The organism is Bordetella tumulicola (assembly GCF_965138755.1).
Lineage (GTDB): Bacteria > Pseudomonadota > Gammaproteobacteria > Burkholderiales > Burkholderiaceae_B > Bordetella_A > Bordetella_A tumulicola.
In genome coordinates this window covers 616,267-717,379 of record NZ_CBCSFP010000002.1, presented here as the reverse complement: position 1 = coordinate 717,379, position 101,113 = coordinate 616,267, and the positions used below count along the sequence as shown (strand labels likewise).

Sequence of the window (101,113 nt, the reverse complement as noted above, 5' to 3'; positions counted from 1 at the left end):
ATGTGTACAAGAGACAGNCGCGAGTACTGCACTACTGGCGATAAGACTGCGACGAACTGGGTTGTGCGAGTTGTCCATAAAGTTCTCGTGTCAGGGGGGAAAGGGTGAGGGCATCGTAGGTCGCAGCTCCGAGACGCGGTAGGCATACCGCAGGAAGCACGCTGTTGCATTGCGCGCACCAATACCGTCGATACACGAGGTGTTCGTTAACGTACGTTGAGAGAAGACAGCGATTGATCCAGCCCTTGCTACGGCGACACCAAACAAACGCCCGTCCCCTCGCACAGGCTCATTCTTTGATTGTTGTCATTCGTGCAACACCATGCGTCCTTTCCGAGTCCTACCCTCGTTCAAGCTGGGCCTCTAGCATCAATGCCGATGGTGCAAGACAGGACGCGCCGACCAAGACCAGTGGTCTCAGTCTCGTTGCATCAAACCGAGATCGCGACACACACTGCGTCGCGGCGTGTGTCGATTTACTCCTCACCTGATAGGCGAAGCATTGTGAAAAAAGAAATTTTCAGCACATCGACAGGAGCTCGCCATGCCGCCGCATGAATGGATCGCGCAGTACGGTGCGCTGCTGGTGTTCCTTAATGTCCTGGGCGCGTCCCTGGGCCTGCCTCTGCCCGTCATGCCGACGCTGATCGCGGTCGGGGCCAGTTATGTTCCAGGCGCGACAGGTTCATGGACGATTGCCTTGCCGCTTGTTCTCATGCTCGGCTTGGCCGTCCTGGCAGGTGTACTGGCAGATCTGATTTGGTATCGCGGCGGCATGCGCTACGGCACTCGCACACTGAACACGGTGTGCAGCCTAACGCTCTCGCGCGATGCGTGCGTTAGCAAGACCGAGAGAGTCTTCGGGCAATGGGGGGTGCGCCTGCTGATCGTGGCGCGGTTCGTTCCCGGCCTGTCGCTCGTCGCCGTGCCGCTGTGCGGCGCGATGGGGGTTCGCTTGCGTTCCTTTATCTGGCACGACTGCGCCGGACTAGCCCTATGGGCTGCGACAGGGCTAATCCTGGGCATCGCGTTCGCGGCCCAGATCCAAGACCTGCTGGCGGTACTGTCCGCCATGGGCGAGCAGACGCTGATCGTAATCGGCGCTGCCGTCGCCCTCTACCTGGTGTACCGCTACGCGCGGCGCGTACGAACGACCAACGCGCCCTAGTTTTACCTGGCTATTGCTCGGATTCGCGTTGGGCGAAATGCTCGCGCGTCAGCTTGACAACCACCGGCGACAGCATCACCAGGGCAATCAGGTTGGGAATGGCCATCAGGCCGTTCAAGGTGTCGGCCAACAGCCAGGCGAAATCTAGTTGCGCTATGGCGCCGAACGGCACGGCCAGCACCCAGATAATGCGGAACGGGAAAATAACGCGCACCCCCACCAGGAATTCCCAGCACCGCTCGCTCAGGTAGCTCCAGCCCAGGATGGTGGTAAAGGCAAAAATCGCCAGCGCCACCGCGATGATGTATTGACCGACACCAGGCAGGGCGGCCTCGAATGCCGCCGACGACAGCACCGCGCCGCTGTCGCCGCTGGTCCACAAGCCCGAGCACACAATGACCATGCCGGTCATGGTGCAGATGACAATGGTGTCGATGAAGGTGCCAATCATGCCGATCATGCCGGAACGCACCGGGCTGCTGCTGGCGCCCGCGGCCTGCACGATACCGGCCGTGCCCAGCCCTGCTTCGTTCGAGAAAATGCCGCGCGCCACGCCATAGCGCATGGCGGCCATGACAGCCGCGCCGGCAAACCCGCCCGTGGCCGCCACCGGCGAGAAAGCATGCGTAAAGACCAACTGAAACGCTGCCGGAATGGCATCGGCCATCACTACCAGCGCAGCCACCGAGGCGACGATATAGGCAACGCACATGAACGGCACCAATGCCTCGGCCACCGCACCGATGCGCCGGATACCGCCCAGCACCACCATGCCGATCAATACCATCGTGACCACACCAGTGACCCAATCGGGTACGCCGAAAGATGCGTGCAGGGCGTCGGACATACTGTTGACCTGCACCATGTTGCCAATGCCAAAGCCCGCCAGGCCGCCGAACAAGGCGAACAGCATACCCAGCCACGCCCACTTGGGGCCCAGGCCATTGCGAATAGCGTACATGGGTCCACCGGTGAATTCGCCGCGCGGATCTTTTTCCCGGTAATGCACGGCCAGCAGGACTTCGCTGTATTTGGTGGCCATGCCCACTAGCGCGGTCACCCACATCCAGAATAGCGCGCCGGGGCCACCCAGGAAGATAGCGGTAGCCACACCCGCAATGTTGCCGGTGCCCACCGTGGCGGCCAGGCTGGTCATCAGCGCCTGAAAGGGACTGATTTCGCCGGTATCGTCGCCCCGCTTGGTACGGCTGCGCCAGGCCAGCCGGAAGCCGGCCGCGATCTTGGTCAGAGGCATGAAGCCCAGGCGCAGCATCAGGTATAGCCCTGTGCCCAGGATAAGCACCAGCATCGGCGGCCCCCATACCAGGCCGTTGACGCTGTTCACAACAGAATCCAGGAATTGCATGGGTGCGCTCCTATTGGATGGATTGGTTTTCGGGCGATCTCACCAGCCGCGCGCGGCGCGATCGTGACATCGTACAGGACAGAATCGCCGGCGAACAGATGTCCTGATACCGGTCTGAGGGCAGCTGGGTACGGTCATCATGCGACCGCGACAGACGGGCCAGGATTCATCTTGGGTGGATTCCAGCCCATCATATTGTAGAGATAGTATCGAGCGATTCCGATATATTCGTGTATAGCGAAATCCGTTATGGCGAAGTTATACGCCAGGGGAAATACCGACGAAACTGGACTTAAATAGTCGGCACGTACAGGTATCGCAGACACACCAAAATGTTCAAAGTAGAGCAGACTACGTCGCATATGAATTCCTGATGTCACCAGGACGATGCGGTTAGCGTCATACTGCTTAAGCATTTGGCTCGCGAACTGGGCGTTTTGCCATGTGTTCAGGCTTGCCAACTCGAGCATGACGTCGGATGCATCGACACCCAGGCCAAGCACTACGCGTTTATAGATTTCCGCCTCTGGTAGGCCTACCTTTGAGGCATCACCACCGCTTAAAAGCAGTTTGCATTCTTCACTGGTCTTTCGGCAATTTGAGTAAAGCCGGGCCGCCTCCACCACTCTGGCATATGAAAACATAGCAGGCTCAACGCTATGTGTGATTTTTTCCGCGCCCGCGCCAAGCACCACAATCACATTGCGGTTACCCCAGGCGACACTCTGCTTGCGCGCGAAGCCGGATTGCAGACTCTCTGTGAACCAACCCGCAAGTGGACCACACCCTACCGACAACACATATATGGCCAATGCTGCGCAAACAACTATCCCTGTACGCCACCATTTTAGTGCTGCGCAACTCACAGCAATGACGACAAGCAATATCAATACGAAAAATGTCACGCAAAGTTCCTCTGCTGGCAGCACCTTGCTACAAAACGAATTCTAGCGAATACAACACCAGAGAAAAGACTCTTGTGTGTCGCACTGTATCTGCCCTTACCGAAGATACGTTGCACGCTTAAAACCTCACTTACGCGACATATCGGAGATACGCCAGACCCTTGTAATGGCACCCATCGACACACGCATGACACACCATTCCTACAGGGACAACCCCATGAATAAAGAGACTGCCTTTCGCTACCTGCACGGCTGGAAACTGTTCGGCTTGATCGCGCTGACCGTGGTAGCGTTCACGATAGGCACCATGCAGCTGTATCCCGACTGGGTCGACAGCGTCAGAAGCGCCATACGTGTCACCGCGCGGACCTCATTCATCCTGTTCCTGACGGCATTCGTGGCGTCAGCGCTGGCTGTACTGATTCCATCAGGCTTCACGCGCGGCCTGGTACGCGAGCGCCGCTATATCGGACTGGGTTTTGCGCTCTCGCATCTGGTGCATGCCATCGCCATCTACACTTATGGACAATTGAACGTTGAATTCTGGCCTGCCCGCAATTGGATCGCCAACGCGCCCGGATCGACAGGCTACCTATTCATCATCCTGATGGCGCTGACCTCGTTCCAAGGGCCCGCCAGCCTGATCGGTCCCGTGGCCTGGAAGCGCCTGCACGCCACTGGCATGTGGGTCATTGTCGCGGTGTTCTGCTATTCGTACTTCATGCGCATCCCCATGGACTCCGTCTATGCAATCCCCTATAGCATTCTGGCCGCCGCGGTCGTGGTACGTCTGTTGGGTAAACAAGCACAGGCCGTAAGGCGGCGCCAGTCTGCGCTAGCTGCGAGCCAGGCCTAACAATTGTGGGGCGGGATAGCGGCTGACATGACAACGGCCATCGAACAGCCAATAGACCTAGGCGGCCGACTGCATTCGGGTCTTGGCTGTCTTGATGTCCCGAGCCGGGGGCTGTCCGAACATACGGCCATACTCGCGTGTGAATTGCTGCACGCTCTCGTATCCCACTGCGTGGGCGGCGTTACTGATCACAACCCCATCGGCGAGCATGATGCGGCGCGCTTCGATCAGTCTAAGTTGCTTCTGAAACTGCAGCGGCGTCAGAGAGGTGATCGACCTGAAATGCTCGTGAAACGAGGACAGGCTCATCCCTGCGACCTCGGCCAAACGCTCTACCCGGAGTTGCTGGGCGAAGTTGCTCCGAATGAGTGCCACGGCGCGGCCCACACGTTGCGCATAACTATCAGCGACCCCCAGGCTACGAATTGCGCCGCCATGGCGGCCCGACAATAACCAAAAATGCAGCTCTCTCATGGACTGAGCCAGAAGAACGGGCATTGAAGCCGGTCGATCAAGCAGACGCAGCAAGCGCAACACGGTGTCCGCCACCTCGGCCTCGGTGGCGTCGACCCGCACGGGTTCGCCTGCTGCAAACGGCACGGCGCCGATCTCGACGACCAGGTTCTCGATCAGTGCCAGATCGAGCTCAATAACGAGCGAGATGTAGGGTTTACTCATATTGGCGCGGGTGATCTGGCTCACGGTAGGCACGTCCGCCGTGATCAATAGCGACTGCCCAGCGCCAAACTCAAAAGTCTCGCGTCCCATGGTGACCCGCTTGCTGCCTTGCAGCACTAGCGCAACCAGGGGCCTGTTGATGGCATAGAGCAACGCGCTTGGGCATGTCGCGCATATCAATGTGAGGCCCGGGACGGGCGTTTGGGCAACGCCGTTTTCGTCTGCGTGCGCCTGTACATAGCGATTGGCCGTTTCGAGCAAGAGGGTGTCCATGGAAGGATGCTAAATCACCTGGAAATCGAGAGCAATGATGCGCGGAGAAATAGGCAAAAACGACCGAGAATCCGGCAACACCGCTGACAACCGGTCAAGCATAGTTAAGTCCATGCCGTACCCCATTTTCTAAGGAGTTATTAATGACCACGATCTCAATCGTTACCGGCGGCAGCCGAGGCCTGGGCCGCAACACCGCTGTCAGCATCGCACGTCGCGGCGGTGACGTTATTCTCACCTATCTCAACGGTGCCGAGGACGCCAAAGCTGTCGTAGCCGAAATCGAAGCGCTGGGCCGTAAAGCTGTCGCATTGCAGCTTGACGTCGGTAACGCCAGCACTTTTCCCGCCTTCGTCGAGCAGGTCAGCGCCGCGCTCAAGACCACTTGGGGAGTGAATACGTTTAACCATCTCGTCAATAATGCCGGACACGGTGCGATGGCCAGCATCGCCGAGACGACAGAGGCCCAGTTCGACTCACTGTTCAATGTTCATGTCAAAGGCGTGTTCTTCCTGACGCAGAAGCTGCTGCCGCTACTGGCAGACGGTGGACGCATCGTTAACTTTTCATCGGGCTTGACCCGCATTGCAGCGCCCGGCTTCTCGGCCTACTCGGCGGCCAAGGGGGCCATTGAAACGCTGACGGTCTATCAGGCCAAGGAGTTTGCCAGTCGCGGCATCACAGCCAACACCATCGCCCCAGGCGCAATCGAAACCGATTTCCTGGGCGGTACCGTGCGTGATACGCCTGCCTACAATGATGCCTTTGCAAGCATGACCGCTCTTGGCCGCGTCGGCGTGCCGGATGACATTGGCCCCGCGGTGGCTAGCCTGCTCCACGCTGACAATCGCTGGGTGACCGCCCAGCGTATTGAAGTGTCGGGCGGCCAGAGCATTTAACGCGATGCCCTATGCCTCAGTCCTGTTGCGATAAGCGCCGTTAAGTCGTAGCCTCTTTCGAATACCAGCTCTGCGGCATCTCGAAAAGACCATCATCTCGTCGTGCACGCAGGTACTGAAGTTCCTCTGGCGGTATCACCATCTGCAACCATTGGCCGTCACCCGCCGGATCCAGCCCTGGACCGCCGTTGTTGTACAGCGCAGCCTTCAAAAATCCCAAATCACCGGGGTTCATGATGTTCCACCTGCAGTGCAGCAACGGGCGCGTGGCATAGATCTTCAGAATCGCCCGCTTGGCGCTGCTATCGAGCCATGGATTCTTCGCCTCGCCGGTAAGCAGGCTGATCATCTGAACAAAACGTGACTGGTGCGTACGGGCCGGTGCCGTCGCCTGTTCGGCGCCCCAGTGCGGCAGCTTGCCATTCATTTTTGCGACATAGAATCCTCGACCGATCTGCCCCGTTGGCGGCAAGAACCGCTCCTGGACCCCTACAGTGAGAATGTTCACGGCCGACGTCTCGCTCGTGCCGTGATAGCCAATAAAGTACATGCAGATCCTCCACGTTGCGTTAGGTTGAGGTTTAGACGCCCATCAGGACATGGCGTCCAGTGCCTGCTTCAGACTACCCACTGTACGATCCAGATTGTGCAGCTTGTCCAACCCGAACAACCCCAGCCGGAAGGTCTTGAAGTCGCTGGGCTCGTCGCACTGCAATGGCACACCCGCGGCGGCCTGGATACCTACCTCGGCGAATTTGCGAGTCGAATGTATGCCGTCATCATCGGTGTAGCTGACCACAACGCCAGGCGCGGTAAATCCGTCAGCCGCAACACTCTTGAAGCCCTTGTCCCGCAGCAAGGCACGCACCGCATCGCCTAGCGCCTGTTGTTCGGCGCGCACTTTGTCCAGACCATAAGCCTCGATTTCTAACATGACATCGCGCAGAACACTCAATGAGTCGGTGGGCAAGGTGGCATGGTAGGCATGGCCGCCCCCTTCATAGGCCTCCATGATTTGCAGCCATTTGCGCAAGTCGGCCGCAAAGCTGGTGCTGACCGTGTCGCCGATACGTTGACGCGCAGCATCACCCAACATGACCAGACCGCAGCATGCCGATGCCGTCCAGCCCTTCTGGGGAGCGCTGATCAAGATATCAACGCCGACCGCCTTCATGTCGACCCATATCGTGCCCGACGCAATGCAGTCCAGAACGAAGAGCCCACCCTCAGCGTGCACCGCATCGGCGACTTTGCGCAGGTAATCGTCGGGCAGAATGATGCCCGATGCGGTTTCGACGTGCGGTGCGAACACCAGATCGGGTTTGTGCTGCTTGATGGCCGCTACGACTTCATCGACCGGCGGCGGCATGAAAGCCGCCTGCCTGTCGGAGTTTTGGGGACGCGCCTTGAGCACGACCGTTTCCGAGGGAATGCTGCCCATGTCAAAAATTTGCGTCCAGCGATAACTGAACCAGCCATTGCGGATGACCAGACAACGCTTGTTCGTGGCAAATTGACGCGCGACAGCTTCCATGCCAAAAGTGCCGCTGCCCGGCACAACGATGGCGCACGAGGCGTTATAGGTTTGCTTCAGCACCCTGGAAATGTCTTTCATCACGCCCTGGAAAGCGTTCGACATATGGTTGACGGCACGATCGGTGTACACCACCGAGTATTCCAGCAAACCGTCCGGATCTACGTCAGGCAACAGACTGGGCATGTTTTGTCTCCTAAGTGTTGGACTCGCATCGCCCCGAACAGCACTCAGGACGTCTGGCGTTCGATCCAGTTTATACCGACCTCGCCATGCTCGCGCAGCCGGTCAGTCGAATCGACGAACGCCTACCGCATAGTTGGCGACCGCAAACGCTATAAAGATGAGCCCACTGAGGTGCCGTTGCACCGCGTTCACAGCACAAAAAAAACCCGGCAACCGCCGGGCGTGTAGGGCGCTACTTCGCGTCTTTGTAGCGGTTGCGCAGGTCACGGATTTGGTCATGGTTGCGCAGCACACCCTGATACTGACGCTCGACGATTGCGCGAATGTTCTCCGGCAGTTCCTCTTTCAACGCGTCGCTGTACTGGGTCTTAGCGACGTCTTCGCCGCGTTCGCACTCTTCCAGGATGGAGAGGTCGCTGCGGCCGGTGACGGCGGCCTTCACGTTCGTCCAGCCGCGATGCACAGCGCCGGCAACCGTGCCGCTGTCTTCGGGCTTGCCGCCCAATTGGTCCACCACGGCTTGCAGTTCGGCAGCCCCGGATGCGCAGTCGCGCGCGCGGTTCTTGAACAGCAGTTGCAGTTCAGAGTTCTTAGTGTCCTCGGCGGCGGCGTCAAAACCTTTTTCGCCGTTTTTGGAAGTTTCAATAAGATTATTCAATACCTTCACAACATGGTCGGCCATAGCATTCTCCATAACGGTTAACGGTTGTAGGGGTGAAACTCCCCTCTAGCCGCCATGGCTCCGCAAGTACTGTGCCCGATAACCAAGTCCCAGGGGACGCGCTCGACGTCCAAAGAACGGGCCCGCGCCCACGCAGTGGGTACTCTCTGCGTTAAAGCGGTGAGATCAGAAGTAGAATTTTCTCATTGGGGACTACCCTGACGGACAGGAAAACGAAGGCGATTATCCCGTACCGAACCATTCGCTGCTGCTTTCACGCTATCGCAAGTTTGTTGCAACGCCGCACATATATGGCGCGCTTGGCTTGCTCTTGGATCCCAGATCAAGAACCCGCTGACGGTCCTTCTTCCATGGCATCCGCAAATTTTCGCATCAGTCTTACGAAGACATCGAGTTCGTCTGCGCTCCAGTCCTTGAAGATCACTTGGCCCATTCGCGCGCGCGCAGCGTCGATGCGGTCTGTCATCGCCTTTCCCTTCGCGGAAATGACCGCCTCGCGCACACGACGATCAAGAGGACTTTCTCGGCGCTTCACAAGACCCAGACTGTCGAGCTTGGCGACCTGCCTGCTGATAGTGGTGTAGTCGCGTCCTGAGCGCTCAGCCAGTTCCACCACACCGATCGGCCCCAGTCGCTCGATACCCACGAGTACGGAAAACAGTGCGCGATCGAGTCGGATGCCGGCTTCTTCGATCATCTTCTCGTCGTTCTGTGGCCGGTTCAGCGCACTGACGATGCTGATCAGCGCGCCGTGCAGCACCTTCACCTGTTCAGAAATATGTGTATCTTGCACTTTTTTATTGGACGACATAATATAGCTCCTATTAAGTGCATATTACACATATTGAGACTAACATGACAAGTCAATCCATGACCGACGTACTCATTTGCGGCGCAGGCGCGGCCGGCCTCACTCTTGCCATTGAGCTCGCGCGACGTGGCGTCTCGTTTCGGCTGATCGATAAGATGGCCATGCCGTTCGCTGGCTCACGTGGCAAGGGCATCCAGCCGAGGACACAAGAAATCTTCGAAGACCTGGATATTCTCGACAAGGTGGTGGCAGCGGGGGGGCTCTACCCGCGGCAGCGCATTTACCAAGACAACGGTAGTCACCTGGATTCAGACATCGTCGGGCAGGTCGATCCGACGCCGGCCGAGCCTTATCAACTGCCATTGATGATTCCGCAATTTCTGACGGAACACATCATGCGTGGGCGGCTGAACGAACTGGGCCATCGGGTGGAGTTCGGCTGCGAATTGCTCAGCTTCGAGCAGGGTGGCGGCGGCGTCACCGCGCAGGTTGCGGGCCTCACAGGTGAGGAGATCCTCCACGCTCGCTATCTCGTCGGCGCGGATGGCGGGCGCAGCTTCGTCAGGAAAACGCTCAACGTGGGCTTCCCTGGCAAGACGCTAGGCGTGCACGCTCTCGTGGCGGATGTCGTACTGACCGGGCTCGAGCGCAGTGCATGGCACCAATTCAACAACGGCGACATGGAGCGGATGATGGCGATCTGCCCCCTCGCCGGAACCGATCTCTTTCAGATCCAGGCGCCGATTCCACCGAATGCGCAGACGGACTTGTCGGCCGCAGGGCTGACCGCCTTCATCGCCGAGCGTACAGGACGCGCGGACATCATAGTACGCATGGTGTCCTGGACCTCGGATTACCAGATGAACGCCCGCTTGGCCGACCGCTACCGTGTGGGCCAGGTGCTTTTGGTGGGCGATGCCGCCCATGTGCAGCCGCCCACTGGAGGACAAGGTCTAAACACTGGTGTGCAGGATGCCTACAACCTGGGCTGGAAGCTCGCGGCCGCACTAAGGGGTGCGAGGGAAGACCTTCTCGACAGCTACGAGGCCGAGCGCCGTCCGGTGGCCGAGGCCATGCTTGGTCTTTCGACCCGATTGCTCGATGCGCAGAAACAGGGCCGGATTCACCGCGGACGCGAGGTTCACCAGCTCGATATCGGCTACCGGGACTCGCCGCTCGCAAAGGGACTTCCCGAGCGCAACGCTGGCATTCGGGCCGGGGATCGCGCGCCGGATGCGCCGATACGGGGTGCGGCGGGCCAGCCATCGAGACTGTTCCAACTGTTCCAAGGGCCGCACTGGACGCTGCTTGTCCATGAGGCCAGACTTGAGACGATGAAGCCACGACCGGGGCTGCATGTCCGACATATCGGCCCAAGCGGCGATGTCATCGACACCTGGGGTCACATCCGCGATGCCTATGGGTTGGCGCCGGGCGAGTGCGTGCTGATCCGCCCGGACGGATATGTCGGCGCGACCTTTGACGCAAACCAGACCGCGAAGCTTGGCATCTACTTGGCCCGCATGGGGGTGGTTTCTCTCGGAGCAGAGTCGAATTGAGAGCCACGAACGTTGCCGCAGCAGGGCTTGACTGGCGCTTGATCCTGCCGGTCTTCGTGATCGTCAGTATGTATGCCGCCAGTATGGCCGCTGTCATACCCGTGCTGCCCTTCTACGTCCGGGAGATGGGGGGCTCTCCACTGATCCTTGGCATCGTGATCGCGACAGAGGCCTTTAGCCAGTGTTGCTCGGCCCCCGTCCTCGGCCAGCTTTCCGACCGCTTCGGCCGCAAACGAATTCTTCTTGCGAGCCAGATCGTCGCGGCAGCGAGCCTCTTGTTGCTTGCATGCGCACCGAGCATTTTTTTCATTCTGCTTGCCCGTGCCCTGTTCGGGATGACCGCTGGGAATCTATCGGCCGCCGTAGCCTACGTCGCCGATTACTCTGACACAAAGCATCGACGGCAAGCGATCGGCATGCTGACAGGCGGAATCGGTTTAGGAGGAATCATCGGCGCAGGCCTTTCGGGCCTTTTATCCGACACATCATTGACCCCACCGATCTATGCCGCCCTCGGCTTGATGATTTTTTCCGTCGTTGTGACCTTCTTCCGACTGCAAGGCGGGCAAGCAGGGCCCCGCCATCAGGGTCAAACCAACAGAGAGAGACTCTCGTTCCGTGCCATCCTGGGATCACCCGCGATCCGAATACTGATCATCGTGATGTTGTGCCATTTTTTCGCTTTCGGCATGTACACCTCGCAGATGCCCGTCTTTCTTGCGGATACCTTCGTCTGGAATGGCCATGCCTTCGGACCGAGGGAACTGAGCTACATCATGATGGCCGATGGCGTGATCAATGTCCTTGTCCAACTGTTCCTGTTGGGTTGGCTGGGCACATACTTCACCGAGCGAAACTTGATCATTTTGATCTTCGGTCTGTTGGGCCTCGGATTCCTGACGACAGGCCTGGCCACCACTATCCCCGTTCTCGCCTTTGCAGTGCTTTGCGTCAGCACAGGCGACGCCCTTGCCAAGCCTACCTACCTTGCTGCGCTGTCCGTCCACGTTCCACCCGAACGGCAAGGAGTCGTTATAGGAGCGGCACAAGCACTAATCGGGGTGACAGATATCGTATCGCCAGTGCTGGGAGGCTTTATTTTGGGACATGCGCTTTACGGGGTCTGGATCGGCGTCGCTGTGGCTGCCACCCTTGTTGGAGCCACCGTGATGATTGCTCAGCTCCCGAAGCGGGATCACGAATCAATAGCCAAGGCCGATGTGACGTAGGAATGGCTGCGACATAGTGGCTAGCAGGACCTTGCTACGGAATGAATTCTGATCTAGCACCCGTTGTTCAGCGTGCACATTTATGAAAATGGTTATTATTAGCATTTTCATCCACCCCTTTCTCTGCCATGTCCGCAGACCCTCCGCCCAATAACCATGCTATCGAGGATTTGTACGTCGAGAATCACCTCTGGCTGCAAAAGTGGCTACGCAGCAAACTGGGGTGCGTACACCACGCGGCCGATCTGGCCCAAGACACGTTTGTCCGAGTACTCGGTAAAAGCGAAGCCATCCACATCCGGGAGCCGCGTTCTTATCTCGTGACCATCGCCAATGGATTGGTATACGACTTTCGCAGGCGCCAGCGGTTGGAAGAGCGCTATCTGGAGGCATTGTTGCAATTGCCAGAACCGTTACAACCGTCACCGGAGACGCGGGCGCTTCAATTAGAGGCTCTGAGCGCCCTTGACGCACTGCTTGACCAACTACCGGCAGCGGTGCGGCGGGCTTTTCTGCTGTCGCAGCTCAGCGGATGGACACACCAGCGCATTGCCGCCGAACTACGACTCTCTGTCGCGACGGTAAAACGCCATATCGTACGTGGGCTCGCGCAATGCTGCCTGCTTCCTTGATCCNNCCCCCCCACCCTGCTCTGGACCCGCGTCTCGTGCGCAGGGCGTCGCAATGGTGGGTCGATTTGCAGTCTGAGGATGCGACGACCTCGCTGCGTCAAGCATGTCTCGACTGGCGAGAGGCGAGTCCGGAACATGAGCGCGCGTGGCAACGCGTGCTGGCGGTGACGGGGCAACTGCGTAGTGTCCCCGAGCCGTTAGTTCAGGCAACACTGTTAACACCCCGGCAGGCGAACCGACGCCAAGCAATCAAAACGCTATTGTTGCTGGTAGGCGTAACCGGAGCAGGGGTAGCCACGATTCGTGTAGCCCCTTGGGTAGACTGGCGTGCCGACGAATCCACGCGAATCGGAGAATCTCGTCACGTAACGTTGCCCGACGGGTCTCAGGTCGTGCTGAACACAGACACGGCCATCGATGTGCGCTATGACACGGCTGAACGCCGGCTAGCGCTGTTGCGCGGAGAAATTCTAGTCACGACTGCGGCGGATGTCGCGTCTGATGCCCGTGCCTTTTTGGTGGACACGGCCCATGGGTCATTACGTGCCCTGGGGACACGCTTTCTGGTGCGGCAAGATCACGGCGATAGTGAGCTGCAGGTCTATGAGGGTGCGGTGGAAATCCGCGCCACGCGCAGCGATTCCGCAGCCGAAGTTGTGCACGCAGGTTCCCGCGTGCGTTTCGACGATATGCACGTTACGCGCTTCGGTCCCGCCAATCAAACAAGCGCCAGTTGGACCCGTGGCATGCTGGTGGTTACGGAGATGCCTCTGCGCCAATTCTTGCGGGAACTGTCCCGATATCGACGTGGCCATTTGGGCTGTGAAGACCAGATCGCGTCGCTGCGGGTCTCTGGAACATTTCCGCTCGCGGATACGGATCGAGTGCTGCGCGCGCTTGAATATGAGCTACCGGTCGATGTGCACCGCTACACGAATTATTGGCTCACGCTGCGTGCGCGCTCTTCGTGATTCCACTTTTTTTTCAATAACGTGAGCTGTTTGCGTTTTTCGTTCGGCTTTACAGATAGAAGCCTCAATTTCTACCTGACCCAAGGACGTCGCTATGACCCTAGGCAAGCTGAACAGATCACTATTCTCAACAACCCGCACCCTTGTCGGGTGGCACCTCGTCCGTCACTCGTACCGAAAAATGCTCACGAGAGTCGTGCCGGGGCTCGCGGCAATGTCTCTGGTCACCCCGGTGTACGCTCAAATCACCGAGGCCATCTACGATCTGCCACCGGGCGAGCTGGGACAAACACTCACGCGCTTCGGTAACGAGGCGGGAATTCTGCTGACGTTCGATAACGCGCTGGTAGTGGGTAAACAGACAGCAGGTCTACATGGTCGCTACAGCGTGCCGCAGGCGTTGTCGGCGTTGCTAGCCGGCACTCAATTGGAATCGGTTTCGCGTCCAGATGGCAGTTACTCATTGCGTCAACGCCCCGCGACCGGTGCGGCGGCGGAGCTACCGGCCGTCACCGTAATAGGCGCAAGCACTGACCGCCCAGATCTGCCCGCGCCCTATGCGGGAGGGCAGATCGCACGCGGCGCCGGGATGGGCGTATTGGGTGATCGGGACATCATGGATATACCGTTTTCGGTGAACAGCTATACCGTGCAAACGATCGAGAACCAACAGGCGCAGAGTGTGGCCGACATCGCCGCCAACGACCCAGCAGTTCTCAATGTCGATCCAACGAATGCCAGTTACGCCAACACATTCACCGTACGGGGCCTACTACTGGGTAACGGATCGATCGGCTTTAACGGCCTGTTCGGTCTGGCACCAAATAATCAAACCACATTGACCGGTATCGAACGCGTAGAAATCATCAAGGGGCCCACCGCATTTCTAAACGGCATGTCGCCTAGCGGTACCGGCGGAGCGATTAATTTGGTTCCCAAGCGCGCGGGGGATACCCCACTGACATCGTTCACGGCCAGCTATTTGTCCGATTCGCAGTTCGGCGGCCATCTGGATTTCGGCCGCCGTTTCGGGCCGGACAATCGTGTCGGTATTCGCCTGAATGCGATGTATCGGGACGGCGACACATCGGTCGACCAGCAATCACAACGGCTTGGCACCTTTACGCTGGGTGTGGACTATCGTGGTGAACGGTTTCGCTTGTCGGCGGATCTAGGCTATCAAAATATGCGCACTGACCGGGCGAACAGCACCATCGCCCCGGCCGTCGGACAGCCCATCCCAGATCCGCCGTCCGCGCGCAAGAGCTTTATGTCACCCTGGAATTTTGTCGACACCGAGGACACGTACGGCATGCTACGCGGTGAGTTCGACATTAATACGCGGTTGACCGCGTATGCCAGCCTCGGTCGCAGTAACACCGATTGGAAGCAGGCCCTTGATTTCGGAACTCAGTTGCAGGAAAACGGAGATTTCCTCAGCACCAGCCGCATGAATTTTACCGGTATCGAACGCACCGTCGGCGAAGCCGGCCTGCGAGCACGGCTGGATACGGGGCCCGTGCGACACGACGTCAGCGTCAGCGTGAACGGCTACAAGGCGGATCGCACAAGTGCGGGCACGATAACGCTCGGCTCGATCGAGTCCAATATCTATGATCCGGTTTTTCTAGAAAAACCCGACCTGACTACCCCCTCGCGTAACCGCATCAGCAAGACAGTGCTATCAGGTTACGCGCTGTCCGACACGCTATCCATCCTGGACGAGCGCGCCCAATTGATGCTGGGTCTGCGCAAGCAAAGAATCACCGCAGACAACTACAACATCGCGACCAACGAGCGCACGTCACGCTACGATAAAACAGCGTACACACCGACTGTTGGCGTGTTGTTCAAACCGACGGAAACCATTTCGTTATACGGAAGCTATATCGAAGGTCTGCAACAGGGCGCCGTCGTCGGCGCGAGTTACGCAAACGCCAACGACGTCCTTGAACCGTATCTCTCGAAACAATACGAAGCCGGCGTCAAGGTCGACTGGGGGCAGCTCAGCACAACACTGGCTGCATTCCAGATCAAGCAAGCATCCGCCATTGTCAACCCGATCTCCAATACATTGACTGGCGATGGAGAACAACGTAGTCGCGGAATAGAACTCAACGTGGCAGGCGAGCCGGTGCGTGGCGTGCGCGTGATGGGGGGTTACATGCTGCTCGATGCGAAACTCACCGAAACGACACAAGGCATCAATGATGGCAAGACAGCGCCAGGCACGTCGCGTCACCACTTCACGTTAGGCGTGGAATGGGATACGCCTTTTGTCACCGGACTGACACTGACCTCTCGTGTGATGCATGCCAGCCGGCAATATGTTGACGCCGCCAATACACAGTCCATCAAGCCATGGACCACTATGGATCTCGGGGCGCGCTACATTGTAGAGCGTTCAGGAGGGCATCCGATTACCCTGAGAGCAAACCTGCGTAACGTGTTCAACAAGAGTTTCTGGACCACATACCCTGGAGCTGGCACATTGAATATGAGCGAGGGACGCACACTGATGCTCTCGGCAACGATGAATTTCTGAACCTATCTGGGGCGTGCCCAGCACGCGCGCTATAGCGATGTCGTCAACACCGGCCGGCGTCGATCAATGCGGGTAACTCGTCCAGGCCCGCAACCACGACGTGAGGCGTGGCGCCCAGTTCGTCGAATGTATTGTCATGACGGTTTATCCAGCAGACGTTGAATCCGAAGTGACGCGCACCCGACGCATCCCATGCATTTGAAGACACAAAGAGAATTTCGTCCGCCGTTAATTCCAACGCTTGGCACGCGAGCGTGTAGACCCGTGGGTCGGGCTTGAATACACCGACACGCTCGACACTGAGCAAATGCGAGAAATTATCTTGCAGGCCCGAACTCGTGACGACGCTCTGAATCGAGAAATCCGATCCGTTCGACAAGATGGCCAGCGGCAGTCCCATGTCGTTCAGCCGCTGCAATGCATCGGGGACTTCGGGATAAGCCGACAGGTTCAAATAAGCCTTGCACAGCGTGTCGCAAGTCGCCGTGTCCAGATCGAGTTTCAGGTGCCGGCAACTGTAGACAAGCGCGTCATGCGTCGCTTGCTCAAATGAAATGTACTGCCCCATCAGGCTGCGCAGCCACGTGTATTCGAGCTGCTTTTGCCGCCACATGACACTGAGCTGCATGCCTCGTCCGGGATAGAAGGCCTCGCATTGCTGCACGACCGAATGGACATCGTATAGCGTTCCGTAAAGATCAAAGACGATAGCCTTCGTACGCGTCATGGTGAACTCCTTCGTAGGATTTCAGAGAGCGGAATGGTCCTTGACCGCCTCGGCAAGTTTGGGCTTTAACGCCAGGAACCGCTCATCCACTGAGGCCGGGTCAGATCGGTTCTGAGCAATCATGGCGGTGCGAATCTCGCCGCCCCGGATCACCTGCAACGCTTCGGTCTCGATACCCTCGACGATCGCCTGGGCGACCGCGGAAGCCGGTTCGCGGACAAAGCCCATATCCGGACCTGCCCGCGAAGTCGTCATCATCGGCGTATCTGTCGCGCCGGGATATATCGTCAGGACGTGAACGCCCTCACCCTTCAACTCCCGGCGCAGCGCCTCGCCAAAGTGCGAGATCCCGGCCTTGACGGCCGCATAGCTCGCGTAGAACGGCACCCCCACCAAGGCGATGCCGGATGAGACGTTCACAATCATGCCCTCGCCCGAGGCGCGTAGATGCGGAACCGCCGCACGCGCCAGTAACATGGGGGCCAGCAGATTGACCTCTATCATCTTGGCAATGTCGCTTTCGGCCGTGTCTTCGATTCGTCCCGCACGCACGCCACCCGCATTGTTGATCAGGATGTCCAAGCCGCCCATGGACGAGAGCGCACCCTGCAATGCCCGATCCCGGCCTTCCGCGGTTCCCACGTCGGCGTCCGTTCCATCCATCCGCCCCCCTTCAGCGCGCAGCAGCTTGACCGCCTCTTGCACGACATTCCCGCGGCGCCCCACGATAAAGACCGTGGCTCCCTTGCTGACGAGCTCCGCGGCGGTGGCCAGGCCGATACCGCTAGATCCGCCGGTAATCAGGATTCTCTTTCCCTGTACGTTCATTCATTTCTCCAAACCTGGCGTTTTAGATCAATTGATCCAAAATAATCCAATCAATCAAAATTTACAAGCCTGTCGCCGTTCAGGAATCATCGGGAATGGGTTGATCAACCATGTTTGGCTGGAAGATGGAGGCGGGTAATTCGCCTCGGCCGACGCCAGCGCACGGCTATTCGAGAATCAAGTTGGCCCTACACTACCCACATACTGACTGCCTTGCTAGAACTCATGCCCCCTCTTGCAGACCATAGCGCCCAGCGGCTTGTCTCGTCTTTTGCACCGACCGATTTCGATCAATTGCAGGATCCCGTTCTGCTGCGTCGACTGCTACGTGCCAAGGACTGCATGGATGCCACTGCACACGAGGCTTGGCCGGTAAAACGCCTGGCCGCAGTCAGCGGCGTTTCTGAAGCCCATTTTTCCCGTTCCTTCAGGCGGGCCTTTGGTATACCGCCGCATCGCTACCTGTTGACAAGGCGTATTGAGCAGGCGAATACCCTACTGCGCGACACGGAACTCAGCATCACCGAAATAGTCTTCGCCACTGGCTGGAATAGCTTGGGCACCTTCGGGCGTGTCTTTCAGGACATCACCGGCCGGAGCCCCAGTGCTATGCGCCGGGAAATGCGAGCCTGCGTGCAGCAAATCGACCGCGTACCCGGCTGCGTCCTGAAGGCCGCACAGCGCCCGGATCTTACAATCGCAGTTTTGGAGAAGCGTCGTCGCGTGGCCAAGGGTAAATTTGCGCCATCAACCAAGGAGAACGCGTCATGAACCAAGGTGTTAGCGTAATGGGTTTGTATGTCAACGACCAGGAAGAAGCGCTCGAATTCTACGTCGGCAAACTCGGATTCCATGTCCATACGGACGTACGTAACGGTTCCTACCGGTGGCTTACCGTCCAGCATCCAGATCAGCCCTCGTTCCAGCTCGGCCTGTTTACGCCCGGCCCACCCATTCACGACGATGCGACCGCGCAAACCCTGCGCGCGATGGTCGCCAAGGGGGCCATGCCGCCCGCCGTTCTCGCTGTGTCCGACTGCCGCGCCAGCTATACCCGGCTAAAAGCTAACGGTGTGGAATTCACTCAGGAGCCGGTAGAGCGTTACGGTAGCATCGACGCTGGTTTCCGAGATCCCTCGGGCAATGGCTGGAAGATGATCCAGGCTGCGTCAAACGACGGTACTGCCTAGCTCTTATCGACCATCGCCTTTAATACCTGCCCAAGCTCAGTCAGGAAGGGAAAGACGATGGTCCAGTTATTCTGCGCACCGATCGTGGCCAGTGTGCTCAGGTAGAGCAACTTCATCGCCTCCGGTTGCTGGGCCAGGATGAGCGCGGCATCCAGCAGTTTTTGCGCGGCTTGTTCTTCGCCTTCCGCATGAATGATGTTGGCACGTCACCACGTCATTGATCGCCTTGGGCGCGGCGCGCGTGGCTGTCGGCTCGCTCTCCCGATTGTTTCTCATTGGTTTTTTCAGCGGAGTCGGCCGGCTTGGAAAAACCGCCGCCGAGCAATGTCGGCGTAGCGGCCCCCAGATTCGTCGCGGGCGCCATGGTCGGATCGGTACGAAATGAATACCGCTAGCGGCACATCAATTGTGCACCAATTGGTCATAACTGCTGAAATGTCGACTCGGCGACTTTTACCGAAAAATATAGAGATTGCGCGGCCAACTGCACGACCATATACTCGATTGCAATACCAATGTATCAATATTGGTACAAAAATGGTACACAACATCGGCAAGCTCACCGGCGTCGGAATGGAGTTCATCCGCTCCGTTATTTGAAATCCGGTGATCGCGTTCGCATCCAGATCGATGGCATCAGCACACAAGAGAACACCTTTAGATAGGCCGTGCCAACGACCAAGAGAAAAAAGCCGACCATTAGGCTAATCACTCGGTGAAGGAGACACAATGCAAATAACACTATTAAAAATGCTCGCCGCAGGCGCGACGCTGCTGGCCTCGAGCATGGCTTGGGCCCAGTATCCGACGCGCCCTATCACAATGATCGTGCCCTTCCCGCCTGGTGGCGTGACCGATACGGTCGCACGGCCCATCGCTGACGCGCTTGGCAAAGCGCTGGGCCAACAGGTCGTCGTCGAGAACAAGGCGGGCGCCGGTGGCGCCATTGGTACCGGCGAAGCAGCACACGCCAAGCCGGATGGTTACACGATTTTGTTGATGCTGTCGTCTATCTCGATTTTGCCCGAGGCGGACAAGATACTGGGACGCAAAGCCGCATACAACACAACGGATTTCAAACCGATCGCACGTATCACCGCAGATCCCACCGTCCTGGTGGTCTCGGCCAAATCCCAATGGCAAACGGTCGATCAGTTTGTCGAGGCCGCCCGCAAAGCGCCGGGTAAAGTGGACTATGGCAGTTCGGGCATCTATGGCTCTATGCATGTACCGATGGCCATGCTGGAAAAGAATGCGAATATCAAGATGACGCATGTCCCGTACACAGGGGCCGGACCCGCGGTCGCGGCCTTGCTGGGCGGCCAGGTCGATGCGATATCAACGGGCCCGTCCAGTATTTTGCAGCATATCAAGGCGGGCACGGTACGCCCCTTGGCGCATTGGGGCGACAAGCCGCTGAAGGCATTGCCCGATACACCCAGTTTGGCCGACGAAGGCTATGACGTAAAGTTTGTCCAATGGTCAGGCATTTTTGTGCCTAAGGATGTACCTGCCGACGTGATCGAACGTCTGCGCGCCGCGGCCAAGACCGTGGCGAATGATCCAGCCGTGCAGGCAAAAATCCTGGCTGCGGGCAGCCCCATCGACTATCTGGATGCCGAGGAATTCCAAGCGTATTGGGATATCGACGATGCGCTATTAAGAAAAGCGGTGCAGGATATCGGGAAAGTAGAGTAACGCTCAAATCCCGTTTCGCGTCTAATCGCTAAGCGCGGAATTTTTGTCCGATATGCCGTCGCACGACGGCATATTGCGAAAAACGCGCTAATCAAGCGCGGTGTGCACCGATATATGTTGCCGGGGCAACGCTTTGGCGGACGCATTCAGCACCTGAGCCATGATCTCGTTCTGCCAATCGAAATAGGGATTAAAGGTAAGCCGTGCATGGATCTTTCCCGGTTCACGATAGCCCCAGTCCGAGAGCCAAACGGGTGCCCCCTGCTCGCATTCGACTCGCGCCGGTTCTGTCTGCCCATTCCAACAAATACGCAGGCTTGCGTCAGTCCCATACAAATCATTGTCTGGGGAAAACAATACGCCCATATGCGAAAACTGGCTGATCTGCAATTCCGGCAGATAATCTGATCGGACCAAGACACGTTGATCTTGCGTGAATTGATCGTGGTCGTTTCCGTACCAGATCAGTCGGCTCGCCGGATGGGTGAAATGCGTGCTGAATGAGTTCGACAAATAATCGCTATCGAGCACCGAGTCGTTCTCGGCCACGACCATGAGGACTGGTTTGCCATAAGGCGCGCCGCGCAGTGCCTGACGTGCCAGACGGCTGCTGCGGTAGAACTGGGCAAAGCCATTCGTTGGAACGGTCATGTACCGTACGGCATTCTGCATCGGTCGGATGTTGTCCGGTGCCAGCAGCCAGGGGCGGGCCCAACTGACCAGAGGGGCCAACCAGTCAAAGGAACTGCTCGACATAAAGGCGGGCGAAAAAAGAAGCAGCCCATCGACCTCGGGATGAACATAGGCGTAATCGAGGACCAGATTGGCGCCTGTCGAAAATCCCCCTAAATAAATCTGCTCGACCTCGTCGCTTAACGTCAGCGCTTGCTCTTCGAGCACTCGACGCCAATCCTCGAGCGTCACATCCAACATGTCCTGCGGGCGCGTTCCATGACCGGGCAGCAATACCGTACGAACCAGGAACCCCTGATCGGCCAGTTGCTGGCCAATATCGTGAAAGGACCAAGGAGAGTCGCCCAATCCGTGAACCAGCAATACGCCTTTATGGGGTTGGCCGTTGGGCCGCCATTCGTGAGGTGCGTTCCATGCGATTTCGGCAGCTTGGTCGGGCCCTTGAAAGAGGCGCCGCTGTTGCAGGTGTTGGACGGTGTCCTGCCGATAGGTATCGAACGAGATCTGTCGGAGCGGGGTATCTTGAGGAGCGGTCACGGCACACGCCGCCGTGATCAGCGATGCGGCAATACTGAGCGCTCCACGGACTAGCCTATATACCGAACGACTGACTGTTTTCACGATGACATCCCCAACGTTTGATGATCTCCTTGAGCAGGATAAGCACCCGCGAGCTTTAGGTGTGATCGACACGTGATCATGGCACTTGATTCTCAATTAGTAAATAAGTGCAGATTGACCTGTGAATTCAAAAATTATCAACAATGGGCCGTGACGGAATATCGAAGGATCCTCTTGATTGGAAGCTGCATCAAGAGACTGCTTTTTCGTAGCGCACAATAGAAGAAATGTAGAACGATGCAAGCACTGCTATGTACTAGCCAAGCGGCAGCTCACGTCATCAAACTATCACACAATCTTTATAAGCTGCGTACGCGTCAGCCAGACTCACTTGCTCTCCATCTTGCCGCATGTGTCTTGACGCAGTGGCTCCCTCCCCCCCGCTGTGCTCCAAATTTTGAGAAGGATTGGTGTGCGTCTGTTCAGACTTCATGGCAGTGTCAGTTTCTCGTTTGGAAGTGTTCTCTTATTTTGGATAGCCACCGCTTGCGCAGCCCCTCGACTGGCCGAACCCATCAGCCCCATCGTTGCACAACCTGTTGCGCCCGCCGATATACCCATCGTCGACTTGGGCGAAAAACTGTTCCATAGCCGCCTGCTGTCCGGCGATATGAGTCAATCCTGTGCCAGCTGCCACGACCTGAAACATCTGGGCGGCTCGGACGGCCGGCCCAAATCGATCGGCACGCCGGGGCATCCTGGAAAACGCCGTACGCCATCCATCTTCAATGTCTCGAACAACTTTGTTCAACTCTGGGATGGCCGCGCGGCCACATTGGAAGACCAGATTCAACTGGTTATTCACGACAAAAGCGTGATGAATTCGGACTGGAAGACCGTCTTGGCACGCCTGAATACAGATCCCACGCTACGTCCCCTCTTCGAATCGGCCTATGGAACTGAGGCCAATGCGGAAAACGTCAAAGACAGCATCGCTGCCTACGAGCGCACGCTGACTACACCTGACTCGCGTTTCGACCGTTACCTGCAAGGCGACGATACTGCCATCACGCTCGATGAACTGCGCGGCTACACACTTTTCAAGCAGTACGGTTGCGCCTCTTGCCATCAGGGCGTGAATGTCGGCGGCAATATGTTCCAGCCACTGGGCGTCATCGGAGAGCCTGGGGCGTACTTCCGAGAAATCGCCGGTACGTCGGCGCCCGATCAGGGGCGTTTCGCGATCACTGGCGACATTGCCGACAAATTCGTCTTCAGGGTTCCCAGTTTGCGTAACGTTGCATTGCGGCCACCCTACTTCAACGATGGATCAGTTCCCACGCTGGATCTGGCAGTGCAGCTAATGGGGCGTTACCAGTTGGGAAGATCCCTCGACGACAACGACGTAAAGCTCATCGTGAAATTCCTCGGTACCTTGACTGGATCATACCGGGGAGAGCCTCTGGATAAGGGTGGCCGACAACCATGAACACCCGTATAAGCAAAACCCTCGCGATTCCCTTCCGAGCCATCCCAACACTATATGTACAACTAGCGGTGGCAATTTTGATGCTGGTGGCCTGTGGCGTGTGCTACTGGAATGCCGTCTCACAGCAAAAAGATCCGGACGCACCGCTGCAAGCCATCCGTGACGTGCAGCAACTGGAAACCCAATGGAATGCCCAGGTCATGTTGGCGGCTTTTGGCTATAACCGCAATTACGACACAGTGAACGGCGCATACAAAGCATTGTCCCAAGCAGTACAGCATGCCGGTCTGCCGGAATCTGCGACGACGGGCGCTCAGACAAGTGCCGCAGCCGTCTATCTGGCCGACCTGGACGAAAAACGACAGCTCGCCGAGCGAATGAAGTCGGCGCGTGCCGTGCTGCAGAACTCAGCATCCTATCTACCCTGGGCTCGCAAACTACTGGAAGACAGTCTCTGGACGAACGATCCCGCCATGGCAGGCGAGACTGCGAATTTGGTCGCACGTGTCGGTAACGTCACCAGTGGCCTGATTGCCTATCAGGCACAACCGCTATCGAGCGCAGGCCAGGCGTTGCGACAGCAGGTTTCGGCGCTCGCGGCAACGAGTCACGCAGGCAATGCCGCCGAAGATCTGGCGCTTTTCGTTTCGCACGTTGATGTATTGATGCACAGCACGGATGTTCTAAGCGCCTCGGCGCGCTCCTTCAGCGATATTCCCTCTGGACCGGCACTACAACGCGTTCTGCACGAACGCGAGAAGCAACGCCAAGACGAGGCGGACCACCTGCAAGTGCTGCTGCTATGGTCCATCGCCCTTGGAGGACTTGGCCTCGCACTGCTTACCTATGTCATCGTGCAAGGCGTGTGCCGCTATCGTTCGCTCAGTCAGTCCAATGCCGAGCTCATGTTATCTAAGGCTGAAGTCGAAACCCAGCTTATCCAGGCAGCCAAGATGTCGGCGATCGGGCAAATGGTGGCTGGCATCGTGCACGAGATCAACACGCCGCTAGCCTATGTCAAGGCGACCTTCGAATTTCTAAGCGACCAGATCATTGATACTCCTGACATTCTCGGTGCTGCGGCCGACCGGCGTGCCAGCCTCTCCGACGACGACCGGCAAACGGCCCGGCGCGCTTATATCGATGATATCCAGACATTGCTCGCGGACGGTATTCATGGGATCGACCAGATATCCAAGCTGATCCTCTCGCTCAAGAATTTCAGTCGTCTTGATCACGGCAAACTTTCCGAATTTTCGGTGGAAGACGGCCTGACCAGCGCGCTTTACATTGCCCGGTATTCGCTCAAGAACGTGGCCGATGTACATACCGAATTCGGCAACGTACCTCGTATCACAGGCTCGCCTTCGCACATCAATCAGGTTTTCCTGAATATCATCATGAACGCCGGACAAGCCATGCAATCCATGGCCGGACGAGGCCGCCTCGAGATCACGACACGCATGGCAAGCGACGACTTGATAGCAATCGTGATTCGTGACAACGGCCCCGGCATTCCACCCGATGTCCTGCCTCGCATCTTCGACCTTTATTTCACGACCAAGCCCCAAGACGAAGGATCGGGGGTCGGACTGGCCATCTGCTATCGCATCATTAAGAACCACGACGGTCGAATCGAAGTCGCGTCCACTGTCGGTAGCGGTACGACATTCTCTATTTATCTTCCGGTGCGCACCCGCCGAGACGGGAGCACTTTCGATGCGGACACAGCGACATCGTCCTCATCGGACGCCAACGCCGCGAACCCATCCAATCACAATCCTTTCCCAGCCACCAACCCATCATGAACTCAGCCGCCACCGTCCTCTTCGTCGACGACGAGGAACGTATCGTCAAGCTACTCAAGCTTATGTTTCAGGACAAGTATCGTGTCCTGACAGCCACCAGCGGACAGCAGGCGCTGGAGATCATTGCATCGAATGGCCACGTCGTTGACGTGGTTGTCAGCGATCAACGCATGCCCCAGATGACGGGCATTGAACTGCTGGCGGAAGTTCGCAAGGCATCTCCCGACTCCATCCGGGTGCTGCTGACGGGCTACTCCGATCTCGTCTCGATCATCGGCGCGGTCAACGACGGCGAAGTCTATCGCTTTCTGAACAAACCCTGGCGCAAAGAAGACCTCACGAACACGCTGGCCGAGTGCGTGGAGTTGTCCAGGAAACGGCGCAGCCCTCCTCAGACAAGCGACTCCTCAGCGCCATCCCTTGCCCAACCTGAGGCCGTACCCGCCCGCGGCGCGTCGATCAGCGGCGCCGAGCCATTGGCCTCGGCAGCCAAGCTTCTTGCACTCGACAGCATGGCCACCGACCGTCACGACCTGATGGAGATGTTCACCGACGACTATGACGTGCTGGGCGCTTCGTCCATTACCGAAGCCTTGCAAATCGTCGAACATCACAACATCGGAGTCGTGGTCGCCAACACGTTCGTCAACGGCGAGCGCACTGCTGACTTGTTAACGGCCTTAAAGATGCACGCGCCGTCGATCGTCATCGTCGTGCTGACCGACGTGGCGGACTCCGATATGGTCATCAGCATGATCAACCATGCGCAAATCTACCGAATCGCCATCAAGCCTATTCAGCCCAATGTCTTCCGACTCGCGGTTTCCGCCGCCATGCGCGAGCATCATCGGCTGTGTGCCAGGCCGGTGGAGACTGACCAGCAGCCGGGTAGCGACGCCGGCTTGGGCGTGGATATGACTCAGCGCATCATCAAAAGTCTTGAGCGATTCACCGACGTCAGAGACCAGAAGCCGCTGTAAACCGCCGACCAGACCCTGCCTTCCAGGAAATAGAACATGTTTGCAAGAACGCAGGAACGCACCATGCGCATCGTGCGCGTGATTTTGCTATTGGGTTGGCTCGGGCTCGTGCTGTCTTTGTTCTGGGATCCTCTGACTCCGCAGTGGACCGATCCTGCCTCGCAAAGCGTCTTCGCCCCTAAAGGGGCGGGGCCAGACATTCAGGGGCAGGCGTCGATAGATAGCCAGGCCTATGCAATGGGGCCGCGGATCTGGTGGACGATCCTGGTACCGCTGATACCGCTGTTTCTAATGGTGTTCGGCCACGAAGCGTGGCGGCGCATTTGTCCGCTATCGTTGTTATCACAGATCCCGCGCTATCTCGGTCTGGTGCGCAAATCGGCATTCGTGCAACGCGCCTCGGGTCAAGTCGAGACACGGGTGGCGCGCATCAAGCCGGGGAGCTGGCTCGATCGCAACGCCTCGTATGTGCAAATCGGCCTGTTGGGTGCAGGTCTGGCGGCACGGCTGCTCTTTGCCAACGGAGACCGCGCTGGGTTGGCGGTTTTCCTCCTGTCCGTCATGGCAGCCGCGCTACTGGTCGGTACACTGTGGGGCGGCAAGACTTGGTGCAATTATTTTTGTCCGGTCAACGTGGTTCAAAAGATCTACACGGAGCCGCGCGGTCTGCTGGAGAGCACTCCCCATTTGCAGAGCGCGTCGCTGGGCCAGTCCAGCTGCCGCACGCCCGCCAAGGGCGGCGACAAACTAGCGTGCGTAGGGTGCACCACATCGTGCGGCGACATTGATCTGGAAGGCGCTTATTGGGAAACGCTGTTGCGCCCATCAAAGCGCAATGTCTATTACATCTTCTATGGCCTGATCTGGGCTTTCTACACGTACTACTATCTGTATTCGGGCTCTTGGGACTATTACTTTTCCGGCTACTGGACCCGAGAGACGGACCAGAGTTCTCATCTATTGGACCCGGGCTATTACATTGGCGGCTACGCCGTGCCGATACCCAAGCTGGTGGCTGCCCCCCTAACGCTCTTGCTCTTCGGCGCGTTGTCGCTTGGGCTCGGCAAAGCAATGGAGCAACTCTACCGGTGGGTCCGAAATCGAAAGCGCCGCGTCTCCGAGGTTGAAATTATCAACCACTGCCTGAGCTTTACGGCCTTTCTTTCAATCAACACGTTCTACCTGTTCGGCGGGCGTCCCAATCTGCTACTGCTGCCATCGGCTGCATTGCATTTCGTGGATCTGATGATCGTCGCGCTAAGCGCGCTGTGGCTCTTTACAGCCGTACACCGGACACCCTTCAAATACCGACGCGAGGGCCTGGCAGCCACGCTGCTCGGACAGCTCAAGAAGCTGAATGTGGACGTCTCGCGATATATGGAAGGACGCACCATCGACGATCTGCAGCCCGACGAGGTCTATGTTCTGTCCAAGGTTCTGCCAGCCTACACCCGCGAGCAAAAGGTTCAGGTCTACTCCAACATGGTCGACGAGATGATCGCGCAGCGTAAGACCAGATCTGCCGAAGGACTGAGCATACTGAAAGACCTGCGCGCAGAAATGGGCGTCACGAATGACGAGCATCAGCGCCTTGTCGACGCGCTTGGACACGATCACGTGATGGAGCTGGACCCCTCAGTCGTCAGCGCGCGCGAACGAGAGCAAAGCCTGGCCAACTATTCGGAACTGGTCGGGCGAGCATTGGGCAAGCGCCTGGAAGAAGGCAATTTGCTAGCCGCCGTGCTCACCAAGCCGGAAGTAGACTCCCTGGTATCAACACTGCGCGCCAGTTTTCAGATCGACGAGCGCGAGCATGAATCGGTGTTGGCCAGTCTCGCCGCCGCCGATGGCATGTGGGCAATGCGTATCGATGCGGTGCTCGATCAGATGCGTACGCTCACCGCGTTCAAGTTTGCCATGTTGCAGCACGCCGCCGCGGTCCAACCGTTGTCGGGGCCTTTGATGGCCTTGCTGCGCATCGTGATAAACGAGCGCATCCTGTCACTGTGCCGAGCCATGCTGGCCCTACTGAACGCGGTGGGTGCGAACCCGACCTCTTTACGTGCCGCCAGCGAGAGCGCTGGCCTGTGCGCCGATCGCCTCGTTGACGTCATGATGACGCCTGCCGGAACTCAGTCCGAATTGATCTGGAAGAACGTGCTGGATGCGTCTCTGGTCGAGGCCGTCGCTTCTGGCATGAGCCAGCGAATCGACGGGACGATGACCACCGAGACTGCGTGCGATGCCGAGCGCGCGCTAGTCATGCTCGCCTCAGACGGCGGTCCCTTGTCCTTTGCGATCGCCGCATTCGCGTTATCTCGTATAGAACTTCAAAGCGCCCGCGCACTATGCGATGACATTCTGGTCCGTCGCGTTGATCTGGCGCATCACTGGCTGGTCGCCGACGTTGCGAAAGACATCTCGGAAAATGAAATGACCAAGGCGGACCATGCGCCGGCCGTGGCGCACACACCCATCATGGTTACGCTACGCGCGCGCAATAGTGAACCGGACGCATCACGGGATACGTACGTTGAATGGACGCAGACGCGCCACACCTTCCATGAAACACTACTTCGCATCGGCTCGTCGCCGGAGTGCGACCTGCGTTTGGAAGACGACACCATCGAGCCTCTACATTTCCTCATCCGCATGCAAAATCGCCGCGTAGTAGGCGGACCGCTGGGTGTCAGCCGCGCCTGGATCAACGGTAGCGAAATTCAGACCGACACCATCATCCAGTCGGGCGATGTCCTGGTGCTAACAGCCGAATCTCCGGCACGCTACGAACTGGTTCTCACCGTACCAGACACCGACGCACCCTATGCCGAGCTGCCCATGTCGACGGTAGAAAAACTGGCGGCACTTAACGCTTGCCATTTAGCTACCTCAAACGACGCAAATGCTTTAGCCGGCATGTCCGAGCTCGCGCGTCAAGCCATGGTTCGGCGCTATGCGTGCGGTGCAGTTGTCACCAAGCGCAGCCTGCCGACTGGAGATGTCTGTGCGGCGCTCGCTGGAAGCCTGACTCCCTTGCACATGCCCGAGCATGTCGTCCACGACAAAGATTCCACTCCATCCCCCGTCGTGCCCAGCGAGAGCAACGAGGACAGACTAGAAGTCACTTGGCCTACACCGCTGGCCTTGGGAGAAGATCGCGCCTCTAGCGAAGCGATTTACGGATATCGCGTGAACTCGGCACATGTCGACGTGCTGGTATGGCCCAGAACGCTCGATTGAGAGACCTATGACTAGCCCCTCCCTTCCTCCTTTAGCGCGCCTTTTTTTCGCCACGTTCACTTTTCTGACGGATACGCGCAAGAACGTCACTCCCGCCGATATCGAACTGCTGCATGATTTGATGTCGGATACACGCTGGTGCGATAGCCACTACGCGATACAAAGTCTGGGCGCCCTGCGCCATAGCTACTCGACGTTGTGGGCAGAATACAGCAGCGGCAAGCTACAGATTGACGTCCAAGCCCTTGCCCGCCTGCTTGACGACGTACTGCGACACGTCGGACCGGAACGCGCGGCTGAAATCAAACAAGTCCTGTCGACCTTTGTCGATAAATTCGAGAACGTCAACACGCTGGCGCTGGGAAGGCTAGGATGGAACGGCTCGGACGCGGTCCGTGACCAAAATCGGCGTCAAATCGACGACTTGCTCCGGCATGGCAAGAGCACGTCCGCCAACGGCGACACGCCGGCCAACAGCGCGCCGGCTGCCGCATTACTTCCGACTCTTCTCCAGGCTACGCCTGCCCAGGACAACCTATCGCAGGTCGTTCAGGCACAACGGCCTAAGATAAGCAGCGTTGCGTCAGGAGCCCTTCTACCGTGGGACCAGCGCTCAGTGACCGCATACTGCCTCGCAGTGCACCAAGAGACGGCCGATACCAAGACCTACGTCTACGTCAGCGAAGACGTAGGGCTCTACAACTACCTTCCTGGGCAATTTGTGTCGATCGAGGTCGACGTGGGTGAACGCATATTACGACGCAGCTACACCATCTCTTCCTCTCCATCGCGCCCCAGAACACTAGCGATCACCGTCAAACGTGTGCCCAAGGGGTGGATGTCCAACTGGCTGTTCGATAACATGGTCCCAGGCACGGAAGTCAGGCTCAGCGGACCGCATGGCGAGTTCCACCTGGAACGCTCCGACAATTCCCATCTACTCCTGTTGGCAGCGGGCAGCGGCATCACCCCCATCATGTCCATGATGCGCTGGATGGCCGATACCGGAGACACACGCGACATCATCCTGATCAACCACGTACGCACCCCAGCCGATATCATCTTCGGTGCCGAGCTACGCTTACTGGCCACGCGACTTCCAAACTTGCGCATCACCATCGTGCCTGCCGCGGCGCAAGGTACAGACTGGATGGGACCCACAGGCAGACTGGGAGAAACGGCGTTACAAACGCTGGCTCCCGACCTGCTCGAACGGGACGTGTTCGTGTGCGGCCCCGACGGCTACATGAAAGAAGCCCAGCGAATCACCACCGACCTGGGCATGCCGGCTTCGCAATTTTTCCAGGAGAGCTTCGGCGGTGCACCGGTCAAACCCACCACGAAAAAAGCGCCCGCCATCGCTGCGCCACCCCAACGTCAACGCGAAGAGTCTCCTCGTACGCCAACCCCGCTGACGATGGCACAAACCATCACAGAGGGAGCATGCCGCTTGGTCTTCGAGCAAAGCGGCACGGAAGTGCTCTGCGACGATGGGGTCGTCGTGCTGGAAGCCGCGGAGCAAAACGGTATTTCCCTGACTAGCGGATGCCGCGCGGGTATTTGTGGCGCCTGCCGGATACGCAAGCTCGACGGCGACATCCGCATGCCCGAGGGCACCATGCTGACCAGCAGCCACGTTCAGGAAGGCTATATCCTGGCTTGCATGGGGCGCGCCTATGGTCGAGTCGTGCTGGACTGCTGAGCGAGCATCACTCCTCCTGTTTCGTAGAAATCATTCTCCCCGCCGCGGTGCGTGGCGCCGTGATGGCTTAAGTCCGATCTGCCTTGTAATCCGGGCTTTGCAGCTCGTGATAATGAAAAGCCACCCTGGCCTGGTCCATGCGCATGCCTTGTCGGATGGCTTCACGCAGTTGTTCTTCGTTGGTGGTGATTTCCTCAGCGGCGGCCAGAATGGCGTCTTCCTGTGCACGCGGCAGGACGACGACACCATCGGGATCGCCAACCACGATATCACCCGGATGAACGGTGACGTCGCCAATCACGACCGGCACTTGCAGCGCCTTGAGTTGAATGCGACCCTTGCCGGTGCGCATCCATGTATTGCGGCTGTAGATGGGATAACCCAACGAGCGGCAGAGCGCCACGTCGCGGTTGTTGCCGTCGATGACAGTGCCTGCCATGCCACGTCGGTGAGCGGCTTCAGTGAGAATGTTGCCCCACGTACCCACGTCGTCCTTGCCTTGATTGTCGATGACGATGACGCTACCCGCAGGAACGTCATCGATAAATTCGCCCACCGTGCCCGGCGTGCGTTGGATCGCCTCATACAACACGGTGAATGCGCGGCCCGCCATGCGAAAGCCAGGATCGCAGGGACGAATCTTGTAGCACTGTCCGGCAATCGACAGGCGGTCCAGCGCGTCGCTCAACGCCGCGCAGTCCAGTTTGGATGCACGCACAACATTTGCATCGGTAGAATCCAGAGTCATAGGTCGCTCGAGTAAAAGTAGAAGAAAGGCGTCAGTCGATGGAGATGCCGGCCTTGCGAATGACCGGCTGCCAGTAATCAATGTCCTTGCGCACTTGCTGATCCAGCTGTTCCGGCGTCATATAACGGACCTGAACACCGACTGTCAGTAGCGACTGCTGGACGCGCTCAGTGGCCAACGTCTTTTTAACGGCTTCGGTCAAGGTCGCGATCGCGCTGTCTGGCGTGTTCGCCGGCGCAAAGAGTGCGACCCAGGCGTCCAGTTCAAAGTCAGGAAAACCTGCCTCCGCCGTCGTTGGCACATCAGGCAACAGGGGGATGCGTGTTTTGCTTGCCACCGCCAGTGCACGCAGTTGACCCGTGGCAATGAATCCCCCCACCGAGGGCGGTGTCGCCACCGTCATCTGTACATTACCGGCAAGTACATCCTGAACCGCCGGGCCCGCGCCCTTATAGGGCACGTGAACCAGCTCGATTCCCGTGCGTTGTTTGAACAGCTCGACACCAATGTGCGGGACCGAGCCATTGCCCGAGGTCGCGTAATTCAGGACGTTCGGATTCTTCTTGGCAAAATCCACCAATTCCTGCAGGGACTTAAAGGGCTGCTTCGAATTGACGGCGATGATGTGGGGCGAGACGACGAGCATCGCGACCGGCTTGAAATCCTTGAGTGGGTCCCAATCGAGCTTGCGATACATCACCGGGTTGCCAACGTGAAACATCGAATAGCCGGCCAACAGGGTATAGCCGTCCGGTTTCGCTCGTGCCACGTAGGTCGCCGCGATGTTGCCACTGGCCCCAGGGCGATTTTCGACGATGACCGTCTGTCCCAGGTTGGTGCTCAATGTAGGCGCAATGATGCGCGATACCTGGTCCAGGATGCCGGCCGGCGGCACTGGGACGGTGATGGTGACCGCCCGATCAGGAAAATCAGCCGCAGAGGCAGTCGATATGGCGCACGCCAACAGGAGGCCAGTCAGGGGATATTTCATGTCTTCTCCGTTTTTATAGATGATCTTGTAATATCCTAGGCGGCTGCTGTAATTACACAAGCCTTTCAGATAATATTTATATGCCATCTGCCACCAGTACCCCCGAACGCATTCGCCTGGCTTTGCAAGCGGACATCGAACATGGTGCGCTTCGCGCTGGAGAATTGATCGACGAAAAAGGCTTGGCCGCCAAGTACGGCGTATCGCGCACGCCCATACGCGAAGCGCTACTGATGCTCACCGCGCAGAAACTGGTTGTCGCGATGCCGCGCGCGGGAAGCATGGTTCACAAGCCATCTGCCACCGAGCTCATCGCGTTATTGGAGTTTCTGGGAGAGCTGGAGGGAATTGCCGCACGATTGGCTGCACTGCGTATGACTGCGGAGCAGCGCAGCACATTGATCCAGATTCATGAGTCCTCCGAAACATTGGCGACCCTGGGCGAGCGCCATCGCTATGAAGCGGCAAACCGAGCGCTGCATGAGCACATCTACCACGGCTGCGGCAATAGTGTGATCAATGAAGAGATCACCGCCGCCCAGCGGCGCCTGTCGAACTTCCGTCGGCATGTATTCAATCAGCCCGGCAGATTGATGGCATCGTTCAATGAACACGTGCCACTGGTGCAAGCGATCGTCGCGGGCGACAGCGATCTGGCCGCCACCGCCATGCGCGATCACATTATCGGCAAAGGCAAAGCGTTCGCCGATCTGGTGTTGGTCAACGCGTGAGTGCGATTTTGGTCAAGACGGCTGGTCGGCAGCCAATCATGACCCGCGATGTAAATCTTTCCGCATTAATGCGTTTTGCAGTGTCACGCCCCGGCGGATAGGAAATCGTCGTTCCATCACTTGAAAACCATGGCGTAAAAAGAATGGCTCAGCGGTCTTGCTCACATCCGCCGTGAGTTCGCTGATCCCTAGTAGCTTGGCCTCATCATGGATGCGATCCATCAGCAGGGTACCGATGCCATGTCGTGGATAGGCCCCCGATACAAAGAAATGGTCAATGTATCCACTGGGCTGAATATCAGCGTATCCAGCAATTTCACCTTCGATTGCAACGATAAATGGTCGTAGTGCCCTCATGCGACTGGCCCATAATTCTGGGGCAGTATCTATCGGAGCCCAAGCCTCTATTTGTACAGCGGTGTAGTCACGTGACGCGATCTCGCGTACAGATGATAGAAAGACCTGAAATAAGGCGCCCTCATCTCCAATTTCGAACCGTCGAATTTCCATCGATCCCTCGTAAGGCAACCATTTCAAGTTGTAGTTTTAACATTTGAAGTGATTAAGAAATGTCTCCTTCTAGCCCGACACCGTCCTTCGATTTTTCAAAAAACGGACGCCGAAAGTGTCATTGCCGCAACCGTTTGACATCTCGTTGTCGCCAGCGTCGTACGCAACAGACGGCAGTCGCGATTCCTATCCCCCAGGTTGCACTTGTCAAGACAGCGGGAAGAGTGAACCCGCCGAGGCCGTCATAAGTCAAACTGCGTCCCGGCGTAGTTAGTATGTTTGCAAGTGGCATCGCCCAATTTGCAATGGCCGAGTCGAGCCATGTCCACGTAGACCGGTCCTTGAATCCAAGCCCCAGTGCGGCGTACATAACTGGCCCTATCCAGAAAAGGGCCGTAAATACGGCATGCGCCAGTGCCCCCATGAGCGCAATACTCCAAAATGAAGTTTGTTTCCGTGTCGTCATAGCAATGTAGGTCTTTGGTCGAGGCTATGTGAAAACGCGATGCGTCTGTGATTTACCTACGTCTCAAACCGATCGCGAGCAGACCGTCACGTCTACGCATGGCACAAAACACGCTCCTTTGACGCCCTGATCCCGCCAGCAACAATCCCTCGCCCTCCGCTGTAATTATGAATTATGCTAGCCAGTCCAACCGATTCTCACGACAGAGAAGTATATGCCCACAGCCGCACTCACTCGCCGCGTAATCCAACTGAACGCCTTCGGGGACACTGACGTTCTTCAACTCCAAGAAGAGCAAATCGCTCCACCCGCTCATGGAGAAGTGCAGCTGCGCCAAATCGCCATGGGTTTCAACTACATCGATATTTATCAACGTTCTGGCAAATATCCCCTTCCCTTGCCGACAGGCCTGGGGCACGAGGCAGCGGGCGTTGTGGAAAGCATTGGTCCCGGTGTTACGGACTTTAATGTGGGCGACCGTGTCATCTACATGAATGCCGGAATCGGCGCTTACACTGATCGTCGCAATGTTGACGCAACAAGGCTGGCACGCATTCCTGACGGGCTGGACGAACTAGCCGCGGTGGCTGTTTTCTTCAAAGCCATGACGGCCGAATACTTGCTGCGTAAGACATATCAGGTCAAGGCCGGCAATATCGTACTGGTCCACGCCGCAGCAGGCGGCGTCGGGCAAGTACTCAGCCGTTGGGCGAAAGCTCTGGGTGCTCACGTCATCGGCACGGCAGGCTCGGATGAAAAATGCAGGATTGCACGCGAAGCGGGCTGCGACCATGCCATTAACTACAGTCAAGAAGGCTGGGTAGAGCGCGTGATCGCGGCTAGCGGCGGCCGCAAAGCGCATGTTGTCTATGACTCAGTTGGGCGCCACACCTTCCTAGGGTCGTTGGATTGTGCGGCAAAATTCGCCACCGTCGTGGTGTTTGGCGCGGCGTCAGGCCCATCACCCGCCATCGACCCCGAATTGCTCAACAAAAAAGGATGCTTGTACCTCACACGCCCGTCCGTGTTCCCACACAATGCTGACGCGGTCACGTTTCGAGCAAATGCCGATGCCGTCTTTGAAGCACTGAGCAAGGGTTGGATCAAGCCCTCGGTATCAGCCCGCTTCACACTCGACACCGTCGCGGATGCGCACGCTATGGCGGAGAAGCGGGAGAACGCGGGGGCTATCGTCATCCTGCCGTAACGCGAGCGTTGCGCATAGTAATAATGAGCTGTCTTCTCCCGTGTCAGGCGACGCCTCTATATCACCAACCGGCGCGAGGAGGCCTGCGTTGGCACAGCGCGAAGACTGCATCGAGGCTACAGCATGATCGGCTGCAGCCGACACAATGGCGAAGTGATGAAGATTATCCGGCAATGCGTCAAGACCCCGGTCTCTACCGTTCTAGAACACCCTTATGATAAGTAATGGTGGAAGCGTCGCCGCTCATGAGAAGTTACTTACCCGATATCTTCACGGACACTTCTCATGCCAAGGATTCATCCGCTCATAGAAACTTGCGGCACGATAAATCGTGGCTTCATCGAAGTGATGGCCAACGATCTGCGCAGACAGAGGCATGCCGGTTTTCTTTGAGAACCCCGTGGGCAGGACCAACGCAGGATGCCCGGTCATGTTGAAGGGCATTCGGACCTGACGCTCGTAGGTCTTCAAAAACGATTCCACGTCATCCACTCTGGGGGTGGCGTCGTAGCCCGATGCCGTAATCAATAGGTCCACACCCGACAACAGTGCCGAAATCTCCGCGGCATAGTGTCTGCGCAGTGCTTGAGCGCGGGCGTGATCGGCGGCGGTCAGGAATGCGCCCTGCAGCAGGCGTTCGCGGCATCGCGTGCCGTAGTGCTCCGGATTCGACCGTAGCCAGGGTTCATGGATGGCATAGGCCTCTATGCTGAGCAAGAGGCGGGAAAGAAAGTTGTATTTTCTGAGTGCGGGGATGCGCACTTCCTGCACAGTGGCGCCCCCGTCTGCCAATACCCGTACCAGTTCTTCGATGCCTTCTACCTGCTCGGCATCTGCTGCCGGGTCTTCCATATAGACATTGCGTGCGACCGCGACGCGCAAGCCTTGCGGGCCAGACGCATAACGGGTGACGTCAACATCGGGACCGCGTGTGGTGATGGGGTCCGCAGGGTCGGTTCCCATGATGGCCTGCAAGGCCAATGCATTGTCGTCGACGGTTCGTGTCATTGGGCCGACATGGTCCATCGTCGGCGCCAATGGGATCACGCCGCTGCGGCTAACGCGTCCATAGGTGGGCTTGATGCCCACGATGCCGCATCGGGCGGCCGGATTGCGTATGGATCCATTGGTGTCGGTGCCCAGCGCCAAGGGAACCATGCGCGCGGCGACCGCGACTGCACTGCCGCTGGAAGACCCCGCCGTGATGTAGTCGGGATTCCATGGGTTTCGGGGCGCGGGCCAGGGGCAATCGATGGAGTGTCCGCCACAGGCGAACTCGTCGGTACCCAGCTTACCCAGGAGTACGGCCCCTTGATCCTTGAGTTTCTTGACGACGCCCGCATCGTGCTTGGCGATGTTGTGCGCCAATAAGCGGGATTGCGCCGTCGTCGGCACCCCTGCGTAATCGATGATGTCTTTCAACGCATACGGCATGCCATGCAGCGGTCCGCGCCACTTGCCTGCCTTGATCTCGTCTTCGGCAACCTGGGCCTCGCTCAATGCGATATCCGCGGTAACGCTGATGAAAGCGTGCAATTGCCCATCTTCCTGAGCAATCCGGTTCAGGAGCGTCTCGGTATATCGAACGGGCGAGAGGTCCAGGCTGCGAATGTATGCCGATACCTGGGACAGGCTGAGCAGGCAAAGATCGGCATCATTCACTTCGTGAGCTCCCAGGTGGGCCGGGAAAGCATCACGACGCCGGACATATCATCCTGCACGGCCATCAGGGTATTGCGGGCTGTGGCGGCGGCACGCACGACCTGTTCGGGATGCTGCTGCACGGCCTTGTCCAGCCCTGCGCAACGAGCCGCGAGCATCGCCCAGACGGGCAGATCCTCATCGGACAACGCTGATATCGGCCCAAGTGGCGTCGCCGGCACAATATTCGACATGAAAACTCCCGTGAGGATGATTGTATCTGTATCGATAGGAAAATCAGTTTGCGCTGGCGCCGGAAGCCTTGACCACCTTGCCCCACATATCCACTTCGGACTTGATGTAATCGCCAAACTGCTCAGGCGTGGTTGGCGCTGCGACGGCTCCCATGGTGTCAAAGCGCTCGCGCACGGCGGGCATGGCCAACACTTGGTTCACAGCGGTATTCAGCGTTGCGATGACATCGCTGGGGGTGCCCGCCGGCGCCACTAGGCCGAACCATGCGGAAACATCGAATTCTGGGAAACCCGATTCGGCCATGGTGGGCACGTTGGGCGCGCTACCCGACCGTTCTTTGGTCGTGACCGCAAGCGCACGCAGTTTACCGGACTGCACATGCTGCCAGGCGGATGGCATATTGTCGAAACTCAACTGGACTTGGCCGCCGATCAGATCGGCCATGGCAGGCGCGCTACCCCGGTAAGGGACATGCAGCATGTCGATGCCGGCCTGCAGTTTGAACAACTCGCCGGCCATGTGGGTCGAGCCCCCAGTTCCCGCGGACGCAAAGGCGAGCTTGCCGGGATTTTTCTTGGCGTAGTCCACCAGTTCCTGGACATTGTTGACGGGAAGAGACGGGTTGACCACCAGGAGATTGGGCGATTTGATGAGAAGCCCTACCGGCGCGAAGTCTTTGACAATATCGAAATTCAGGTTTTTGTACAGCGTCTGATTGATGGTCGACGTGACGGCAACCACGAACAGCGTGTAGCCGTCAGGTGTGGCTCGGGCAACCTGGTCGGCGGCCAGGTTGCTGCCGGCGCCGGGCTTGTTTTCCACGACGAACGGCTGCTTCAGGATATTGCTGAGTTCGGCTGCGACCACCCGCGCGGCGATATCAGTGGCCCCGCCCGGTGAAAATCCCACCACCAAGCGTACCGGCTTTTCCGGATACGCAGCCTGGGCCGGACCTACACATGCCCACGCCAGCATCCCCGCCAGCAAAGACTTCCAGAAAGGTGAAACGAGCCTTGAAATAATAGTCATGATGAATTTCCCCTGGTCTTGATAAGTACGTTTATTGCAGCGCGCAATGCGCGAGAACTTTTGTGGCGTCGATAAAGTCTTCGATACGCATGGCTTCATCGACGTTGTGACTGCCATGCTGGTTTCGCACCAGAACCATTCCGGTTGAAATGCCGAGCTGCGCAAACATGGCCGCGTCATGGCCAACGGTGGGCATGCGAAGCGATTTCATTCCCAAGCCGCTAGCCGCGGCCTCTGCGGTGGCGATGAGGCCAGCATCGAGATGAATCGCATCAGTGCCTACTGTGGCGCCAAAATCGAACCGCACCCGGAACTCGTCTTGTATGCGATCCGCCTCGGCGCGGATCTGACGGTATAGCTCGCGTGCGACCTCATTGTTGGTGCCGGCGATATTGAAGCTGAAGTCGACCTCGCCAGGCACCTTTGTCATGGCGTGGTGCGCTGGGTTCGTAGAGAAAATTCCGAAGTTGATGATGAGGTCGTCATTACCCCCCTCATCGAGGCATTTCTTCCACAGCCGATCAGCCGCACAGACAAGTTGCGATGTGGCGATTACCGCATCGTTGCGCAGGTGTCGGGGGCTGGTGGACGAATGGCCATAGACGCCGGTGCATCGAGAGAATGGATGGCGGATATTGCCCCGTATCGCGGTAGCGAGGCCAATCGGGATACCCAGGTCTTCAAGCACCGGCCCCTGTTCGATGTGCAGTTCCAAGTACGAATGAATGTCTTCATGGCGCAGCCGTTTTTCCCGGATGACGGCTTCGTCGGCCTGGACGCCTAGTGTTTTCAGATGGCTGGCAAGTGATTGCTTCGTGCGGATATGCGTCAGCTCGTCGAGCTCTTGTTGGGTGAGCTTGCCCAAGGCCAATTTGCTGCCCAGGTAGGCAGTTCCGAACCAGGGGCTTTCTTCACCGCGAAACCCGAGCGTTCTGAGGCGACGCGGGGGTACGATACCGGCGCGCCGGCAGGCCGCTTGCACCAGAGTGCCCGCCATCACACCCGCCAAGCCGTCGTAATTGCCACCCATGGGGACGGAGTCCAGATGGGATGCCATGACGGTCATGGACTGCATGTCTTTCCCGTCCAGGTCATATTGAAAATTGCCGCCGCCATCCACGCCGCATTGCAAGCCTTCGGATTCGGCAAATTTCCTGATCAGTTCACCGGCTTGCGTTTCTTCTTTGCAGAAGGCAGGGCGGCTGATGCCGGCGCCCTCGCGGGAAATCTCGGCAATCGCTTCGAACAAAGCATGCGCTGTCGCGGACAGTCCGTCTATTTCTTTAGTCAGGCGGTCATGCATGCGAGAGCTCCTGATTCTTGACGACCTGGATCGCGACGTCGATGGTGCCGTTGATCTGATGAATATCTTCCATCGTCATCGGTGTTGAGAGCGCCATCAATCCATAGCCCGAGGGCAGGATCCCATTGTTTATCAGCGTTTTATTGAACAGCCGCAGCTTCGAGGCCTCGATGGGATTGGGATAGACGGCGCGGTAATCTGTGGGTGTGCGGTCGGTGAAATGAATCTTGAGCAGCGAACCCATTCCCACCACGATTCCCGGTACACCATGGCGCGTCAACGACTCGTTGGCGGCCTTTCTGACTTGATCCCCAATCTGTCCGAGATGCGCAAAGGCTTTTTCGTCCAGGAGTTCAAGGGCGGCAAGCCCCGCCCGCATCGTGATGGGATTGGCAGAAAAAGTGCCGCCATGAGGCAAGGCGGGTTTGCCCGACGACGGGTCGAACACCGCCATGACATCGCGTCTGCCGCCCACCGCACCCACCGGAAAACCGCCACCGATGACTTTCCCAAGTGTGGTCAGATCGGGAGAAATGGAGAACAATGCCTGCGCGCCGCCGTGGCTAAGTCGAAAGGAAATCACTTCGTCGAATATGACGAGCGCGCCCACCGCGTCCGCGGCGGCGCGTATGGCTTGAAGAAAAGCCTGCGAGGCGGGAATCAGCCCTGCCCGATTCGGCAAGGGGTCGATCAAGATCGCGGCAAGGTCTTTGCCATGCTGCGTAATGATCGTTTTGGCTTTCTCGGGGTCATTGAACGGCAGCACGATGACGTCACCGACGACGCTTGCCGGCGTTCCTTTCGCATAGGGGACCGAGTTGGGGGTGTTTTCCCCCCACTGTTGCGGGCCGGGATCCAAGCTGATTTCCGCAGGATCGTAGCTGCCGTGATAGGCCCCTTCCACTTTTGCGATCTTGGGACGCCCTGTGTAGGCGCGGGCCGCCTTGATGGCCATCATCACCGCTTCGGTGCCCGAATTCGTAAAGCGCACGGTCTCTACCGAATCCACCCGCCGCACCAACTCTTTGGCCAGCAGGATTTCGGACTCGGTTGGCATGCCAAAGCAGGTGCCGCTTTCCATCTGGCGCAGCACCGCCTGGTGAATGCCGGGATGCGCGTGCCCGTGGATCATGGATGTGTAGTTATTGATGCAATCGATGCGCCTATTGCCGTCTACATCCCAGACATAGCATCCCTTGCCGTGTGAGGCGTACAAGGGAAAAGGCTTCTCGAATACCGTGGTGCGCGTATTGCCGCCGGGAAGATACTGTTTCGCGTCGGCGTATAACGCCTGCGATGCCGGATATTTTTTTGCGTCGTACATTTTCTACTCTATTGCGGATCAAGGATCTGGCCGATGTCAGCGCGACAAAAAGTGGCCGACCACATTGCCCAGCAGGGTTGAAATGGAGTTGTCGAAGTTGTTCCACGGCAAGCTGCCGCAGAACGTAATAGAGCCCACGGAGAACACCGCACCACCCTGGTCGTTCTCGAAATAGACGATTTCCGCGCGTACCAGCGATGCCGCCTTGTCGCCTTCTTTGTAGGCAGGCGGTGCGATCAATTCTTCCAGCGTGGCGCCAAAAGTGGATGAGTGCCCTTCAGAGCGGCAAAGAACCGTTGCCTGTGGCGGTGTGCCCAATAAAGGATCGGCACGGTCCAGCTCAAAGCCGGCCGCCCCGCCCCCTGAATAGCCAAAGTCACCCAGGGTCGCGTCGGGAATACCTTGGAACATCCAGGCAAACTGTGGCTCATAAGAGACGTCCAGTCGTTTGTAGTAGGAGCCCTCGAACTTGCCTTGAGCGCTGAAACCGATACCAACTAGTTGCTGTGGCGCCCGCCCGTTGTTGCGCCACAAACCGCCATAGCTGCCGTCGAATGCGTGGTAGTACTCGCCGGGCTGCGCGATCCACGAACGAACGCCGGTCTCCGCACGGCGCACCTCGAGCGTATCGGGCACGGTGTCGCTCACCGCCACGCGCCAATAGAATCCATTGCCGCCCAGATACGCCAAGCGGCCGCCGCCATTGATATAGTCGCGAAAGGCATCCAATGTGGCTTTGGATTGGTATTCGGGATGCGTGCCGGTCAACACCGCCTGGTACGGCTGCAGGGCACCCACACCTTCTTTCTCGAGTTCATGGTCCGTCAGGATGTCGAACTCAATTCCTTTCGCCTCCAGCCAGGCGACGATGTGCATATCGGCCGCAAAATGGCGCAGCCCCGACCCGCGCAGATCGGTATAGGCGATATAGGCCGGTCGCATGGTCAGGATCGGACGTCTTGCTGTAGAAAAGGTGACTCCACTGCCGTCGGCATGCAGGTTGTAGCAAGACAGGCCGAACTGTTTATTCTCCGCCGGATGATGCGGATAGGTTCCCCACTGCGCGATGCGGGCTTTTAGCGAGTCGTCGTGGTTCTTCCTGTCGTAGTTGGCGTAGATTTGGTAGGTGTACGTAGACATCACCAACGCCACCTTGGCACGGGGGCTCGCCGCCCCGGGAGAGATAAACACTGGAATGATGTCTTCTTCGCCAGAAGAATCGTTCAAGCGCTCTCTCAGGCGTATCCCGTATACGCCGCTACGAAGATCGTGAGGCACCGCGAACGCAAAATCCGTGGCCCAATCGCAATCATATAAATCATCTTCATGGAAATGGACCGCAGCGTATTCCCCCGGCGACTGCTTCCAGCTCATGCTTTGGCCGGTCCAGAACGGCCCTCGCACGGCTCGGGTGGGAAGATTGACCATCTTGCCATGGAACTTGAACGGCCCCTGATCGGATATGCGCAGTGACTCGATGTCCTGGCTAAAGTCCCACCACGCCAGCAGGGTGGGATACAAATAGGTATGCGGCATCAATGGCGCAGGCGAATCGTGCGCGCCCTCAAGCCAGAACGGATGCTCGACGCGGCCGTTGAAATGCTGATGAAACGCGCCTTCCTGGTTGCGCGGTGCAGCGGCGAATACCACCTGGGTGGCCGCCCCCAGCGGGCTCTGCAATTCGAGCGATGCGGTGCTGGACGGTTGGCCCAGCCCGGCGGCAGACAATGGTGTCTGCATCAGTTGGATGCGCCCCTGGTCGCCGATCAGGCGCAGCTCGTACCACTGCCTTTCATGCAAGGGCGCCGAAACCTCGCAACGCGCCTGGCCAATCTGTAGGCGCCCGCCCTCGCGGCGTATCACGACGGACAGCAACTCGCCTGCCTGGATGCTGAGTACCGTCTGGTCCCGGTCATTCAACAACCACGGCTGCACCCTGAGACAGACTGTCCATTGGCCATCCATATGCAGGCCTGTTGTTGCGACAACGCCATACGAGCCCGCATGGATCGGCTTCTTGACGGAGGCGTAGGTACCTGCAAATGCAGCGGGTACTGCTTCCACAATGACGCCCGGGCCATCGGGATTCGGATCGGCGCTTCGTATACGCACGAGGTCAGCGTGGTACGGCGACTGCAGGTCGCTCGATACCTTGACGCTGATCGTTTCTCCGGGACGCGCCGAGAATTTATCTGTGTATCCAACAAGTGAAATCATGCGGCTGCTTCCTCGCCTCTCGTTCGTCTGTGTTCTAAACAGCAACGATGGTAAATTGAATACTCCAAAATATGAATTTCTGGAGCAAACACTCCATTTCTAGATTTCGGTGCCGCATACCTGGCGGCATCGGCGTGAAAGTTGATGACAGTGGGACCTATGACAAAGCAGGCGATACCCGTCCAAGAGCAACTACGCGATCAGTACGAGAACCTGTCTCGTACCTTGCGGCGAACCGCCACTTGGGTTCTTGCGAATCCGGCAGAAGTCGCGACCCGTCCACTGAACGAGTTGTCTACGCTATCAGGGCATTCGAGCGCCTCATTCATTCGTTTGGCGCAAGAGCTGGGCTACGACGGGTGGAAAGGCCTGCGAGAAGGGTTTGCCCAGATGTTGCGCGACGGGCCCGCCGAGTCGATGTTCGCCGAACGACTGGTCACGTTCAACGCTTTGGCGCGGCCACAAACCATGCTGCGCACGGAACTTCAGAATGTCCAGTCCTGCTATACGGCGGACAATGCAGAGGTCATTCAGGAAACGGTCGAGCGCATGGCCAAGGCGCGCCGAATCGCGCTTATCGGCCGCAGGTCATGCACGCCGGTCATGACCTGGCTTCACTACCTGCTTAGAATCACTTGCCCGGGCGCGATCCTCGCGGATGATCGAGGTGGGGCTTTCGGTTTGGATTTGCTGGGCCTGGACCAACAGGACATGGTCATTTCCGCATCTTTCAGCCCATGCAGCCGGGAAACGGTGGGCGCGACCCGGCGGGCAGCAGCGGCCGGCGCCTGGACATTGGGAATCGTCGACGCGCCGCTCAACGCTTTGGCTCGCGTGACAGACAAACATTTATTAGTCGGCAAAGAATCGGACGCATTCTTCGATTCCATGGTGGGCGCCATGGCAATTGTGCAGTGGCTCGCCTCTGCATGGGCTTTGCGTCTAGGCACGGGCGCTGTGCGGCGAGCGAAGGAATATCAGAAACTGATGGTGGAAACCGGCGCTTTCGAGCCCGAAGAGTAACGGGTCGCCATATCCAATATGGCCCCAAACCCGGATGGGTCTATCCGCCACAACCTGACGGTGGTATGCTAGGAGAATTCCGTTTTTTTTGCGTATAAAGCAGAGCGTTGGGGTAAGCTGATCAAGAAACAAAATATCAATCCATAGATCATCTCGACTCAAGCGCCGACGATTATGCCGCCATCATCCCGTCAAGACGACATACACGACATTGAACAGAACCTATACCGCTACGCTCGCGGCGTAGACCGCAAGGACTGGCCGCAAGTCCGGGCGGCCTATCATGTGGATGCCTATGATAACCACGGCAGCTACAAAGGAGATGTCGACGGCTTCATTGCGTCGCTGGAAAAGCGTCATGCCACCATCGAGCGTTCTATCCACCTGATCAGTAATGTGACGGTGGAGTTCATTGACGATGACAGTGCGCTGGTAGAAAGCTACTTCACGGCGCATCAGCGCATTGCCGCCGGAGTGTCGGGCGACATGGCGGTGGATAATCAGTCCATTGGCCGCTACCTGGATCACGTGACGCGGCGTGATGGCCATTGGCGCATCCAGCGCCGCGATGTGGTGTTCGATTTTTATTTCACCCGGCCCGCTGAGGATTCGCCGCGGCTCACCGCAGATGTCAGCCGGTCGCGCCGCGACGCGGGCGACTTGCTATTCGCCCGGCGCGCCGAACTGGGCCTGAATTGAAGCACACCATGTCGACCTAGCGGAGCAGGATAGTATCTTGCGACGGCACACCGTCGCGAGTGGCCCCGCGTAGATACTGGTGGGGAACATCTACCTTCGCCCCCAGGGCTTCGGCGGCATGCCAGGCCCATCGCGGGTTATATAACATGCCCCGACCCAATGCCACTAGATCGGCCTCTCCGTTGGCAACGATAGCTTCAGCGTGGTCGAAATCGCGGATGAGGCCGACGCACATGGTCGGCACACCGGCTTCGCGCCTGACTTGAGCGGCGTACGGCACTTGATAGCCGGGACCCAATGGGATCTGCGCCCGCGCGCTGCCGCCAGATGATAAATCCATATAGTCGCAGCCACGCGCCTTGAGTTCGACGGCAAAGGCCACGGCATCGTCACCGGTCAAACCACCTTCCAGCCAATCGGTACCATTGAAACGCACGCCGACAGGTTTGTGCGCGGGCCAGATCTGGCGCACAGCGTCGAAGACTTCCAGTGGGAAGCGCATACGGTTCTCGCGGCTGCCGCCGTAGGCATCGGTGCGGGCGTTGCCCAGAGGCGAAAGGAACGAGCTCAACAGATACCCGTGTGCGGCATGGATTTCCAGTAGGTCCAGGCCCAGGCGGTCGGCGCGGCGCGTAGCCTCGGCAAAAGCGCGTATGACACGTTGCATGCCGTCACGGTCCAAGGCCTGCGGAGCTTCCCATTCAGGGCCGAACGGTATATCAGTGGGACCGCAGGTTTGCCAACCGCCTTCGCTGCGCGGCAGATTTCCGCGCCCCTGACCCGGACGGCGCACCGAGGCCTTGCGGCCAGCATGACCCAGTTGGATGCCGATCGGCATGGTGGCATAAGGCCGTACGCTGCATAGCACACGCGACAACGCGGCCTCGTTCTCATCGCTCCACAGGCCGAGGCAATCGGCGGTGATGCGACCGGCCGGCTCAACGCCGGTGGCTTCGATAATCAGCAGCCCGGCACCACTGACGGCGTACTGGCCCAGGTGGATGAGATGCCAGTCGCTGGCATTGCCATCGCGCGCACTGTACTGGCACATGGGCGAGACTACGACCCGGTTGGGCAGCGTCAGGCCGCGCAGCTTGAGCGGTGTGAACAAAGCGCTAGCGGGGGCGGAAACAGGTGTAGTCACTGGGCGGCGTTCCTTTCGCTTTGAAATCGCTGGACATGGCTGAAATAGGTTTCCATGGCGGCCAGCGCACCATCCTGATCACGTGCGCGCAGGCATTCCAGCATACGGCGCCGCAGCGGGGTCAGCTCGGGCTGGTGCATAGCCGGCCAGGTCATCTGGGCCGCTTGCGTATTGACGGCGTGATGCATCAAGGTGCGCAGCGACTGCGCCACGATGGACAGGACGTCATTATGCGCGGCCTGCGTGACCAGATTGAAAAAGTCCAGCGCGGCCCGCGCGCGGCTGGCCATGTCGCCCCGCTGCTTCAGGGCCTCCATGGTATCCAGATGGGCTTCGATTTCGTTGAAGTCTGCGGTGCTGCCTTTCAAGCAAGCCAGCTTCAACAAGATACTGTACACATTCATCCGCGCCTCGATCAGGGCCGACATCGACATGCGCTCATCGCTGGCCAGCTCGCGCAGCGATTGCGCCAAAATCATATAAGCCCCTTTATAGAACACCAGGGGATCATCTTCGCGATGATGCTCGAAGCGTTCGACGCGGCCCACGAAGATGTAATGGTCGCCAGCCTCATATTCGGCATAGGTACTGCAATGAAAGCGCGCCAGGCAGCCCTCGACCAACGGTACGCCGCCATGGCCAGTGCTGCATGGGGTGCCTTCGAACTTGTCCGGAATGCTGGAACTGGCGAAGCGTGCCGACAGTTCGCGCTGGTCTTCGGCCAATACGTTGATGGCGAAATGACTGGCCGCCCGAAAGGCAGGCAGGGACTTACTGGCACGACGCAAGCTCCACAGCACCAAGGGAGGGTCCAGCGACACCGAACTGAAGGAATTGCAAGTCAGGCCTACAGGCTGGCCATCGGACCCACAAGTGGTAATGATTGCGACGCCGGTGGGAAAGGTGCCCAAGGCCCGTCGGAACTCCATGGGGTCAAAAGCCGTGAGGGTATGAGTGTCAGCGGTCATTGCGCACTTGCCTTCAGGATGGTTGCGAATCGGCGGGTTTGCGCGTTGCGCGGCGGAACATCTGAAAGAGGTTGCCTTCCGGGTCGCGTAGCGACATCACCGCTCCATGGTCACCCATGTCGCGCACGCCCAGCACCTGTCCACCTGCGCAGGTAACTTGCGCTTCGATCCCCTCGAAATCGTCTACCTCGTAGATAGGAATCAAACCAGCCTGGGCCGGCTGCGCTTCTTCGCGACTGGAAAGCGCGAAGCGCGCGCCGCCGGCGTCATATTGCACCCAGCGTTGGCCGTCACGAAATTTCAGCGGCAGCCCTAACACGGCGTCGTAGAAGGCGGCCTGCGCATCGATGTCGTTGGCCACCAAGAAAATGCCTTGCAGGCGGCGAGGGGCAGTCATGAGGTGTCCTTACTTATTGGTCGGTTGAGGTGCGCAGCCGAGCGTGGCCTTGCGACAGCACTTCCTTGCCACGCTCTTTGCATAGGCCACGGAACCAGACGGTGTTGTCCGGACCGCGCCACATTTCCAGGCATAGGGTTTCACCGGGGAACATGGGGGCGGCAAAGCGCGCACGGATACTCGCCAGACTCAGCGGGGCATAGGCAACTTCCAGAATGCGCGCCGCTAGGCCGAATGACAGCAGGCCATGGGAAATCGGCCGTTCGAAGCCCGCGGCACGGGCGGAATCGGGATGCGAATGAATGGAGTTGTAGTCGCCGTTCAAGCGGTACAGCAGGGCCGAGTGGCTAAAAGTGGGTAGCTCGCCTTCGATATCGTGCGGTCGGTCGGGACGCGCGGGCGCATCCGGACGCACCACCTGCGACGCCCTATTGCGTGCGGGGCCGGCCGCCTCGAACCCCCCGTCGCCGCGGCAGAAGGTGGTGCCGCCAATAGTGGCCAGCAGCTCGCCAGTGGCGGCATCGTGCAATTCGCGTTCAGTCTGAATAGCGGCGCCTTTGCCGGCGCCCTTGTCCAGCACAGCAGTGACGCGGTTGCGCGAACGGACCGTGCCGTCCGGTGGCAACGGGCGGTGCAGGGTCAGGCATTGTTCGCCATGCACGACGCGAGTACGGTCCACGCCCGTGGCCGGATCAGCCGTCCACGGGCCGGGGTGCGCCAACACAAGCGCCTGCGTGGGAAAAACACGCAGGCGGTCTTCCAGCACATAATTCAGTTGCCACGGATCGACAGGATCGGCACCGAACCCCAGGCTTAGCGCGTACAGCATGGTGTCGCGCCGGGTGTAGCTTTGCGTCTTGGTTTCGAAAGGCCAGGCCAGCAAGGAATCGCCATTGATCACGGTTTTTTTCCGAGTCTGCTGCGTTACTGGGCTTGCCAGGGAAACACATCGCGGGTGCGTTCCAAAGGCGTGAACGAGCTCTTCCATCCTTCGCCGATGTGCTCACGCAACGTGTCCAGTGTCCAGCCGTCGCTGTTGTGCTGGACACGCACCGGACGCGGCTGGCTGTACAAGTACAGTTCATTGCCGCGTACGCCGATAATCTGCCCGCTGATATGGTGGGCGCCGTCGCTGAGCAGATAGGCCACCACAGGGGCGATCTGTTCTGGTCGTGTGCGGGCACGGCGCATTTCCAGATTCTGCGCTTTTTGCTCAGGCGTGGCGCCAGGCACCGATTCGATCATTCGGCTGAACGCGCTGGGGGCGATGCAGTTCGAGCGTACGTTGTAACGCGCCATATCCAGCGCCAGCGAACGCGACAAACCTACGATGCCCAGCTTGGCGGACGCATAATTGGCCTGCCCGATACTGCCGATCAGGCCCGAGGTCGAAGTCATGTGCACGAAGGCCCCGCTTTCCTGCTTGCGGAAATGTTCGGCAGCAGCCCGGCTGACGTAGAAACTGCCGAACAAGTGTACGCGCAGCACCGCTTCGTAATCGGCCGGATCCATTTGATGGAAAATCTTGTCGCGCAGGATACCCGCGTTGTTCACCACGTAATCGATGCGACCATAGGTCTCGATGGCCTGTTCCACCAAGCTGCGCGCTGATTCCCATTCGGACACGCTGGCGGTGTTAGCCACGGCCTTGCCGCCTTGTTTTTCGATCTCACGCACCAAGTCGACGGCAGGGCTGTTGTCGTTGCCTTGTCCATCCAGCGCGGCGCCAATATCGTTAACCACGACACTGACACCCTGGCTGGCCAATAGCAGGGCGACTTCGCGCCCGATACCGCGGCCCGCACCAGTAATAACAGCAACCTTGCCCTGCAGGCTGGATGCCGTGTCGCTTTGCGGTGTAGCTGACATATCAAAGTCTCCGTTGGGGTGTGATTCGCGCCGTCGCGGCATCACAGCCATGGTTGAAAAATCGGTCAATGCGCTCAGCAGTCCTGCCTGGGCGGCTGAGTCCAGGCGGGTGGACGTTTGCCAAGCACGGCCTGCATGCCCTCCAGCGCCTCGGCGCTACGCATGGATGCCACCGACAGCGCTGCCGCGCTCTCGATGGCGACGTCAAAGGGTTGGCCTCTGGCGCGCACCAGCAGGTCTTTACACTGGCGTAGCGCTTGCGGGCCGCATGCAATCAGGCATTGGCACAGCGTATCGAGATCGTCATCCAGCCCAGCGGCGGGGCAGACTTGCTGTACCAGACCGTATGTCTGCGCCAGCAGTGCGCCAAGGGAGCGACCGCCCAGGCACATGGCCAGCGCCTGACGTTGTCCAATGGCCTGGGCCAGCGATACTGCCGTATAGGTGGGCACGATGCCGGCGCGGGCCTCGGGAATCTGGAAGGTGGCATCATCGGCCGCCAGCACCAGGTCACACCAACTGGCCAGGGCCACACCCAGTCCGACAGCCTTGCCTTCGATGACCGCCACAGTGGGCACCGCGCACTGTCTGACCGCTTGCGCCAGCCGCGTGACGGGCGCAATACGCTCGGCAATACTGGCATCGCTGTCGTCCTGCCGGGATTCCAACTCGCGCAAGTCTCGGCCGGCGCAGAATGTTCCGTGAGCTCCGCGCAACACGATGGCTCGTATGCCGTCGCCCTGCCCGGCCGCTTCGTAGGTTTCGCACAGAGCCTGCAGCATGACGCCATTGAGCGCATTGCGCCGTTGCGGATTGTCCAGCAAACAGGTAACGATGCCCATCGGGCTGCGAGTGATCTGAATACTCATGTCACACCACGCCGCGCGCTCGCAACGCCTGAATGCGCTCCGCGCTCAGACCCGCGATGTCGCGCAATATCTCGTCCGCATGCTCGCCCAGTCTTGGGGGCCGGCGCGGTGAATGGTGCGGACCCGCACCCACCTTGAATCCAGTGCCCAGCAGTTTCAGCGGAGCGCCGTTGCCGCTGTCGACCTCCACCACCATGTCATTGGCCAGGCTTTGCGGATGAGTCAGTGCCTGGGCGATAGTGTGCAGCGGCGCAATCGGCACACCGCCGGCCTCCAGGCGCGCCATCCACTCGGCCACAGTACCGCTGGCAAAGATACGCTTGAATTCGTCGATGACCTCGTCGCGACGGGCCAGTCGGCCGGCATTCGTGGCCAGGTCGGGATCGTTTTCCAGATCGGGGCGGCCTACGCACCGGCACAGGCGCCGCCAGGTGCTGTCGTTCAAGGCGCCCGTCAACACTTCGCCATCCTGGCAGGCGAAGACCTGGTAAGGCACAAGGCTCCACAGGCCGGATCCTTCACGGCGCGGCAATGCACCGGTGGATAACCAGCCAACGCCGTGGTAGCCCAGCAGGAACACCGCGGTTTCCAACAGCGACGCATGGACCAGCGTGCCCTGTTGAGTCTGCTCCCGCCCCATCAACGCGGTGAGGACGCCAGAATAGGCCAAAATGCCGGTCGTCATATCAACGAACGATACGCCCGAGCGCACGGGGCCACCGTTGCGTTCACCCGTAAAGGACATGATGCCCGAGAATGCCTGGAATAGCGCGTCATAGCCGGGCCGGTCGGCCAGTTCCCCTTGGGCGCCGAAAGCCGAAATCCCGCAAATGACAAGCCGGGGAAAACGTTCGCGCAGCATCGCAGGATCGATGCCCAACGTGGCGGCCGTGCCGGGCAGAAAGCTGTACAGCAACACGTCCGCCTGCTCCAGCAATGCATACAACACCTGACGCCCCTCCGGGTCTTTCAGGTTCAATGTGATACCGCGCTTGCCGCGATTCACACTCATGAAATTACAGCTCTCGCCGTCGTCGGCGATGGGAGCCCACTGGCGGTTCTCATCGCCGGTGGGGGCCTCAACCTTGATGACATCGGCACCCATGTCGGCCAGCATCTGGCCGCACAGCGGGCCGGCCAGCACGCGACTGACGTCGATAACGCGTATGCCGGACAGCGAACGACCGGAATGAGGGGCAATCATGCTCACGATGCGGCCTCGACGGTAGTGGTTTTCGCGGCCGCCTTATCGCGCGCCAGCTCCTGCTGAATGGTCGGAATGATGACTTGGTTCCACAACTGCAGTTGCTTGAGCATCAGCCCGTGGTCGAAATCGCCGACCTGGGTCTGCAATGCCACATGCACCGGGCGAACCGCGCGGATGTCGCCCAGCAATCGCTCGATAACCGTGTCCACCGACCCCACCGGCAGATTCTTCAACAGTTTCTCGAAGGGCAGTTCTTCCTCGTACGGTTTCTCGGCGACCAGATAGTCGTCTTCCACCGATTCGCGGCGGGTCTTCAGACTGACGGCGATACGTTGTTGGTAGCGAGCGCAGTCTACATAGTGCTCAACCTCGGCCTTGTTGTCGCTGGCGTAGGCAAACCGCAGCATGGCGACCTTGGCCTGGGCCGGGTCCTTGCCCTCGGCCACGCACAGCTCGTCGATCACGCCGCGAAAGCCCCCCAGTCGCTTGGTGCCGCCCAGGCCGCCCGATATGAATACGTGATAATCCGAACGCAGCGCGCGACGCATGAGCAAGGGGTCGCCGCTGGCAATCCAGATGGGCGGCAACGGCTGCTGCGCCGCGCGTACGTTAATGGCAGTCATCGGTTGCTGGTAATGCGCGCCGTCATAGGAAAATTTCTTCTGCGTGAGCCCCAACTCGATCATGTCGAGCATTTCCAGGGTTTTCTCCTTGGCGTTTTCCAGCGAAATACCGAAGCGCTCGAACTCAAACTGCTGATAGCCGCCGCCAATGCCCACGTTCAGGCGCCCGCCAGACAACTGGTCAGCCAGGGCGATCTCGGCGATCAGCCGGGCGGGTGCATACAGCGGCGCCACGACCACGGCCGACCCGACACGGATCTGTTTGGTGACACCGGCGCAATGCGCGGCGACCATCAGGGGCGATGGGCACAGCCCATAGTTGGAAAAATGGTGTTCGGCGTACCAGGCAGCCGCGAAGCCGTTTCTGTCGGCCACTTGGGTCTGCTCGACCGCCTCTTGGATGATCTGCGCGGCCGACTTTTTCTGGTCGCGTTGCTGCATAAGAATGAAAATTCCGAAATCCAGGCCCATGCCTCTCTCCGTTAGTGTTCTGGGGTCCGCGGCGATCGCCATCGGCCGTGCAACCGGTTGAAGAGAATTCTAGGCAGGGATGTAGCGCAGAAGAACGACCAGACGCGTATAGCTTCTTTGCGAAAAATGAAATCAACGTATGATTCAAACACCCCACTGCCCTGGATCCAGACCCGCTCGGCCAGGTAATCCGGCCGACACACCTGGAACTGCCATGAAAGCCCTTGACCCTGTACGAATATTCGTTACCACGCTACAACAGGGCAGCCTGTCCGCAGCGGCACGCGCGCTCGGACTGTCGCCCGCCACGGTTTCCCGCCGCATTGCCGCGCTGGAAGAGGAACTGGGCGTGCGACTGCTGGACCGTAACAGTCGCCAACTGATGGCCACCGAGGCCGGCCAGATCTACCATCAGCGCATGGAACGCATCCTGGAGGATGTTGCGCAAACTGAAAACCTGGCGCGCCACATCAAGCAGGCCCCCGAAGGACAGTTGCGAGTGCATTCGCGCACGCTGCTGGGTATCCGCCTAATTGCCCCCTTGCTGCACCGGTTCTCGGCAAGCTATCCCGACCTGACCGTCGATCTGCACCTGTCCGAAGAGCCCGTTAACCTGATCGAACAGAACTTCGATGTGGATCTGCGCCTGGGCCCGCTAGAAGATTCGTCGTATGTGGCGCGCAAGCTGGCCATAGGCGAGCGCATTGTGGTGGCCAGCCCTTCGTACGTGCGCTCGCATGCGCCGGTGCACGTACCCGAGGACCTGGAAAAGGGCCACAACTGCCTCACCTATCGCAAGCACCGGGAGCCCACCTCGTGGCGCTATCTCAAAGATGAGCAACCTCGCACCCTCGCTGTACATGGCACGGTGTACGCCAATAATGGCGAGGTGCTGCGACGCGCGGCGATCAGCGGCCTGGGTATCGCCCTGCTGGCTGACTGGTCGGTGTCCGACGACGTCAAGGCAGGGCGCCTGGTGCATCTGCTGCCTGGCTACAAACTGACCAACACCACCTTCGACAACGGCGTATATGTGCTGTTTCGCGACACCCGCATGCTGCCCCTGAAAGTCCGCGTGTTCATCGACTTCTTGGCCAAGGCCTTTGCTGAACTGGATCTGGCAGACACGCCGGCCATCATGTCCGCCAAGACGGATACATAAACGCAGCTGTTCCTTTCTTTCATAACCAGCGGATACGCTCGTCTCTAGAATCTCATCATGCCCCTGCTACCGCAGGGTAAGCCTAATAGGCGCTCTCCAGCGCCATGCTTACAGGATGAGACTCATGCCCGCCCGCTCGACACCGCATGCGCGTGTTCCTACCTTTGATTCCCACAGCCTGGACGGCCGCGTCGCCGTGGTTACCGGCGCCGCCGGCGGCCTGGGCACAGCCATTGCACACCGCCTGACGGAAATGGGCGCGACGGTGGTGCTGGTGGACCTGCATGCGCCCAGCCAAGCCAAGTTGCCAGCGGCCGAGGCAATCGCCTGCGATATTGCCGATCCGGCGGCCATCACTGCCATGGCTGCGCGGGTTTGGCATCAGTTCGGACGATGCGATGTCCTGGTCAACAACGCCGGCGTCAAGACCGCGCCGGTGCCCTTGGAAAACCTGCCGCTGGAGGACTGGGACCGAATATTCAACGTCAACGTGCGCGGCGCCTTGCTGTGCACACAGGCCCTGGTGCCATATATGCTGGCACAGTCCAGTGGAAGTATCGTCAATATCGCGTCTATCGGCGCCCAATGGCCCACCCGGGTGGGGGCCTATGCGGCCAGCAAGGCGGCGCTATGCGGTTTAACGCGCCAAATGGCCAATGAATGGGGACCGAGCGGCGTACGCGCCAATTCCGTCAGTCCTGGCATGGTGCGTACGCCCATGTCGGACAACCACTACCGCGATACAGAACAGGTTGCAGCGCGCCTAGCCATGTTGCCATTGCGCAGGTTTGGCGAGCCTGGCGACATTGCCGACGTCGTGGCCTTTCTGGCCAGCGATGCCGCGCGTTTCGTGACCGGACAGGACCTGGTGGCCGATGGCGGGCTGCTGGTGGCGCCGCTGTTCAATATGCAAACACCCGCCCGGTAGTTGCCTCTGGAGCGTACAAATGTCTCAAAGCAGCTTTTCTATTATGGCAACGCTGCGAGGGCCACAGTTTCCTATCATTAGCTCCGAAGTGCCAACGCGTTGCATTGCCAAAATCCAATAATTAATCCGGAGACAAGATGAAATACCCCCGTCTGATATCAGCTTTGTTGGCTACGGCAATGACCGTACCCGTACTACAAGCCGTGGCTGCCGACGCCATGTTCACCAAACCCATCAGCCTGGTGATCCCTTTTTCACCGGGTGGGTCGACAGATCCGGTGGGGCGCATCATCGCGCCCCACCTGAGCAAGGAGCTGGGTCAGCCGGTGGTGGTCGAGAACAAGCCAGGCGCGGCTGGCGCCATCGGCGCGGCCTATGTGGCGCGAGCGGCGCCCGATGGCCATACCATTTTGCTTAATACGGGCGTGGTGGCGGTGCATCCGAACACGCTGAAGAACCCTGGCTATGACGTACGCACTGATCTGATTCCGGTCACCCAACTGGCGGCCGGCCCGTATACCTTGATCGTCAATCCGAAATTGCCGGTCAAGACTATCCAAGAGCTGGTCGCCTACGGCAAAGCCAACCCTGACAAGCTGTTCTACGGAACCTCGGGTACCGGCGGCTCACTGCACCTGTTGACCGAGTTCTTCAAGCACGAAACCGGCCTGAAGATGGTGCATGTCCCCTACAAGGGCAACGGTCCGGTCGTTGCGGCGCTCGTCGGAGGAGACATTCAATTGGCGTTCGACACGATTCCCGGCTCGAGAGCGCTGGCCAGTGACGGACGAGTACGCATCCTGGCAGTGACTTCGCTCAAGCGCAACTCGCTGCTTCCCGACGTGCCCACCATGGATGAAGCCGGATTTCCAGGTTTTGAAGCAGAAACCTGGACCGGCATTTTCCTGCCCAAAGGCACGGATCCGGCCATCGTCAAGCGCTACAACGAAGCACTCGTCAAGGTGTTGCAGATCAAGGAAGTGCAGGAGAGTCTGGCTCAGATCGGCTATGTGGTCGTAGGCAACTCGCCCGAGGCATTCAAAAAGCAGATCGACGATGAACTCGATCGCTGGGCCGAAACAGTCAAGCAAGCGAAACTGACAAAAGAGTAAAGCCGGATCAAGAGGATGACATGAGCATACAAAACAAGGCCTGCATCGTCGGGGCCTATGAACATCCCACGCGTTATGCGCCGGACAAGTCGGTTGCCCAGTTGCACGCCGAATGTGCAGCGGGCGCCTTGGCCGATGCCGGGTTGGACAAGGACGACATCGACGGCTATTTTTGCGCTGGCGATGCCCCGGGGCTGGGACCGTTGTCCATGGTCGACTACATGAACCTGCGTGTCAGGCATATAGATTCCACAGACATCGGCGGCAGTTCCTACCTGGCCCTGGTGGCGCACGCCGCCCAAGCCATTGCGACCGGCAAATGCAATGTGGCGCTGATAACCCTGGCGGGCAAACCGCGTAGCAGCGGCATGGCCACCGGTACCGCGCCCCGTCCCGGTAACCCGGATCAGCCCGATCTGGAATGGGAACTTCCCCATGCCCCGGCCACGGTCAATATGTATGCCATGGCCGCCATGAGGCACATGTACGAGTTCGGCACCACCAGCGAACAACTGGCCTGGATCAAGGTGGCGGCCTCGCACCATGCGCAGCACAATCCCCATGCCATGTTGCGCGATGTGGTTACCGTAGAGCAGGTGCTCGACTCACCCGTCGTAGCCGATCCTTTGCATCGACTGGACTGCTGCGTCATTTCTGACGGCGGAGGGGCATTGCTGGTGGCGCGCCCCGAGGTCGCCCAAAGCCTGAAACGGCCCGTCGTGCGCGTCCTGGGTGCGGGCGAAGCAGTGAAAGGCCAGCTCGGTGGCAAGGTAGATCTTACGTATTCCGGTGCCGCCTGGTCCGGCCCCCTCGCCTTTGACGAGGCGGGAGTCACCCCTGCGGCTATCCAGTACGCCTCGATCTACGACAGCTTCACCATTACGGTGCTGATGCAGTTGGAAGACCTGGGTTTCTGCAAAAAAGGCGAAGGCGGCCGTTACGTGATGGACGGAAACTTGATCTCGGGTGTAGGCAAACTGCCTTTCAACACAGATGGTGGAGGCTTATGCAACAACCATCCCGCCAATCGCGGTGGAATAACCAAAGTGATCGAAGCCGTACGCCAGCTACGAGGCGAAGCCCATCCGGCTGTGCAGGTGCCTGACTGCGCCTTGGCGCTGGCGCACGGAACAGGCGGATCGCTCGGCACTCGGCACGGTAGTGCCACGCTGATTCTGGAAAGGACTTGATAATGGCAGAAAACCCTCAGACGCCGCGCGCCATTGCCGCCACCGTGCGACAACCGGAGTCCGCAGCGTTCCAACAAGCCGCGGCACAAGGAGAATTCTCGATCCCGCGTTGCCAGCATTGCGGACAGACGCATTGGTATCCCCGAGCGCTGTGCCCGTTCTGCTTTTCGCCAGACATTCAGTGGGAGCCCGCCAGCGGGCGCGGCACGATCTACAGCTACACCGTGATGCGCCGAGCCAAGCCAGCCTACGCGGTGGCATATGTGCAGTTGGAAGAAGGCCCCACCATGATGACGAACCTGGTGGAATGCAATTTCGATGAACTGCGTATCGGGATGCCCGTGAAGGTCGGATTCGAGTTAGCGGCCAATGGTACGTGGGTGCCGGTATTCAGCCCAGCGCCCTGACGCTGGCCTCGCGCGCATGAGCAGGAGATCCGGCCACGTACTGAGGCAATAACGGTACCGTGTTCTGCATCCGATCCACCAGAAAATCCACGAACACGCGAACCTTCCTGGAAATATAGCGGGTCTGTGTAAACACGGCGTAGATACCGTTATTGAACGAATAGTTGGTAATGCGGTGGTCCGGCAGGACGTGCTGCAACCGACCTTCACGGACGTCGTCGCCGATGCCCCAATCGGTAAGCAGTGCGATGCCGAGGCCCGACAGCGCTGCTCGCCGCAAGGCTTCGGCATTGTTGCAGTGAAATGACCCGTTGATCTTCAGTTCGCATGATGGTTCACCGTGCCGCGCGGCACGCCACGATGTGGGCTCGGAATCCAGCCTATACGTCAAGCAATTGTGGTGCAGCAGATCCTGCGGCGTACGAATAGGGGGATGGCTGGCCAAGTACTCAGGACTGGCCACCATGATGCGTTCGCTGGGTGCCAACTTACGCACCAATAGCGAAGAGTCTTCCAGTTCACCCAAACGTATGTCTATGTCGAAGTGCTGTTCCATCAGATTGACCGACGACTCTGATAGCTGCAATTCGACCACGACCTTCGGGTACAACAGGCAGAACGCTTTGATGGCGGGGGCAATCAGCTGAATGCCGACCGAGGTGCGCGAGTGGACCCGAAGCAGGCCCTGCGCATCGTCCTGCAACTGGCGGGCCGACTCCTCGGCATGTTGCATGTCCTCGATCACAGCCTTGATGCGGCGGTGGTAGATCTCGCCGGCTTCGGTCAGCATCACCTTGCGGCTGGTACGCAACAGCAGTTGCATATCCAGTTCGGCCTCGAGCGCAGAAATCCGGCGCGACACCGAGGCGGGCGACAAGTTGAATTGCCGGGCCGCTGCAGACAGACTGCCGTCTTGTACAACGCGCAAGAACAAACGTATTGAAGTCAGCAATCGTACGCTCCCCACGGCTCGGAATGGCCGCGCGCCATGCAAATCCAATTATTCAGCGAGTGGCTGAACATGACCACCGCCACAACTGGAAAAGTTGCTTTGCGGATATCGCAAAGCCATGTAGACGTCATTCAGATTCCTCATAAAGCACCGTAGGCGTAGCCATTCGATCATTCCGTTTTTTGTAAGGCTAGTGTTCCGCGAAGTGCACTTCTCGCGCCAAAGACCCTTACCTAGAATGTGCCGATCGCGTGGTGGCGCAAGCCCCATGCTCGGGCTTCTTCACTGAGGAAACAATATGGACTTCGGCATCTTCAACCTGTTGCAGCAACGCGATACGAACAAGCCTTCCGACCAGATCGTATCGGAGACCGTGGCACTGACAAGACTGGCCGATGAACTCGGGTTTGCTGCGGCATGGTATGCCGAACATCATTTCTCGAACTACGGCCTGTGCCCCTCGCCCCTGGTGATGGTGGCGCACTGTGCCGCACTGACCAAGCGCATACGCCTGGGTCCCGGGGTGATCGTGGCGCCGCTATATACGCCCGCACGCCTGGTGGCCGAGATCGCGCTAGTGGATCAGTTGTCCGGCGGGCGCCTGAACATCGGCCTGGGCGGCGGATACCAGCAATACGAATTCGAACGGTTTGGCGTCATGATGGACAACACACGCGAGCGTTCGCTGGAAATGTTGGACATCATCGAGCAAGGCCTTACACAAAAAAAATTCAGCTATGACGGCGAATTCTACAAACAACTGACCTCGGCCATCAGCGTGCGGCCAACGCAGCAGCCCATGCCGCCGGTATGGCTTGCCAGTGGCGACCCGCTGCTGATGCGTCGTGCCATCCAGGACAACCACACCATTTTCGTGGGTGGCGGCCTGGGCAACTACAAGCGCATGGGTGGTCTGCGCGCGATCATCGACGACCTGTGCGAATCCGAAGGCAAGCATCCAGCCGATGCCAAAGTGGCGTTGCTGCGCTTCGCCTATGCCAGCGACGACGAAGCAGAGATCGACCATTTCGTCGACTGCGCCCGCTATCAGCAGCGCATTGCGGTTGCGCTGAAAACCCGTAAGGAATCCGTGGCGGACGACTACATGATCCAGGAGCAACCCTTCGACAAGGAACTGCCGATGGAAAAAATCAAGGCCAACCTGCCCGTGGGTAACGTAGAAACCGTCATCGAGCGCCTGGTGCGGGATATTCGCGTCGTGCGCCCGCACCATGTTGCGATTCACACGCAGATCGGCGACCTGGACCACGGCGCCATGTGCAGGCAGCTTGAACTGTGGGCCAGCACAATCATCCCCGCTGTCCAGAAAGAAGTAGCCAAATTCGACCCTTACGTGCGGGTCAGCGCCGTTGCCGGATAAGACTGTGTGCCCCCCCTTTCAAGGTAGTGCCATGCAAGCAAACACTGCACACAACGCCGATGACGCCCAGGATACACCGGCGTTAGAAGGCATCCGCGTCATCGACGTCAGCCGGGTGCTGGCGGCGCCCTTCTGCGGCCAGCTGCTGGCCGACATGGGCGCGGACGTCATCAAAGTGGAAGGCCCCAAGGGAGACGAAAATCGCGGCTGGCCGCCGTTCAACGAGTCCGGGCAAAGCTGCAACTTCATGAGCGTAAACCGCGGCAAGCGCGGCATCACGCTGAACCTGAAAACCGAGCGTGGCCGCGAGCTTCTATACCAGTTACTCGAAAAAGCCGACGTGCTCATCCACAATTATCTACCCGAGGTGGCAGCTCCGCTGGGCATAGATGAGGCACTGTTCCGGCAACGCTTTCCACATCTGATCGTATGCGGAATATCGGCATTCGGCGCACACGGGCCGATGCGAAACCGTCCCGGCTACGACTCGTTGCTGCAGGCATTCTCCGGCATCATGGGCTTTACTGGAGAACGCGGCGGAAAATCGGTGCGATCCGGCGTGTCGTTCGTGGATATGACGACGGGGGTCTTCGCCTACAGCGGCGTGCTGTCGGCGCTAATGCGACGCGTGCGCACCGGCAAGGGCTCCAACGTGCAGGTGTCGTTGTTGGAGACTGCCATCGCCCTACTCAGCTATCACGGCGTATCGTGGCTGGAAGCCGGCGTGCTGCCCGAGAAGGAAGGTTCCGGACTATGGAACCAAGTGCCCTACCAAGCCTTCCAGTGCCAAGATAAAGAACTGGCCACCGGCGCGCTCAACGACGCCACCTGGCGCCGCATGTGCGACGCCATTGGCCGTCCGGATCTGCGGGATGACCCCTCCCTGGCCACTAACGCGCAGCGACTGGAACGACGCGAGGAAGTCATCGGCATTTTCGCCGAAGCCTTCCGGCACGATACGGCAGCCGCCTGGACCGAGAGGCTGGGTGAGCGCGGCGTGCCGGTGGCCCCCATGCACACGGTCGCCGATGCCCTGACGCATGAACAATCGCTGGCCAACCAGATGGTCATGCAGATGACCGACCAGGACGGCCGCTCATTGCGCCTGCTGGGCATGCCCTTCAAGATCGGCCACCCGGCCAGCTTCGCCCGCCGCCCGCCGCCGCGCCTGGGCGAGCACACGGACGAAGTCCTACAAGAGCTGGCCTCACTATCGCCCCAGGACTTGGCCGCATTGCGCGCGCAGGAGGTCATCTGATGGCGAAGATCGAGGTCCAGGCTGGCGCGAACGGCGCGGTGACGTTCTGGCTAGACAACCCCGCCAAACATAACGCCTTGACTGAAAGCATGCTGGCCAACCTGGTCAGCGGCATCCAACACCAAGCCGCTCTTCCAGGAACACGCCTGATTGTTATACGCGGCCGGCAGGGAATCTTCTGCGCCGGCCGAGATGTCTCGGATCTGCAGACCCGCGCCCCCCAGGCTAAACACAGTGCCACGGAACAAGTACGTCCGGCCAAGCAACTCGCGGACACGCTGTTGAACTGCCCGGTGCCCACCGTGGCCGCAGTGTCCGGCCGCGCCATCGGATTGGGCCTGGGCATCGTTGTGTGGTGCGACTTGGCTATCGCGGACGAGAGCGCCAGTTTCAGCGTACCGGAAGCTCGCCTGGGTATTCCGCCCAGCATGACCGCCTGGTCGCTGGCCCGCGTGGTGGGCGTACGCAGCGCGGCCGACTGGGTCTTGCGCGGCCGCACCGTCAGGGCACAAGAGGCCTGGCATTGCGGCTTGGTCCCACGGCCTTGCCAGGATGAAGCCGACTTGTCGCGCGTGCTGGAAGTCATCGCTCAGGACGTGCGTCGCTGCGGCCCTGCGGCCCTGCGTGCCAGCAAGGCGTTGATGCGTGAACTGGACGGACAAGCTTTTATGCAAGGCCTCGAACACGCCACTCGAGTAGCGGCCGATTCGCTGGCCAGTGACGAAGCCGTGGAAGGCATGCGGGCCTTCCGCGAGAAGCGTCCGCCTATGTGGATGATCTGAGTCATTCAGCGCAGGGTCGTGCCACCGCCCCATCCTGAAGTCCTGCCGATCGATGCGCCGCAAAAGCCAGCTTGCATAGAACAACACCCTGCAGTCAAAAATGGAGACAACCATGTTGCTGAAGACGATGAGAGCATGCGCCGCCGCGGTAGTGGCAGGCCTGATAAGCCTGTCCCTGCCCGCCCAGGCCGACGACAAGTTTCCCTCGCAGCCCATCCGGCTGGTGCTGTCCTACCCGCCAGGCGGCGTGATGGACCCCGTGGCGCGCCTCCTGGCGCCGCATCTGGCCGACGAACTAGGCCAGCCCGTGGTAGTGGAGAACCGCCCAGGTGCGTCTGGCACCATCGGCGCCGCCTACGTATCGCGCGCTAAACCTGACGGCTACACCATCCTGTTCGCCCCCAATGGCGTATCGCTGCATCCTGTCACCATGAAGAAAATCGCCGGCTATGACGTACGCACTGACCTGCAGAGCGTCAGCCTCGTAGCCTCTGGGCCGTACCTGTTGGTGGTAAGCGCGAAATTTCCCGTCAACAGCGTGCCAGAACTGATCGATTACGTGAAGAAGAATCCAGGCAAAGTGTTCTATGGCACCGCGGGCACAGCATCGCCCTTGCACCTGCTGACGGAGCTTTTCGGCCACGCCGCCGGCATCAACATGACCCATGTGCCGTACCAGGGCAATGGCCCCGTGGTGAAAGCACTGCTCAGCAACGAAATCCAGGTCGGGTTCGACACCATCCCCGGCGCCAGGGCATTGGCCGAAGCCGGCCGCCTGAAGATCCTGGCCGTCACCACCACCAAGCGCAACGCATCTCTGCCCGACACGCCGACGCTGGAAGAATCAGGCGTGGACGTCGATGCATCGCTATGGCAGGCGTTCTTCCTGCCCAAGGGCACGCCGCGTCCCATTGTGGACCGGTGGAATGCTGCGATTCTGAAAGTGTTGCAGATCCCGGAAGTGCGTGAGCGGATGAATGGGTACGGCTTCGATCTGGAAGGCACGACACCCGAAGCGCTGGCGCGGCAGATCGAGCGGGAAGTCAAGCAATGGGAAGACGTCGTGAAACGCTCCGACATTGCGTTGAACTGACGAAGCGGCAGGCCGCGGACGCCACTGGCCTATGGCGTGCCGTGGTCCGCCAGCCGATCCCCGCCCTGCAGGTAGATGCCGGATAGCGCTCTGATGGCAGTCACCACTTTCTCTTTCTTCCGCTTCAAGCGGAACACCGGTCCCGCGACGGCAATGGCGCACTGAGACTGGCCGTAAACTAACGGAATCGGCATGCCAATGGCGCATATCCCTTCGGTCAGTCTGTCGGTATACGCGTAACCTTGCGCCTTGATCTCGTCGATCTCGGTGACGAGATGGTTGGCATTGATAAGATTTTTTTCGAGCACGCTTTCTTTATTCAACTGCCCGATCAGCTCGCGCAGTTCATCATGAGAATAGCGCGACAACAGCGCCCGCCCAATAGCGCTTTGGGTGATGGGGCGCAGCAGGCCGGGCTTCAGATAGAAGCGCAGCAGCTCTCTGGATTGCACGGTATGCAGATACTGGGCGTACAGTCCATTGCGGGCACCCAGTATCACCGTTTCACCCGTATCTCTCTGCAGTTGCTGCATCAGCGCAATGACCGCCCCGCCCCGAAACAATCCGCCCATCAGCCAGCCGCCCATCATGGCGACGCGCAAGGTAGGGATATACACCTTGTGCTCGCTATCGAAATGTACATACTGTTTGGCGCACAGGCTTTTCAGGATTGCCAGCACGCTAGACATGGGGTAGCTCAGTTCGCTGGCGATTTCCGTCAGGTTCAGGGGCCGTTGCCGCAAAGCAAACAGCTCTAGAATAGTGATCACCCGATCAGCGGACTTGACCGAGGTTGGCTTCGGGTTGCTCGACATGGGCATGGCACAGGCGGTGATGGGATGAGGCTACACGGATGATAAAGGACATCGGCCGTCTGCTGGTTTGCCTTAATGTACTGTCAGGTTCGCCTGTTGCGCGATGTCTTGCCACATCGCGATCTCCTGGCTGACCTGCGCCCGCGTATCCTGGGCCGTGCGCCAGCGTACGGTGTCGCCCAGATTATGCACCTGCCGCATGAAAGCCGCGTCGGCCACCACCTGCTTCAGCTCGGCTTCCAGTCGTTGTTGCACCGCTGCCGGCGTTTTAGCCGGCGCCACGATCGCGGTCCAGACCATTGCGTGTTCCGCGAAGTCGGCCAATGCCGGATCAATCTCGGAAACCAACGGCACAGCGGGATACTTGACCAGGCGCTGCGAGCCGGTGACCGCCAGCAATGACACTTTGCCGCTTTGCGCCAGTGGAATCGAGAACGACGGGGCAAAAGACCCCAGGTCCAACCGGCCCGCATACAGATCGCTGACCGTATCGGAGTTGCCCTTATAGCGCACCGGCAGCATCTGCACGCCCGCCGAGCGAGTGAACATTGCACCGGCCACCATCGATACATTGCCCACCACCGCGTACGAGACGCTTTCCGGTTTTGCCCTGCTGTCCTCGATGAACGACTGTAGGTTAGTGCGCGGATTGTTCACGCCAGTGACGAACACATAGGGATATGCGCTGATGCTGCCGATATATGCAAAATCGTCCAGCGTGTTGATCGCATATTTTTCGTGAATGGCCGGTGCGATTGTCAGCAAACCGTTGGTGATGAACAGCAGCGAGTAACCGTCCGGTTCACTGCTGAGCAATTCGCGCGCCGCGATGATATTGTCACCCCCCGGCTTGTTGATTACAGTAATGGTCTGATCCAGGCGCTTGCCCAAATGGTCTGCGACCAAGCGGGCCATGTTGTCGGTTGGGCCTCCGGCTGAGAACGGCACAATCAGCCGTATCGGTCGACTGGGATACTTATCCGCGGCCGCGACAGCACACGGCATGATCACCGAGACGGCGAGCAGCAAACGGGCAACAAGCGTATTCAATGTCTTATCTCCTGATTTTTTTGGTGTAGCGGGTCCGCCTCGGGACTTCATCGTCCCTTGAATTTCGGTTGTCTCTTTTCCTTGAATGCGTTGAGCGCTTCCTGGTGGTCTTCTGTTGAAAACAGCACTGCCATATGCGAGGACACCTGCTCCAGGTGTGTGCGCAGATCGATGGAGAGTCCCTGGTACGCGGCCTTCTTCATCATGCGCACGGCGAGCGGCGGACCGGCGGCAATGCGCTGGGCCATTTCATAAACAGTCGGCATTAGTTGCTCGTCCGGCACCACCTGGTTTACCAGACCGATACGTTCGGCCTCTTCCGCCTCGACAAAGCGCGCGGTCCACAAGAGCTCCAGTGCCCGCGGCATGCCGATCAGCCGTGGCAGGTACCAGGCGCCGCCATCACCTGCCATGATGCCGACTCGCACGTAAGTCTCGGCAAACCGGGCGCTGGCTGCGGCGATCCGGATGTCACCCATTAACGCCATGTCCATGCCTGCCCCCGTTGCCACACCATTGACCGCCACGATCACCGGCTTGTCCAGGGATTCCATGACCAGCGGAATGCGATGCACGCGATTGGCCAGCGACATCTTGCGCATATATGGGGTTTCTTGTTGCTTGCGTTCGTCCATGCCGTTGACGTCGCCACCGGAACAGAAGCCTCGCCCCTTGCCGGTCAACACGATGGCGCCGATGGTGTCGTCGTTTTGCGCATCCAGCAACGCCTCGACCCAGTCATGCAGCATCGCCGTCGTAAAAGCATTGAGTTTTTCGGGGCGGTTCAGCGTAATGGTCGCTACGCCGTCATGCTTGTCGTATAGCAGTTCATCAGTCATGAGTCACGCCTCCAGGTCAATGTCAGAAGGTGCAGTGATAAAAGCCCACAGTGCGCGCTCGTCAATCTGCTCCAGCCGTTCACCCGCCCACGCAGCCCAGTGCGTATCCGATCCGAATTCATCGCGCCATGACATCAACCGCCGGGTCGAGAGATGCAACGGATGCTCATGAGTAAAGCCCATCGCGCCATGGACTTGATGAGCGATGGCGCAAACTTGTGTCGCCGCCTCGCTGGCGCGAATCTTGGCGAAGGCTGCCACAATGGAAACACCGCTGGCCGCGTACAGATGGATCCCCGCATCGGCGGCGGCAGTGGCGCTGGCAACCTGAGCAGCCAGTTCCGCAATCTGGTGCTGAATGGCCTGGAATTTGGCGATGGGCCTGCCGAACTGCACGCGTTCGGTGGCGTACTGCACGGTCATCTCCAACACCTGCTGCGCCGCGCCGGTCATTTGCACGCTGCGCAGCAAAGCCCCTTCGATCGGCAAGGCCTGCACAATGCGTTCGACATCGTGTAGGGCAACGTGGGCGGCCGCCACCGGCGTGCGCTCATACCGCAAGGCGTCACGTGGCTCGCCCGCCAGATTAGTGCCCCACTCGGCTCGCTGGCCCGGTGGCAACAGCGCCAGGCCGGTTCGGCCGTCGCATTGCACCGGCGCCACCACGCCCGCCACGTGCCGCCCCCACGGCACGCGCCGTACCATGCCACTGACAACATAGCCGTCCGGTGTCGCCTGCGCCTGTAGCGGCACAGATTCGCTGTATGTGCTCAGGCTCAACGGCGAATCAGGATCGCATGGCACACCCGCCGCACTGAGTGCGCGCTGTGCAAGATAGGTTTCGACCAGAGGCAGAGGCACGTTAAAGCGCCCAGCCTGCCGCACCAGCAAGGCCAGTGAGGGCAAGGCCAGGCCAACCTGCCCCGGCTCGAATTCGGTGACCGCGGCTGACGTCAAGCCCATAGCCTGAAGATCGGCCCAGGCATCGGGCAGCCAGTCGCCGTGCTCGACACGTTCAAACACACTGCGCGTGCACAAGTCGGTAAAAAACCGCACCGCGCTATCGTTGAGGAGTTGATCTACGTCGTTCATCGTAACCCTAGGCGTTTAGCGATAATGCCGCGCAGAATTTCCTTGGTTCCGCCGCGGATCGAATAGGCCGGTGCATACAGCGTCGAGTACCTAAGCGAGGCGTTGAAAGCGTCGTTCTCGCCGAAGCCATCTCGCTGTTCATCTGAAAACAGCGTGCGTGCCACTTCGGGAATATCCTGCTCCAACCGCGTTCCCAGATCCTTTGCCAGCGCGGCCTCGGTGTTCGGCACGATGCCGCGCTCCAACATCCCGGCGATCGATGACGACATCTGGTGCATCGTCCATAGCCGTGTCACCAGGCGTGCGATGGAGGCCGAGCGGCTTTGACTAGGATGCTGGCGCGCTTTGGCAACCGTCGCTGTCAACAAGTGATAGGTGCTGAGCCAGCGGTCCGGACCGCTGCGTTCGTAAACCAGTTCGTTGGTGACCTGCGCCCAACCATTACCGATGGCACCCACCACGCAGGCGTCGGGGATAAATACGTCGTCGAACACCACCTCGTTGAAATCATGCTCGCCGGCCAGGTTGATGATCGGTCGCACGGTGATACCGGGCAGGCTCAAGTCCACGAGAAATTGGCTCACCCCCTCGCGCCGGGACTCGCCTCGCGGGCCAGTGCGCGCAAACAGGATCATCATGTGCACGCGATGGGCATTGCTCGTCCATATCTTGCTGCCTGTGATCCTCCATCCGCCTTCGACCTGCAACGCCTTGGTCCGGATCGACGCCAGATCCGAACCCGAATCGGCCTCACTCATGCCGATGCAGAAATAGCATTCACCCGCGGCGATACGCGGCAGGTATTCCTGACGTTGCGCCTCGGTGCCGAAACGCAGCAGCAATGGCCCGCTCTGCCGATCAGCAATCCAGTGCGCCCGCACCGGTGCCACGGCCGCCAACAGTTCTTCCGTGACAACAAAGCGTTCCATGGCACTGCGAGCATGGCCACCGTATTGCCTAGGCCAGGTCATGCCTATCCATCCTTGCCGCCCCAGCGCACGGCTAAATGACGGATCCGGCTCGGCCCAACCGCAGGGCACGTCCCGGATACGTCCGGCCTGGCGCTCGGCATCGACGAAGTCCCGTACTTCCTGGCGCAATTTTTTTAATTCATTAGGTTCTTCATATATGGAAAAACCGATCAGCGCATTCATATCCAATGACTCCTATGAATCAGGAGAAAATGGTAAGAGCATCTCGCGCATATAGTGAATCTTAAATTCACATATATGAATAAATAGTGTAGATAATTCGGTTGCGTGAATTTAGAACCTGAAAAATAATAGAGGCCTTGCCTCTCGGCCAGAGACATACGGAACTCAGGAGAACCCAGTCATGAACAAGGCGGCGCCCGCAACTGACACACAGCAAGTATCCAGCGGTCCGCTGGCCGGCATCAGAGTCGTGGATCTAACCTCGGTCGTACTGGGGCCCTTGGCGACGCAAATATTGGCCGACTACGGCGCGGACGTGATCAAAGTCGAAGGCCCCACTGGCGATATCATCCGCTCCAATGGCGTATCCACACACAAGGGCATGGGCTCGATCTATCTGGCGCTCAACCGTAACAAGCGATCGGTCGTGCTCGACCTGAAACAGGCAGACGGCCGCCAGGCCTTGCGCGAGCTGATATGCACGGCCGACGTTCTCGTGCACAACATGCGCGTCAAGGCCATCGAAAAACTGGGCTTCGGCTACGACGCCGTGCGCGAATTGAATCCCCGTATCGTCTATTGCGCGGCCACCGGATTTGGACAGGATGGTCCGCATCGCGACCGCCCGGCATTCGACGACATCATCCAGGCCTCGTCGGGCTTCGTCGGCGTGGGATCGCTGGGTAAAGATGTACCCGAATACTCGCCCAACCTGATCGCCGACAAGACCATTGGCCTCTTCACTGCCAACGCCGTCACCACTGCGCTGTTTCACCGCGAACGGACACAGCAGGGCCAGTATGTCGAGATCCCCATGCTGGAAACCATGGCATCCTTTGTACTGGCCGAGCACATGGCCGGGCTGACCTTTCCTGGCTCAAAAGAACCCGCCGGGTACAAGCGCATCGTTCGAGGCGGGCGCCGTCCGTACCCCACCAAGGATGGATGGATCGGCGTATTGCCTTACACCGAAAAGCACTGGATCGCGTTCTTCAACGCAGTAGGCAAGGCCGAGCTCATTGAAGAATTCGACATCGCGGACCGTCAGAAGCGCAACGCCCGTATCCAGGAAATCTATGCGGCCCTGGGCAGTATCACGCCACTGAAAACCACCGACGAGTGGCTTGATCTATGCAACACGCTCGACATACCGGCGACGCGCATCTACGAACTCGAAGACCTGCCTGAACATCCCCACTTGAAAGCCGTAGGTCTGTTCGAAGAGTCTTCTCACCCTGTTGTTGGCAACATTCGGCAAATCCGGCCAACGGTGCGATTCAGCGCGACACCGCTGACCATCTACCGGCACGCGCCCACGCTGGGAGAACATACCGACGAAATCCTGGCTGAGCTCAAGTCCGGCAAGCGCTAGTGCGCCGATGCTTACGTCAATTTTTGACGATTCATCCGGCGATTACGGAAGCCTGGAGATAATAAACGCGACCTCGTACTGATGGCCCGGGTATTGGCTGTTCGCCCAGGATGCGAATTCTTGCTTGGTGACGCGATGGTGATAGGCATTGTGTAGCCACACCGTGAATTCTTCTTGCTGCGCCGTCGTATCCAATGGGATGCGTTTGTATTTCGGATCGGCTTTTATCTGACTGATGAGCGTGTCGGTCCAAGCATTGAATGGCTTGTCCATACCGGCAGCCACTACTCGCGGATCTTCCTGGCTGCCTGTTGCGCAGCCTTGGAGTAATGGCATCGCAAGCGCAAACGTGGTTACGACAGCAGCGCTAACGCGATTCAATCGGGTAATCATGCTGGGATCCTCAAGTTTCAACGATAGGGCTACCGGCGTAGCTCGAAAGTACAAACTATGCCGCAGCATACTTACATAGATACTACAGGATCATCTCCTGGCACAACTCCCGCGCCGCCGAGCCGGTTTCCACCCGCTTAGCTACATGGATGATGAACGGCCGAAATATAATTGGCCATGGACCCCACCACCCAATTCTGGCGCGACCCCGCCCTTCCCTATGCGGAAAGCCGTCGCGCCTGCCATAGCCGGGCCTGCTATAAGCCGCACAGCCATCCAACTTTTTCCATCGGCGCGGTCGATCAGGGCACAAGCCACTTTACCGGCGCAGGCAACAGCCCAGTCACCCTGCATGCCGGTATTGTCGTGTTCGTTCCCGCATCTCGTGCTCATGCCTGCAACCCCGCACCCGACACAGCATGGAGCTATCAGATGCTGCATCTGGACGCAGTTTGGCTCCATGCCGTCCGTCAAGAATATGCACGAGGGGACGCCAGCCGCTGGGACAAGGAGCCGATCCGAATCGTGGACGAACCCACGGTCTATGCGCGCTTCTGCCGTCTCAATGAACTACTGTTTTCTCAGGCGAGTCCATACAACAAAGAAGCTGCACTAATTGAGTTCATTGGGGAGTGCGATGAAACACAGGGGCTACGCATCGGCGCCCCCGACATCTCCTCGCACCTGAACGAACAGATCCGCCCTGTTCTGGATTTCTTGCAAGACGGCCCTGCCGCTGACACAGCGTTGAGCGATCTGGCGCAACTAGCCGGCATGAGCCGCTATCAGTTGATCCGTGCTTTCCGAGCCGCTACGGGTATGACACCCCATGCCTGGCAGTTAAACCAGCGCATCAACCTTGCGCGCGAGCGAATACGAGCGGGCGACGGCATCGCCGAAGTCGCCTATCGTCTGGACTTTGCGGATCAAGCGCATTTCCAGCGTGTTTTCAAGGCTCACACGGGGGTCACTCCGGGCTGCTTCCGGCTATAAATCCACTGCAATTTTCTTCAATACGGGCTCGCCAAAAATCGACACACTGCCAGCAATGACTCGAATGTGTGTGTTCAATGCAGCAGTTTCTGATAATCGCCGCAGCGCATTTTCTAGCGTTGCTATCGCCTGGCCCTGATTTTTTCCTGATTACCCGTACCTCGCTCTCCGCAGGTTGGCGGATCGCCGGCGGTGCCTGCTTAGGTATCGCCGTGGCCAATGGTGTTTTCATCGTTGCCGCATTCGCCGGCACATCCGCACTGCGACCAGATAGCGCGCTGTTCGTCGTCCTGCAAGTTGCGGGCTGTACCTATCTGCTCTATCTCGGCGTGCTGTTCATTCGCTTCGCGGGTGCCAATGCCTTGAATGGCGCGCCCTCACCTGCACTGCGCTCCGCCAAGCCGATGCCGCAGGCCATGATGTGGTGGCGCGCGGCCGGCATGGGCTTTCTGTCAGGCATTCTCAACCCCAAGAATGCCCTGTTCTACGCGAGCCTGGCTGCCATGCTGGCGGGCCCCCGTACCAGTGGGGGAGGGAAACTCTTCTATGGCGCGTGGATGTTCAGCATCGTGTTGCTATGGGACTTACTGGTCGCGGCCATGATCGGCAACCAAGCCGTCCGACGGCGCTTCGCACGCGCGTTGCCTTGGTTGGAGCGCGTCTCGGGTGTCATGTTGATTGTGCTTGCCTTGGGCGTCCTTGCCGCCCTTGTGATGCGTTGATGACACTATTCCCGACGTTGCCTGGACGTCGCTCTCGGGTAATCCCCTAATTACGAAGTCCCGAGCAAGCAGGATAATTTACCTATTAATTGAAATGACGTTTCATCTAGAGAAACGATCGATGACTTCGCTGTTCTTAACCGCCCACGATTCAGATGGCCGCCCCGATCTCTGCCGCCAGCTCTTTGATGCTATGTCCGTATTCACGTTCAAATGCCGCCAGTGGCATAGCCGACATATGCACTACTACATTGACGCTAGCAACAGGCCGTCCTTGATAGACGACTGCACACGCCACGGCCCGGCCATTAGTCAGCGGACTCTCGGTATCCGCCATGGCATAGCCATGCTTGCGGGTGCTGGCCAGTTGGCTCAACAAAGCTTTGGGCGCGCGCGCCGCGTCATAATCAGGGCCCGGCTTGCTCTCCAAGCTTGCAAGCACCATGCGCAACTCGGACTCGGGCAACGCTGCCAAATAGGCGCGCCCCAGTGCCGTACGCAACAACGGAACGCGCGACCCTGGTTTGGTATTCACCGAGAGGTAGCCCGGTGCCCGGCTAGTATCCAGAATCACCATAGCGTCGGCGTCGAAGATACCCAGCTCTATAGGCCAACCCGCCGCTTGGCGATGGCGCTCAAGAATAGGCCCCGCCACGGACAGCAGATGGGATTGGGCTTCGTAGCCATTCGACAGCCCAAGCACCTTTGCAGTGACGGCATAGCGACGTTCGCCGGGCTGCATCATGACATAGCCCGCATACGTCAGGGTCTCAAGGATCCGCACCACAGTGGGCTTGGCAATGCCGGTTTCATCGTGGATCTGACCGACGGCCATGGGTCCGCGTTCGTTCAGGCAGTGCAGCACGTCCAGGCCTCGCAACAGCGCCGCCACGGGTTCATAGGATCCCATCGATACACACTTCTTCAGGAGAAAACCACATGGTAACTCGACGTCAGGTCTTGTCCGTATTATCGGCCACCGCAGGCCTGGGCGCGTTAGGCGCCATGCATCGGACCAATGCGGCAACAACGGCTGCTGCGACATCCACCTATCCTGATCGCGCCGTGCGGTTGATCGTGCCCTATGCACCGGGCGGCGGCACTGACAGCATGGCACGCGTCCTGGCACGCAAACTCTCGGACATCTGGGGGCAAAAGGTCATCGTCGAAAACCGACCCGGCGCCAGCGAATCGATTGCCGCGTCGCACGTTGCACGGGCGCCGGCTGATGGCTACACCATACTGTTCGCTTCGGACTCGACATTTCAGTTAAATCCTCTGCTATACAACAACCTGTCCTATCGTCCGGACGAGGATTTGACACCAGTCACCCGATTTGCGTCGGCGCCATTCGGACTGTTCGTCAATGCAAAATCACCGGTAAATACCTTCGAGGAATTCCTGTCGTATGCCCGCGAAAATCGGGGCGAAGTGTTCTTTGGTTCTTACGGAATCTCGAATTCGACGCACTTGGGTCTGGCCTGGATATCCAAGAAATTCGACCTCGGCATGGAAGGAGTGCCTTTCGGTGGTCAAAACCCCGCAATGACGGCGCTGCTTAGTGGTGACTGCGACATCCTGTTCGCCAATATCATCCCGTCCAGCGTTGGGTTCATTGATAAGGGTGACCTGAAAGTGCTGGTGACATCGGGCGATGCGCGACTGCCCGCGGCACCCAACGTACCGACGTTTCGTGAGTTGGGCTATGACGATCTGGACACCAGCTACACCTTGGGGCTGGCGGTACCTGCCGGCACGCCTGCCGACATTCAGAACGAAATCGTACAGGCCTGCGCCGAAGCCGTGCGCGATCCCAAAGTCATTGCCTACGCCCGCGACACGCTTTCTATCAACCTGTTCTCCGAAACGCCTGCGCAATACCGCGCGTTCATCGAATCCAGCCGCGCCACATTACGACAACGCATCGCGGCAGCGGGCATTGGCAAGCTTGATTGATGACCGCCCTGCTTGAGTAAACCCTTTTTTGCACAGATCTAGACGAGTCTTCATGCCCACGTTACACCCCGCAGCACGCTTGAACCCTGAATCCGATACTGAACGCGTAGGTTGGCCCGCCCACGTGACGCAGGGATTGATCCTGGAGGCTCGGCCCGAACCCTTGCGATTCGACCCGGCCAGTTCCGCACTGATTGTCGTCGATATGCAGAATGCCTATGTATCTGCAGGTGGATACATGGATCGGGCGGGATTCGATATTTCTTGCGGCCAAACTGTATCTGAACAGACAACACGGGCATTGCAGTATGCACGGCTAGCTGGCATGCAAGTCGTGTTTCTGCAAAACGGATGGGATGCGCAATACGTTGAGGCCGGAGGGCCGGGATCACCGAACTGGCACAAATCCAACGCCCTGAAAACCATGCGCTGTACCGCTGCGATCGATGGCCAGTTGCTAAGCAAAGGAGGCTGGGACTACGCATTAATCGAGGCCATGCGGCCCCGTGACGGGGAAGTCGTTGTAGCCAAGACGCGTTACAGCGGCTTTTTCAACTCTACGTTGGACAGCACCCTACGCGCGCGCGGCATACGGACTTTGATATTCACCGGCGTGGCGACGAACGTCTGCGTGGAGTCGACGCTGCGCGATGCCTATCACCTGGAGTACTTCTGCGTCGTGCTCGAAGACGCCGTCACCCAGGCGGGACCCGAATTCGTTGCAAAAGCATCCCTGTACACGATCGAAACCTTTTTTGGCTGGATCAGCGACACCGGCCGACTCGCCAGCGCGTTGAATCAGGCATAAGCGCGACAGCTTGATCGGGCCCGCGTACTGCGCGTGTGGCCCGCGTTTCGTGCTTGGTGGGTGGCTCTCTGTCAATCGCCCACAGAAAGCCCTTTCACCCCTCGCTCTGGACCAAACGAGCAAAATCCCGCTCCCGGAACTGCTCGATAACATAATCCACAAACACCCTTGTCTTGGCCGGAAGCAATTTCTTCGCAGGATAGTACAAGGACACCGGGCCGACATCCGCTGACCATCCGGGCAGTACCCTTAGCAACGCCCCGGTTTGCAGCCAGGGCACGGCGAATGGCATCGGAAGCAACGCGACACCAAGTCCCATCAGAGCCGCCTGGCAAATGGCATCGGGATCATCGAAGATGATGCGAGGCTGCAAGTCTGCGATCGCCGTGTCGCCAGCCGCGTTGCGCAGCGAGTATTGGTTCAGGCGGCCAGTGTGGCTGGCGCGTCGCACGATGCCATCAAATGCGGCAAGGTCAGACGGGCTGCAGGGCTTCGGTTTGTCATCCATATAGGCGGCAGAAGCCACCGCCACGATATGAATGCGGCCGAGTTCGCGTGCAACTACGCCAGGCTTGAGATCCAGCCCTCCGCCGATACCCGCATCGAATCCCTCGCCGATCAGGTCGACCTGACGGTTCTCAAAACGCCAATCGGGCACGATAGCAGGATAGCGTCGCAGGAATGTATCCAGCAATGGCACCATATAAGCGCGCCCGAAAGCCTGTCCCATACTGACACGCAATGTGCCGGCCGGCTGTTTGTCTTGCTCAGAGACATCGTTCACCGCGTCTGAAAGCGTCGTCAGCGCGGCACTGATCTGTTGCAAAAAACGCTCACCGCCTTCGGTAAGCGTCAGTTTTCGGGTGCTGCGCTGGAACAGCCGCACCCCCAGCGAGGCTTCCAACCTTGCCACATTCTTGCTGACTGCCGCGGGCGTGAGTGCCAGCCGGCGCGCAGCCGCAGAGAAACTGCCGCTTTCGGCGGACTTGACGAAGCATTCGAGGTGGCCAAGTGGCTGCATGGCCATATTTTCAACCATTAGTTGAAAATAATCCATCCGCGCTATGGCTACCGGATGAGAGTGGAATTTTTGATACTAGCGCTACCGATACGGCAGTTGTTATTCCCAGATCTAATATCAAGGAGTTTTCACCATGATGATCAACACGAGCAACCCAACGTCCTCCCCGCTTTCCGAAAAAGTCGCCTTTGTCACCGGCGGGGCCCGAGGAATCGGGGCAGCCATTGTGCGACGCCTGGCCACCGATGGTGCGGCAGTCGTGTTCACCTATGCCTCCTCAAGCACAGAAGCCGAGGCGCTTGCAGCCGACATCAACGCTGCGGGCGGGCGAAGCCTGGCTATACGGGCAGACAGTAGCGATGCAGCGGCGCTGGTCGCCGCTATCGAGCAGGCAGTGACGGCTTATGGTCGTTTAGACGTGCTGGTGAACAACGCTGGCGTGGGGATATTTGGCGAGCTCGACACTTTTACGCTCGAAGATTTTGACCGTACATTGTCCGTAAACGTCCGCGCGGTATTCGTCGGTGTGCAAGCGGCGGCACGCCACATGGGCGAAGGCGGGCGTATTGTGACTATCGGCAGCACCAACTCGGAACGCATGCCATGGGCGGGGGGCGCGACCTACGCGATGAGCAAGGCCGCCATTGTGGGCCTGACGCGCGGCTTGGCCCGCGATCTGGGACCACGCGGCATTACCATCAACAATGTACAGCCCGGTCCCACCGCCACAGACATGAACCCCGTCGAAGGCCCGATGGCCGGCGACATGCACGATCTAATGGCGGTAAAGCGTCATGCACAGCCAGAGGAGATTGCGGCCATGGTGGCATATTTGGCAGGACCTGAAGCCGCCATGGTCACCGGTGCGAGCCTGCTGATTGATGGCGGATTTGCCGCGTGACGCAGTGACCTCGGACGTTGAGCAATCATCGAGCGCGACACGCCCATAATCATGGCACAAACGATCAACGCACTGACGGATTTGCGGGTGAGCCGGAGATTACTTGCCTGCGGAAGACGCCTATAGCAGCAACCCCGTCGTCAGCGCCTGAAACCCCTGTATGGCTTTTTCTGAAGCAGACTGAGGGTCGCTTGCGCTGGCGATCCATAACGAGACACCCAATAATGCCCCGCTGATCAAGCGCGCTGTCGCCAACGCATCGACCTGGCGTACAACGCCGTCTTCGATGAGCTTCTGAATGCTGCGCTGTGTACTCACGATGCACGAGTGCTGACTGGGCCATCGTGACGGATCGCCCAACACCGCGGGGCCGTCCAGAAGCACGATTCGCTGAACCTCGGGTTCAAGCGCCATCTTGATGTAGGCGATGCATTCGTCGATGAAGCCCTCCCATGGGGAGTCCGCCTGTTCTATGATCACCGAAAGTCGCTCCGTCATCTCTTCATCGATTTGAGCGATCACCGCTTCCAGCAGCCCTTTCTTGCCGCCAAAGTGATGATAGAGCGCGCCGCGCGTCAACCCGGCCTGAGCGGTCAGATCATCCATCGAACTTTCCGCGTACCCTTTCGTCGCGAACGCTTCCCTGGCCGCTTTGATGAGCTTGGCCCGGGTCTCCGAAATCATGTCCGCACGCTTTTGAGCCATCTGTTTTTCCAAAAAACTGATCCGAGACGTATGCCGCCCGACATACGGGATGAATGTTGGCAACCATATCCAACATACACCACGTATGTCAATGCACGGCAACGCACCCATGTAACCGTGCAACTCTCGCACGTCGTCAAGACAAGACAGGTCTGCGGGCCCCTTTCAGCTCATTTGGCTATAGCGAAATATTTGTCATCCGCAACGCTTCTTTCAACTGCTGCGCTTCTCGGTGCAGGATATCGACTACGCGTTGCAAATTGGCGCCCGACAAGCGTGACCTAATGGCAGCAACACTCAACGCGGCGCTGACCGCCCCTTGATCATCTAGCACCGGTACACCAACACCGACCATCTCGGGGATGATTCTTCCAGGATTCAATGCATAGCCATGCTGACGTGTCAGCGCAATATCCTCATGCAGAACGTCCAAAGAAGGGTAAGCGGGATGTTGTGCCGAATCGTAGCGGCTGAGGACGTCGTCCACATCTGCCTGGCTTTGAAATGACAACAGCGCAAGGCTTCCGGCGCCCAGGCCGAGGGGCCTGCGATGGCCAGGCTCCAACGTCAGAATCTTGATTGGGAAATCACCAGTTTTTCTATCCACGCAAACGGCATCATCTCCAGAGCGGATCGAGAGATAGGCCGTGTCCCCGGTCTCCAGCGCGATCCGCTGAAGACCGGCCTCGGCCATTTGCAAAATGCCGTGACGACGTGCCGCGGCCAATCCCAGGACGTATGCCTCGCGTCCTAGTGCGTAAGTCTTCAAGTTCGAATCTTGCAGTACGAATCCTTCATGCTGCAACGCGACCAGCATGCGATGAGCGGTTGGCTGTGTCAGACCGGTCGCAGTGGCCAGATCACTGAGCCCCGCACCACGAGGAGGCGCAGCGGCAATCTGCTTCAGCAGGCGCAACACGCGAGAAAGACTTTGAGCGCCCGCTGGCATTTTCGGGACGAGTTGATGATTAACCATAAGCTAAATTGATTCCATCACGTGGAAGTCCATATTGTAATAGCCATGCTTGATATCTAGAATAAATCAACAATAAAGCAATTTAAATCGCGATAGATCGTATCTATCAATATTCCACAATATGGAGTTGCATTTGACTGCCGTTGTTGTTCTGGACAGTGTGACGAAGCTTCAGGCTGATCATCGGTCAGCGGTGGTGATAGCCGCTTCACATGGAGGCGCCTACTCCGGCTATCTGGCCGCCTCTGCAGGTATCGCGGCGATTATTCTGAACAACGCGGGCATTGGTAAAGATGCTTCGGGCGTTGCTGCCTTGGGCTATCTCCAAGCCTATGGCGTTGCAGCCGCGGCGGTTGATCATTTCTCTGCGCGTATCGGGGACGGCGCGGACATGATGGACAACGGTTTGATCAGCCACGCCAATGCATGCGCTTTGCAACATGGCTGCGAACCAGGGATGCGGGTTTCTCAGGCTGCGCGTTTACTGGCCACACTGTCTCTTGCGCCAGCCCAACCGCCTACCGCAATCAATGAGTCCCGCCATGCACTGGAGGCCGGTGCCCCTGTTGCGATCATCGGTATCGATTCAGTGTCGTTACTTTCACCCGATGATAAAGGCGCGCTTGTCGTCACGGCCTCGCATGGGGGATTGTTGGCGTCGTCCGGATCGGACAGTGTTGACGTGCCCGTTCGAGTCATATCTTTCCATGATGCGGGGGGCGGGAAAGACGATGCCGGCTACGGGCGCTTGCCGTCGCTAGCACGTCGCGGTATTGCGGCAGTGACGGTTAGTGCCGATAGCGCACGCATCGGCGACGCCAGCTCGTGCTACCACGACGGGGTCATTTCTCGAGCCAATGAACCCGCGCAAAAGCTGGGGGTGAAACCTGGCCAAACACTGAAATCTTTTTACGCTGCGCTACGCGTAGATAGCTAACTCAAAAAGGAGTTAAGTCTCAATATGTCGGATAAGTTTGAAATCACGGGCGGTGAGGCAGTCGCACGTATGTATGCGGCCCATGGCGTTGGTCCAATGTTCGGCATGGGTGGCTTCCAGATGCTGCCGTTTTATGACGCGGTACGTCGTCTCGGGCTGACGCACTACCTCATTAATGACGAGCGCTGCGGGATTTTCGCCGCTGATGCATATGCCAAAATTACGGGCCGCCCCGGTGTGTGCGATGCCACCCTGGGACCCGGCGCAACCAACTTGGTCACCGGCCTGGCCGAGGCGTTAAACGCAGGATCTCCGCTCGTTGTCCAGGTTGGCGACTCACATCGCGATCACTCCTGGAAAAACATGACGCAAGAGACGCGACAAGTCGAGCTGTTGCGCCCTGTGTGCAAAGAGTTGATCCGCATAGAGCGCATCCAGCGTATTCCAGAATTGGTGCGCCGTGCGTTTGCAGTGGCAACCCACGGCCGGCCAGGCCCCGTTGTACTGGACATCCCTGAAGACATTGCACACGACACCTATACCTTTAATGCATCAGAATTCACCGCCAATGCCGCGAGAACACGCATTCCCGCGCTTCGTATTCGACCTGACACCGAGGCGCTGAAGCAGGCGGCATCTCTCTTGGCCCGCGCCAGTCGCCCCATCATGTTGTGCGGAGGTGGCGTCCATCTCAGCGATGCCGCGCAAACCTTGCAGGCTTTCGCTGAGCAGCTCGATATTCCTGTGGCGCACACGTTAAGTGGAAAAGGCGCCATCGCTTGCACGCATGACTTGAACGCCGGCCTTTTTGGACGCTATAGCCGCATCGCAAACGACCTGATTGCGAAAGCGGACTGCCTATTTGTTGTGGGCTGCAAATTGGGAGAGGTGGCGACGCGCCGTTTTGATCTGTTGCCCAGCGGGGTGCCACTGATTCACCTGGATATCCTGGCGGAAGAATTCGATCGAACCACGCCCGCCGACGTACGTCTGTGGGGCGATATCCAGGCTACGCTTCCGGAGCTTCAAGCCCAGATACTCTCTATGCAAAATACCGCGGCGCGCGGTGATATGGCGACGGAAACCCGCAAGCGCATGAACGAATGGCGTGCTTCGGTGGCAGATAAGCTGCGTTCAAGCGAGCGGCCAGTAGGCATGGCACGCTTGCTGCATGAAATTAACGATTGGCTTCCCGAAGATGGGCTTCTGATTGCAGATGGCGGCTTTGCGGCGCACTGGGGTGGGCTTCTGTTTGACACAAAGCGACCAGGCCGCTCCTTTGTACCAGATCGCGGCTTTGCCTCGATTGGCTACGGCATACCCGGAGCCATTGGCGCCACACTGGCAGCCCCCGGCCGACGGGTACTGAGCCTGACAGGTGATGGTGGTTGCAATATGTCCATTGGTGAATTGGAGACCGCGGTCAGACTGAAATTGCCATTCACACTGCTGGTCGTGAACAACGCTGCCTCCGGTTACGTGAAGGCACTACAACATTTGATGTACGGAGAAGGTGCGTACCAGTCTTCCGACTTGGTCGACACCAATTACGCCAACGTGGCACAAGCGTTGGGGTGCCAAGGTATTCGTGTCGAAGATCCCGCTGACATTCGCGCCGCGCTGGAGTCTGGTGCCGCCTGCACAGATCGCCCTACCGTCATAGACATTGTTGTCACTCGTGACCCATCAAAGATGCTGCCCGGTGTAGATAACCGCGCAGCAAAGATCAAGCCCGGCGATCGTATCGCCTAGGCTTCAACGCCGCCGACAAAGGTGTCGGCGGCACAAACTCTGCAGCAGGGAGACAAATGATGAAAACTATTAAATCAATAATGCTGGCAGCTTCTTCCGCCCTTGTTCTAAGCGCCCCCATGGCGCCCGCTTTCGCACAAACGGACTATCCCAACAAGCCCATCACCTTGGTCGTCCCGTTCCCGCCGGGCGGCACATCCGATGTCGTCGGCCGCATCATGGCGGATGCATTGTCCAAGGAATTGGGCCAGACCGTCATCGTAGACAACAGAGGGGGTGCCGGCGGCACCGTTGGCTCTCGAGTCGTCGCGAGCGCCAAGCCGGATGGCTATACGCTGTTGCTGGGCACCTCCAGCACCAACGGAACAAACTCGGCCGTGTACCGAAACCTGCCGTATGACGCCTATAGTGACTTCACGCCTGTCACTCAGATTATTCGGGTGCCGGGCGTTATTGCGGTGAACAAGATGTTCCCCGGAAAGGACTATGCATCCTTCGTGGAAATACTGAAAACTTCGCCAAAAAAGCATACCTACGCGTCTTCAGGCAATGGGGGCGCCACGCATATGGCCATGGAATACTACAAATCGATGACGGGCCTGAAGATCCTGCACGTGCCCTATCGAGGAACGGGACCGGCACTTAACGACGTTATCGGCGGTCAAGTCGATATGATCTGGGACACCGCGGCGTCATCCATGCCACACATGCTGGCGGGCAATCTGATACCCGTCATGATTGCAGGAAAATCACGCCTGAAGCAGTTGCCTGACGTGCCTACCGCGGCTGAAGTAGGACTACCCGAGTACGACGCTGAAATGTGGAACGGCCTTCTCGCACCGGCCAACTTACCAAAGGACGTGCTAGATAAATTGCACGCAGCGGCCGTTCGCGCACTAAAAAATCCAGAAACGCAAAAACGATATGAAGCCCTCGGCGCCTATGTCATTGCCGATACGCCTGACCAGTTCGGCGACATGATCAAGAATGATATTACCAAGTGGAAAAAGGTCGCTGAGTTTGCCAACATTGCGGTGGATTGACGGATGGGAAATCGCTTAACTTCCAAGGTCGCCATGGTGATGGGAGCCGGCTCTGGCGAAGCCGGCTGGAGCAACGGTAAAGCCGCCGCCACTTTATATTCACGCGAAGGGGCAGTCGTCTATGCCGTAGACATAAACCTGAACGCCGCGCAGGCCACGCGCGATCTCATTCTGAAAGAGGGCGGCACATGTGTCGCACTACAGGCCGATGTGACCTCATCCACAGACTTGAAGAAAGTCGTAGAGCAAATCACCCAAGATCATGGCAAGATTGATTTGCTGCACAACAACGTTGGCATCACCGAAATGGGCGATGTCGTCCAGGCCTCGGAGGAGAGCTGGCGGCGTGTCCTGGACACCAATCTGACAGGCGTATTCCTTACCTGCAAGCATGTCATTCCGGTGATGCTATCCCAAGGACGCGGCGCGATCGTAAACGTTTCTTCTTTAGCCTCGATCCAGGTCAACCGCTATCCCTACCCGTCCTATTCAGCGGCCAAGGCAGGACTGAATCAACTCACGCGCGCAATGGCTGTGCAATATGCCAAGGACGGTATTCGAGTCAACGCCGTCCTGCCGGGGGTGATGGACACGCCCTTGATATATCGACAGATATCCGGCCAATTCGAGGATATAGAGGAAATGCGCCGCCAGCGCCATGCCGCATCTCCAATGGGGAAGATGGGTGACGCCTGGGACGTCGCTCATGCGGCGTTATTCCTGGCGTCGGACGAGGCAAAATACATTACCGGTGTTTGCCTTCCGGTGGATGGAGGGAAAAGCTGCGCTGGGCGCTGAATCGCGACGCTTGACCAATGGCGCACCCAGTTCCAGTTTCTGGAAAAATCGCGAAAGAACGCCAGGAAAAACCCCAAAAGGTGGGATCGGTGCCTACCTTTTGGGGTTCAGAGGCGGTTCAGGATGTGAACTTGGTGTGACTATTGATCAAGTTCCGATAATCCGGAATATGGTTGGAGAACAACGTACCCAGGCCTTCGATGTCATTACGCCAGTCACGATGCAGTTCGCAAGCCAGGCCGAACCATGTCATCAATTGCGCGCCGGCCGACGACATACGATCCCATGCCGAATGGCGTGTGATCTCGTTAAAAGTACCCGAAGCATCAGTCACCACGAATACGTCGTACCCGGCCTCGATGGCTGCCAGCGCCGGGAACGCCACGCAAACTTCGGTCACGACGCCTGCGATGATCAACTGCTTTCTGCCGGTGGCTTTTACTGCTTTAACAAAATCCTCGTTATCCCAGGCATTGATCTGGCCGGGGCGGGCGATATAAGGCGCATCGGGAAACGCTTCTTTCAACTCTGGCACCAGCGGACCATTAGGACCATCCTCGAAGCTGGTGGTCAGTATGGTCGGCAACTCGAAATATTTCGCCAGATCAGCCATAGCCAGCACATTATTTTTAAACTTATCGGGATCGATATCGCGAACCAGGGAAAGCAAGCCCGTTTGGTGATCGACCAGCAACACAGCAGCTTGGGCTTTATCTAGACGTTTGTAAGGAGTGGTCATTTTGGTCTTCCTTAATGTGTCAGTGGACGAGTGCTGGATTCGCACTCATGCATGTTGCCCGCAAGCTCGTACTTAACGGGTTAAAGCAACTGCAGGCTCACTCATGCCGCCGTCATCTGTCCGAAGCGGCCGCTATTGAAGTCGGCTATCGCCTGGCTGATTTCGTCTTGGCTATTCATGACAAATGGGCCGTGGCCAACAATGGGTTCATCAATAGGCTCCCCACTTAAAAGCAACAAGACTGCATCGTTATTCGCTTCAATGGACAAATGACTACCGGCCTTATCCAGCACTACCATTTGTGCCTCACGAGCCACGGTGTCGCCATTGACCAGCACCGTTCCGTGCAACACAACCAGTGCCGTATTCCAACCATCAGGCACATCCAGCTCGCTGATACCTCCCTGATTCAGACGCATGTCCCAGACGTGCATGGGTGAGAAAGTTGTTGCGGGGCCTGCTGTACCAGCATATTGCCCGGCGATCACTCGAACCGTCCCGGCGGCATCTGGCAGAGGGATGGCAGGTATGTCACGATCAACAATTGCCTGGTAACTCGGTGCGGCCATCTTGTCCTTGGCTGGCAGGTTTACCCATAGTTGCACCATCTCAAGGGTGCCGCCATCGCGCATGAAGGCCTCAGAATGGAATTCTTCATGAAGAATTCCCGCACCGGCCGTCATCCATTGCACGTCGCCCGGACCAATCGTGCCGCCCTGATCCGTCGAGTCGCGGTGAGCGACCGCGCCCTTGTAAACAATAGTGACCGTTTCAAACCCGCGATGCGGATGCTGTCCGACACCGCGTTTCCGGGTGGTGGGCGTGAACTCAGCGGGCCCCGCGTAATCGAGCAACAAAAAAGGGCTGAGCTGCTTTGCGAGGGTTTGGTACGAAAAGAGACTGCGCACGGGGAAACCGTCCCCTACCCAATGAGGGCGGGGAGCGCTATAGACACCAAGAACTTTCTTCATTGCCATCTCCTTGTCTTTTGAATGCCGCCCGACCGCAGCCAGTGTTTGAGCGCTAACCCCAACAAAGCTACCTCTATATCTTATTCGGTCTCGACCTGGCATTGAAAGGAGAATGACTGTCAAATTCCTGAAACCGGAACGACATGTGAACGGAGCGGAACCGACAGACCCCACCCCTTGACCGAAACCCCACGGGGGCAGCGCCGATCGCTCCAATCAACTGATCAACGACCCGCTTTACGCGACCGGGCGACCCGTCCAGAAATCCACTTTGGGTGGGCTGCGGTCCAGTGTCTCCAGGACTTTCAGCACGATCGCCATGCCGGTGTTGCCGGCCGGCACGCCAGCATAGACGGCGGTCTGCAACAGCACTTCGCGGATCGTATCCAGATCGAGTGCCGCCGCGTCAGGAGAGTCAACCGGTGCCTGCAAACCAGTACGGATATGTAGTTCGAATTCTTCCCAGCGACCCATCGACGCGGTGATGGCCAGCACCATGATGCGGCGTGTACGGGGATCGAGCCCTGGCCGGCTCCAGATGCTGTCCCACGCATAGCATGTGATCATGCGCTGGAATTCCACGTTCAGAACGTTGGCGTTGCCGACCGAGCGGTCCACCCACGCATCGCCCAAAAGCTTGCGTCGGTTTGCCAGACCACGCTCTAGCGCGTCGGTGGGAAGGGAATCAGACATGGTGAGGCTCCAAATTGCAAGAAGAGGATACGGCGGCATCAAGCGTACGCAATAGTTCTCGGCAACACGCGGCCGAGGCGCGTACGGCGTGCTGTGGATCGGTGGCCGCTGCCAAGGCCTGTGCTGCAGCGCGTGCCTGTTCGGTCCCGTGAGTGATTTCGACCCATTGCTGTAATAGGGCCGACAGCGGCTGACGTTGCGCCAGGGCTTGCGGCGCCAGTTGTTCGATGGCTTGCTGCGCCGCTTCGCGACCCGCAATAGGGGTCAGCGCATCAGAGCAGGCTTCCGAGAAAATGACCTCGTACAGCGCGTCGATATGCGACTGCATGCGTGCAGCATCGACGTGCAGGCCTTCGGCGGCCCGACGCATCGCGGCGGCGGCACCATGCACGCGGCGCCATAGCGGCGCCCAGGACGACAGCTCGGCGTGCCATTCGCCCATGGCCCGTTCGTGCGCCTGCGTCATGGCGTCTAGCAGCGATGCCGCTAACCCGGGGACCGGCTGAGTCTGGGCGATGACCTGCATGCAATGCACGGAGTTGCGTTTATGAGGCATAGCGCTGGACGTCCTGCCGCGCGGTGTCTCAGCTAATTCGCCCACTTCGAACTGAGACATCAGCGACCAATCGCGCGCCAGTTTGGATAGACTGCCCGCGCACACGGAAGCTTCCAGCGCCAGCCTCGTCCAGGCATCGCGCTGCGTATGCCAGCTTTGTCCGCAGGACCACAGTCCCAACTCGGCGGCCAGGACAAGTTCCACTTGGACGGCGCGATGAGCCATCGCGGCGCGGTTGCCCACAGCGCCTCCCAATTGCACGCACAGAGCGTGTGGCGCCAACGTACGCAGTTGGTCAACACTGCGCTGCAAGGCGGCGGCGGACTGTGCGCATTTGAAACCGAAACTAGTGAGCTGAGCGGGCTGTAGCAAGCTGCGTGCCATCATTGGCGTGGCCGCATGGGTATGGGCGAGCGTGCGCAAAGCGGTGACCAGCCCCTGCAGTTCATCCAGAACGGCAAGCAGTGCGGTCTTGGTCAGCAAGGCATGAGCCGTGTCAACGGCATCCTGGGTGGTAGTGCCCCAATGCAAGTACGGCAACGCATCGGGATCGTGGCGGGCCAGCATGCCACGAATGGGGTCAACCAGCCCGATGCCAAATGCGCCCGTGCGGCGCGCCCGCTCGATGAAATCAGCGCTGTCCAACTCGAGGTTTGCGCATGCCCGGGCAATAGCCGCCGCCGCCGATGCAGGCACCAGGCCCGCGGCCGCCTGGGCACTGGCCAGCCCGACCTCAAAGCGCAGCAGTGCTTGCAGCCATTGCCGGTCCGAAAAAAGTTCGGTATCGCCGGCCGGATTGAGGCACTGTTCAATCAAGGAGACTGCCATCCCGGGCGTGCCCGCGCTCATACCGATGCGCCGGAAACGGTTATTACGTGACCCCACTTGCGGCTTTCTTCCTGGATCCGGCGGGCGTATTCGACGCTATTGCCCAGCATGGGCTCGGCCCCCTCCACCGCCAGCCTAGACTGAAATTCGGGGGTGGCGGCAACCTCGAGTATCTTTGCCTCAAGCTGCTGCACCACCTCTGCGGACGCGGCTTTGGGCGCCAGGATGCCGTAAGTCAGCGTGCTTTCGAAATCGGCCAGTGCCGTCACGCCTGATTCGATCATGGTGGGAACATCAGGCATCAGATTCGCCCGCTTGGCGCTGGTCACGGCCAGGGCACGCAGTTTGCCGGACTTAACCAGCGCCATGGCGGCGGGGATGACGCTGAAACTGAAATCGACCAGCCCGCCAGCGACGTCCGCCAGCGCGGGCGCGGTACCCTTGTAGGGCACGTGCACGGCCTGTGCACCCAGGGTCTGCAAGAACATCTCGCCAGTCAGGTGACCGCCGGTACCCGTACCGCTGGATGCGTAATCCATGTCTGAGCCCTTGGTACCCAAGGCATCGACCAACTGCGCAACATTTTTGATGGGCGATTCAGCCGGCACCACCAGCAGCAGGGCCGAGGACGCGAACATGGCGACCGGCCGCAAGTCAGTCGAAGCATTAAACTTCAAGTCCTTGTAAAGCACCGGGTTGATGGACACCGTACCGGTATGGCCCAACAAAAAGGTATTGCTTTGCGGTGAGGCCCGCACCACCTGCTCAGAGCCCAGGTTGCCACCGGCCCCGGGCTTGTTTTCTACGATCACGTCCAGCTTGAACATTTGGCTCAGACCGTGCGCCAACTGGCGGGCCAACACATCGTTACCCCCTCCCGGGGCGAATGGCACAATGATGCGGACAGCACTGGTGCGTTGTGCCCAGGCGGGCGCCATCGATATGGCGGTCAGCCCAAGTACAGCAGCCAGCGCATGGCGACGGGAAGGCGAACGCGGGGCGAAGCGACTCATTGGATTTCCTTGTTCTGCATACGGGGCCGGTCGGGCCCGAATAGAATATTGTCGTCCGACACTGCCGTGGCAATACAGTATGCGCCGCTATCATCAAATGAAAGAAAATACAGGCAATGGATATCCGCTACTTAAATCACTTTCTGAAAGTGGTCGCCACCGGCTCGATGTCGGAAGCCGCACGACAGCTGGGCCTCAGCCCTGCCGCCGTGGCCCAGCAGATGCGCGCGCTCGAGCGCGAACTGGATGTTTCCCTACTGGTGCGCCAGGGTCGTAGCGTCCAGCCTACTGCGGCCGGACAACGGCTAGTGGAACGAGGCCACACTCTCGTGCAAGACGCCGACGCGCTGCGCGACTGGGTTGTCACTGACGAAGACGAAGGTGAGTTACGACTGGGCACAGTCAACACGGCACTGCACGGTTTCCTGCCCGACGTCCTGCAAGCCTTCACCACCCTGCATCCTAGAGTGCGCATCGCCCTTCGTATCGGCATCACACCGACGCTGTACAGTGCTCTGGTGCAGTCGGAGCTCGATGCGGCTCTGTGCCTGAAGCTATCGTTCGACCTGCCCAAGACCGTAAGCTGGACACCGCTGCGCCAAGAGCCACTGGTGGTCCTGGCGCGAGCGTGCGATGCCCAGCGCGATCCTCTCGAACTGTTGCGCAACGAGCCCCTGGTGCGCTACGACAGGCAGTTGGCGGGCGGCAGCCTGGCGCAACATTACCTACAGGCCCAAGGCATACGGCCGCACGAGCGGATCGAGCTCAATTCCATCATGGCTATTGCCTTGCTGGTCGAACGGGGCCTGGGCGTCGGATTAGTGCCAGATATTGGCCAGGGGTTAGCTGGTGAACACCTGTGCAAGCTTGCGGTTCCGCCCGTGTCATGTCCAGACGGCGAATTGGCGCCGCCGCGCGAGCTGGGGCTGTTATGGCGCAATCAATCGCAACGAGGACGCTGGGTGAGCACGTTGCTGCGGTGTGCACAGGACGCGGCACTCACACAGCCATAGCGCCGACTGGTGACAGATTTCCACGTTGGTAGTCCTGAAAAAGACAGCTCGGTGCTGCCACCCAGGGAGTATGCTGTCGATACTGGTGTGTCCGGCGGGATTAGGCTTGGGCACGGTACGTGCGTCGTATTGGCAGTGCTATCCATCGCTGAAAGGACCGACGAATGAAAATCATCCTTTGGATCATCGCTATTATTTTCATTGTGGGCTTGCTGACCATCACTGGGGTGCTGAAGCTGATTTTCTAGAACCACGCACTTGTCGGCGGTTGCGTCGTGCCAGCTTGCGCGCGCGCGCAGTACAAGCGGCAGCCAGCGCCCTCAGTTTGTCTTCATCGAGGTCTTCAGCGTCCACGAATGCCTCGTCGGCGTCCTTCAGTGCAATAAGCAGTTCGTCCAGCTTCAGGTGTAGAGCACGGCCGTCCTTGTTCTGGCTTTGCTGGATCAAAAAAACCATCAGAAAGGTGATAATCGTCGTGCCAGTGTTGATGACGAGTTGCCAAGTCTCCGAATATCCAAAGGCCGGCCCAGCGGCGGCCCAGATCAGTACTGCCAGCAGCGCCGATCCGAATGCCACGGACGACCCGACCCATTTAGCGACATTCGCGGCAGAATGATCGAAAAAGCGCGACACCGCATTCGAGCGAGGGGCTGGTGGGGAAGCCGCTTCGGTCTTTGTTTTGAGTGTCCTGATTTTTCTGTTTGTCGGCATGGTTGCCCTTGGAATCGAGACGCAGACGATTTAGCAAGTCCTGTACCCGGTGAGGTGACGCGGTGCCACCAATACCGTAGTCGAAGGCGTCGTCAGACCTACGGGCCGTCCCTCAATCGGTATGCCTACAGGTCGGCGGGCGGAATGTAGCGTGCGCAGCGGCAGGTACGCCGCCTCGAACGGCCCGCTCTTGCAGATCTATCCTCTCCACAGAAGCGCAGGCGGACTGGCATGCTATTTGCTGCATCAGATGTGGCAACGCCTAAGGAGACGCCATGATTTCAGAACGATTTCGCCGATTGCGCCACATCGCAAAATTTGCCGCGGAACGCCCAGGAGACTACCTGGAACTGGTCAGCATCGAATTGTCGCTCTATCGGGCGGCTCTGCTTTCTACACTAATCAGCGGCGTCAGCGTAGTGTTTTGCGGACTGGGAACACTGAGCTTTGTATCGGTGGCCACGATCGTCAGTTTCTGGGATACCGACTCCCGCACGCTGGCCGCCTGGTTGGTGGCGGCTGCTTGGCTGGTGATCACGTTGATTTCGCTGGCCATCGCCAGTCGCAACGCGCCAAAAGATTCGCCTTTTTCCGAACTTAGCCGCCAGGTGCGGCTAGATATCGCCACTGCCCGGAGTCATTATGCCGATGACCACGCAAGCTGACCGACAGGCCCTCCTGGTAAAAATGGAGCATGATCGGCAGGAACTGGTCCGCTCTTTCATCCGCACCGCGCCCGGCGGCGGATCCAGCGCAGCGTGGGTCAAGACGACAGCGTTAGCAGCCGGCGCAGCGTTGGGATGGCCCCCCTTTCTGAAACAGCCTCTGCGGGCGATGACGGCCGTGGCATTGCGCGATCGCTTCGCTGACTTGCTGAGCCGCCGCCATACCCGAAGAGTCAGCGATGCTTCGCGCGACGCCGATATCGCGGAGCTGACCAAGTTGACATCGCACTTGCGCGCCTCGGCGGCGACTGCTGCCGATCCACAGCGAATCGAACAACTGCGCAGTCAGGTCGATGAACACGTACGCCGCCTACGCGCATCCCGCAACGACTCGCCCCCTGCAGAGTGAGGCGCACGAGGCTGAAGCAAAACGACAGGCAATGCCGGGCCGCGCTGTGCGCGGGACCACGGCTCTAGCACACAGACCGCCTGAATCACTCCACCTGCGCGCCCGAGGCCTTTACCGCATCCGCCCAACGCGCGAGCGCTCCGTCGACCTGCTTGCCAAACTCCTCGGGTGTCGTGATATAGGTGTCCGCACCCAGCGCCGCAAATTTCTTCTGAATCTCGGGCGTCTCCAGCAGTGCGCGAATATCGCGATTCATGAGCTGAATTTTGTCGGCGCTGACGCCAGACGCAACGAACAAACCGAACCAGGGATTCACGTCAAACGATGGATAGCCCTGCTCCGCAATGGTCGGAATGTCAGGGGCATTCGGTGATCGCTTTGCACTAGTCACGACCAGCGGCACCAGGGTGTTCGAATCGATATGACTCTTGACCGACGGCAGACTGGTAAAGACCACGTCTATCTCACCGCCCAGCAAATCCTTGATCGCGGGTGCCGCCCCTCGATACGGTACATGCACCATTTTGATATCGGCGGCGGAATTAAACATCTCGCCGAGCAAATGATTAACCGACCCATTACCCGCCGATCCATAAGTCACGCGTGCTTGTTTAGAGGCTTTCACCAAGTCAGATAAGTTCTTGATGCCGGTCTTGGGATTGGTCACTGCGACGAACGGCAAGGTGGCCAGAGTGGCAACGGGCGCAAAGTCGTCTTTGACCTCGAACGGCAAATTTTTGTACAGCGCAGGATTGATCGCGTGCGAACCCTCATAGCTCATCAGCAGGGTGTAGCCGTCATTACCGGCGTTGGCCACGTATTCCATGCCGATGTTGCCACCCGCGCCGGCTCGGTTTTCCACGACCACGGGTTGCTTCCATTTCTCTCCCAACGCCTGCCCAATGATCCGCGCCAACGAATCCGACGCGCCGCCAGGGGCTTGTGGCACGACCAGACTCACAGGCTTTTGAGGAAAGGCCTCGGCGGCCATGGCCGACCCTAGGACACAGGTGGTAGCAAGGATCGAACCTACCATTTTGGGGATAATTCGCATATTGTCTCCGTATGTTTTATCGTTGTACGTACCAATCATACACAGACATGGCACCCGGTCGGAACTGGGCACGCCAAACGCGGAGACACTATGGAAACCCGGAGAATCGCCGGCGCATTAGGCGCGGAGATCAGCGGCATCGATTTGCGCAACAAACTGGACGCCTCGCAGGCGTCGGCCGTGCGTCAGGCATTGCTTGATCATCAAGTTATTTTTCTGCGGGATCAGGATCTGACTCAACAGCAGTTCCTGGACTTCGCACACGCCATGGGAACGCCTATCGAGTATCCCTTTGTCAGTGGACTGGAGGGATACCCTCAAATTATCGAAGTGAAAAAGCTGGAAAACGAGCGCTCGAATTTCGGCGGAATCTGGCATTCCGACACCACATACCTGGAAGAACCTCCCATGGGGTCCATGCTGCTGGCGCGAGAGATTCCTCCCTACGGCGGTGACACGCTGTTCGCCAATCAATACCTGGCGTACGAGGCCTTGTCCGACACCATGAAGCGACTACTGGATGGTTTGCTCGGCATCAGTACGTCGGCCAAGGCCGACGTGTCACGCACTCGCGAAGACCGCATCAAGTCCGACGGCAAAATGGACGCGCCTCAAAACCACACTGCCGAGCATCCCATCGTGCGTACCCACCCCGAAACGGGCCGCAAGGCTTTGTATGTGAACGTCGCACACACCGCAGGCATTAAAGGTATGAGCGACCAGGAAAGCGCGTCGCTCCTGTCATTCCTGTTCGAGCATCAAGTCAAACCAGAATTCACCTGCCGATTCGCCTGGTCACCCAACGCTATCGCATTCTGGGACAATCGCTGCGCCATGCATAACCCGATCAATGACTATCACGGATTTCGCCGCGTCATGCACCGCATCACGCTAAAGGGCGACCGGCCAAGCTGAGGATATCGCGACCGCTTGGCCGGTCGGCGGCAGAACCGCCTAATCAATCAAACACGTCGTAAAGAATATCGGCGATCACGGCGGTACCTACAGCGATCAGGATCAGGTCCGTACCAGCGACATGCCATTCGTAACCCGGGTAACTTGGTAGGCGACCCATGAACGAACCCGGGACTGTTTTCTTGGCAATACCCGGAGGCAAAGGCTTGCCCCTAGCCAGGTTCTTTCGAATACCGGGTGGCAAGTCAGAGTAGCCACCCAGCCCGTAATCCAGCGCATACTCGCGTGCCAGAGCGGCGGTGATACCCGCGTACACGAGATCGTTGAACGAATCATCACCACGCAAATGGCCTTGACGGTCTCGATGATCATCAAAATAGTCGTAATACCGGCCTTGATCGTCGTAACGACGATCGGCGTTCTTACCCCCGCCTTGACTCGCCTGGGAGCCGCCACTCTGATTACCGGCGTTCGACTTTCCGGAGCTGGAATTTCCTTTGCCGGAGTTTCCGTTGCCCGAGTTTCCGTTACCGGAATTTCCCTTGCCAGAATTACCCTTGTCCGATGCATGCGAGTTGCCATTGCCACCCTTGCCGGAATTCCCTGCGCTGTTACCCTGCCCCTTACCCTCGGGCGGCGCCGCCTGAGCGGTAAAGGCCAGCGCACAGCTGGCAATGAGAGAAGCGATCAGCGCTATTTTCGGTTTCATTGTCAGTATCCTTTTGTCAACCGGACGGCCAAGCATACTGTGCGACCTATTTCAAAACCCAGCCAACCTGTATCGATTTGTACAAACATTAGCGGTATTTACAATGGACGATCGACGTACCCGCGACCGAGGAGAAATCTCGACCGGGCGGGCTTCGGACTGGGGGCGACATGAAGATCTGCGTATTTGGCGCTGGTGCAGTTGGCAGCAATGTGGCGGTGCGATTAGCTGATGCGGGTGTTGGTCAAATCAGTGTTGTCGCGCGCGGGGCTCACCTCGCCGCCATTCGTTCACATGGACTGTCGTTGCGTCATGCTGACGGTGAGCAGTGGCACGCACATTTCGATCATGCCACCGACGACCCTGCTACCCTGCCGCCCCAAGACATCATATTGGTCGCGCTAAAGGCCGCGAGCTTGCCAGCTCAGGCCGACGCTTTGAGGCGTCTGTTGGCGCCTGATGGCGTGGTGGCCTTTCTATCCAACGGTATCCCCTGGTGGTGGAACTATGGACGGCAACAGGGCTCAGACGCATTGCCATTACTCGATCCCGAAGGCGCGCTCTGGAATCGCCTCGGTCCCGAGCGCGCGATAGGGACCGTCATCTATTCGGCCAACGAAGTCGAAACCCCCGGACATGTTTTGCACCGAGGCGTTAATCGCTACGTCTTCGGCGAACCAGACGGACGCTTGCCAGGACGCGCGGGGCAGCTTGCGGAGCTATTCAGCAGAGCAGGCCTGGGAGGAGAAACAACCGACGACATACGCTACGAGATATGGCGCAAGCTGTTGCGCAATGCGATTGGAAGCCCATTTTGCGCATTGACGAGACTGGGTTCGGCCCACTGTGCACAGATACCCGGCCTACCCGACATTCAGCGCGCACTGGCGCTTGAGATGGCCAACATTGCACGCGCGCTAGGATCACCGATCACCGACGAGGACGCCCTCCGGGCGGCCGAGACGCAATTGGCGTCGAATGGACGGCCGTCCATGCTGCAAGATGTGCTGCTAGGCAGGCGAATCGAGGCTGAAGCGTTGCTGGGCCAACCGCAACGCTTCGCTCAAGAGCTCGGTATTGCCACACCGTACCTGGATACGGTGGTGGCGCTCTTGCGAGGCTTGGACCGGGCACTGGCGCTGGACGCTTGAGTGATTAACGTCTAGATGGAGGCCGGCCTGGCCTCCTATCCACTCGAACGGCCAACGCTATCCGACTCAATCAATTTGAATGTCGGCTTCCTCAATCAGCTTGGTCCACTTCGCGGTATCTTTACGCACGAGATCGGCAAGCTCTTGCGGACTGCTCGAGACAAACTCGACACCCTGCGGATCAAACTTCTTGTTGAGTTCCGGATCCTTCAACGTGTCGACCACGGCTTGGTTGAGTTTTTCCACGATCTCCGCAGGCGTGCCGGCCTTGGCAAACAAGCCATACCAAGTGGTGTACTCCATGCCCGGCAATGTCTCGGTAATCACGGGCAATGTAGACGTATAGCTCCCGGAGCTCGGCGCACTCATCGCCAGCGCGGTCACTGTGCCCTGATCAATCATCGGCTTCAAGGACGGCATGCTGCTAAACAACGCGTGAACCTGTCCTGCGGCCAGGTCCGTGATCACCTGCGACGTCCCACGATACGGCACGTGCACGACATCGACCTTCGCCTGACTCTTGAACAACTCCATGCCCAAGTGCGCAACACCGCCTACCCCTGCGGAGCCGAAGTTAACCTTGCCCGGATGGGCCTTGGCATAATCAATCAGCTCCTGCGTCGTCTTCACGGGCAGCTTGGCGGACGTCACCAAGACGTGCGGGCTTTTCGTCAGCAAGCTGATCGGCGCCAACAACGCCAAGACATCCTTGTCTTGCATCACCTTGGACGGGACCGTCATGTTGCCCGACGCGGGCATCAACAAGGTATAGCCATCGGCGTCCTGGCCCAAGACCTGGTTCAGCGCGGGTACACCATGCCCGCCGCCCAAGTTGACCACCACCACGGTCTGCCCCAGCTTCTGGCCCAGCAACGTGGCGAACTCACGCCCTACCAAATCCGCCGGCCCGCCCGCCGCAAAGGGGATCACCATCCGAATCGGGCGCTCGGGATACTCGGCCAAGGCCTGGCCCAAAGGCAACATTCCCAATATGAGTGCAGCCGCACCCAAAATTTTCTTCTTCATCATGCTCCTCCTGAGTTTCATTGCTGTAGATTTTTTGAGGTAAAACGCTGCCCGTCCCGACGTTGCGCATGCTCCTCACGCGTGGGGGCTGGCATTGCACGTCATCGGGATGATGTTCACTCTACGAAGGCGGACACCACGGCAGGGAAAATGCTCTGATAGGCTTCGCCATACAGCGTGCCTGTACTCTTGGCGCGCCGCCCTGCTTGCGCACCACGCTGCAAGGCCACACGCTCGTAATACGCCCACAGGTTGCGCTGTGTCGGCATCGCTTGCATGGCCTGCCATTTCTGATCCCACACCGAGGTGATTTCCAGCAGCAGATTTGGCTTGAAACCACACAGCTCGGATTGGTGCGGCTCAAAGCACAGAATCTGTGGCGGCACGACATGGTCGGCCCCGTGCCCGGGCGCCATCGCGTGCATACGGGCGCGCAACACCATTTCATAAGTCCGGCAATGATCCAGATTAGAGGGATCATGCTCCGGATGGGTCAGCACCGCCGCGGGCGTTGTCGCACGCATGGCTCGGGAAATACGCGATATGGCCTCGGGCGAATCAGGTAAGGGATAGTCGCCCAAATCATAGAAGTCCAGCGAGGCTACGCCGAGGATCTTGGCGGCTGCCTCGGCCTCGGCACGCCGCAATTGCTTGACTGTATCGCGCGCCACCGGCTCGGATCCTTGCCAAGCCGCATTCGACTCGCCGTTTTCGCCATAACTCAGGCAAATCAAATGGACAGGAACGCCACGCTGCGCATGCAGCGCCATAGCGCCGCCACAGCGCCAGACAAAATCGCCGACATGCGCGGTCACCACCAATAGGGAGCTCGACATTCCTGTCTCCTTGATCTTTTTGAATGATGCCACCATTGTATTTTCGTACAACTGCGCTGTACTCTATACAACAGACTAGGATATACAAGGGAAATTAGCTGATGAGCAACGATGGCGTTACCGCGGTAGAACGCGCATTAAGTGTGCTGGACTGCTTCAAACCTGGAGCTGAACATCTTTCGCTAGCGGACTTTGCCACTCGGTTGAGCCTGCACAAAACCACGATCTTTCGGTTATTGAATTCGCTGGTCCGCTGCGGCTATGTCGTTCGCGAGATCGACGGCCGCTACAGCCTGGGGCCGCGCGTGCTGTACTTGGCGCGGGTCTACGAGCGCGGCTTTGACCTCGACGCCGTCGTGATGCCCATACTGGAACGCCTGTCCGAGGAAACCGGCGAAAGCGCAGCGTATTACGTAGAGTCCGGGCAGCCCGGTCACCGCCTGTGCTTATTTCGTCATCAACCCCATCAGGGGCTACACAGTCAGGTCTTGGCCGGCACCGTGATGCCGCCGGACCTCTCGTCGACGGGACGCGTGTTTGCCATGTGGGCCCAAGGCAAATGCTCGAGTGACGAACGGCTGCCACTCTCTTCTCGCGGGGCGCGAGATCCCTATACGTCTTCGTGGTCGACACCCGTCATTGGTGACGATGATCGCTTCGTCGGGGCGCTGACTATCGCGGGACCTACGGCTCGCCTGGATCACGTGGACAAAGCCCGCTTCGAGAGCTTGGTCCAGGGCTACGCGCACGAGCTATCCAAACGCTTGGGCGCCTCTGCCGAGATACGAGACGCACTGTATAAGTGAAATGCGAGCTGATGATGCCGTCAGCTACAAAAGCACCAAGCGACTAGCGCCTGCGACGCACCGGCGCTGCGCTCGGTGCGCGCGCATCACAATCCCACTGCGTAGCCATCTTTGCGATGGTCGGATGCCGCAAGATAACCCTCTTCGAGTCGCATCGCCATTTGAGCACTGCCGAACTCTAGGTCAAATCGCGGCGCCACATGGACGTCATGACCGAGCATACGCAATTGTGTCACCACATCGGGCGGTGTGTTCCACTCGACAGCAACGCCCATATTGTCGTCCTTGACGCGCCAGCGAGGCGCGTCGCTGGCCGCTTGAGGGTTTTGCCCAAAATCGGCTAGACGGCTGACCATTTGAAGATGGCCTTGTGCCTGCATCGACCCACCCATCAGACCGAAGCTCATCAGCGGCGTGCCATCTTTCATGACAAAGCCGGGAATGATCGTGTGAAAAGGACGTTTTCCAGGAGCAACCACATTGGGATGGCCGGCACGCGTGCTGAAGCCCCAACCACGATTTTGCAACGCGATACCAGTACCCGGCACGACCACACCCGACCCGAACCCCTTGAAGTTGGATTGAATGAAAGAAACCATCATGCCCTGCTTGTCGGCGGCTGTCAGATAAACGGTGCCACCGCTATGTGGCGAGCCATGACGTGCAGTACTGGCACGATGGGGATCGATGTGTTTGGCGCGCTCTGCCAGATAACCAGGATCGAGCAATTGCTCGCTCGTGACTGCCATGTGGTCCGGGTCACCAACATGCTCGCTCATATCAGCAAACGCGAGTTTCATCGCCTCGATTTGCAGGTGCAAGGTTTGAGCGGTATCCAGGCCACTGGCACGCAGGTCGAATGCATTGAGCATACCCAACGCCATCAGCGCGCCGATGCCTTGCCCATTGGGACCAATCTCGTAAAGCTCATGACCCCGATACTTCATGCTGATGGGGGCGACCCAATCCGCCGTGTGCGACGCCAGATCTTGCTCTGTCATCAGCCCACCCGTGTTGCGTGCATGCGTGGCAATAGCAGCGGCCAGCTCTCCCCGATAAAAGCTCTCACCCTTCGATTGCGCAATCAGTTCCAACGTTTTGGCCTGGCCAGGATAAGTGAACCGCTCTCCCGGGCGTGGCGCACGTCCGCCCGGTGCGAATGCTTCGGCAAAGCCGGGCTGCCCTTGCAGCTTGGCAATCTGCTTCTGCCATTGGCGATGCACGGTCGGTGATACAAGATAGCCATCGCGTGCATAACGAATAGCGGGCTCAAATAAGTCCTCGAACGGCAGGGTGCCAAATTTTTCCCAGATCGCACGCCAACCCGATACGGTACCCGGCACCGTCACACTGCCCCATCCAATGGAATCCATTTCGGCCTTGTCCGCAAACCGCGCGGTTTCCCACGCGGCAGGCGCTCGCCCTGACGCATTCAGACCGTGTAATGCCTTTCCATCCCAAACGATGGCAAACATATCGCCGCCGATGCCATTCATACATGGCTCGACCACGGTAAGCGCAATGGCAGTCGCCAACGCGGCATCGACGGCATTTCCGCCGCGCGCGAGCATTTGCAGACCCGCGGCACTCGCCAAAGGTTGCGACGTACTGACGACATTGTCGGCCAGGACGGGCATACGTTGTGAGGGATAGGGAAACTGCCAGAATGAATCGTCGGTGATGGGCATAAGATGACTGGGCGAAAGGAGGATACTGGCGACAGAGAGGTCACCAGTATCGTGACCCGCGATGCGGGAGAGATTGATTTACTTCGCGACGGCGATGTTCAAGCTTTTGACTTTCTTGTTCCAGAATGACTGCTGCTCCAAGATAAACCCAGGCAACGCCTCGCGATCAATTTTGCTAATCAGAAAGCCTTGGGCAGCGATCGCTTTACGGAAACCTTCGTCGGCTTGCGCTTTAGCCAAAGCGGCATAGATCACGTCGATGCGTGCGCTCGGCGTCCCTTTGGGCGCCATCAACGCAAAAAGGTTTTCGGCTTGCAGGCCGGACACGCCCAACTCTTCCATGGTGGGCACCTCCGGAATCACTCCCAGACGCGTGGCCGAGGCGACGCCCAGCACATTGACACGGCCTGCCTCGATATGCGGCAATGAGCTGGTGACGCTGTCGAACATGAAGGCCGACGACCCTGTGATCACTTCCGGCAAAGCCTGGCTACTCCCCTTGTAGGGGATCTGCAGCGCATCCACACCCGCTTGCTCCTTGAATATCTCGGCCTCGAGGTTGGATAAAGTGCCGGCGCCCATCGAGGCATAATTGTATTTCCCCGGCGCGGCCTTCAGATAACTAACCAGGCCAGCAAAATCCTTCACGCCGATTTTGGTTGGTACAACCAAAATATGAGGTGCGCTGGCAATACCGCCGATAGCTTCAAAGTCCTGGTCCAGTGATACCGGCTGCTTGCCATTGACTCCCTCATAGACCGCATTGGACATCACCGACGAGATATAGAGCGTATACCCGTCGGGTTCTGCGCGGGCACCGGCCTGCATTCCAATATAGCCACCCGCGCCTGGGCGGTTCAAGACAACTACTGATTGACCGAGCGTAGCGCCCATGTATTGGCTGAGTTCACGCGCCAGTACATCGGTTGCCCCACCAGCGGGAAACGACAGAATGAGCTGAATAGCGCGCTGTGGAAACTCCGCCGCCTGGACAGGCGCGGTAAACCAACCGCTAACGGCGAATAGCCCGAGAATGCTCAACACACGAGCCGCCTTGCGCATGATTGACAAGGAAACACGCGCATAAGCGAAGGATCGGCTAGCAACATACCCTCTCAAGCCGACGTATTGATTGACCATTTTTTTCCCCTGATCGTTGATTGATGACTGTGCGAGCCGACGGTTGACCCGTCTTGTCCGGCTCGACCAATCCATTCTAAGAATTGCTATTTCTGCAATCAAGCCAAATAATTAGCATGGTAATTGCCTAAATTAGAATTCATCGGGATGCTCTCTTGCTAAGTACCGCTCATCGCTATTTTCTGGAAGTCGTGCGCACCGGCAGTATCAAGGAGGCGGCCTTGCGGCTGCACGTCGCGCCGTCGGCAATCAGTCGCCAGATTGCAAAGCTGGAAGACAATACGGGTGCACTGCTTTTCCATCGGCGTCCGCATGGCATGGTGCTGACGCGGCCAGGTGAGCTGTTGGCGGATCACACCCGGCGCATGTCACTGGAGTCGGAGCGAGTATTACGCGATATCCACAGCCTCGGCGAACGAGGCGCCACAACTATCCGTATCGGCTCGAACGAGGCGGTAGCACGCAACCTTTTGCCCAAGGCCATTTGCTTGTACCGGGATCATCATGCGGATGTGGCATTTCAGGTGCAGGTGGCGTCTCCACTCGTGATCGCTCAACGATTGCGGGACAAGATCATCGACATTGGCATCGCTTTCAATCTGGCCGCTCATGAAGGTATTGATGTTCGATACGAACGAGCCTCTCCGGTGCGAGCAATCATGGCCCCCCATCATCCGCTCTCGTCCCGCAAACGACTGTCGCTCGCCACGCTAAAGGGGCATCCCATCGCACTGACCGACTCGGGCACCACGGTGCGTTTATTGTTCGATTCGTGGCAAGCAGCGGATGACGAATCCGCCTTTGACGTCGCGTTTTCGAGCAATTCATCGTCCATGATCCGCAGCATTGTTGAAGCCGGACACGCCGTCACGCTTGCCGGCGCGATTACGCTCAACGATGCGCTGGCCGCTGGCTCACTGGTGGCCATCCCTATCGCCGATGCCGCGTTTGGCACACGTACCTTGCAAGTACAGACGGCGACCGATGCGCGATTGTCGGCGCTATCGGAGGCATTCCTGCCCGTTCTCATTGCCGAACTGGAACGCCGCCAGGCTGCAGCTTAACTATTGATGCTGCGGTGGCGCGGTCACTATCGACGTCAGCGCCGGATCAGCGGGCTTGAGCGCCGCGAGATTCGGACGTGGTCGGCGCAGCGTATCAATACGCGCAAAGGCCTGCTCCATCGCATACGACGCGCCCAGCACCTCGCGATCGCCACGGAACGGCCCAATGATCTGCAGACCAAACGGCATTCCACTGCCATCCAGACCACAAGGCAATGACAAAGCGGGATGCGTGGTCAGCGTCACCACATACGTCAGCGCAAGCCAACGATAGTAGTTCTCCTGTTTCTCGCCATTGATCGTATCCGCGTACAGCGTTGTCCACGGGAATGGCGATACCGGCGTCGTCGGTGACAAGATCAAATCGTAGTCGGCATAGATCTCTTGGAAGCGCTTCAAGATGCATGTCTGCTCGGCCTGCGCCCAGGCGCTGTCTTGCAGGCTCATGACAACACCCATCTCGTAGTTGGCACGCGTATTCGGGCCAAGACTATCGGGGTTCTTTTCGTAAGCCTCGCGCATGCCTGCCACAAATGCCTCGGCACGCAATACATCAAAGCATCGATGCACTTCGCCTAGATCCACGTCAATGGGATCGCAGGCCGCAAACAAATGCTTCATCGCCGCGATTT

The 101,113-nt window shown here is 58.7% G+C and carries 97 protein-coding genes and 1 pseudogene (1 of these 98 cut by a window edge); 47 read left to right on the top strand and 51 right to left on the bottom strand.

Translation table 11 applies throughout. From position 1 onward, the window contains the following. Nucleotides 1–544 precede the first annotated feature (544 nt). Nucleotides 545–1,168 (top strand): DedA family protein, encoded by a 624-nt coding sequence (locus tag ACNAZS_RS09040; RefSeq protein WP_415788375.1) that lies wholly within the window; start codon nt 545–547, stop codon nt 1,166–1,168. 10 nt (nt 1,169–1,178) lie between these two features. On the opposite strand, the gene ACNAZS_RS09035 is transcribed toward ACNAZS_RS09040, so the two are convergent. Further along, complete coding sequence (locus ACNAZS_RS09035) at nt 1,179–2,534, bottom strand: alanine/glycine:cation symporter family protein (RefSeq protein ID WP_415788373.1); 1,356 nt, start codon at nt 2,532–2,534, stop codon at nt 1,179–1,181. A 137-nt stretch (nt 2,535–2,671) separates the two neighbouring features. Then, on the bottom strand, nt 2,672–3,439 hold the full coding sequence (locus ACNAZS_RS09030; protein WP_415788372.1) for a YdcF family protein: 768 nt from the start codon (nt 3,437–3,439) through the stop codon (nt 2,672–2,674). A gap of 217 nt (nt 3,440–3,656) precedes the next feature. Between ACNAZS_RS09030 and ACNAZS_RS09025 the strand changes: the two genes are divergently transcribed. Then, nucleotides 3,657–4,295 carry a hypothetical protein gene (locus ACNAZS_RS09025; protein WP_415788370.1) on the top strand — a complete coding sequence of 213 codons (639 nt, stop codon included), beginning with the start codon at nt 3,657–3,659 and terminating at the stop codon, nt 4,293–4,295. 57 nt (nt 4,296–4,352) lie between these two features. On the opposite strand, the gene ACNAZS_RS09020 is transcribed toward ACNAZS_RS09025, so the two are convergent. Next, the gene (locus ACNAZS_RS09020; RefSeq protein WP_415788368.1) at nt 4,353–5,246 is read right to left on the bottom strand and encodes an AraC family transcriptional regulator; all 894 of its coding nucleotides are present in this window, start codon (nt 5,244–5,246) and stop codon (nt 4,353–4,355) included. A gap of 143 nt (nt 5,247–5,389) precedes the next feature. On the opposite strand from ACNAZS_RS09020, the gene ACNAZS_RS09015 reads away from it, so the two are divergent. Next, entirely contained in the window at nt 5,390–6,145 is a 756-nt protein-coding gene (locus ACNAZS_RS09015; protein WP_415788366.1) for an SDR family NAD(P)-dependent oxidoreductase, read from the top strand. A 40-nt stretch (nt 6,146–6,185) separates the two neighbouring features. Here the strand turns inward: ACNAZS_RS09015 and ACNAZS_RS09010 are convergent, their stop codons facing one another. The 4 genes from ACNAZS_RS09010 to ACNAZS_RS08995 all read right to left on the bottom strand — a co-directional run bounded on the left by ACNAZS_RS09010 (nt 6,186) and on the right by ACNAZS_RS08995 (nt 9,358). After that, the gene (locus ACNAZS_RS09010) at nt 6,186–6,695 is read right to left on the bottom strand and encodes a hypothetical protein (protein ID WP_415788364.1); all 510 of its coding nucleotides are present in this window, start codon (nt 6,693–6,695) and stop codon (nt 6,186–6,188) included. Nucleotides 6,696–6,737: 42 nt separating this feature from the next. Next, nucleotides 6,738–7,865, bottom strand: coding sequence for an aminotransferase class V-fold PLP-dependent enzyme (locus tag ACNAZS_RS09005; protein ID WP_415788362.1), 1,128 nt, complete (start codon nt 7,863–7,865; stop codon nt 6,738–6,740). A gap of 232 nt (nt 7,866–8,097) precedes the next feature. Next, nucleotides 8,098–8,547, bottom strand: a complete 450-nt coding sequence (locus ACNAZS_RS09000) for a PA2169 family four-helix-bundle protein (RefSeq protein ID WP_415788360.1) — start codon at nt 8,545–8,547, stop codon at nt 8,098–8,100. A 322-nt stretch (nt 8,548–8,869) separates the two neighbouring features. Further along, nucleotides 8,870–9,358, bottom strand: a complete 489-nt coding sequence (locus ACNAZS_RS08995; protein ID WP_415788358.1) for a MarR family winged helix-turn-helix transcriptional regulator — start codon at nt 9,356–9,358, stop codon at nt 8,870–8,872. A 44-nt stretch (nt 9,359–9,402) separates the two neighbouring features. On the opposite strand from ACNAZS_RS08995, the gene ACNAZS_RS08990 reads away from it, so the two are divergent. The 5 genes from ACNAZS_RS08990 (at nt 9,403) to ACNAZS_RS08970 (ending at nt 16,294) form a co-directional block, all read left to right on the top strand. Next, nucleotides 9,403–10,917: an FAD-dependent oxidoreductase gene (locus ACNAZS_RS08990; protein ID WP_415788356.1), complete on the top strand. Its 1,515-nt coding sequence runs from the start codon at nt 9,403–9,405 to the stop codon at nt 10,915–10,917. Continuing rightward, a complete protein-coding gene (locus ACNAZS_RS08985; protein ID WP_415788354.1) occupies nt 10,914–12,146 on the top strand; it encodes an MFS transporter in 1,233 nt (410 codons plus the stop codon). Before ACNAZS_RS08990 ends, ACNAZS_RS08985 begins: the two co-directional genes overlap by 4 nt. Before the next feature lie 128 nt (nt 12,147–12,274). Next, nucleotides 12,275–12,778 (top strand): sigma-70 family RNA polymerase sigma factor, encoded by a 504-nt coding sequence (locus tag ACNAZS_RS08980; protein WP_415788352.1) that lies wholly within the window; start codon nt 12,275–12,277, stop codon nt 12,776–12,778. Between the two features lie 5 nt (nt 12,779–12,783). Then, nucleotides 12,784–13,749, top strand: a 966-nt coding sequence (locus tag ACNAZS_RS08975; protein ID WP_415788350.1) for a FecR domain-containing protein, incomplete at its 5' end; no start/stop codon positions are given. 214 nt (nt 13,750–13,963) lie between these two features. Next, nucleotides 13,964–16,294 carry a TonB-dependent siderophore receptor gene (locus tag ACNAZS_RS08970; RefSeq protein ID WP_415788348.1) on the top strand — a complete coding sequence of 777 codons (2,331 nt, stop codon included), beginning with the start codon at nt 13,964–13,966 and terminating at the stop codon, nt 16,292–16,294. A gap of 43 nt (nt 16,295–16,337) precedes the next feature. Here ACNAZS_RS08970 and ACNAZS_RS08965 read toward each other — a convergent pair whose 3' ends face one another. After that, a complete protein-coding gene (locus ACNAZS_RS08965) occupies nt 16,338–17,021 on the bottom strand; it encodes a haloacid dehalogenase type II (RefSeq protein WP_415788346.1) in 684 nt (227 codons plus the stop codon). A 21-nt stretch (nt 17,022–17,042) separates the two neighbouring features. Then, entirely contained in the window at nt 17,043–17,849 is an 807-nt protein-coding gene (locus ACNAZS_RS08960; protein ID WP_415788344.1) for an SDR family NAD(P)-dependent oxidoreductase, read from the bottom strand. Nucleotides 17,850–18,074: 225 nt separating this feature from the next. On the opposite strand from ACNAZS_RS08960, the gene ACNAZS_RS08955 reads away from it, so the two are divergent. The 3 genes from ACNAZS_RS08955 (at nt 18,075) to ACNAZS_RS08945 (ending at nt 20,737) form a co-directional block, all read left to right on the top strand. Beyond that, complete coding sequence (locus ACNAZS_RS08955) at nt 18,075–18,620, top strand: helix-turn-helix domain-containing protein (protein WP_415788884.1); 546 nt, start codon at nt 18,075–18,077, stop codon at nt 18,618–18,620. Next, a complete protein-coding gene (locus ACNAZS_RS08950) occupies nt 18,617–19,039 on the top strand; it encodes a VOC family protein (protein WP_415788342.1) in 423 nt (140 codons plus the stop codon). Before ACNAZS_RS08955 ends, ACNAZS_RS08950 begins: the two co-directional genes overlap by 4 nt. 729 nt (nt 19,040–19,768) lie before the next feature. Beyond that, nucleotides 19,769–20,737, top strand: coding sequence for a Bug family tripartite tricarboxylate transporter substrate binding protein (locus ACNAZS_RS08945; RefSeq protein ID WP_415788340.1), 969 nt, complete (start codon nt 19,769–19,771; stop codon nt 20,735–20,737). An 87-nt stretch (nt 20,738–20,824) separates the two neighbouring features. On the opposite strand, the gene ACNAZS_RS08940 is transcribed toward ACNAZS_RS08945, so the two are convergent. Beyond that, the gene (locus tag ACNAZS_RS08940; protein ID WP_415788338.1) at nt 20,825–21,967 is read right to left on the bottom strand and encodes an alpha/beta hydrolase; all 1,143 of its coding nucleotides are present in this window, start codon (nt 21,965–21,967) and stop codon (nt 20,825–20,827) included. A 496-nt stretch (nt 21,968–22,463) separates the two neighbouring features. On the opposite strand from ACNAZS_RS08940, the gene ACNAZS_RS08935 reads away from it, so the two are divergent. The 5 genes from ACNAZS_RS08935 to ACNAZS_RS08915 are packed head-to-tail and all read left to right on the top strand — an operon-like array spanning nt 22,464 to nt 31,210. Beyond that, entirely contained in the window at nt 22,464–23,480 is a 1,017-nt protein-coding gene (locus tag ACNAZS_RS08935; protein ID WP_415788336.1) for a cytochrome-c peroxidase, read from the top strand. Further along, nucleotides 23,477–25,288, top strand: a complete 1,812-nt coding sequence (locus tag ACNAZS_RS08930) for a DAHL domain-containing protein (RefSeq protein WP_415788334.1) — start codon at nt 23,477–23,479, stop codon at nt 25,286–25,288. Before ACNAZS_RS08935 ends, ACNAZS_RS08930 begins: the two co-directional genes overlap by 4 nt. Next, a complete protein-coding gene (locus tag ACNAZS_RS08925; RefSeq protein WP_415788332.1) occupies nt 25,285–26,268 on the top strand; it encodes a response regulator in 984 nt (327 codons plus the stop codon). The genes ACNAZS_RS08930 and ACNAZS_RS08925 overlap by 4 nt, the downstream gene beginning before the upstream one ends. Before the next feature lie 36 nt (nt 26,269–26,304). Beyond that, nucleotides 26,305–29,508, top strand: coding sequence for an FHA domain-containing protein (locus tag ACNAZS_RS08920; protein ID WP_415788330.1), 3,204 nt, complete (start codon nt 26,305–26,307; stop codon nt 29,506–29,508). A gap of 7 nt (nt 29,509–29,515) precedes the next feature. Then, entirely contained in the window at nt 29,516–31,210 is a 1,695-nt protein-coding gene (locus ACNAZS_RS08915; protein WP_415788328.1) for an FAD-binding oxidoreductase, read from the top strand. A 67-nt stretch (nt 31,211–31,277) separates the two neighbouring features. Here the strand turns inward: ACNAZS_RS08915 and ACNAZS_RS08910 are convergent, their stop codons facing one another. Together ACNAZS_RS08910 and ACNAZS_RS08905 are read right to left on the bottom strand one after the other, a co-directional pair. Next, entirely contained in the window at nt 31,278–31,958 is a 681-nt protein-coding gene (locus tag ACNAZS_RS08910) for an RraA family protein (RefSeq protein ID WP_415788326.1), read from the bottom strand. A gap of 31 nt (nt 31,959–31,989) precedes the next feature. After that, nucleotides 31,990–32,949 (bottom strand): Bug family tripartite tricarboxylate transporter substrate binding protein, encoded by a 960-nt coding sequence (locus ACNAZS_RS08905; RefSeq protein ID WP_415788324.1) that lies wholly within the window; start codon nt 32,947–32,949, stop codon nt 31,990–31,992. Nucleotides 32,950–33,029: 80 nt separating this feature from the next. Here ACNAZS_RS08905 and ACNAZS_RS08900 point away from each other — a divergent pair, with 80 nt between their 5' ends. After that, nucleotides 33,030–33,680 carry a GntR family transcriptional regulator gene (locus ACNAZS_RS08900; RefSeq protein WP_415788322.1) on the top strand — a complete coding sequence of 217 codons (651 nt, stop codon included), beginning with the start codon at nt 33,030–33,032 and terminating at the stop codon, nt 33,678–33,680. 36 nt (nt 33,681–33,716) lie between these two features. Here the strand turns inward: ACNAZS_RS08900 and ACNAZS_RS08895 are convergent, their stop codons facing one another. Further along, on the bottom strand, nt 33,717–34,190 hold the full coding sequence (locus ACNAZS_RS08895) for a GNAT family N-acetyltransferase (protein ID WP_415788320.1): 474 nt from the start codon (nt 34,188–34,190) through the stop codon (nt 33,717–33,719). 680 nt (nt 34,191–34,870) lie between these two features. Between ACNAZS_RS08895 and ACNAZS_RS08890 the strand changes: the two genes are divergently transcribed. Beyond that, nucleotides 34,871–35,863, top strand: coding sequence for a quinone oxidoreductase family protein (locus ACNAZS_RS08890; protein ID WP_415788318.1), 993 nt, complete (start codon nt 34,871–34,873; stop codon nt 35,861–35,863). Nucleotides 35,864–36,133: 270 nt separating this feature from the next. Here the strand turns inward: ACNAZS_RS08890 and ACNAZS_RS08885 are convergent, their stop codons facing one another. From ACNAZS_RS08885 to ACNAZS_RS08860, 6 genes are read right to left on the bottom strand one after another with little or no spacing between them, the layout of a single operon-like run. After that, entirely contained in the window at nt 36,134–37,525 is a 1,392-nt protein-coding gene (locus ACNAZS_RS08885) for an amidase (RefSeq protein ID WP_415788316.1), read from the bottom strand. Then, nucleotides 37,522–37,758, bottom strand: a complete 237-nt coding sequence (locus ACNAZS_RS08880; protein WP_415788314.1) for a hypothetical protein — start codon at nt 37,756–37,758, stop codon at nt 37,522–37,524. Before ACNAZS_RS08880 ends, ACNAZS_RS08885 begins: the two co-directional genes overlap by 4 nt. Before the next feature lie 43 nt (nt 37,759–37,801). Continuing rightward, a complete protein-coding gene (locus ACNAZS_RS08875; RefSeq protein ID WP_415788312.1) occupies nt 37,802–38,788 on the bottom strand; it encodes a Bug family tripartite tricarboxylate transporter substrate binding protein in 987 nt (328 codons plus the stop codon). Nucleotides 38,789–38,819: 31 nt separating this feature from the next. Beyond that, a complete protein-coding gene (locus tag ACNAZS_RS08870; protein WP_415788310.1) occupies nt 38,820–40,091 on the bottom strand; it encodes a hydantoinase/carbamoylase family amidase in 1,272 nt (423 codons plus the stop codon). Continuing rightward, nucleotides 40,084–41,415: an aspartate aminotransferase family protein gene (locus ACNAZS_RS08865; protein ID WP_415788308.1), complete on the bottom strand. Its 1,332-nt coding sequence runs from the start codon at nt 41,413–41,415 to the stop codon at nt 40,084–40,086. Before ACNAZS_RS08865 ends, ACNAZS_RS08870 begins: the two co-directional genes overlap by 8 nt. Before the next feature lie 36 nt (nt 41,416–41,451). Further along, nucleotides 41,452–43,632 carry a N,N-dimethylformamidase beta subunit family domain-containing protein gene (locus ACNAZS_RS08860; RefSeq protein WP_415788306.1) on the bottom strand — a complete coding sequence of 727 codons (2,181 nt, stop codon included), beginning with the start codon at nt 43,630–43,632 and terminating at the stop codon, nt 41,452–41,454. A gap of 159 nt (nt 43,633–43,791) precedes the next feature. Here ACNAZS_RS08860 and ACNAZS_RS08855 point away from each other — a divergent pair, with 159 nt between their 5' ends. Beyond that, nucleotides 43,792–44,655 carry a MurR/RpiR family transcriptional regulator gene (locus ACNAZS_RS08855; protein ID WP_415788304.1) on the top strand — a complete coding sequence of 288 codons (864 nt, stop codon included), beginning with the start codon at nt 43,792–43,794 and terminating at the stop codon, nt 44,653–44,655. Between the two features lie 174 nt (nt 44,656–44,829). Continuing rightward, entirely contained in the window at nt 44,830–45,354 is a 525-nt protein-coding gene (locus tag ACNAZS_RS08850) for a nuclear transport factor 2 family protein (RefSeq protein WP_415788302.1), read from the top strand. A 16-nt stretch (nt 45,355–45,370) separates the two neighbouring features. Here ACNAZS_RS08850 and ACNAZS_RS08845 read toward each other — a convergent pair whose 3' ends face one another. The 8 genes from ACNAZS_RS08845 to ACNAZS_RS08810 all read right to left on the bottom strand — a co-directional run bounded on the left by ACNAZS_RS08845 (nt 45,371) and on the right by ACNAZS_RS08810 (nt 52,902). Then, complete coding sequence (locus ACNAZS_RS08845; RefSeq protein WP_415788300.1) at nt 45,371–46,498, bottom strand: NADH:flavin oxidoreductase/NADH oxidase; 1,128 nt, start codon at nt 46,496–46,498, stop codon at nt 45,371–45,373. Next, nucleotides 46,495–47,466 carry a flavin reductase gene (locus ACNAZS_RS08840; RefSeq protein ID WP_415788298.1) on the bottom strand — a complete coding sequence of 324 codons (972 nt, stop codon included), beginning with the start codon at nt 47,464–47,466 and terminating at the stop codon, nt 46,495–46,497. Before ACNAZS_RS08840 ends, ACNAZS_RS08845 begins: the two co-directional genes overlap by 4 nt. A 13-nt stretch (nt 47,467–47,479) precedes the next feature. Beyond that, nucleotides 47,480–47,863, bottom strand: a complete 384-nt coding sequence (locus ACNAZS_RS08835) for a VOC family protein (protein WP_415788296.1) — start codon at nt 47,861–47,863, stop codon at nt 47,480–47,482. Between the two features lie 13 nt (nt 47,864–47,876). Further along, the gene (locus ACNAZS_RS08830) at nt 47,877–48,764 is read right to left on the bottom strand and encodes a MaoC/PaaZ C-terminal domain-containing protein (RefSeq protein ID WP_415788294.1); all 888 of its coding nucleotides are present in this window, start codon (nt 48,762–48,764) and stop codon (nt 47,877–47,879) included. 23 nt (nt 48,765–48,787) lie between these two features. Continuing rightward, entirely contained in the window at nt 48,788–49,732 is a 945-nt protein-coding gene (locus ACNAZS_RS08825; RefSeq protein WP_415788292.1) for an SDR family NAD(P)-dependent oxidoreductase, read from the bottom strand. A gap of 74 nt (nt 49,733–49,806) precedes the next feature. Next, nucleotides 49,807–50,601 carry an enoyl-CoA hydratase/isomerase family protein gene (locus ACNAZS_RS08820; protein ID WP_415788290.1) on the bottom strand — a complete coding sequence of 265 codons (795 nt, stop codon included), beginning with the start codon at nt 50,599–50,601 and terminating at the stop codon, nt 49,807–49,809. Nucleotide 50,602: 1 nt separating this feature from the next. Next, the gene (locus tag ACNAZS_RS08815) at nt 50,603–51,805 is read right to left on the bottom strand and encodes a CaiB/BaiF CoA transferase family protein (protein ID WP_415788288.1); all 1,203 of its coding nucleotides are present in this window, start codon (nt 51,803–51,805) and stop codon (nt 50,603–50,605) included. Between the two features lie 2 nt (nt 51,806–51,807). Beyond that, complete coding sequence (locus tag ACNAZS_RS08810; RefSeq protein ID WP_415788286.1) at nt 51,808–52,902, bottom strand: LLM class flavin-dependent oxidoreductase; 1,095 nt, start codon at nt 52,900–52,902, stop codon at nt 51,808–51,810. A 214-nt stretch (nt 52,903–53,116) separates the two neighbouring features. Between ACNAZS_RS08810 and ACNAZS_RS08805 the strand changes: the two genes are divergently transcribed. The 5 genes from ACNAZS_RS08805 (at nt 53,117) to ACNAZS_RS08785 (ending at nt 57,701) form a co-directional block, all read left to right on the top strand. Beyond that, on the top strand, nt 53,117–54,064 hold the full coding sequence (locus ACNAZS_RS08805) for a LysR family transcriptional regulator (protein WP_415788284.1): 948 nt from the start codon (nt 53,117–53,119) through the stop codon (nt 54,062–54,064). A 124-nt stretch (nt 54,065–54,188) separates the two neighbouring features. After that, nucleotides 54,189–54,992, top strand: coding sequence for an SDR family NAD(P)-dependent oxidoreductase (locus tag ACNAZS_RS08800; protein WP_415788282.1), 804 nt, complete (start codon nt 54,189–54,191; stop codon nt 54,990–54,992). A gap of 137 nt (nt 54,993–55,129) precedes the next feature. Continuing rightward, a complete protein-coding gene (locus ACNAZS_RS08795) occupies nt 55,130–56,104 on the top strand; it encodes a Bug family tripartite tricarboxylate transporter substrate binding protein (RefSeq protein ID WP_415788280.1) in 975 nt (324 codons plus the stop codon). A 20-nt stretch (nt 56,105–56,124) separates the two neighbouring features. Further along, the gene (locus ACNAZS_RS08790; RefSeq protein WP_415788278.1) at nt 56,125–57,294 is read left to right on the top strand and encodes a thiolase domain-containing protein; all 1,170 of its coding nucleotides are present in this window, start codon (nt 56,125–56,127) and stop codon (nt 57,292–57,294) included. Nucleotides 57,295–57,296: 2 nt separating this feature from the next. Further along, nucleotides 57,297–57,701 carry a Zn-ribbon domain-containing OB-fold protein gene (locus ACNAZS_RS08785; protein ID WP_415788276.1) on the top strand — a complete coding sequence of 135 codons (405 nt, stop codon included), beginning with the start codon at nt 57,297–57,299 and terminating at the stop codon, nt 57,699–57,701. Here the strand turns inward: ACNAZS_RS08785 and ACNAZS_RS08780 are convergent. Next, on the bottom strand, nt 57,685–58,653 hold the full coding sequence (locus tag ACNAZS_RS08780; protein WP_415788274.1) for a LysR family transcriptional regulator: 969 nt from the start codon (nt 58,651–58,653) through the stop codon (nt 57,685–57,687). The two genes, ACNAZS_RS08785 and ACNAZS_RS08780, sit on opposite strands and share 17 nt — an antisense overlap. 298 nt (nt 58,654–58,951) lie before the next feature. Here ACNAZS_RS08780 and ACNAZS_RS08775 point away from each other — a divergent pair, with 298 nt between their 5' ends. From ACNAZS_RS08775 to ACNAZS_RS08760, 4 genes are all read left to right on the top strand, one after another. Then, complete coding sequence (locus ACNAZS_RS08775) at nt 58,952–60,034, top strand: LLM class flavin-dependent oxidoreductase (RefSeq protein ID WP_415788272.1); 1,083 nt, start codon at nt 58,952–58,954, stop codon at nt 60,032–60,034. 31 nt (nt 60,035–60,065) lie between these two features. Beyond that, complete coding sequence (locus tag ACNAZS_RS08770) at nt 60,066–61,292, top strand: CaiB/BaiF CoA transferase family protein (protein WP_415788270.1); 1,227 nt, start codon at nt 60,066–60,068, stop codon at nt 61,290–61,292. Next, nucleotides 61,292–62,074 (top strand): enoyl-CoA hydratase/isomerase family protein, encoded by a 783-nt coding sequence (locus ACNAZS_RS08765; RefSeq protein ID WP_415788268.1) that lies wholly within the window; start codon nt 61,292–61,294, stop codon nt 62,072–62,074. Before ACNAZS_RS08770 ends, ACNAZS_RS08765 begins: the two co-directional genes overlap by 1 nt. Nucleotides 62,075–62,186: 112 nt before the next feature. After that, nucleotides 62,187–63,167: a Bug family tripartite tricarboxylate transporter substrate binding protein gene (locus ACNAZS_RS08760; RefSeq protein WP_415788266.1), complete on the top strand. Its 981-nt coding sequence runs from the start codon at nt 62,187–62,189 to the stop codon at nt 63,165–63,167. 29 nt (nt 63,168–63,196) lie between these two features. Here ACNAZS_RS08760 and ACNAZS_RS08755 read toward each other — a convergent pair whose 3' ends face one another. The 5 genes from ACNAZS_RS08755 to ACNAZS_RS08735 all read right to left on the bottom strand — a co-directional run bounded on the left by ACNAZS_RS08755 (nt 63,197) and on the right by ACNAZS_RS08735 (nt 68,117). After that, entirely contained in the window at nt 63,197–63,982 is a 786-nt protein-coding gene (locus ACNAZS_RS08755; protein WP_415788264.1) for an IclR family transcriptional regulator, read from the bottom strand. Between the two features lie 72 nt (nt 63,983–64,054). Beyond that, entirely contained in the window at nt 64,055–65,032 is a 978-nt protein-coding gene (locus ACNAZS_RS08750; RefSeq protein ID WP_415788262.1) for a Bug family tripartite tricarboxylate transporter substrate binding protein, read from the bottom strand. 47 nt (nt 65,033–65,079) lie between these two features. Continuing rightward, a complete protein-coding gene (locus ACNAZS_RS08745) occupies nt 65,080–65,871 on the bottom strand; it encodes an enoyl-CoA hydratase/isomerase family protein (RefSeq protein WP_415788260.1) in 792 nt (263 codons plus the stop codon). A gap of 3 nt (nt 65,872–65,874) precedes the next feature. Next, nucleotides 65,875–66,963 carry an acyl-CoA dehydrogenase family protein gene (locus ACNAZS_RS08740; protein ID WP_415788258.1) on the bottom strand — a complete coding sequence of 363 codons (1,089 nt, stop codon included), beginning with the start codon at nt 66,961–66,963 and terminating at the stop codon, nt 65,875–65,877. Continuing rightward, nucleotides 66,960–68,117: an acyl-CoA dehydrogenase family protein gene (locus tag ACNAZS_RS08735; RefSeq protein ID WP_415788256.1), complete on the bottom strand. Its 1,158-nt coding sequence runs from the start codon at nt 68,115–68,117 to the stop codon at nt 66,960–66,962. Before ACNAZS_RS08735 ends, ACNAZS_RS08740 begins: the two co-directional genes overlap by 4 nt. 181 nt (nt 68,118–68,298) lie before the next feature. On the opposite strand from ACNAZS_RS08735, the gene ACNAZS_RS08730 reads away from it, so the two are divergent. Continuing rightward, nucleotides 68,299–69,489, top strand: a complete 1,191-nt coding sequence (locus tag ACNAZS_RS08730; protein WP_415788254.1) for a CaiB/BaiF CoA transferase family protein — start codon at nt 68,299–68,301, stop codon at nt 69,487–69,489. Nucleotides 69,490–69,531: 42 nt separating this feature from the next. Here ACNAZS_RS08730 and ACNAZS_RS08725 read toward each other — a convergent pair whose 3' ends face one another. Then, nucleotides 69,532–69,882, bottom strand: a complete 351-nt coding sequence (locus ACNAZS_RS08725) for a hypothetical protein (protein ID WP_415788252.1) — start codon at nt 69,880–69,882, stop codon at nt 69,532–69,534. Between the two features lie 177 nt (nt 69,883–70,059). On the opposite strand from ACNAZS_RS08725, the gene ACNAZS_RS08720 reads away from it, so the two are divergent. Both ACNAZS_RS08720 and ACNAZS_RS08715 read left to right on the top strand, forming a co-directional pair. Beyond that, entirely contained in the window at nt 70,060–70,875 is an 816-nt protein-coding gene (locus tag ACNAZS_RS08720) for a helix-turn-helix domain-containing protein (RefSeq protein WP_415788250.1), read from the top strand. A gap of 77 nt (nt 70,876–70,952) precedes the next feature. Then, entirely contained in the window at nt 70,953–71,597 is a 645-nt protein-coding gene (locus ACNAZS_RS08715; RefSeq protein ID WP_415788248.1) for a LysE family translocator, read from the top strand. 151 nt (nt 71,598–71,748) lie between these two features. On the opposite strand, the gene ACNAZS_RS08710 is transcribed toward ACNAZS_RS08715, so the two are convergent. Then, nucleotides 71,749–72,507 carry an IclR family transcriptional regulator gene (locus ACNAZS_RS08710; protein WP_415788246.1) on the bottom strand — a complete coding sequence of 253 codons (759 nt, stop codon included), beginning with the start codon at nt 72,505–72,507 and terminating at the stop codon, nt 71,749–71,751. Nucleotides 72,508–72,536: 29 nt separating this feature from the next. On the opposite strand from ACNAZS_RS08710, the gene ACNAZS_RS08705 reads away from it, so the two are divergent. Together ACNAZS_RS08705 and ACNAZS_RS08700 are read left to right on the top strand one after the other, a co-directional pair. After that, nucleotides 72,537–73,553 (top strand): Bug family tripartite tricarboxylate transporter substrate binding protein, encoded by a 1,017-nt coding sequence (locus ACNAZS_RS08705; RefSeq protein ID WP_415788244.1) that lies wholly within the window; start codon nt 72,537–72,539, stop codon nt 73,551–73,553. A 52-nt stretch (nt 73,554–73,605) separates the two neighbouring features. Then, complete coding sequence (locus ACNAZS_RS08700) at nt 73,606–74,361, top strand: isochorismatase family protein (RefSeq protein ID WP_415788242.1); 756 nt, start codon at nt 73,606–73,608, stop codon at nt 74,359–74,361. A gap of 94 nt (nt 74,362–74,455) precedes the next feature. Here ACNAZS_RS08700 and ACNAZS_RS08695 read toward each other — a convergent pair whose 3' ends face one another. Next, a complete protein-coding gene (locus tag ACNAZS_RS08695; RefSeq protein WP_415788882.1) occupies nt 74,456–75,382 on the bottom strand; it encodes a LysR family transcriptional regulator in 927 nt (308 codons plus the stop codon). 133 nt (nt 75,383–75,515) lie between these two features. On the opposite strand from ACNAZS_RS08695, the gene ACNAZS_RS08690 reads away from it, so the two are divergent. Further along, nucleotides 75,516–76,283 carry an SDR family oxidoreductase gene (locus tag ACNAZS_RS08690; RefSeq protein WP_415788240.1) on the top strand — a complete coding sequence of 256 codons (768 nt, stop codon included), beginning with the start codon at nt 75,516–75,518 and terminating at the stop codon, nt 76,281–76,283. A 120-nt stretch (nt 76,284–76,403) separates the two neighbouring features. On the opposite strand, the gene ACNAZS_RS08685 is transcribed toward ACNAZS_RS08690, so the two are convergent. Together ACNAZS_RS08685 and ACNAZS_RS08680 are read right to left on the bottom strand one after the other, a co-directional pair. Then, on the bottom strand, nt 76,404–76,988 hold the full coding sequence (locus ACNAZS_RS08685) for a TetR/AcrR family transcriptional regulator (RefSeq protein WP_415788238.1): 585 nt from the start codon (nt 76,986–76,988) through the stop codon (nt 76,404–76,406). Nucleotides 76,989–77,166: 178 nt separating this feature from the next. Continuing rightward, on the bottom strand, nt 77,167–77,937 hold the full coding sequence (locus tag ACNAZS_RS08680; protein ID WP_415788880.1) for an IclR family transcriptional regulator: 771 nt from the start codon (nt 77,935–77,937) through the stop codon (nt 77,167–77,169). 160 nt (nt 77,938–78,097) lie between these two features. On the opposite strand from ACNAZS_RS08680, the gene ACNAZS_RS08675 reads away from it, so the two are divergent. The 4 genes from ACNAZS_RS08675 (at nt 78,098) to ACNAZS_RS08660 (ending at nt 82,494) form a co-directional block, all read left to right on the top strand. Then, complete coding sequence (locus ACNAZS_RS08675; RefSeq protein WP_415788236.1) at nt 78,098–78,901, top strand: hypothetical protein; 804 nt, start codon at nt 78,098–78,100, stop codon at nt 78,899–78,901. Nucleotides 78,902–78,925: 24 nt separating this feature from the next. Continuing rightward, nucleotides 78,926–80,653: a thiamine pyrophosphate-binding protein gene (locus tag ACNAZS_RS08670; RefSeq protein WP_415788234.1), complete on the top strand. Its 1,728-nt coding sequence runs from the start codon at nt 78,926–78,928 to the stop codon at nt 80,651–80,653. 119 nt (nt 80,654–80,772) lie between these two features. Then, nucleotides 80,773–81,696 carry a Bug family tripartite tricarboxylate transporter substrate binding protein gene (locus ACNAZS_RS08665; RefSeq protein WP_415788232.1) on the top strand — a complete coding sequence of 308 codons (924 nt, stop codon included), beginning with the start codon at nt 80,773–80,775 and terminating at the stop codon, nt 81,694–81,696. Between the two features lie 3 nt (nt 81,697–81,699). Next, nucleotides 81,700–82,494 carry an SDR family NAD(P)-dependent oxidoreductase gene (locus ACNAZS_RS08660; protein ID WP_415788230.1) on the top strand — a complete coding sequence of 265 codons (795 nt, stop codon included), beginning with the start codon at nt 81,700–81,702 and terminating at the stop codon, nt 82,492–82,494. 118 nt (nt 82,495–82,612) lie between these two features. Here the strand turns inward: ACNAZS_RS08660 and ycaC are convergent, their stop codons facing one another. From ycaC to ACNAZS_RS08635, 5 genes are all read right to left on the bottom strand, one after another. Next, on the bottom strand, nt 82,613–83,233 hold the full coding sequence (gene ycaC, locus ACNAZS_RS08655; protein WP_415788228.1) for an isochorismate family cysteine hydrolase YcaC: 621 nt from the start codon (nt 83,231–83,233) through the stop codon (nt 82,613–82,615). A gap of 101 nt (nt 83,234–83,334) precedes the next feature. Next, nucleotides 83,335–84,204 carry a pirin family protein gene (locus ACNAZS_RS08650; protein ID WP_415788226.1) on the bottom strand — a complete coding sequence of 290 codons (870 nt, stop codon included), beginning with the start codon at nt 84,202–84,204 and terminating at the stop codon, nt 83,335–83,337. 237 nt (nt 84,205–84,441) lie between these two features. Further along, entirely contained in the window at nt 84,442–84,897 is a 456-nt protein-coding gene (locus ACNAZS_RS08645) for a carboxymuconolactone decarboxylase family protein (RefSeq protein WP_415788224.1), read from the bottom strand. Continuing rightward, complete coding sequence (locus tag ACNAZS_RS08640) at nt 84,890–86,302, bottom strand: lyase family protein (RefSeq protein WP_415788222.1); 1,413 nt, start codon at nt 86,300–86,302, stop codon at nt 84,890–84,892. Before ACNAZS_RS08640 ends, ACNAZS_RS08645 begins: the two co-directional genes overlap by 8 nt. Beyond that, on the bottom strand, nt 86,299–87,294 hold the full coding sequence (locus tag ACNAZS_RS08635) for a Bug family tripartite tricarboxylate transporter substrate binding protein (protein WP_415788220.1): 996 nt from the start codon (nt 87,292–87,294) through the stop codon (nt 86,299–86,301). Before ACNAZS_RS08635 ends, ACNAZS_RS08640 begins: the two co-directional genes overlap by 4 nt. A 116-nt stretch (nt 87,295–87,410) precedes the next feature. Here ACNAZS_RS08635 and ACNAZS_RS08630 point away from each other — a divergent pair, with 116 nt between their 5' ends. Both ACNAZS_RS08630 and ACNAZS_RS26740 read left to right on the top strand, forming a co-directional pair. Then, nucleotides 87,411–88,307: a LysR family transcriptional regulator gene (locus tag ACNAZS_RS08630; protein ID WP_415788218.1), complete on the top strand. Its 897-nt coding sequence runs from the start codon at nt 87,411–87,413 to the stop codon at nt 88,305–88,307. 164 nt (nt 88,308–88,471) lie between these two features. Further along, nucleotides 88,472–88,555: a small membrane protein YohP gene (locus tag ACNAZS_RS26740; RefSeq protein ID WP_453889830.1), complete on the top strand. Its 84-nt coding sequence runs from the start codon at nt 88,472–88,474 to the stop codon at nt 88,553–88,555. Here ACNAZS_RS26740 and ACNAZS_RS08625 read toward each other — a convergent pair. Next, entirely contained in the window at nt 88,527–89,018 is a 492-nt protein-coding gene (locus tag ACNAZS_RS08625; protein WP_415788216.1) for a low affinity iron permease family protein, read from the bottom strand. The two genes, ACNAZS_RS26740 and ACNAZS_RS08625, sit on opposite strands and share 29 nt — an antisense overlap. A gap of 275 nt (nt 89,019–89,293) precedes the next feature. On the opposite strand from ACNAZS_RS08625, the gene ACNAZS_RS08620 reads away from it, so the two are divergent. Together ACNAZS_RS08620 and ACNAZS_RS08615 are read left to right on the top strand one after the other, a co-directional pair. Further along, entirely contained in the window at nt 89,294–89,683 is a 390-nt protein-coding gene (locus tag ACNAZS_RS08620) for a phage holin family protein (RefSeq protein ID WP_415788214.1), read from the top strand. After that, nucleotides 89,667–90,092 carry a hypothetical protein gene (locus tag ACNAZS_RS08615; protein ID WP_415788212.1) on the top strand — a complete coding sequence of 142 codons (426 nt, stop codon included), beginning with the start codon at nt 89,667–89,669 and terminating at the stop codon, nt 90,090–90,092. Before ACNAZS_RS08620 ends, ACNAZS_RS08615 begins: the two co-directional genes overlap by 17 nt. An 85-nt stretch (nt 90,093–90,177) precedes the next feature. On the opposite strand, the gene ACNAZS_RS08610 is transcribed toward ACNAZS_RS08615, so the two are convergent. Then, complete coding sequence (locus ACNAZS_RS08610) at nt 90,178–91,146, bottom strand: Bug family tripartite tricarboxylate transporter substrate binding protein (RefSeq protein ID WP_415788210.1); 969 nt, start codon at nt 91,144–91,146, stop codon at nt 90,178–90,180. Nucleotides 91,147–91,236: 90 nt separating this feature from the next. Here ACNAZS_RS08610 and ACNAZS_RS08605 point away from each other — a divergent pair, with 90 nt between their 5' ends. Next, the gene (locus ACNAZS_RS08605; RefSeq protein ID WP_415788208.1) at nt 91,237–92,061 is read left to right on the top strand and encodes a TauD/TfdA dioxygenase family protein; all 825 of its coding nucleotides are present in this window, start codon (nt 91,237–91,239) and stop codon (nt 92,059–92,061) included. Between the two features lie 43 nt (nt 92,062–92,104). On the opposite strand, the gene ACNAZS_RS08600 is transcribed toward ACNAZS_RS08605, so the two are convergent. Continuing rightward, complete coding sequence (locus ACNAZS_RS08600; protein WP_415788206.1) at nt 92,105–92,770, bottom strand: anti-virulence regulator CigR family protein; 666 nt, start codon at nt 92,768–92,770, stop codon at nt 92,105–92,107. A gap of 170 nt (nt 92,771–92,940) precedes the next feature. On the opposite strand from ACNAZS_RS08600, the gene ACNAZS_RS08595 reads away from it, so the two are divergent. After that, on the top strand, nt 92,941–93,921 hold the full coding sequence (locus ACNAZS_RS08595; RefSeq protein WP_415788204.1) for a ketopantoate reductase family protein: 981 nt from the start codon (nt 92,941–92,943) through the stop codon (nt 93,919–93,921). A gap of 66 nt (nt 93,922–93,987) precedes the next feature. On the opposite strand, the gene ACNAZS_RS08590 is transcribed toward ACNAZS_RS08595, so the two are convergent. Together ACNAZS_RS08590 and ACNAZS_RS08585 are read right to left on the bottom strand one after the other, a co-directional pair. Beyond that, complete coding sequence (locus ACNAZS_RS08590; protein WP_415788202.1) at nt 93,988–94,950, bottom strand: Bug family tripartite tricarboxylate transporter substrate binding protein; 963 nt, start codon at nt 94,948–94,950, stop codon at nt 93,988–93,990. Nucleotides 94,951–95,063: 113 nt separating this feature from the next. Continuing rightward, on the bottom strand, nt 95,064–95,783 hold the full coding sequence (locus tag ACNAZS_RS08585) for a PIG-L deacetylase family protein (RefSeq protein WP_415788200.1): 720 nt from the start codon (nt 95,781–95,783) through the stop codon (nt 95,064–95,066). Between the two features lie 101 nt (nt 95,784–95,884). Between ACNAZS_RS08585 and ACNAZS_RS08580 the strand changes: the two genes are divergently transcribed. After that, a complete protein-coding gene (locus ACNAZS_RS08580; RefSeq protein ID WP_415788198.1) occupies nt 95,885–96,589 on the top strand; it encodes an IclR family transcriptional regulator in 705 nt (234 codons plus the stop codon). Nucleotides 96,590–96,675: 86 nt separating this feature from the next. Here ACNAZS_RS08580 and ggt read toward each other — a convergent pair whose 3' ends face one another. Both ggt and ACNAZS_RS08570 read right to left on the bottom strand, forming a co-directional pair. Continuing rightward, nucleotides 96,676–98,277, bottom strand: a complete 1,602-nt coding sequence (gene ggt, locus ACNAZS_RS08575) for a gamma-glutamyltransferase (protein ID WP_415788196.1) — start codon at nt 98,275–98,277, stop codon at nt 96,676–96,678. A 78-nt stretch (nt 98,278–98,355) separates the two neighbouring features. Further along, the gene (locus tag ACNAZS_RS08570; protein WP_415788194.1) at nt 98,356–99,492 is read right to left on the bottom strand and encodes a Bug family tripartite tricarboxylate transporter substrate binding protein; all 1,137 of its coding nucleotides are present in this window, start codon (nt 99,490–99,492) and stop codon (nt 98,356–98,358) included. Between the two features lie 80 nt (nt 99,493–99,572). Here ACNAZS_RS08570 and ACNAZS_RS08565 point away from each other — a divergent pair. Beyond that, nucleotides 99,573–100,391, top strand: a pseudogene (locus ACNAZS_RS08565) (LysR family transcriptional regulator); the annotation flags it as partial. 90 nt (nt 100,392–100,481) lie between these two features. Here ACNAZS_RS08565 and ACNAZS_RS08560 read toward each other — a convergent pair. Further along, nucleotides 100,482–101,113 carry the end of an amidase gene (locus ACNAZS_RS08560; RefSeq protein ID WP_415788192.1) on the bottom strand. It continues 859 nt past the right edge of the window, so only the last 632 of its 1,491 coding nucleotides appear in the window; its start codon lies beyond the right edge, outside the window — the gene reads right to left on this strand; its stop codon occupies nt 100,482–100,484.

Coding starts and splice junctions, on each gene's coding strand:
- ACNAZS_RS09040 (WP_415788375.1), top strand. CDS start 545: ATGCCGCCGCATGAATGGATCGCGCAGTACGGTGCGCTGCTGGTGTTC.
- ACNAZS_RS09035 (WP_415788373.1), bottom strand. CDS start 2,534: ATGCAATTCCTGGATTCTGTTGTGAACAGCGTCAACGGCCTGGTATGG.
- ACNAZS_RS09025 (WP_415788370.1), top strand. CDS start 3,657: ATGAATAAAGAGACTGCCTTTCGCTACCTGCACGGCTGGAAACTGTTC.
- ACNAZS_RS09020 (WP_415788368.1), bottom strand. CDS start 5,246: ATGGACACCCTCTTGCTCGAAACGGCCAATCGCTATGTACAGGCGCAC.
- ACNAZS_RS09015 (WP_415788366.1), top strand. CDS start 5,390: ATGACCACGATCTCAATCGTTACCGGCGGCAGCCGAGGCCTGGGCCGC.
- ACNAZS_RS09010 (WP_415788364.1), bottom strand. CDS start 6,695: ATGTACTTTATTGGCTATCACGGCACGAGCGAGACGTCGGCCGTGAAC.
- ACNAZS_RS09005 (WP_415788362.1), bottom strand. CDS start 7,865: ATGCCCAGTCTGTTGCCTGACGTAGATCCGGACGGTTTGCTGGAATAC.
- ACNAZS_RS09000 (WP_415788360.1), bottom strand. CDS start 8,547: ATGGCCGACCATGTTGTGAAGGTATTGAATAATCTTATTGAAACTTCC.
- ACNAZS_RS08995 (WP_415788358.1), bottom strand. CDS start 9,358: ATGTCGTCCAATAAAAAAGTGCAAGATACACATATTTCTGAACAGGTG.
- ACNAZS_RS08990 (WP_415788356.1), top strand. CDS start 9,403: ATGACAAGTCAATCCATGACCGACGTACTCATTTGCGGCGCAGGCGCG.
- ACNAZS_RS08980 (WP_415788352.1), top strand. CDS start 12,275: ATGTCCGCAGACCCTCCGCCCAATAACCATGCTATCGAGGATTTGTAC.
- ACNAZS_RS08970 (WP_415788348.1), top strand. CDS start 13,964: ATGTCTCTGGTCACCCCGGTGTACGCTCAAATCACCGAGGCCATCTAC.
- ACNAZS_RS08965 (WP_415788346.1), bottom strand. CDS start 17,021: ATGACGCGTACGAAGGCTATCGTCTTTGATCTTTACGGAACGCTATAC.
- ACNAZS_RS08960 (WP_415788344.1), bottom strand. CDS start 17,849: ATGAACGTACAGGGAAAGAGAATCCTGATTACCGGCGGATCTAGCGGT.
- ACNAZS_RS08955 (WP_415788884.1), top strand. CDS start 18,075: ATGCCCCCTCTTGCAGACCATAGCGCCCAGCGGCTTGTCTCGTCTTTT.
- ACNAZS_RS08950 (WP_415788342.1), top strand. CDS start 18,617: ATGAACCAAGGTGTTAGCGTAATGGGTTTGTATGTCAACGACCAGGAA.
- ACNAZS_RS08945 (WP_415788340.1), top strand. CDS start 19,769: ATGCAAATAACACTATTAAAAATGCTCGCCGCAGGCGCGACGCTGCTG.
- ACNAZS_RS08930 (WP_415788334.1), top strand. CDS start 23,477: ATGAACACCCGTATAAGCAAAACCCTCGCGATTCCCTTCCGAGCCATC.
- ACNAZS_RS08925 (WP_415788332.1), top strand. CDS start 25,285: ATGAACTCAGCCGCCACCGTCCTCTTCGTCGACGACGAGGAACGTATC.
- ACNAZS_RS08920 (WP_415788330.1), top strand. CDS start 26,305: ATGTTTGCAAGAACGCAGGAACGCACCATGCGCATCGTGCGCGTGATT.
- ACNAZS_RS08915 (WP_415788328.1), top strand. CDS start 29,516: ATGACTAGCCCCTCCCTTCCTCCTTTAGCGCGCCTTTTTTTCGCCACG.
- ACNAZS_RS08910 (WP_415788326.1), bottom strand. CDS start 31,958: ATGACTCTGGATTCTACCGATGCAAATGTTGTGCGTGCATCCAAACTG.
- ACNAZS_RS08905 (WP_415788324.1), bottom strand. CDS start 32,949: ATGAAATATCCCCTGACTGGCCTCCTGTTGGCGTGCGCCATATCGACT.
- ACNAZS_RS08900 (WP_415788322.1), top strand. CDS start 33,030: ATGCCATCTGCCACCAGTACCCCCGAACGCATTCGCCTGGCTTTGCAA.
- ACNAZS_RS08895 (WP_415788320.1), bottom strand. CDS start 34,190: ATGGAAATTCGACGGTTCGAAATTGGAGATGAGGGCGCCTTATTTCAG.
- ACNAZS_RS08890 (WP_415788318.1), top strand. CDS start 34,871: ATGCCCACAGCCGCACTCACTCGCCGCGTAATCCAACTGAACGCCTTC.
- ACNAZS_RS08880 (WP_415788314.1), bottom strand. CDS start 37,758: ATGTCGAATATTGTGCCGGCGACGCCACTTGGGCCGATATCAGCGTTG.
- ACNAZS_RS08875 (WP_415788312.1), bottom strand. CDS start 38,788: ATGACTATTATTTCAAGGCTCGTTTCACCTTTCTGGAAGTCTTTGCTG.
- ACNAZS_RS08870 (WP_415788310.1), bottom strand. CDS start 40,091: ATGCATGACCGCCTGACTAAAGAAATAGACGGACTGTCCGCGACAGCG.
- ACNAZS_RS08865 (WP_415788308.1), bottom strand. CDS start 41,415: ATGTACGACGCAAAAAAATATCCGGCATCGCAGGCGTTATACGCCGAC.
- ACNAZS_RS08860 (WP_415788306.1), bottom strand. CDS start 43,632: ATGATTTCACTTGTTGGATACACAGATAAATTCTCGGCGCGTCCCGGA.
- ACNAZS_RS08855 (WP_415788304.1), top strand. CDS start 43,792: ATGACAAAGCAGGCGATACCCGTCCAAGAGCAACTACGCGATCAGTAC.
- ACNAZS_RS08850 (WP_415788302.1), top strand. CDS start 44,830: ATGCCGCCATCATCCCGTCAAGACGACATACACGACATTGAACAGAAC.
- ACNAZS_RS08840 (WP_415788298.1), bottom strand. CDS start 47,466: ATGACCGCTGACACTCATACCCTCACGGCTTTTGACCCCATGGAGTTC.
- ACNAZS_RS08835 (WP_415788296.1), bottom strand. CDS start 47,863: ATGACTGCCCCTCGCCGCCTGCAAGGCATTTTCTTGGTGGCCAACGAC.
- ACNAZS_RS08825 (WP_415788292.1), bottom strand. CDS start 49,732: ATGTCAGCTACACCGCAAAGCGACACGGCATCCAGCCTGCAGGGCAAG.
- ACNAZS_RS08820 (WP_415788290.1), bottom strand. CDS start 50,601: ATGAGTATTCAGATCACTCGCAGCCCGATGGGCATCGTTACCTGTTTG.
- ACNAZS_RS08815 (WP_415788288.1), bottom strand. CDS start 51,805: ATGATTGCCCCTCATTCCGGTCGTTCGCTGTCCGGCATACGCGTTATC.
- ACNAZS_RS08810 (WP_415788286.1), bottom strand. CDS start 52,902: ATGGGCCTGGATTTCGGAATTTTCATTCTTATGCAGCAACGCGACCAG.
- ACNAZS_RS08805 (WP_415788284.1), top strand. CDS start 53,117: ATGAAAGCCCTTGACCCTGTACGAATATTCGTTACCACGCTACAACAG.
- ACNAZS_RS08800 (WP_415788282.1), top strand. CDS start 54,189: ATGCCCGCCCGCTCGACACCGCATGCGCGTGTTCCTACCTTTGATTCC.
- ACNAZS_RS08795 (WP_415788280.1), top strand. CDS start 55,130: ATGAAATACCCCCGTCTGATATCAGCTTTGTTGGCTACGGCAATGACC.
- ACNAZS_RS08790 (WP_415788278.1), top strand. CDS start 56,125: ATGAGCATACAAAACAAGGCCTGCATCGTCGGGGCCTATGAACATCCC.
- ACNAZS_RS08785 (WP_415788276.1), top strand. CDS start 57,297: ATGGCAGAAAACCCTCAGACGCCGCGCGCCATTGCCGCCACCGTGCGA.
- ACNAZS_RS08775 (WP_415788272.1), top strand. CDS start 58,952: ATGGACTTCGGCATCTTCAACCTGTTGCAGCAACGCGATACGAACAAG.
- ACNAZS_RS08770 (WP_415788270.1), top strand. CDS start 60,066: ATGCAAGCAAACACTGCACACAACGCCGATGACGCCCAGGATACACCG.
- ACNAZS_RS08765 (WP_415788268.1), top strand. CDS start 61,292: ATGGCGAAGATCGAGGTCCAGGCTGGCGCGAACGGCGCGGTGACGTTC.
- ACNAZS_RS08760 (WP_415788266.1), top strand. CDS start 62,187: ATGTTGCTGAAGACGATGAGAGCATGCGCCGCCGCGGTAGTGGCAGGC.
- ACNAZS_RS08755 (WP_415788264.1), bottom strand. CDS start 63,982: ATGTCGAGCAACCCGAAGCCAACCTCGGTCAAGTCCGCTGATCGGGTG.
- ACNAZS_RS08745 (WP_415788260.1), bottom strand. CDS start 65,871: ATGACTGATGAACTGCTATACGACAAGCATGACGGCGTAGCGACCATT.
- ACNAZS_RS08740 (WP_415788258.1), bottom strand. CDS start 66,963: ATGAACGACGTAGATCAACTCCTCAACGATAGCGCGGTGCGGTTTTTT.
- ACNAZS_RS08735 (WP_415788256.1), bottom strand. CDS start 68,117: ATGAATGCGCTGATCGGTTTTTCCATATATGAAGAACCTAATGAATTA.
- ACNAZS_RS08730 (WP_415788254.1), top strand. CDS start 68,299: ATGAACAAGGCGGCGCCCGCAACTGACACACAGCAAGTATCCAGCGGT.
- ACNAZS_RS08725 (WP_415788252.1), bottom strand. CDS start 69,882: ATGATTACCCGATTGAATCGCGTTAGCGCTGCTGTCGTAACCACGTTT.
- ACNAZS_RS08720 (WP_415788250.1), top strand. CDS start 70,060: ATGGACCCCACCACCCAATTCTGGCGCGACCCCGCCCTTCCCTATGCG.
- ACNAZS_RS08715 (WP_415788248.1), top strand. CDS start 70,953: ATGCAGCAGTTTCTGATAATCGCCGCAGCGCATTTTCTAGCGTTGCTA.
- ACNAZS_RS08710 (WP_415788246.1), bottom strand. CDS start 72,507: ATGGGATCCTATGAACCCGTGGCGGCGCTGTTGCGAGGCCTGGACGTG.
- ACNAZS_RS08705 (WP_415788244.1), top strand. CDS start 72,537: ATGGTAACTCGACGTCAGGTCTTGTCCGTATTATCGGCCACCGCAGGC.
- ACNAZS_RS08700 (WP_415788242.1), top strand. CDS start 73,606: ATGCCCACGTTACACCCCGCAGCACGCTTGAACCCTGAATCCGATACT.
- ACNAZS_RS08695 (WP_415788882.1), bottom strand. CDS start 75,382: ATGCAGCCACTTGGCCACCTCGAATGCTTCGTCAAGTCCGCCGAAAGC.
- ACNAZS_RS08690 (WP_415788240.1), top strand. CDS start 75,516: ATGATGATCAACACGAGCAACCCAACGTCCTCCCCGCTTTCCGAAAAA.
- ACNAZS_RS08685 (WP_415788238.1), bottom strand. CDS start 76,988: ATGGCTCAAAAGCGTGCGGACATGATTTCGGAGACCCGGGCCAAGCTC.
- ACNAZS_RS08680 (WP_415788880.1), bottom strand. CDS start 77,937: ATGCCAGCGGGCGCTCAAAGTCTTTCTCGCGTGTTGCGCCTGCTGAAG.
- ACNAZS_RS08670 (WP_415788234.1), top strand. CDS start 78,926: ATGTCGGATAAGTTTGAAATCACGGGCGGTGAGGCAGTCGCACGTATG.
- ACNAZS_RS08665 (WP_415788232.1), top strand. CDS start 80,773: ATGGCGCCCGCTTTCGCACAAACGGACTATCCCAACAAGCCCATCACC.
- ACNAZS_RS08660 (WP_415788230.1), top strand. CDS start 81,700: ATGGGAAATCGCTTAACTTCCAAGGTCGCCATGGTGATGGGAGCCGGC.
- ycaC (WP_415788228.1), bottom strand. CDS start 83,233: ATGACCACTCCTTACAAACGTCTAGATAAAGCCCAAGCTGCTGTGTTG.
- ACNAZS_RS08650 (WP_415788226.1), bottom strand. CDS start 84,204: ATGAAGAAAGTTCTTGGTGTCTATAGCGCTCCCCGCCCTCATTGGGTA.
- ACNAZS_RS08645 (WP_415788224.1), bottom strand. CDS start 84,897: ATGTCTGATTCCCTTCCCACCGACGCGCTAGAGCGTGGTCTGGCAAAC.
- ACNAZS_RS08640 (WP_415788222.1), bottom strand. CDS start 86,302: ATGAGCGCGGGCACGCCCGGGATGGCAGTCTCCTTGATTGAACAGTGC.
- ACNAZS_RS08635 (WP_415788220.1), bottom strand. CDS start 87,294: ATGAGTCGCTTCGCCCCGCGTTCGCCTTCCCGTCGCCATGCGCTGGCT.
- ACNAZS_RS08630 (WP_415788218.1), top strand. CDS start 87,411: ATGGATATCCGCTACTTAAATCACTTTCTGAAAGTGGTCGCCACCGGC.
- ACNAZS_RS26740 (WP_453889830.1), top strand. CDS start 88,472: ATGAAAATCATCCTTTGGATCATCGCTATTATTTTCATTGTGGGCTTG.
- ACNAZS_RS08625 (WP_415788216.1), bottom strand. CDS start 89,018: ATGCCGACAAACAGAAAAATCAGGACACTCAAAACAAAGACCGAAGCG.
- ACNAZS_RS08620 (WP_415788214.1), top strand. CDS start 89,294: ATGATTTCAGAACGATTTCGCCGATTGCGCCACATCGCAAAATTTGCC.
- ACNAZS_RS08615 (WP_415788212.1), top strand. CDS start 89,667: ATGACCACGCAAGCTGACCGACAGGCCCTCCTGGTAAAAATGGAGCAT.
- ACNAZS_RS08610 (WP_415788210.1), bottom strand. CDS start 91,146: ATGCGAATTATCCCCAAAATGGTAGGTTCGATCCTTGCTACCACCTGT.
- ACNAZS_RS08605 (WP_415788208.1), top strand. CDS start 91,237: ATGGAAACCCGGAGAATCGCCGGCGCATTAGGCGCGGAGATCAGCGGC.
- ACNAZS_RS08600 (WP_415788206.1), bottom strand. CDS start 92,770: ATGAAACCGAAAATAGCGCTGATCGCTTCTCTCATTGCCAGCTGTGCG.
- ACNAZS_RS08595 (WP_415788204.1), top strand. CDS start 92,941: ATGAAGATCTGCGTATTTGGCGCTGGTGCAGTTGGCAGCAATGTGGCG.
- ACNAZS_RS08590 (WP_415788202.1), bottom strand. CDS start 94,950: ATGATGAAGAAGAAAATTTTGGGTGCGGCTGCACTCATATTGGGAATG.
- ACNAZS_RS08585 (WP_415788200.1), bottom strand. CDS start 95,783: ATGTCGAGCTCCCTATTGGTGGTGACCGCGCATGTCGGCGATTTTGTC.
- ACNAZS_RS08580 (WP_415788198.1), top strand. CDS start 95,885: ATGAGCAACGATGGCGTTACCGCGGTAGAACGCGCATTAAGTGTGCTG.
- ggt (WP_415788196.1), bottom strand. CDS start 98,277: ATGCCCATCACCGACGATTCATTCTGGCAGTTTCCCTATCCCTCACAA.
- ACNAZS_RS08570 (WP_415788194.1), bottom strand. CDS start 99,492: ATGGATTGGTCGAGCCGGACAAGACGGGTCAACCGTCGGCTCGCACAG.